The 82,072-nt window shown below is 72.5% G+C and carries 62 protein-coding genes and 5 pseudogenes (1 of these 67 cut by a window edge); 31 read left to right on the forward strand and 36 right to left on the reverse strand.

Translation table 11 applies throughout. The features are described from left to right. Positions 1-1,106 carry the 3' portion of an FAD-dependent oxidoreductase gene (locus tag ACH4UM_RS19390; RefSeq protein ID WP_398180418.1) on the forward strand. The gene continues 247 nt to the left of window position 1, outside the view, so the window shows 1,106 of its 1,353 coding nt (coding positions 248-1,353); its start codon lies beyond the left edge, outside the window; the stop codon is at positions 1,104-1,106. 75 nt (positions 1,107-1,181) lie between these two features. Here the strand turns inward: ACH4UM_RS19390 and ACH4UM_RS19395 are convergent, their stop codons facing one another. Continuing rightward, a complete protein-coding gene (locus ACH4UM_RS19395) occupies positions 1,182-1,574 on the reverse strand; it encodes an ArsR/SmtB family transcription factor (protein WP_398180421.1) in 393 nt (130 codons plus the stop codon). Between the two features lie 121 nt (positions 1,575-1,695). Here ACH4UM_RS19395 and ACH4UM_RS19400 point away from each other — a divergent pair, with 121 nt between their 5' ends. Further along, the gene (locus ACH4UM_RS19400; RefSeq protein WP_398180424.1) at positions 1,696-2,775 is read left to right on the forward strand and encodes an NADH:flavin oxidoreductase/NADH oxidase; all 1,080 of its coding nucleotides are present in this window, start codon (positions 1,696-1,698) and stop codon (positions 2,773-2,775) included. Between the two features lie 308 nt (positions 2,776-3,083). Here the strand turns inward: ACH4UM_RS19400 and ACH4UM_RS19405 are convergent, their stop codons facing one another. From ACH4UM_RS19405 to ACH4UM_RS19415, 3 genes are all read right to left on the reverse strand, one after another. Then, positions 3,084-7,406: a cation-translocating P-type ATPase gene (locus tag ACH4UM_RS19405; protein ID WP_398180427.1), complete on the reverse strand. Its 4,323-nt coding sequence runs from the start codon at positions 7,404-7,406 to the stop codon at positions 3,084-3,086. Between the two features lie 9 nt (positions 7,407-7,415). Further along, entirely contained in the window at positions 7,416-7,982 is a 567-nt protein-coding gene (locus ACH4UM_RS19410) for a hypothetical protein (RefSeq protein ID WP_398180430.1), read from the reverse strand. A gap of 687 nt (positions 7,983-8,669) precedes the next feature. Further along, positions 8,670-9,419, reverse strand: a complete 750-nt coding sequence (locus ACH4UM_RS19415) for a PaaX family transcriptional regulator C-terminal domain-containing protein (RefSeq protein ID WP_398180433.1) — start codon at positions 9,417-9,419, stop codon at positions 8,670-8,672. Between the two features lie 72 nt (positions 9,420-9,491). Here ACH4UM_RS19415 and ACH4UM_RS19420 point away from each other — a divergent pair, with 72 nt between their 5' ends. Further along, complete coding sequence (locus ACH4UM_RS19420) at positions 9,492-11,183, forward strand: acyl-CoA dehydrogenase family protein (RefSeq protein WP_398180436.1); 1,692 nt, start codon at positions 9,492-9,494, stop codon at positions 11,181-11,183. A gap of 278 nt (positions 11,184-11,461) precedes the next feature. On the opposite strand, the pseudogene ACH4UM_RS19425 reads toward ACH4UM_RS19420, so the two are convergent. Continuing rightward, positions 11,462-12,161, reverse strand: a pseudogene (locus tag ACH4UM_RS19425) (hypothetical protein). A gap of 294 nt (positions 12,162-12,455) precedes the next feature. Between ACH4UM_RS19425 and ACH4UM_RS19430 the strand changes: the two are divergent. The 4 genes from ACH4UM_RS19430 (at position 12,456) to ACH4UM_RS19445 (ending at position 16,468) form a co-directional block, all read left to right on the forward strand. Further along, positions 12,456-13,541 carry a WD40/YVTN/BNR-like repeat-containing protein gene (locus tag ACH4UM_RS19430; protein WP_398180439.1) on the forward strand — a complete coding sequence of 362 codons (1,086 nt, stop codon included), beginning with the start codon at positions 12,456-12,458 and terminating at the stop codon, positions 13,539-13,541. Positions 13,542-13,678: 137 nt separating this feature from the next. Then, a complete protein-coding gene (locus ACH4UM_RS19435) occupies positions 13,679-14,356 on the forward strand; it encodes a uracil-DNA glycosylase (RefSeq protein ID WP_398180440.1) in 678 nt (225 codons plus the stop codon). Then, positions 14,353-15,345, forward strand: coding sequence for an N-acetylglucosamine kinase (locus ACH4UM_RS19440; protein ID WP_398180443.1), 993 nt, complete (start codon positions 14,353-14,355; stop codon positions 15,343-15,345). The genes ACH4UM_RS19435 and ACH4UM_RS19440 overlap by 4 nt, the downstream gene beginning before the upstream one ends. Positions 15,346-15,541: 196 nt before the next feature. Then, a complete protein-coding gene (locus tag ACH4UM_RS19445) occupies positions 15,542-16,468 on the forward strand; it encodes a sirohydrochlorin chelatase (RefSeq protein ID WP_398180446.1) in 927 nt (308 codons plus the stop codon). Positions 16,469-16,682: 214 nt separating this feature from the next. On the opposite strand, the gene ACH4UM_RS19450 is transcribed toward ACH4UM_RS19445, so the two are convergent. Next, on the reverse strand, positions 16,683-17,723 hold the full coding sequence (locus tag ACH4UM_RS19450; protein ID WP_398180449.1) for a lactonase family protein: 1,041 nt from the start codon (positions 17,721-17,723) through the stop codon (positions 16,683-16,685). A gap of 187 nt (positions 17,724-17,910) precedes the next feature. Then, positions 17,911-19,473 carry an FUSC family protein gene (locus tag ACH4UM_RS19455; protein ID WP_398180452.1) on the reverse strand — a complete coding sequence of 521 codons (1,563 nt, stop codon included), beginning with the start codon at positions 19,471-19,473 and terminating at the stop codon, positions 17,911-17,913. On the opposite strand from ACH4UM_RS19455, the gene ACH4UM_RS19460 reads away from it, so the two are divergent. Together ACH4UM_RS19460 and ACH4UM_RS19465 are read left to right on the forward strand one after the other, a co-directional pair. Then, the gene (locus tag ACH4UM_RS19460; protein WP_398180628.1) at positions 19,415-19,690 is read left to right on the forward strand and encodes a hypothetical protein; all 276 of its coding nucleotides are present in this window, start codon (positions 19,415-19,417) and stop codon (positions 19,688-19,690) included. The two genes, ACH4UM_RS19455 and ACH4UM_RS19460, sit on opposite strands and share 59 nt — an antisense overlap. A 53-nt stretch (positions 19,691-19,743) precedes the next feature. Next, on the forward strand, positions 19,744-20,220 hold the full coding sequence (locus tag ACH4UM_RS19465; protein WP_398180455.1) for an Lrp/AsnC family transcriptional regulator: 477 nt from the start codon (positions 19,744-19,746) through the stop codon (positions 20,218-20,220). Positions 20,221-20,322: 102 nt separating this feature from the next. Here the strand turns inward: ACH4UM_RS19465 and ACH4UM_RS19470 are convergent, their stop codons facing one another. Next, positions 20,323-21,177 (reverse strand): LysR substrate-binding domain-containing protein, encoded by an 855-nt coding sequence (locus tag ACH4UM_RS19470; RefSeq protein ID WP_398180461.1) that lies wholly within the window; start codon positions 21,175-21,177, stop codon positions 20,323-20,325. Positions 21,178-21,235: 58 nt separating this feature from the next. Here ACH4UM_RS19470 and ACH4UM_RS19475 point away from each other — a divergent pair, with 58 nt between their 5' ends. Further along, positions 21,236-21,631 (forward strand): DUF5997 family protein, encoded by a 396-nt coding sequence (locus ACH4UM_RS19475; protein ID WP_398180464.1) that lies wholly within the window; start codon positions 21,236-21,238, stop codon positions 21,629-21,631. Between the two features lie 74 nt (positions 21,632-21,705). Here ACH4UM_RS19475 and ACH4UM_RS19480 read toward each other — a convergent pair whose 3' ends face one another. The 4 genes from ACH4UM_RS19480 to ACH4UM_RS19495 are packed head-to-tail and all read right to left on the reverse strand — an operon-like array spanning position 21,706 to position 26,744. Continuing rightward, positions 21,706-22,992, reverse strand: coding sequence for an XdhC family protein (locus ACH4UM_RS19480; RefSeq protein ID WP_398180467.1), 1,287 nt, complete (start codon positions 22,990-22,992; stop codon positions 21,706-21,708). Further along, positions 22,985-25,132: a xanthine dehydrogenase family protein molybdopterin-binding subunit gene (locus ACH4UM_RS19485; RefSeq protein ID WP_398180470.1), complete on the reverse strand. Its 2,148-nt coding sequence runs from the start codon at positions 25,130-25,132 to the stop codon at positions 22,985-22,987. The genes ACH4UM_RS19480 and ACH4UM_RS19485 overlap by 8 nt, the downstream gene beginning before the upstream one ends. Continuing rightward, positions 25,129-26,121: an FAD binding domain-containing protein gene (locus ACH4UM_RS19490; protein WP_398180473.1), complete on the reverse strand. Its 993-nt coding sequence runs from the start codon at positions 26,119-26,121 to the stop codon at positions 25,129-25,131. Before ACH4UM_RS19490 ends, ACH4UM_RS19485 begins: the two co-directional genes overlap by 4 nt. Continuing rightward, complete coding sequence (locus tag ACH4UM_RS19495) at positions 26,118-26,744, reverse strand: (2Fe-2S)-binding protein (protein ID WP_398180476.1); 627 nt, start codon at positions 26,742-26,744, stop codon at positions 26,118-26,120. Before ACH4UM_RS19495 ends, ACH4UM_RS19490 begins: the two co-directional genes overlap by 4 nt. 242 nt (positions 26,745-26,986) lie before the next feature. Here ACH4UM_RS19495 and ACH4UM_RS19500 point away from each other — a divergent pair, with 242 nt between their 5' ends. Continuing rightward, on the forward strand, positions 26,987-27,580 hold the full coding sequence (locus ACH4UM_RS19500) for a TetR/AcrR family transcriptional regulator (protein ID WP_398180478.1): 594 nt from the start codon (positions 26,987-26,989) through the stop codon (positions 27,578-27,580). A 61-nt stretch (positions 27,581-27,641) separates the two neighbouring features. After that, positions 27,642-28,484 carry a patatin-like phospholipase family protein gene (locus ACH4UM_RS19505; protein WP_398180481.1) on the forward strand — a complete coding sequence of 281 codons (843 nt, stop codon included), beginning with the start codon at positions 27,642-27,644 and terminating at the stop codon, positions 28,482-28,484. A gap of 202 nt (positions 28,485-28,686) precedes the next feature. On the opposite strand, the gene ACH4UM_RS19510 is transcribed toward ACH4UM_RS19505, so the two are convergent. From ACH4UM_RS19510 to ACH4UM_RS19520, 3 genes are all read right to left on the reverse strand, one after another. After that, complete coding sequence (locus tag ACH4UM_RS19510) at positions 28,687-30,666, reverse strand: collagenase (protein WP_398180484.1); 1,980 nt, start codon at positions 30,664-30,666, stop codon at positions 28,687-28,689. 217 nt (positions 30,667-30,883) lie between these two features. Then, a complete protein-coding gene (locus ACH4UM_RS19515) occupies positions 30,884-31,843 on the reverse strand; it encodes a LysR family transcriptional regulator (RefSeq protein WP_398180619.1) in 960 nt (319 codons plus the stop codon). 490 nt (positions 31,844-32,333) lie between these two features. Next, entirely contained in the window at positions 32,334-33,356 is a 1,023-nt protein-coding gene (locus ACH4UM_RS19520; protein ID WP_398180487.1) for a glycoside hydrolase family 3 N-terminal domain-containing protein, read from the reverse strand. A 689-nt stretch (positions 33,357-34,045) separates the two neighbouring features. Here ACH4UM_RS19520 and ACH4UM_RS19525 point away from each other — a divergent pair. Next, positions 34,046-34,621, forward strand: a pseudogene (locus tag ACH4UM_RS19525) (pyridine nucleotide-disulfide oxidoreductase); the annotation flags it as partial. Positions 34,622-34,883: 262 nt separating this feature from the next. Here ACH4UM_RS19525 and ACH4UM_RS19530 read toward each other — a convergent pair. Then, positions 34,884-34,988, reverse strand: a pseudogene (locus tag ACH4UM_RS19530) (DUF190 domain-containing protein); the annotation flags it as partial. Positions 34,989-35,696: 708 nt separating this feature from the next. Between ACH4UM_RS19530 and ACH4UM_RS19535 the strand changes: the two are divergent. Both ACH4UM_RS19535 and ACH4UM_RS19540 read left to right on the forward strand, forming a co-directional pair. After that, positions 35,697-37,601, forward strand: a complete 1,905-nt coding sequence (locus ACH4UM_RS19535) for an exo-alpha-sialidase (RefSeq protein ID WP_398180490.1) — start codon at positions 35,697-35,699, stop codon at positions 37,599-37,601. A 162-nt stretch (positions 37,602-37,763) separates the two neighbouring features. Then, on the forward strand, positions 37,764-38,039 hold the full coding sequence (locus ACH4UM_RS19540) for a hypothetical protein (protein ID WP_398180493.1): 276 nt from the start codon (positions 37,764-37,766) through the stop codon (positions 38,037-38,039). A gap of 92 nt (positions 38,040-38,131) precedes the next feature. Here ACH4UM_RS19540 and ACH4UM_RS19545 read toward each other — a convergent pair whose 3' ends face one another. Further along, on the reverse strand, positions 38,132-40,804 hold the full coding sequence (locus ACH4UM_RS19545; RefSeq protein ID WP_398180496.1) for a WD40/YVTN/BNR-like repeat-containing protein: 2,673 nt from the start codon (positions 40,802-40,804) through the stop codon (positions 38,132-38,134). Positions 40,805-40,910: 106 nt separating this feature from the next. Further along, positions 40,911-41,357, reverse strand: coding sequence for a hypothetical protein (locus tag ACH4UM_RS19550; protein WP_398180498.1), 447 nt, complete (start codon positions 41,355-41,357; stop codon positions 40,911-40,913). Between the two features lie 567 nt (positions 41,358-41,924). Between ACH4UM_RS19550 and ACH4UM_RS19555 the strand changes: the two genes are divergently transcribed. Further along, the gene (locus ACH4UM_RS19555) at positions 41,925-43,109 is read left to right on the forward strand and encodes a type III polyketide synthase (RefSeq protein ID WP_398180501.1); all 1,185 of its coding nucleotides are present in this window, start codon (positions 41,925-41,927) and stop codon (positions 43,107-43,109) included. Between the two features lie 215 nt (positions 43,110-43,324). Here ACH4UM_RS19555 and ACH4UM_RS19560 read toward each other — a convergent pair whose 3' ends face one another. After that, the gene (locus tag ACH4UM_RS19560; RefSeq protein ID WP_398180504.1) at positions 43,325-45,493 is read right to left on the reverse strand and encodes a SpoIIE family protein phosphatase; all 2,169 of its coding nucleotides are present in this window, start codon (positions 45,491-45,493) and stop codon (positions 43,325-43,327) included. A 446-nt stretch (positions 45,494-45,939) separates the two neighbouring features. Then, the gene (locus ACH4UM_RS19565; protein WP_398180507.1) at positions 45,940-46,362 is read right to left on the reverse strand and encodes a secondary thiamine-phosphate synthase enzyme YjbQ; all 423 of its coding nucleotides are present in this window, start codon (positions 46,360-46,362) and stop codon (positions 45,940-45,942) included. A 57-nt stretch (positions 46,363-46,419) separates the two neighbouring features. Here ACH4UM_RS19565 and ACH4UM_RS19570 point away from each other — a divergent pair. Continuing rightward, positions 46,420-47,477: pseudogene (locus ACH4UM_RS19570) on the forward strand (NAD(P)-binding domain-containing protein). 80 nt (positions 47,478-47,557) lie between these two features. On the opposite strand, the gene mltG reads toward ACH4UM_RS19570, so the two are convergent. Next, a complete protein-coding gene (gene mltG, locus ACH4UM_RS19575; protein ID WP_398180510.1) occupies positions 47,558-48,403 on the reverse strand; it encodes an endolytic transglycosylase MltG in 846 nt (281 codons plus the stop codon). A gap of 43 nt (positions 48,404-48,446) precedes the next feature. After that, complete coding sequence (locus ACH4UM_RS19580) at positions 48,447-50,249, reverse strand: ABC transporter ATP-binding protein (protein ID WP_398180513.1); 1,803 nt, start codon at positions 50,247-50,249, stop codon at positions 48,447-48,449. 116 nt (positions 50,250-50,365) lie between these two features. On the opposite strand from ACH4UM_RS19580, the gene ACH4UM_RS19585 reads away from it, so the two are divergent. Further along, complete coding sequence (locus tag ACH4UM_RS19585) at positions 50,366-50,821, forward strand: MarR family winged helix-turn-helix transcriptional regulator (RefSeq protein ID WP_398180516.1); 456 nt, start codon at positions 50,366-50,368, stop codon at positions 50,819-50,821. Positions 50,822-51,135: 314 nt separating this feature from the next. On the opposite strand, the gene ACH4UM_RS19590 is transcribed toward ACH4UM_RS19585, so the two are convergent. Both ACH4UM_RS19590 and ACH4UM_RS19595 read right to left on the reverse strand, forming a co-directional pair. Next, a complete protein-coding gene (locus ACH4UM_RS19590; protein ID WP_398180518.1) occupies positions 51,136-52,842 on the reverse strand; it encodes a peptide-N4-asparagine amidase in 1,707 nt (568 codons plus the stop codon). Positions 52,843-52,937: 95 nt separating this feature from the next. Next, complete coding sequence (locus ACH4UM_RS19595) at positions 52,938-53,690, reverse strand: L,D-transpeptidase family protein (protein WP_398180521.1); 753 nt, start codon at positions 53,688-53,690, stop codon at positions 52,938-52,940. A 291-nt stretch (positions 53,691-53,981) separates the two neighbouring features. Here ACH4UM_RS19595 and ACH4UM_RS19600 point away from each other — a divergent pair, with 291 nt between their 5' ends. The 4 genes from ACH4UM_RS19600 to ACH4UM_RS19615 all read left to right on the forward strand — a co-directional run bounded on the left by ACH4UM_RS19600 (position 53,982) and on the right by ACH4UM_RS19615 (position 58,851). Then, positions 53,982-55,835: an ABC transporter ATP-binding protein gene (locus ACH4UM_RS19600; protein ID WP_398180524.1), complete on the forward strand. Its 1,854-nt coding sequence runs from the start codon at positions 53,982-53,984 to the stop codon at positions 55,833-55,835. Next, entirely contained in the window at positions 55,832-57,649 is a 1,818-nt protein-coding gene (locus tag ACH4UM_RS19605) for an ABC transporter ATP-binding protein (protein ID WP_398180527.1), read from the forward strand. Before ACH4UM_RS19600 ends, ACH4UM_RS19605 begins: the two co-directional genes overlap by 4 nt. A 401-nt stretch (positions 57,650-58,050) precedes the next feature. Then, a complete protein-coding gene (locus ACH4UM_RS19610; RefSeq protein WP_398180530.1) occupies positions 58,051-58,524 on the forward strand; it encodes a DUF5709 domain-containing protein in 474 nt (157 codons plus the stop codon). Between the two features lie 51 nt (positions 58,525-58,575). Continuing rightward, positions 58,576-58,851: a type B 50S ribosomal protein L31 gene (locus ACH4UM_RS19615; RefSeq protein ID WP_398180533.1), complete on the forward strand. Its 276-nt coding sequence runs from the start codon at positions 58,576-58,578 to the stop codon at positions 58,849-58,851. A gap of 80 nt (positions 58,852-58,931) precedes the next feature. Here ACH4UM_RS19615 and ACH4UM_RS19620 read toward each other — a convergent pair whose 3' ends face one another. Then, the gene (locus ACH4UM_RS19620) at positions 58,932-59,726 is read right to left on the reverse strand and encodes a metal-dependent hydrolase (RefSeq protein ID WP_398180536.1); all 795 of its coding nucleotides are present in this window, start codon (positions 59,724-59,726) and stop codon (positions 58,932-58,934) included. Positions 59,727-59,871: 145 nt separating this feature from the next. On the opposite strand from ACH4UM_RS19620, the gene ACH4UM_RS19625 reads away from it, so the two are divergent. Together ACH4UM_RS19625 and ACH4UM_RS19630 are read left to right on the forward strand one after the other, a co-directional pair. Beyond that, positions 59,872-62,385, forward strand: coding sequence for a DEAD/DEAH box helicase (locus ACH4UM_RS19625; RefSeq protein ID WP_398180539.1), 2,514 nt, complete (start codon positions 59,872-59,874; stop codon positions 62,383-62,385). 19 nt (positions 62,386-62,404) lie between these two features. After that, positions 62,405-63,271, forward strand: a complete 867-nt coding sequence (locus ACH4UM_RS19630; RefSeq protein WP_398180542.1) for an acyl-CoA thioesterase — start codon at positions 62,405-62,407, stop codon at positions 63,269-63,271. 58 nt (positions 63,272-63,329) lie between these two features. Here ACH4UM_RS19630 and ACH4UM_RS19635 read toward each other — a convergent pair whose 3' ends face one another. Both ACH4UM_RS19635 and ACH4UM_RS19640 read right to left on the reverse strand, forming a co-directional pair. Beyond that, positions 63,330-64,352: a DUF6397 family protein gene (locus ACH4UM_RS19635; protein ID WP_398180545.1), complete on the reverse strand. Its 1,023-nt coding sequence runs from the start codon at positions 64,350-64,352 to the stop codon at positions 63,330-63,332. A gap of 125 nt (positions 64,353-64,477) precedes the next feature. Further along, a complete protein-coding gene (locus ACH4UM_RS19640; protein WP_398180548.1) occupies positions 64,478-64,891 on the reverse strand; it encodes a roadblock/LC7 domain-containing protein in 414 nt (137 codons plus the stop codon). A gap of 93 nt (positions 64,892-64,984) precedes the next feature. Here ACH4UM_RS19640 and ACH4UM_RS19645 point away from each other — a divergent pair, with 93 nt between their 5' ends. Next, positions 64,985-65,413 (forward strand): PPOX class F420-dependent oxidoreductase, encoded by a 429-nt coding sequence (locus ACH4UM_RS19645; protein ID WP_398180551.1) that lies wholly within the window; start codon positions 64,985-64,987, stop codon positions 65,411-65,413. Between the two features lie 50 nt (positions 65,414-65,463). Here the strand turns inward: ACH4UM_RS19645 and ACH4UM_RS19650 are convergent, their stop codons facing one another. From ACH4UM_RS19650 to ACH4UM_RS19670, 5 genes and pseudogenes are all read right to left on the reverse strand, one after another. Next, complete coding sequence (locus tag ACH4UM_RS19650) at positions 65,464-66,069, reverse strand: GTP-binding protein (RefSeq protein ID WP_398180554.1); 606 nt, start codon at positions 66,067-66,069, stop codon at positions 65,464-65,466. A 338-nt stretch (positions 66,070-66,407) separates the two neighbouring features. Then, positions 66,408-66,866 (reverse strand): DUF742 domain-containing protein, encoded by a 459-nt coding sequence (locus ACH4UM_RS19655; RefSeq protein ID WP_398180557.1) that lies wholly within the window; start codon positions 66,864-66,866, stop codon positions 66,408-66,410. Positions 66,867-66,888: 22 nt separating this feature from the next. Continuing rightward, positions 66,889-67,326 carry a roadblock/LC7 domain-containing protein gene (locus tag ACH4UM_RS19660; RefSeq protein WP_398180560.1) on the reverse strand — a complete coding sequence of 146 codons (438 nt, stop codon included), beginning with the start codon at positions 67,324-67,326 and terminating at the stop codon, positions 66,889-66,891. Continuing rightward, a pseudogene (locus ACH4UM_RS19665) lies at positions 67,323-69,843 on the reverse strand (nitrate- and nitrite sensing domain-containing protein). The gene ACH4UM_RS19660 and the pseudogene ACH4UM_RS19665 overlap by 4 nt, the downstream one beginning before the upstream one ends. An 83-nt stretch (positions 69,844-69,926) precedes the next feature. After that, entirely contained in the window at positions 69,927-70,700 is a 774-nt protein-coding gene (locus tag ACH4UM_RS19670; RefSeq protein WP_398180563.1) for an MHYT domain-containing protein, read from the reverse strand. Positions 70,701-70,851: 151 nt separating this feature from the next. Between ACH4UM_RS19670 and ACH4UM_RS19675 the strand changes: the two genes are divergently transcribed. Beyond that, complete coding sequence (locus ACH4UM_RS19675; protein ID WP_398180566.1) at positions 70,852-71,451, forward strand: class I SAM-dependent methyltransferase; 600 nt, start codon at positions 70,852-70,854, stop codon at positions 71,449-71,451. Positions 71,452-71,576: 125 nt separating this feature from the next. Here the strand turns inward: ACH4UM_RS19675 and ACH4UM_RS19680 are convergent, their stop codons facing one another. Next, entirely contained in the window at positions 71,577-72,485 is a 909-nt protein-coding gene (locus ACH4UM_RS19680; RefSeq protein WP_398180568.1) for an oxygenase MpaB family protein, read from the reverse strand. A gap of 95 nt (positions 72,486-72,580) precedes the next feature. Here ACH4UM_RS19680 and ACH4UM_RS19685 point away from each other — a divergent pair, with 95 nt between their 5' ends. The 3 genes from ACH4UM_RS19685 to ACH4UM_RS19695 all read left to right on the forward strand — a co-directional run bounded on the left by ACH4UM_RS19685 (position 72,581) and on the right by ACH4UM_RS19695 (position 75,424). After that, a complete protein-coding gene (locus ACH4UM_RS19685; RefSeq protein WP_398180571.1) occupies positions 72,581-72,877 on the forward strand; it encodes a hypothetical protein in 297 nt (98 codons plus the stop codon). Between the two features lie 137 nt (positions 72,878-73,014). Beyond that, positions 73,015-73,857, forward strand: coding sequence for a hypothetical protein (locus ACH4UM_RS19690; protein ID WP_398180574.1), 843 nt, complete (start codon positions 73,015-73,017; stop codon positions 73,855-73,857). Positions 73,858-74,035: 178 nt separating this feature from the next. Then, positions 74,036-75,424, forward strand: coding sequence for a tannase/feruloyl esterase family alpha/beta hydrolase (locus ACH4UM_RS19695; RefSeq protein WP_398180577.1), 1,389 nt, complete (start codon positions 74,036-74,038; stop codon positions 75,422-75,424). A 4-nt stretch (positions 75,425-75,428) separates the two neighbouring features. Here the strand turns inward: ACH4UM_RS19695 and ACH4UM_RS19700 are convergent, their stop codons facing one another. Both ACH4UM_RS19700 and ACH4UM_RS19705 read right to left on the reverse strand, forming a co-directional pair. Beyond that, complete coding sequence (locus ACH4UM_RS19700) at positions 75,429-75,611, reverse strand: hypothetical protein (protein WP_398180580.1); 183 nt, start codon at positions 75,609-75,611, stop codon at positions 75,429-75,431. Between the two features lie 112 nt (positions 75,612-75,723). Then, entirely contained in the window at positions 75,724-76,833 is a 1,110-nt protein-coding gene (locus ACH4UM_RS19705; RefSeq protein ID WP_398180583.1) for an acyl-CoA desaturase, read from the reverse strand. Positions 76,834-77,081: 248 nt separating this feature from the next. Here ACH4UM_RS19705 and ACH4UM_RS19710 point away from each other — a divergent pair, with 248 nt between their 5' ends. Then, positions 77,082-79,943: a DEAD/DEAH box helicase gene (locus ACH4UM_RS19710; protein WP_398180586.1), complete on the forward strand. Its 2,862-nt coding sequence runs from the start codon at positions 77,082-77,084 to the stop codon at positions 79,941-79,943. Next, complete coding sequence (locus tag ACH4UM_RS19715; protein ID WP_398180589.1) at positions 79,940-81,244, forward strand: SWF or SNF family helicase; 1,305 nt, start codon at positions 79,940-79,942, stop codon at positions 81,242-81,244. Before ACH4UM_RS19710 ends, ACH4UM_RS19715 begins: the two co-directional genes overlap by 4 nt. Positions 81,245-81,430: 186 nt before the next feature. Here ACH4UM_RS19715 and ACH4UM_RS19720 read toward each other — a convergent pair whose 3' ends face one another. Further along, positions 81,431-81,751 carry a hypothetical protein gene (locus ACH4UM_RS19720; protein ID WP_398180592.1) on the reverse strand — a complete coding sequence of 107 codons (321 nt, stop codon included), beginning with the start codon at positions 81,749-81,751 and terminating at the stop codon, positions 81,431-81,433. Positions 81,752-82,072: the final 321 nt, after the last annotated feature.

Here is an 82,072-nt window from a genome sequence, read left to right on the forward strand (position 1 = left end):
TGCCCGCCGCACGGCTGCTCCAGCTGTACCACGCGGTGGTCTACTGCGTGGGCGCCGCCACCGACCGCCACCTCGGGGTCCCGGGCGAGGAACTGCCGGGCAGCTGGTCGGCAACCGAGTTCGTGTCCTGGTACAGCGCCCATCCCGACGCCGTGGACGACGGTTTCGTGCGGGGCGCGAAGGCCGCCGTGGTCATCGGCGTGGGCAACGTCGCGGTGGACGTGACGCGCATGCTGGCCCGCGGCGCGACGGAGCTGAACCCCACCGACATGCCCGAGGCGGCGCTCGCCGCGCTGGCCGCGAGCCGGGTGACCGAGATCCACATGGTGGGCCGGCGGGGCCCCTCGCAGGCCCGCTTCACCACCAAGGAGCTGCGCGAGCTGGGCGCCCTGCCGGACACCGACGTCGTCGTCGACCCGGAGGAACTGGCCCTGGACCCGGCGTACGCGGACCCCTCGGCGCTGACCGCCGCCCAGCGCCGCAACATCGAGGTGCTGCGCGGCTGGGCGGCCGCGCCCCCGAAGGGCGCCACCCGCCGGATCCGGTTGCGCTTCTTCCTGCGGCCCGCCGAACTGCTCGCCGCGGACGGCCGCGTGGGCGCGGTGCGGTTCGAGCGGACGGTGCCGGACGGGCACGGCGGCGTGCGCGGGACGGAGACGTACGAGGACATCGGGGCGCAGCTGGCGCTGCGGTCGGTGGGCTACCGCGGAGTGCCGCTGGAGGGGCTGCCGTTCGACGCCCGCACCGGCACGGTGCCGCACCAGGCGGGGCGCGTCCTGCGCGACGGGGTGATCGCGACGGGCGAGTACGTGGCCGGCTGGATCAAGCGGGGCCCCACGGGTGTCATCGGCACCAACCGCCCGTGCGCGAAGGAGACGGTGACGTCGTTGCTGGCCGACGCCCCCGCCCTCGCCGGCAGGCGGGTACCCGGCGACACCCTCTCCGCGCTGCGCTCCGAGGGCGTGGAGCCGATCGGCTGGGCGGGCTGGCAGGCCATCGAACGGGCCGAGGCGGAGCTCGGCGCCGCACTCGGGCGGAGTGTGGTGAAGCTGCCGGACTGGGAGTCGCTGCGGGCGGCGGCGCGTACGGCGGCCTCGGCCTCCTGACGCGGCCGGGCGGGCACGGACGGGCGGGGTGGGACACGGGGGCGGCGGTTCAACCGCCTTGCTACGAGCGGCCGTTCACCCGGTCCCGAGGCGGGCCGCCTGGTGGGTGGCGGCGGCCAGGAGGGCGTCGAGGAGTCCCGGGAAGAGGTCGTCCAGGTCGTCCCGGCGCAGACCGTTCATCTTGGCCGTGCCCCGGTAGATCTGCCGGATCACGCCGGCCTCGCGCAGCACCCGGAAGTGGTGCGTGGTGGTCGACTTGGTGACGGGCAGGCCGAACTGCGAACAGGAGAGCTCGTCGCCGCCGGCGGCGAGCTCCCGCACGATCTGCAGCCGCAGCGGCTCGGACAGTGCGTGCAGCACACCTTCCAGACGGATCTCCGCACGCGTGGGGTGCGGGAGATCGCGTCCCCCGGCGGTGGGCGCGCGGGCGGGAGTCGGGGCGGTGGCGGGGGTGGTGCTGGTGGTCACGACGGCTCCACTTCGTACGAGACCTCTCATTCTACGAGGAACATCGTAGTTTGACAGTTGCCGTACTACGAGGATTATCGTACAAGCCAGGTCAACGGTCCCGTGACGAATGGAGTCCGCCGTGAGTGCGCTCTTCGAGCCCTACACCCTGCGCGAAGTGACGATCCCCAACCGGGTCTGGATGCCCCCGATGTGCCAGTACTCGGCCGCACCGGAGGGGCCGTCGGCCGGCGCCCCGGGCGACTGGCACTTCGCCCACTACGCGGCCCGGGCGGCCGGCGGAACGGGGCTGATCATCGTGGAGGCCACCGCGGTGTCGCCGGAGGGACGGATCTCCCCCTACGACCTGGGCATCTGGAACGACACCCAGGTCGAGGCGTTCCGCCGGATCACCGGCTTCCTGAAGAGCCAGGGGACGGTACCGGGCATCCAGCTCGCGCACGCCGGCCGCAAGGCGTCGACCGAACGGCCGTGGAACGGCGGGGCACCCCTCGGAGCCGAGGCCCACGGCTGGCAGCCGCTGGCGCCCAGCGCCCTCTCCTTCGACGACCGGCACCCAGTGCCGGCCGAGCTGACCGTCGATGAGATCCACGCGGTGGTCGGCCGGTTCGCGGACGCGGCCCGCCGGGCCCTGGACGCCGGTTTCGAGATCGCCGAGATACACGGCGCCCACGGCTATCTGATCAACGAGTTCCTCTCCCCGCACTCCAACCGGCGCACCGACGCCTACGGCGGCTCGTACGAGAACCGGGTGCGCTTCGCGCTCGAGGTGGTCGACGCGGTGCGGGCGGTGTGGCCGGACGGCAATCCCCTGTTCTTCCGCATCTCCGCCACCGACTGGCTGGAGAACGGGGGCTGGACGGCCGACGACACCGTGCGCTTCGCGGCCGAGCTGCACGCCCACGGCATCGACCTGCTCGACGTCTCCACCGGTGGCAACGCCTCGGGCGTGAGCGTGCCGACCGGGCCCGGATACCAGGTGCCGTTCGCCGCACGGGTGCGGACCGAGACACCGATGCCGGTCGCCGCCGTCGGCCTCATCACCGAAGCCGAACAGGCGGAGAAGATCCTCGCCAACGGCGAGGCCGACGCGGTCCTGCTGGGCCGCGAACTGCTGCGCGACCCGGCCTGGGCCCGGCGCGCGGCCCGCGAACTGGGCGGTGCGGTGCACGTGCCGGACCAGTACCACCGGTCCGTCTGAGCGACCGGCGGTGGGCGGCGGCTCGCCGGGCCGTCTGAGCGGCCGACGACCGGCGGACGGTGGCCTGTGGCCTGTGGCCTGTGGCGGGCCGCTGGGCCGCTGCCGGCCACTGATGGGCCGACTGCGGGCACCGGCCGCAACCGAGGGCCGGCGTCCGCCGACTCACGGCCGCCGATCGGCGACCTACGACCGCCCGCCGACGACTGCCCACTGACCACGGACCACGGGCGGCAGGCGGCAGGCGGCAGGCGGCAGGCGGCAGGCGGCAAGGATTCTTGCGGTCGCCGGTTCGCTGCCGACGACGGACTTCAGGCCCACGTCTGTGTCTTCGGCAGCAGTCGTGCCACCGTCTCCTCCACGCGAGGCAGCACCCGTTGCCCCGCCAGGGCCAGGGCGATGGCCACGGCGACGCCGGCCCAGGCGACCGGGCCCAGCGGGGTGCAGCCGAAGAGGCGGCTGACGCCCGGGGTCTGGACCAGGGCGACCAGCGCGAGACCGGAGCCGAGGGACGTCACCCGGACCAGGGGGCTGTCGCGGCGGTCGAGCAGAGTCTGGGCGAGCTGGGTGCCGACCACACCGCACAGGGCCATGGTGCCGTCCCGGCGGACGGTGCCGGGCGTGAAACGGCCGATCAGCCAGGCCGTGACCGCACCCAGGCACGTGGTCAGGGCGCGGTGGCGGATCTGCCGGATCAGCTGGTTCCCCAGGACGCCGCCCGCCGCGTCCTCGGGCGAGCCGGCCCTGGCCTGTTCGGCGGTCTCCTTCGGCGTCACCGCCACCGCCATCGCCGGGAACAGGTCCGTGAACAGGTTCACCATGAGCATCTGACGGGTGGACAGCGGCGCCCGGCCCGACACCAGTGTGCCGAGGATGCCGAAGCCCACCTCCCCCGCGTTGCCGCCGATCAGGATGGCGATGGCGTCGGCGACGCTGTGCCACAGGGCGCGGCCCTCGCCGATGGCGTCGATCAGCACGGTGAGATCGTCGTCGGTGAGGACGATGTCGGCGGCGTTGCGCGCGGCCGCCGAGCCGCGCGCGTTGATGCCCACTCCGATGTCGGCGGCGCGGATGGCCGCCGCGTCGTTGGCCCCGTCGCCGACCATGCCGACCACCCGGCCTGCGTCCCGCAGCGCCTCGACCACCTGGAGCTTCTGCTCGGGCGCGACCCGGGCGACGACGCCGGCGTCCCGCAGCATCCTGGCCCGGGCCGACCGGTCCGCGGCGGCCAGTTCGTCCCCGGTGACCACGGTCGTGTCCTCGGGCCAGCCCAGTTCGGTGGCGATCGCCCGGGCGGTCTGCGGGTGGTCGCCGGTGAGCATGACGGGGCGTACGCCCTCTTCGTACAGACCGCGCACAAGGGCCGTGGAGGTCTCGCGCGGCACGTCCGACAGGGCCAGCAGACCGGTGAACTCCAGGTCTCGCAGCGCTTGTTCGAGGGCGTCGGCGTCTTCCTCGTCCTCGGCGAGCCGCCGTTCGGCCACCGCCAGGACCCGCAGTCCGCCGCCCGCCAGCGCGTGCGAGGTCTCGGCGGCGTGGGAGGGAAGACCGGAGCAGGCGGGCAGGACGGTCTCCGGGGCGCCCTTGACGACGAGCACGCGTGGGCCGTCTCCGGCGCGGCCGACGGCGGCCGCGTACCCGCGGGCGGCCTCGAAGCCGAGGCTTTCGAGCTGTTCCCAGTCGGGGTCGGGTCCGGCCGCGTCGAGGACGGCCTCGTCGGTGGCGTGCACCGGCCGGTCGGAGTCGCCGTTCAGCCGGGGGCAGGCCCGCGCCGCGGTGCGCAGGGTGTCCGCGGAGGCCTGGTCGCCCACCGCGTGGACCCTGCCACCGGCGTCCGACGCCCGGACCAGGCGCAGCCGGTTCTCGGTGAGCGTGCCCGTCTTGTCGAAGCAGATGGTGTCCATCCGGCCCAGCGCCTCAAGCGAGCGCGGAGTGCGGACGAGGACGCCACCGCGGCTGAGCCGCCGGGCCGCCGCCAGCTGCGCCACGGTGGCCACCAGCGGCAGGCCCTCGGGCACGGCGGCCACCGCGACGGCCACGCCACCGCTGACCGCGTCACGGATGGGGGTGCCGCGCAGCAGCGCCAGACCCGTCACCGCCGCTCCGCCCGCCAGGGTCAGCGGCAGTGCCTTGCGGGTGAGGTCCTGCAGCCTGGCCTGTACTCCGGTGGCCGGGGGCCTGCGCGCGGCGAGATGCACGGCGCGCGCCGCCTCGGTGCGGTCGCCGGTGTCCACCACGACGGCCCGGGCCTGTCCGGCCACCACGGTGGTGCCCTCGAAGACCATGCAGAGCCGGTCGGCGACCGCTGCGTGCGGAGTCGGGTCGGTCTGCTTGTGCACCGGCAGGGACTCCCCCGTCAGCGCGGACTCGTCGACCTCCAGGCCCTCCTCCCACAGCAGGCGCGCGTCGGCTGGCACCACGTCGTCGCCCTTGAGCTCGATCACGTCGCCGGGCTGCAGCTTTCCGGCGTCGACGGTACGGGGGCCGCCGACCGGGGCCTCGGTCTCCGGCGGGGCGAGGCGGGCCTTGCGCTTCTGCTCCGCGAGCAGTCCGGACAGCGCCCGCTCGGCGCGCAGCCGCTGGAAGCCGCCGACCAGGGCGTTGAGGTCGAGAGCGCCGACGACGAGCAGGGCGTCCATGACGGAGCCGAGGATCGCCGACGCGGCCGAACCGACGGCCAGCACGGGGGTGAGGGGGTCGTGGAGTTCGCCGCGCACTGCCTGGCCGAGCTGGTAGCTCCAGCGTGCCGGGCCGAGGGCGGGGTGCCCGGTGATGGCGCCGACCGCCTTGCGGGCCCGGGCGGTGGCCCCCTGGCGCGGGGTCGGTTCGGCGGCGGGTTCGTGCTCGAGGCGTTCCTGGGCCTCGTCCGAATCCAGTTCGTGCCAGTGCACGCGCGGGCGCGGGTGGGGGCTGCGGGCGGTCGCGACGGCGAGTGCGGCGCGGGCTCCGGAGAGCAGGGCGGCGGCCGCGGCGGCGTCGACGGGCGCGTGCCGCAGTCCGGGCAGTACGGCGCGGCGTCCGCGTCCGGCCTTGGACTCGCCGATGGCCACGAGCAGCCCGGAGAGCGCGGCGCCGGACCGGGCGAGGGTCTGGGCCCGGTGGCCGATGGCGCGGGCGGCCGGGATCGCGGTGAGGACCCGCCACACGTCGGGCAGGCCGTGCAGGGCGAGGATGTCCGCGCCCCAGAGAACGGCCCCGTCGCGGTCGGTGAGGGCGACGGCGATGTCGCTGGCGCGCAGCCCGGCCAGGACGGCGTGGTCGTCGGCCGACCGCATTCGGGCGACGGTGAGCACCGCGCCCTCGTCCTCGTCGCCGCGCAGACCGCGGACGACGTCGTCCAGCGGCCTTCGGGCGTCCACGACCTGGTCCGCGAGCCCGGTGAAGTCCTCCAGGGCCGGGTCGTCCACCACGACGACCCTGAGTCCGGCGCGGCGGGCCGCGTCCAGGACCGGCTCGGCCCACGGGTCGGCCTCGCCGTCCTCGGTGCGCAGCGCGCTGGGGTGCAGAACGACCGTGCCGGCCATCTCCAGTTGCCGCAGCCGTTCCGGGTCGCGGACCAGGGCGCCGGTCCGCGCGAGGGTGGTGCTGAGTACGGCGTGGAAGGCTGCGGGGCCGTAGCGGGCGGCCTTGGGCGAGCCGGCGAGGACCGCCTCGGCCGCCTCGGCCGCGTCGTGCTTGACCAGCAGGGTCACCGCCGCGCCCAGCAGACTGCCGGCGGAGGCGTGGTTGGCGTACTCCTGGGCCGGGGACAGGCGCAGGGGCGGGCGCGAGGAGTCGTCGGCGGGGACGCTGATGCGGTCCGGTGAGCAGAGCTGGTCGTGGACGGAGTCGAAGGCGGCCGAGCGGGCCACCGTCTCGGCCAGCTGGCAGGCGCGCAGCGCTCCGTCCAGGATCAGCGAGGTGGGTGACTGGCCCGCGCCGTGGACGGCCGCGTTGGCGCAGGCCAGCAGGAGGTCCATGCGGGAAGTGCCCAGCCGGGCGCGCAACCAGGCACGGAAACGGGGGTTTTCCCGCAGCAGCGTCACGGTGGCGGTCAGCATGCGGGGGGACGGCGGCAGGCGCATGGAGTAAGCGGTGAGTCCTGCGGCGATGCCCGCCACGTCGGCCGCGAGCGTGGCCGCGGCCGCCCGCACCCCGGCGGGGTCGGCCGGATGGGTCGTCTCCTCCGGGTCCCCGGCCGCCAGGGCCAGTCCGTGCCGGGCGGCGAGATCGGCGGCGTGGTCCACGACCTCGTCGGCGACCTCGTCCTCGGTCACGGTGACGACCAGGCGCGCGAGTCCCTGGTCCCAGTACGCGAAGAGCACGTCGGGCCGCTCGGCCAGCGCGGCGGCCACGTGCCGCGCCAGGTGTTCCCTGCCGCCGCCGCGCCGGACCGCCTCCGGTTCGGCGGCGCTCAGCCTGAGGTGGGCCCGTGCACCGGACCGCCAGTGGTCCTCGGCGCCGGGCAGCGCGGCCCGGGCGACCCGAGCGACGCGGGCGACGGCGTCGGCGCCGCGTACGCCGGCCCGTGCCGTCCCGGCCACGGCGCCCGCGGCCACCCCGACCACCGGCGCGGTGGCCCGTGCGAGCAGCCGGGGCGCCGCGGGCAGCAGCCGGGCGGCGGCCGACGGCGCAGTCAGCAGACCGGGCACCATGGCGCGCCCTCAGAGGGTGGTGCGGTCGGGTCGCGCCGTCGGGCCGAGAGGTCCGGTGGACGCCCGGCTCTTCGAGGACTTGCCCCGGCCCGCGGCGGCTGCCGTGGGCCTTTTCTGCGGGATCTGTTCGCCTGCTCCGGTCTCCTGCGCGGATTCGCGGGTCGCGGTGCCGCGCTTCTTCGCTGACTTGCGGGACGTGGCGATGGGGGTGGGGGTGGGGGTGTCCGGTGTGGGGCTCGTGAGTGCTGTGGTGTCCCGTGCGGGGCCCGGGACCGCTGTGTCCTGGCCCGTCGGCTGCCCGGCGCCGTCCGTGGGCCGTTCGGGTCGGGGCTGGGTGAGCCAGGCCACGGCCGCTCCGGTGAGCGCGACCGGCCATTCCACCACCCCGGCGACCCCGAGCACCCCGGCCCCGGTGTACACGGCCAGTCGCCGGCCCCGCGGCGACACCGCGCCGACCTTGTCCAGCGTTCCGTGTGCGGCCCTGCCCACCACCCCGGCGCCCGGCACCCTCCGCAGCATCGAGGCCGCGCCGTGCAGGGGTGCCGCAAGGGCCGACGACGACTTCTGCTCAGCCATGACTCTCCTCGCCTGGGGTGAGATCGCCTTCGTGGCCGTCGGGTGCCCGCAAGCGTGCTGGTCATCCCGTCTTTCCCAGGGAACGTCACGGACCGCGCCCGCGCCACCGGGCTCCTCCGTGCCGCGGAGCGGCCCGGCGGTCCCAGGACCACCGAACAGGTCCGCCCAAAGGATCTGGCGGCCCCTCTTCGACCGCCCTTTCCCCAGCACGCAACTGGCCGAATGTCGACTTGCGACCGACCAGCACGGCTTCAGGCACCGACGGTCACACCGATCGCGCGGCCGTTCCGCATGACGTGCCTAATTCACGCATACGGCATTCACGATTCACGCATACGACTCATCACGTCCTCCCGAAGGGGACACCCGCATGGGTACTGCCCCACGTACACACGCCCAGGAGTCCGCCCTGGCGGCGGACGTGGCCGCTGCCGTCACCGGCGGCGGGCACACCGGGATCTGGCAGGCGGGCGCACCTTCACCAGCCCGCCCTACGGCTGCACCGCCGAGCCGGCCTCTCGCCGGGTCGCCTCGGTGACGGTGCGCGCGGGCACCGGAAAGCTGTGATCGCTCCCCACCCGACCACCGGCCGGCCACACAGCCACCAGCCGGCCGCACGGCAGGGAAACGGGACATGCCTTCTGCGGCATCGCTTCCGCCCCGCCCCACCGCGGGGCCGCTCCCCCTTCACCGCTTGGCGCGGCCGAGCATCTCCTCGGTCAGCTCCCGCTGGTAGTCGGTGTAGGCGGCGCGCAGCGCCGGCCCGGGCCAGTCGGCGGGCAGCAGCGCGGCCGGCAGGACGGGATCGGCCAGCAGGTGCCGTACGACGGCCGCGAGGGCCGTGAAACGGTCGGCCGGCCGGTCGGCGCGCGCCACGTGCGCAAGCAGTGCCCGGGCCGTCGCCGCCCACGTGTCGACCGGCCACAGACTCGCGGCCAGGTCACGGGCGGGCACGTCCGGCCGGGCGGTGAAACGCCGGACCACCGGGTCGAGAGCGCCGGGCCAGGGGCGGCGCAGATTGGCGGGGCGCAGCCAGACGCCCTCACGCAGTTCGGCGAGCCGCAGGGCGGTCAACCTGGCGCGCAGTTCGGCGCGTTCGGCGGGGCCGCGGCCGGTCGCCGTGACGACGGCCATCTCCCACTCCCCGTCCCAGCGCAGGGTCTCGGGGTGCACGGCGCCGTCCTGGCGGCGCTGGCGCTCCAGCAGCCGGTCGCTGAGGCCGTAGACGGTGTCCGAGCGCCGCAGGTCTCCGGCCGCCACCATCCGGCTCAGCGCCGCACGCAGGGTGGAGCCGCCGACGCCGATGGGTTCGACGGCGCGTACCAGGTCCTTCACCGGCAGCTCGGGCGGATGGGTGCCCAGCAGCAGGCTGAGGACGACCGACCGCGCGGACAGCGGCCGCAGGTCGACTCCGGCGGACTCCTGGGGGGCGTTCATGGTCACGTACTGTACGGACTCGCCTTTGTTGCATCATTGCTACGATCGTGGAAAAGATGCAACACTGGCCGCATGGCCTCGACACTCGCGCACGAGCAGCAGGATCAGCACCGACAGACCGTCCGGGGGACCACCCACGACGTCACCAACCAGGCCCCTCCCCTGACCCCCTACGACGCGTCCGAGGACGTGGCCCTGCTGGAGGGCCTGCGCCGGGAAGGCGCCGAGTGGGCCGAGGAGGGCGTGCGACGGCTCGGGGCGCTGGCCGGCAGCCCGGAGGCGCAGGAGTGGGCCGAACTGGCCAACCGGCACGAGCCGGAGCTGCGCACCCACGACCGCTACGGCAACCGGGTCGACGAGGTCGAATTCCACCCCGGCTGGCACCACCTGATGCGTACCGCGGTCGCCGAGGGGCTGGCCGGCGCGCCCTGGGCGGACGACCGGCCCGGCGCCCATGTCGCCCGTACCGCGGGCGGGTTGGTGTGGGGACACACCGATGCCGGACACGGCTGTCCCACGTCGATGACATACGCCGCCGTACCCGCCCTGCGCGCCCAGCCCGAGCTCGCCGCCGTCTACGAACCGCTGCTGACCAGCCGGGTCTACGAGCCCGGCCTGCGGGTGCCGGCCGAGAAGCGGGGTCTGCTGGCCGGCATGGGGATGACGGAGAAGCAGGGCGGCTCCGACGTGCGGACGAACACCACGACGGCCGCGCCGACCGCCGAGCCGGGCGTGTACACCCTGCACGGCCACAAGTGGTTCACGTCGGCGCCGATGTGCGACGTCTTCCTGGTGCTGGCGCAGGCCCCGGGCGGTCTGTCCTGCTTCCTGGTGCCGCGCGTCCTGCCCGACGGCACCCGCAACACCTTCCGCATCCAGCGGCTCAAGGACAAGCTGGGCAACCGGTCCAACGCCTCCTCCGAGCCCGAGTTCGACGAGACCGTGGCCTGGCTGGTCGGGGCCGAGGGGCGGGGCGTCAAGACCATCATCGAGATGGTCAACTGCACGCGTCTGGACTGCGTGATGATGTCGGCGGCGCTCATGCGCAAGACGCTCGTGGAGGCGGGTCACCACGTACGGCACCGCAGCGCCTTCGGCGCGCTGCTGATCGACCAGCCACTCATGCGCAACGTGCTGGCCGACCTCGCGCTGGAGTCGGAGGCCGCCACGACGCTGACGCTCCGGCTGGCGGGTGCGGCCGACCGTGCGGTGCGCGGGGACGGCGAGCGGGGGAACGAGGCGGCCTTCCGTCGGATCGCGACCGCGGTCGGCAAGTACTGGGTCACCAAACGGGGTCCGGCCTTCACCGCGGAGGCGCTGGAGTGCCTGGGCGGCAACGGCTACGTGGAGGAGTCCGGCATGCCCCGCCACTACCGTGAGGCGCCTCTGCTGTCGATCTGGGAGGGTTCGGGGAACGTCAACGCCCTGGACGTGCTGCGGGCGCTCGGCCGCGAGCCCGGCGCCGCGGAAGCGCTGTTCGCCGAACTCGCCCTGGCCCGGGGGGCCGACGCCCGGCTGGACGCGGCCGTGACCCGGATCAAGGACGGGCTGGGCGAGGCGTCCCCGGTGGGGGCGCGCCGCCTGGTGGAACAGATGGCCCTGGCCCTCCAGGCCTCCCTCCTGGTGCGGCACGCCCCGCCGGCCGTCGCCGACGCCTTCTGCGCGACCAGGCTGGGCGGCGACTGGGGGCACTCCTTCGGCACCCTGCCGGCCTCGGCCGACCTCGACACGATCCTGGAGCGGGCACTGCCGGATCCGGGGTGACGGACGCGGCCGGCCGGGCCACCGGGCCGTCGACTTGCCGCTCCGCCGGGCCACCAGGCCACCGGGCCCCCGGCCCACCGGGCCACCGGGTTACCAGGCCCCCGGGCTACTGGGCTACCAGGCCCCCGGTCTGCTGGGTCGCCGGACTGCCGGAACAGCCGGTGGGTTTGCCGTGGTCCGCCGGCCGCCGTCCTCGCCGTCATCTGGTCCTCGCCATCCTCTGGTCCTCGCCGTCCTCTGGTCCTCGCCGTCCTCTGGTCCTCGCCGTCCTCTGGTCCTCACCAGGTCTTGCGGCCCCACAGCGGGCCGAAGCGTGCCCACTCCGTGTCCCACTGGTCCATGCGCCGGCGCTCCAGGCGGCCGCGCAGGACACGGCCGGCGACGAAGGGGACGGCGGCGCCGCTCACTCCCACCAGGCCACCGATCACCACGGCCCGCGTGCGGGCCTGGGCGGCCGTGGCGGGCCTGGTGACCAGCCGGCCCTGGGAATCGGTCCAGACGGTGACCGGGGTGCCGACGGCGCTGCCGGGCCGCACCCGGGCCTGGCCGGCGTGGGAGGTGCCGTCCGTGGCGGTCCAGCGCACCTTCGCCCAGACCCGGAGGGCGGTGTCGGTTCCGCCGGTTCCCCGAGTCGTCACGCCGGTCGCTTCCGTCACTTGCTTCGCTTCCGCCGCCCGCGTGACTTCCGGACTTGCTGTTTCCCCGGGCGACGTGGGTGGTTGCGGGGTCGGCGAGGTTTCCCGCGGGTGAGCCGGGCGCCTGTTCGGTCACGAGCGCCACCGTGGGCCGCCAGTCGAGGCGCTCCCGGGCCAGGCCGTGCTCCACACCCCGGGTCGCCGTCCATCCGGCGAGCACCCCGGCGAGAACGGTGAGCAGCCAGGCACCGAGCACGACCCAGGCCTCCACCGCGTCGGCGCGGCGTTTGAGCGGATTGCGGCGCCACCGCCACAGCCACACCTTCGGACCACGGAACGCCATCGAAGGCATCCTCCTCACAAGCGCACGGACATGCCGGACCGCCCTCCCATACGGGAGACGACTCCTCGATGCTCACGGCGAGTTCCCCGACTCCGCGCTCGTAAGGGTCCCGCGTCCGCGCGCCGTACCGGGCGAAGCCACGGCGAACAGCCCCGGCGTGATCCTTCGCTGTTCCCGCAGCGCCGCTGTGACCTGCGCGGACGTCGTCGCGGAGGTGGCTGTCAGTGGTGGGGTGCAGACTGGCCGGTGTCGGGACAAGGGCGTCCGGACGAAGACTTCGCGGAGGTGATCGGCATGACCGAGGTACTGCTCGCCGTGGGCACCCGCAAGGGCCTGTTCATCGGGCGGCGGCGCGGTGGCGCCTGGGAGTTCGACGACGGTCCCTGCTTCAACGCCCAGGCCGTGTATTCCGTCGCCATCGACACCCGCGGCGGCACCACGCGGTTGCTGGCAGGCGGCGACAGCTCGCACTGGGGACCGTCCGTGTTCCACTCCGACGACCTCGGCCGCACCTGGACCGAACCGGCCCGGCCGGCCGTGAAGTTCCCCAAGGACACGGGCGCCTCCCTGGAGCGCGTGTGGCAGCTGCACCCGGCCGCGGCCGAGCCGGAGGTGGTCTACGCGGGCACGGAACCGGCCGCGCTCTACCGCTCCGAGGACCGCGGCGAGAGCTTCGAGCTGGTGCGCCCGCTGTGGGAGCACCCCACCCGGTCGAAGTGGGTGCCGGGCGGCGGAGGTGAGGGCCTGCACACCGTGGTGACGGACAGGCGCGACCCCAGGGCCGTCACGGTCGCGGTCTCCACCGCCGGGGTGTTCCGTACGACCGACGGCGGAGCGAGCTGGACGCCCTCCAACTCCGGGGTGTCCGCCGTGTTCCTGCCGGAGCCGAACCCGGAGTTCGGCCAGTGCGTGCACAAGGTCGCCCAGGACTCGGCCAACCTCGACCGGCTGTATCTGCAGAACCACTGGGGGGTGTACCGCAGCGACGACAGGGGCGCGCACTGGACGGACATCGGCGAGGGTCTGCCGTCGACGTTCGGCTTCGCCGCTGCCGCCCATCCGCACCGCGGTGACACCGCGTACGTCTTCCCGATCAACGCCGACGCCGACCGGGTGCCCGCCGATCACAGGTGCCGCGTGTTCCGCACGGCGGACGCGGGCAAGAGCTGGGAGCCGCTCACGGCCGGGCTGCCGCAGGAGGACCACTACGGCACCGTGCTGCGCGACGCGTTGTGCACCGACGACGCGGACCCGGCGGGCGTGTACTTCGGCAACCGCAACGGCGAGGTGTTCGCCTCGGCGGACGACGGCGACAGCTGGCAGCAACTGGCCTCGCATCTGCCGGACGTGCTGTGCGTGCGCGCGGCGGTGATCGGTTGAGCACGCCCGCGTCCCTCGAGGCCGTCAACACAGAGGAGGAAAGCAGCCGTTCACCGCAGACGTCGGTCCGGTCGTCTTCGGTCGGCCTTCGGCCACCGCGTGATCGTCGCCCCACGCACGGCAGTAGGGTGACGCCCGTGGCACCACGACCCTTGCATGAAATCGTCGAACCGGGCTGGGCGAAGGCCCTGGAACCCGTGGCCGGAAGGATCGCCGGGATGGGCGACTTCCTGCGCGCGGAGATCGCCGCGGGACGCACCTACCTACCGGCCGGGGCGAACGTCCTGCGCGCCTTCCAGCAGCCCTTCGACGACGTACGTGTCCTCATCGTCGGGCAGGACCCGTACCCCACTCCGGGGCACGCGGTGGGGCTGTCGTTCTCGGTCGCGCCCGAGGTACGCCCGCTGCCCGGCAGCCTGATCAACATCTTCCGGGAGCTCAACAGCGACCTGGGGCTGCCGCAGCCGTCCAGCGGCGATCTGACGCCCTGGACCCAGCAGGGCGTGCTGTTGCTCAACAGGGCGCTCACCACGGCCCCGCGCAAGCCGGGCGCCCACCGCGGCAAGGGCTGGGAGGAGGTCACCGAGCAGGCCATCCGGGCGCTGGCGGCGCGCGGAAAACCGCTGGTGTCCATCCTGTGGGGCCGCGACGCCCGCAACCTCCGCCCGCTGCTGGGCGATCTGCCCTCGGTGGAGTCCGCGCACCCCTCCCCCATGTCGGCCGATCGCGGCTTCTTCGGCTCCCGCCCGTTCAGCCGCGCCAACGACCTGCTGATCAGGCAGGGAGGACAGCCGGTCGACTGGCGCCTGCCGTGACAGGACGGGCGGAGACCGGCGCGTCGGGTTTCCTCGCGGTGGACTCCGGCGGCTCCGGACTCCGGGTCGTCGTCGGTGTACCCGGGCGTGGGCCACTGGCGCAGCGGGCGTCCGGGGAGCCGGTGCGCACCGGTGCCCGGGGGATCGACCCCGGCCATCTGATGGAGCAACTGGTGCCTTTGGTCCGGGCCTTGTCGGCCGAGACCGGGGTGGCGCGGCTGGAGACGGCCGTCGTCGGAGCAGCCGGGTTCGCCACCCTGGGCGACGCCCTGCGCGCCGAACTGCCCGGCGCGCTGGCGCGGGAACTGGGCGTGCGGACGGTCGCGCTGGTCGCCGACGCGGTCACCGCCTACGCCGGCGCCCTGGGGCCACGGCCCGGCGCCGTGATCGCCGCCGGGACCGGTCTGATCGCGATCGGCACCGACCTGGCGCAGTGGCGTCGCGCGGACGGCTGGGGCCATCTGCTCGGCGACTGCGGCAGCGGGGCCTGGATTGGGCGGGCCGGCCTGGAGGCCGCGCTGCGCGCCCACGACGGACGGGACGGCGGCTCGGCGGCGCTGCTGGCCCGCGCCGAGGCGATGTTCGGGCCGATGCCGGAACTGCCCGGCCGGCTCTACCCACGTTCCGACCGCGCGGCCGTGCTGGCCTCCTTCGCACCCCAGGTGGCGGCCTGCGCGTCCGACGACGCCGTCGCCGCCGGTGTGCTGCGTGCGGCGGCCCGGCACATGACCGATTCGGCCGCCGCGGTCTGCCCGCCCACGGGCGAGGCCAGGATCGCGTTCACCGGCGGCCTGTTCAAGCTGGGCGACCCGCTCGTCGTACCGCTCGAACAGGAACTGGCCACACGTCTGCCGCACGTCCGGCGCGTTCCGGCCGAGGGCGATCCGTTGCACGGTTGCGAGCGGCTGGCCGCCGATCTGGCCCGCGGCGTGCTCGCCCTGCCGGCCGACGAGAAGATGTTGTACGTCCCACCCCCACAAGGGGATTGATCCCCCACATCCCGATGTGTCGGTGATGTGGGGGACAAGTGCGCCCGTGCACCGGTCGAGTTGTCGCATCCGGTCCGATTGTGCACATCGATCAGTTCGGATCGGTACGTAACTCATCAGACAAAACCGGACGGATACCGCTCACCTGCACCCTCCCCGAACAGAGGAACCGGGAAAACCAGTAACATGCGGCGCCATGAGCTCCCCCACTGGGCCCGCGTCCGGCCTGCCAGTACGAATGCCGCGCCCCCGCCAGCCCGGACGGCACCGCCGACCCGAACCGCTGGCAGCTCCCGAGGGCGCGCCCGCGCTTGTCCTCGTGGTGCCGGGCACGCCCGGCGCCGCCACGCGCAGCCTCGCCGACGAGGTCGTGAGCATCGCCCGCTCCGAGCTCCCCGGCCTCGACGCCCGCATCGGGTACCTGGACGGGGACGACGCGGACTTCCCGACCCTGCAGTCCGTGCTCGCGCACGCGGCCGACGAGCGGGCCGCCCGTTACGAGCAGGCCCTCGCCGCAGGCGTGGAGGTCAAGGAGCCCGACGGTCCGGTTGCGGTGGTCGTGCCGCTGCTGGCAGGCCCGGACAACGCGCTGCTGCGCCGGGTCCGTCAGGCCGTCATGGACAGCCGGGTCGCCGCCGAGCTGACGGACGTGCTCGGCCCGCACCCGCTGCTCGCCGAGGCGCTCCACGTGCGGCTGTCGGAGGCGGGTCTGGCCCGCGCCGACCGCGCCCGTCTGTTCACCGTGGCGACCGCCGCGGACGGCATCATCCTGGCCTCGGTCGGCGGCGAGGAGGCCGTGCAGGCGGCCGGGATCACGGGCATGCTGCTCGCCGCCCGTCTCGCCGTGCCGGTGATGGCCGCCGCCCTCGACCAGGAGGGCTCGATCGCCACCGTCGCCGAGCAACTGCGTTCCTCGGGCTCGCAGCAGCTGGCCCTGGCGCCGTACCTGATCGGCCCGGAGATCGACGCGGAGCTGGTCCAGGCCGCCGCCCAGGAGGCCGGCTGCGCCGCCGCGGAGCCTCTCGGCCCGTACCCGGCGATCGGCAAGCTCACCCTGGCCAAGTACACGACCGCCCTGGGCATCGCGCCCCCGCAGCAGCCGCAGGGCACGCCGGCCCGCTGACCTGCGCATCACCGCCGTACAGCGAAAGGCCCGTTTCCGAAGACAGACGGAAGCGGGCCTTCGGCGTATCGCCGTGCCGCCCTGCCGCCGCGTCGCCCTGCCGTCCTACCGCCCTGCCGTCCTACCGTCCTGGCGAACTGCCGTCCTGCCGCCTTGCCGCACTGATGAAGGCCCCGTACGGTGCCCGCGCCGTCCCGGGCCGTCGGAACGGCGATCAGTCGAAGATCACGCAGGACGCCGCCGTCACCGCGATGGCGCCGGCCCGCTCGGGCAGCCCCGTCTCCGGGTCCAGGGCGAACCAGGTCACGTCCCCGGAACGCTCGTTGGCGACGTACAGGAAGTCGTCGCAGTGCGCGAGCGCCCGCGGCCAGTGGCCTCCGCACGGGACCGTAGCGACCAGTCGCAGCCGTTCCCCGTCCGCCTCGGCGGCGAACGCGGACAGCACGTCCTCGCCGCGCGTGGCGATCCACACGAACCGGCCGTCGGGCGCGACGACGACGCCCGAGGGGTGGGCGTCCCCGGCCGGAGCGTCCGGCAGCACCGGCGTCTCGGCCAGCGGCTTGAGCGAGCCGGCCTCGGGGTCCCAGCGGCAGACGGTGACGGTGGGCGTGAGCTCGTTGACGACGTAGGCGTACCCGCCGCCCGGATGGAAGGCCAGGTGGCGGGGGCCGGAGCCGGGACGGAGCGCCGTCTCCCGGTGCAGGACCGGCTTCCCGCCGGTCAGCGTGCACACGCGCACGGAGTCCGTGCCGAGGTCGACGCTGACGGCCCAGCGGCCGCTCGGGTCGGGCTGCACCTGGTGCGCGTGCGGACCTCGCTGGCGGCGTTCGTGCGGGCCGGAGCCGGTGTGCCGCAGCACCCCGGAGGGAGCGTGGGCGAGACGTCCATCGGCGCGGACCGGGACGGCGCTGACGCTGCCGGAGCCGTAGTTGGCGGTGAGGACGTGCCCGTCGACCAGGCTCAGGTGGGTGGGGCCGCTGCCGCCGACCCGCACGGGCGGCCCGGTGAGCTCGACCGTCTCGCCCTTCACCCGGTACGCGGCCAACGCACCCTCGGCCGTCTCGCTGACCGCGTAGAGCGTGCCGCCGTCGGACGACAGGGCGAGGTAGGAGGGGTCGAGCACGCCGTCGACGCTGCTCAGCACGGTCAGCGCGCCGCCGTGCTCGGCCACGGCCGCGGTGACGACACCGGGGCCTCCCGCCGCCGTGAACGACCCGATGAACGCCCGCCGTCGCCGCCTGCCGCCGTCTGTCACCGCTGTCCCCTCTCGGTCGACCCGTTCGGGGTGACGGTAGCAGTCGATCATGCGCGGTCTAGACCAAGCTGGGGGCGCGCCCTGTATCGGTGGGCCGCGGGACGGAGGCCGATGGGCGGGCACCCTCGGAAGGCCGTCGCCCGAAGCAGCCCGCGGCCTCGGCCACCGGTTGCGCGGCGCCCAGCGATCAGGCACCGACCAGCGGTGAACCCGACGGTGTGCGCAGGGGGGCGGCCAGTTCCGCCAGGGCCCGCTCCAGGCCGTGGAGGTGAGTGAGGGCGCGGGCGGGACCCGCCGTTGCCGGCCGGGCAATGCCGGCGGTGATGTGTTCGGCTCCGGCCGTTTCCCGAGCGCGGGCGGCCTCCCCGGTCCCCCCGGCCTCTCCGGTCCCCCCGGCCTCCTGTTCGATGAGCGCCTCCACCGCGGCCTCGACCCGCCAGCACGCGGCGGCCAGACGGGCGTCGTGGGAGGCTTCCGGATCGGCGGCGACGGCGACCAGGCCGCGGATCTCCCGGGCGCAGTCGTCCAGCAGGGCGAGCACCTGGCGGGCCCGGCGCTTGCGGCCGAGCATCGGGTTCAGCGGGTGGACGAGCGGGGCGACGGAGAGCCGTACGCGGCCGAGCAGCTGCTCGAGTTCGGCCACGCGGGGTGCCGGGCCGGCCTCCGGGACGCCCGCGAGCCGGGCGGTGGCCTCCGCGGTGCACGTGTGGACGCAGCGCAGGGCCCGCTGGATCCAGGCGTCGGTGACGGCATGGGTGGTGACGGGCAGCACGAACAGCACGGCCAGCCAGGCGCCGAGCGCGCCGACGGCGGTCTCCCCCAGCCGCAGGGCGAGCAGGCCTGGGCTGAGGACGCCCAGGAGGCCGTAGAGCGACTCGGTGAGGACCGTGACCCACAGCATCATCCAGGTGTAGGACACGGCGGCCGTGTAGAAGATGCCGAAGACGCAGACGGCGACGACGACGGCGGTGGGGAGCGCGGCGCCGTGCAGCGGTACGACGAGGACGCCGAGGCCGATGCCGATCACCGTGCCGAGGACCCGGCGGAAGCCGCGGACCAGCGTCTCGCCGCGCGAGGCGGTGTTCACGAAGATCCACCAGGTGGCGCCGACGGCCCAGTACCAGCGCTGTCCGGACACCAGTTGGCCCACGACGAGCGCGAAGCCGGCGCCTGCGGTGGCCTGGACCGCCTGCCGGGTGGTCACCCGGGCCAGTCCGGTACCGCCGGGCACGGCGGGCACGGCGGCCGGGGGCAGCCGGCGCTCGTAGCACCACAGCCCGAAGCGCACCGCAGCCGCGGTGAGGACGGACAGCAGCACGGCGGCGGTCAGCTCGGGCAGCTGTCCGGTCGTGGCGTGCAGGAACTGCGCCGCGAAGAAGGTCATGAACGCGAACACACCGAGACTGTGGCCGCGCGGCCCCCAGCGGCGCGCATAGACACCCGCGCCGACGACGGCGAGGAAGGCGAGGTCCCGTACCACGGGGTGGTCGTGCAGCTCGGCCGCGGCGGCCAGGACGGGCAGGCCGGCGACAGGAAGCAGTGCGGTGGTGACCGCCTGGCCGCGGACCGTGGGGTCGGTCACGGTGAACAGGGCGAGCAGCGCGGCGAGCCCACCGGTGACGGCACCCGCAAGGGAGTGTCCGGCCAGGCCGCTGACGGCGACCGCCAGGCCGATGCCGAGGACGGCCCGGGTGGCGAAGCGCAACCGGATCCGACCCGGGTCCGGAGCCACGAACGCCCTCTTCACCACTGACTACCGCCCCCTCGAAGACCCGGCACACCGGCATGAAAAAGGCGCCGCGGGGATCCGCAGCGCCATCGACATGGCCATCACAGCATCATTACCGCCTCTGGCTCAAGTGTCCATTGCGGCACTGGGCCATTGGCATACTGCCACCAAGGGAAATGGCGACGACGACGGGCCAATGGACGACACCGCCTGGTCCATCACCACCGCGCTGTGCTGAGCCATTGGTACAGTCGGGATCGATCACCGACCCACGAGGAGACCGGCACCGCCATGGCCGTGGACGAACTCGACACCCGCATCCTGAGGCTGCTGCTTGAGCAGCCGCGCACCAGCGTGCGCGAGTACGCCCGCATCCTCGGTGTCGCCCGTGGCACGCTCCAGGCCCGCCTGGACCGTCTCGAACGGGACGGCGTGATCACCGGCACAGGCCCCGTACTCTCCCCCGCCGCGCTCGGCCACCCGGTGCTGGCGTTCGTGCACATCGAGGTCACCCAGGGCCACCTGGACGACGTCGGGGACGCGCTGGCCGGCGTCCCGGAGATCGTCGAGGCGTTCTCGATCACCGGCGGCGGCGATCTGCTCACCCGGGTCGTCGCGCGCGACAACGCCCATCTGGAGGATGTGATCCAGAAGCTGATCAGCCTGCCGGGCGTGGTCCGCACCCGCACGGAGGTGGCGCTGCGCGAACGGGTCCCGCACCGGCTGCTGCCGCTGGTGGAGTCGATCGGCCGCACCGCGCGCCAGTGATCCCGCCGCCCGGACGGCACGCGGCGGCAGGCGCGGCGCGGTCACGTCGTCGGGACCCGGAGCCCGGCGGCGACCTGTGCGCGAGCATCCCTGGCACGCAGGTTACGACCTGCGGCGCGGCCTGCCCCGCTTGCCGCCCTTGGCGCCACCCCCGGCACCTGAGCCTCCGGAGCCGCCCCGTGAGCTGCGGGCCGTCGTCTTGCCGGAACCGCCCGTGCCCTGGCCCGCGCGGCCGCTTCCCTGGCCCGTACGGGCCGTCGATCTACCCGCCCCGGGCTTGCGGCGGGCGCCGGACCCGTCGGAACGCTCGGCCTGGGACTGGGCCGAAGCCTGGCTCTGTGCCTGACTGCGTCCTCGGGTGCTGTTGACCGTCCGGCCGCGGACGATGCCGATGAAGTCCTCGACCCGATCGGTGTGCGCCTCCTCCGGCCACGACAGCGCGACGCTCGACTGGGGGGCGTCGACGACCGGCCGGTAGGTGAGGTCCCTGCGGTGGTGCAGGCGGGCCAGGGACTGCGGGACGACGAGCACGCCCACGCCCGCCGCCACCAGTTCGACGGCGTCCTCCGTGGTGGCGGGACGCTCGAAAGCGGGCTCCCCGGGCGGCTGATCCCAGCCGAGGACGTCGTCGAGCGGGTGGAGGACGACCTCGTCGGCCAGGTCCTCGACGGACACCTCGTCGGCGGCCGTGATCAGGTGGTCCTTGGGCACGACGACCACCGTCGTCTCGGTGTAGAGGGGGATCGCGCTGAAGAACGTACGGTCCACCGGCAGCCGTACGATCCCCGCGTCCGCCGAGCCGCCGCGCAGCGCCCCGGACGCCTCGGCGGCCGGGACCTGGAGGAGGTCGAGGGGGACGTCGGGCAGGCGCTCGTTCCAGATCCGCACCCACTTGGCGGGCGTCACCCCGGGGACGTACGCGAGCCGGAACGGGGAGGAGCTTTCCGAGCCTGTCACGCCGCCAGGTTACCCGGCGTGGTCGGACCCCTCGCCCGCGGTCGATAGTCTGGACACCATGAAGTCGCACCAGACCGCCCAGACGATGAAGCCCGCCACCGCGGCGAAGAAGCTGGGTGTGTACCTCCCCGCCACGCCCACCGAGTTCCAGGAGGGCGCCGTCTCGCGCGCCGAGCTCAACGAGCTCCAGGCGAACCCGCCCGAGTGGCTGCAGGAGCTGCGACGCAACGGCCCCCACCCTCGGCCGGTGGTCGCGGCCAAGCTGGGCGTCTCCATCGCCGGCCTCGCGCGCGGTGGGATCACCGAGGCCCTGACCACCGAGCAGATCGAGGCCGTGAAGCAGGACCGGCCCGAGTGGCTGGAGAAGGAGCGCGCCACCCAGGCCGAGGTCCGCAAGGAGACGGCACGTCTGAGGCAGCGGGACGCCGAGCGCGGCGGCGAGCCGCGTCCCTGACCCGGGGACCAGCAACCGGGCTGTCCGACGCACAGTTGCCCGCGCCCCGCCTCCGGCTCCTGGCCTCTCGTGTGTCAGGCGGCGCGGGCGCCGTGCCGCCCCGCCCCGTCCCGGTGAATCGGCGTCCCCGAGCCGGTCAGCGGTATGCCCGTGCCGCCCCGCCGGGTCGCGACGATCTCCGCCGCGATGGACAGCGCGGTCTCCTCGGGTGTGCGGGCGCCGAGGTCGAGGCCGATCGGGGATCTCAGACGGGCCAGTTCCGCTTCGCTCACACCGGCTTCGCGCAACCGCCGTTCGCGGTCCTCGTGGGTACGGCGCGAGCCCATCGCGCCGACGAACGCGGCCGGCATCCGCAGGGCCACCTTCAGCAGCGGGATGTCGAACTTGGCGTCGTGGGTGAGCACGCACAGCGCGGTGCGCGCGTCGGTCGGGGTGGATCGTAGGTAACGGTGCGGCCAGTCGACCACGACCTCGTCGGCCTCGGGGAATCGGGCCCGGGTGGCGAAGACGGGCCGGGCGTCGCACACGGTCACGTGATGGCCCAGGAACTTGCCCGCCCGCACGAGCGCCGCGGCGAAGTCGATCGCACCGAAGACGATCATGCGGGGCGGCGGCACGTTGGCTTCGACGAGCAGCGTGAGGCCGCCGGGACAGTGCGATCCGTCCTCCGAGAGGTCCACCGTGCCGGTGCGTCCGGCGTCCAGCATCGCCCGGGCCTCGGCCGCCGCGGTCCGGTCCAGCTCCGGGTGCCCGCCGAAGCCGCCTTCGTACGACCCGCCGTGCGAGCCATGGCTCGCACGGTCCTCCATGCCGCCGGCCGTGCCACGGTCCGTGCTCCCGTCCGTGCTCCCGCCCGGGCTCCCGTCCGTGCTCTCGCCCGGGCTCCCGCTCGCCCTCTGGTCCGTGCTCTCGTCCGGGCTGTCGGGGCGCACGAGGAGGGCCCTGCCCAGGAGGCCGGCCGGTCCCCGGACTACCCGGGCGACGGCCGCCGGCTCGCTGCGGACGGCGGCCGACAGCGCCGCCCGGAGCACCGGCCTGACAGGGGCCCGGGCGTCGACCGGGGTGACCATGACGTCGATGATCCCGCCGCAGGTCAGCCCGACGGCGAAAGCGTCCTCGTCGCTGTAGCCGAAGCGCTCGAGTACGGTCCGACCGTCCTGGAGCGCCTGCACGCACAGTTCGTACACCGCTCCCTCCACGCAACCGCCGGAGACCGAGCCGATGACCGTGCCCTCGCTGTCGACGGCGAGGGCGGCGCCGGGACCGCGCGGCGCGCTGCCCCCGACGGCCACCACGGTGGCGACGGCGAAGTCCCGGCCCTCCTCGATCCAGCAGTGCAGCTCACCGGCGATGTCAAGCATTCGGCACCCCTGTGGCCGCCCGCAGTACGCGGTCGGGCCGGATGGGCAGGTTCCGGTGCCGGACTCCGGTCGCGTGCCAGACCGCGTTGGCGATCGCCGCCGCGGCACCCACGATGCCGATCTCCCCGATGCCCTTGATCCCGACCGGGTCGTCCGGGTCCGGGTCGTCCACCCAGTCGGCCTCGATGTGCGGTACGTCGGCGTGCGTGGCGACGTGGTAGCCGGCGAGGTCGGCGCCGTAGTGGCCGCCCGACGCCCGGTCGCGGACCGCCTCCTCGTGCAGGGCCATGGAGATGCCCCAGGTCATGCCGCCGACGAACTGGTTGCGCGCGGTGAGCGGGTTGACGATCCGGCCGGCCGCGAAGATTCCCAGCATCCGGCGCACGCGCACCTCGCCGGTGGTGACGTCGACGGCGACCTCGGCGAACTGCGCGCCGAACGAGTGGCGTTCCTTCCGCGCGAGGGCGCCGATGGCCTCCGTGGTGTCGGATCGCACCGTGATGCCCTCCGGCGGGACGTCGGCGCCCAGCGTGAGCCGTTCTCGCAGTTCGCCGGCCGCGGCGGTGACCGCCCAGGCCCAGGAGCGGGTGCCCATGGAACCGCCGGCGATCATCGCCGGCCCGAAGTCGCTGTCCCCGATCCGCACCCGGATGCGGTCCGGCGTGACCTCCAGGGCGTCGGCGGCCACCAGGGTCAGTGCGGTGCGGGCGCCGGTGCCGATGTCCGCCGCGGCGATACGCACGGTGAAGGTGCCGTCCGCCTGCGCCGTCACGACCGCGGTGGACGGTGCGGCACCGGCGCCGAAGGACGCGGCCGCCGTGCCGGTGCCGAGCAGCCAGCGCCCGTCGCGGCGCAGGCCGGGGCGCGCGTCCCGGCCCGCCCAGCCGAACCTGCGGGCGCCCTCGCGGAAGCAGGCGGCCAGGTTCCGGCTGCTGAAGGGCAGCCCGGACACCGGACCCCGCTCGGGCTCGTTGCGCAGACGCAGTTCGATCGGGTCGAGTCCGCACTTCTCGGCGAGTTCGTCGAGCGCCGACTCCAGGGCGAAGGACCCCGGTGCCTCGCCCGGGGCACGCATCCACGTCGGGGTCGGCACGTCCAGCCGTACGACGAGATTGGCGGTGTGGTGGGCGTCGGCGTCGTACATCACCCTGGCCGGGCCCGAGCTCGGTTCGACGAACTCGCGCACGGTGGAGGTGAGGTTGAGGGAGCGGTGCTCCAGCGCCCGCAGCCTCCCCTCGGCGTCGGCGCCGAGCCTGATCCGCTGCGTCGTGGGACTGCGGTAGCCGGCCAGCGAGAACATCTGACGGCGGGTCATGACCACCCGCACGGGACGCTGGAGGACGGTCGTGGCCATCACGGCGGCCACCTGGTGCGCGCGCACCGACTTGCTGCCGAAGCCGCCGCCGACGTGCTCGGAGCGCACCCGCACGGCGGCCGGGTCGAGCGAGAACAGCTTCGCGAGCTCGCCGACGACCCAGGCGGCGCCCTGGTTGGAGTCGACGACCTCGAGCCGGCCGCCGTCCCAGCGGGCCGTCGCCGCGTGCGGCTCCATCGGGTTGTGATGCTCTTCGGGGGTGGTGTACTCGGCGTCCAGGACGACGGCGGAGGCGGCCAGTTCGGCCTCCAGGTCGCCCTTCTCGGCCACCGCCGGCATGTACCCGTCCACGGGGTGGGCGCCGGGGTGTTCCCCGTCGAAGGCGACGTCGTGCGGCTCCTGGTCGTAGTGCACGACGAGGGTCTCGGCGGCCTCCCTGGCCTGCTCGGACGTCTCGGCGACGACCAGTGCCACCGGCCAGCCCAGATGCGGCACCCGGTCGTGCTGGAAGAGGGCGCAGGTGGGGTCCGGCGGAACGCCCATCATGCCGACGAAGTCGGTGTCGACACGCGGGGCGTTCTCGTGGTGCAGCACGGCCAGGACGCCCGGCATGCCGAGGACGGGAGCGGTGTCGACCGAGCGGATGCGGCCGCGGGCGACGGTGGACAGCACCAGCCAGCCGTGGGCCAGATCGGCGAAGGGAATCTCTCCCGCGTAGCGGGCGGCTCCGGTGACCTTTTCCAGGCCCTCCACACGGGTGTGCGCGGTGCCTACGAACGCCGTGGAGGAGGTCTTCGCCGTGGTCGAGGGGGTGGCGGTGGTCATCGGTCGGCCTCCTCGGTGAGTTCGGTCAGCACGGCCACCACGAGGTTGCGCATCAAGGTCACCTTGTACGCGTTGTGGGGCAGCGGCCGGGCGGCCGCCAGTTCGGCGTCCGCGGCGGCGGCGAACGTCCCGGCGTCGGCCGGTGCGCCCGCCAGCACCCGCTCGGCCGCCCGCGCCCGCCACGGCCGGGATGCCACGGCGCCGAGGGCCAGGCGAGCGTCGTGCACTACGCCGTCCCGGACGTCGAGGGCGGCGGCGACCGACCCGATCGCGAAGGCGAAGGAGGCGCGCTCGCGCACCTTCCGGTAGCGCGAGTGGGCGGCGGCCGGGACGGGCGGCAGGACCACTCCCGTGATCAGCGCCCCCGGCGGCAGGGCGGTCTCCCGGTGCGGCGTGTCGCCCACGGGAAGGTAGAAGTCGGCCAGCGGCAACTCACCCGGCCCGTCGGCGGTTGCGTAGCAGACCACGGCGTCGAGGGCGGTCAGCGCGACACCCATGTCCGAGGGGTGCACGGCCACGCAGTGCTCCGAGGCGCCCAGGATGGCGTGGTTGTGGTGCTCGCCCTCGATCGCGGGACAACCGCTGCCGGGGAGCCGCTTGTTGCACGGCTTGGACACGTCGGTGAAGTAGCCGCAGCGGGTGCGCTGGAGCAGATTGCCGCCGATGGTGGCCATGTTGCGCAGCTGACCGGAGGCGCCGGCCAGTACCGCCTGTGTCAGCACCGGGTAGTGGCGGCGCACTTCGGGGTGGGCTGCCAGGTCGCTGTTGGTGACGGTCGCGCCGATGCGCAGGCCACCGTCCGGTGCCGGCTCGATCGCGTCGAGGGGCAGTTCGCGTACGTCGACCAGGCGCGCGGGCCGCTCGACACCGGTCTTCATCAGGTCGACGAGGTTGGTGCCGCCGCCGAGGAATCGGGCGTCCGGGTCGGCGTCCAGGAGCGCGACTGCGCCCGCGACGTCGTGGGCCCTGTGATAGCCGAACTCCCTCATGCCACCGCCTCCGTGGTCCCCGTGATCCCCGCGGTCCCCGTGATCCCCGCGGTCCCCGTGGTTCCCACGGTCCGCCCGCCCTGCGTCGCCTCCTGCCGTGTCCCGGCCGCCCGGGCGACCGCCTGGACGATCGACACATAGGCGCCGCAGCGGCACAGGTTGCCGCTCAGGCGCTCCCGGATCTCCTCGGCGGTCAGCGGTGGGGGTCCCGCTTCGGGCCGTACGTCGTCGGTGACGGCGCTCGGCCAGCCCGCCGCATGCTCCTCGAGCACCGCCACGGCCGAACAGATCTGCCCGGGCGTGCAGTAGCCGCACTGGTAGCCGTCGAGGTCGAGGAAGGCCTGCTGCACGGGATGCAGCCGGTCCCCCTCGGCCACGCCCTCGATGGTGGTGATCTCGCGCTCCTCGGCGGCCACGGCGAGCTGCAGGCAGGACACGGCCCGGCGGCCGTCGATCAGTACCGTGCAGGCGCCGCACTGGCCCTGGTCGCAGCCCTTCTTGGTACCGGTCAGATCGAGACGCTCGCGCAGTGCGTCGAGCAGGGTGGTGCGGTGGTCGACGGACAGCGTGTGCTTCTCGCCGTTGATGTTCAAGGTGATGGCGCTGGACGTCGATGGATCCATGATCAGCTTCTTTCGCGTATCCGGAACACGTCGAGAAAACGGCCTGGCAGACGGACGGATCAGGAGGGGATGAGAATTCGAAGTCGGGAGCATCGGGGCACTGGGGGCGCCGGACGTGGCGAAAAGGCCTGGGGCGCCACTATCGTGGGACTCAACCGGACAACTGTCCGTTCACAGAACGCTACCGGACACCTGTCCGCTTAGCAAGACCGGGTTCGGCGACGCACCCGAAAGGAGGACGAGTGCAGCAGAAGAAGGAGGGGGACCCTCCTTTGCGCTCCGACGCGCAGCGCAACCGCGAGCGGATCCTGGAAGTGGCGCTGGCCGAGCTGACCCGCTGCGCCGACACCCCGCTGAGCGTGATCGCCAAGAAGGCGAGCGTGGGACAGGGCACCTTCTACCGCAACTTCCCCAACCGCGAGGCGCTCGTCCTGGAGATCTACCGCCACGAGATGCATCAGGTCGCCGACAGCGCGGCCCAGCTGCTGGAGGGCCGGGAACCCGACCGGGCGCTGCGGGAGTGGATGGACCACCTGGCCCGGTTCGCCATGACCAAGGCCGGCCTTGCGGACGCGATCCGCCAGGCCACCGGCGCACCGGGCAGCCCGGCGAAACCCGGACCCAGCCCGGTGACCGCAGCAGCCGAACTCCTGCTCCGCGCCAACGAGGAGGCCGGCACCATCCGTCCGGGCGTGAGCGCGGACGACTTCGTCCTCGCCATCGCCGGCCTCTGGCAGCTCGACCCCCACACCGACTGGCAGCCGCGCGCGGCCCGGCTCCTTGACCTCGTCATGGACGGCCTGCGCACCGGAGCGGCCGGACGTCCCGCCGACTAGGGTTCGGCCGAACGGTTCAGCGAAAACACGCCGGTGATTCCGGCGATTCGGGGAGGCTTGCATGACCGAGGCGTTGGTGCTGGGTGGCGGCGGTGTCGGAGGCATCGCGTGGATCACCGGGCTGCTGACTGGGCTGGCGGACGCAGGGCAGGACGTGACCGGGGCGGACGTGATCGTGGGCACCTCCGCCGGGTCGACCGTCGCTGCCCAGCTGGGCAGCGGGCTGCGCCTTCAGGAGTTGTACGCCCGGCAGGTGGAAGCCGCGCTGCAGGCCGCCGAACTCATGGCCGAGATGGACCTGGAGGCCTTCGCCGCGGAGCTCGGCACGGCCCTGGACGGCGGGGCCACCATTGCGGAGATGCGCCGCGCGGTCGGGACGTTCGCGCTGCGCGCCACGACCGTGCCGGAACCGGAGCGCAAAGCGGTGATCGAGTCGCGGCTGCCTGCCCACGGCTGGCCGGCGCGGAAACTGAGGATCGTGGCGGTGGACGCCGAGAGCGGACAGCCACGGGTGTTCGACAACACGTCCGAGGTGAGTCTGGTCGACGCCGTGGCGGCGAGCTGCGCCGTCCCGGGCGTATGGCCGCCCGTGTCCATCGGCGGCCGCCGGTATGTCGACGGCGGCGTCCGCTCCATCGCCAACGCCGACTACGCCGAGGGCGCTTCGCGCGTGCTGGTGGTCGTACCGATGGGAACGGTCGAGCCGTTCCCGAGCGACATGCCGTTGGAGCGGTCGGTCGAGGACCTGCGGGCGAAGGGCGCCGAGGTCGCGGTCGTCGAGCCGGACGAGGTGTCAAGGGCTGCGTTGGGCGCCAACCCGCTGGACCCGGCCACGCGCCGGCCATCCGCAGAGGCCGGGCGCGCGCAGGGGCGTGGACTGACCCTCGAGTGGACCCGCGCCTGAGCCGCCCGGCCGTCGCGTGCCCGTGGCCCCCTGCCTCCCGGCGGACCGTCGCCTTGACCAGGACGCGGCGGCGCGGCGCGGGAAGCATCCCTCCCCGATGTGCGCAGGTCCCACCGGACCGGTGGCCTGGCGGGACCTTTCCGTGCCGGTCCTGGCCGTTGCGTGATTCCGTCTCGCCGGGAGCCGGCGGCCTGCCGGTCGGCTAACGCACCGGGCGGAGGCCGCCGTGCCGGAGGCCGTAGGCGCCCGGCACGGCGCAGGCGCCTGCGGCGCACGCGGTGAGCCACTCGTCGAAGTCGGCGTCGTAGCGGGTGCCGATGCCGGGATCGTAGACAGCGTGGCCGCCCGGGTAGTCACCGACTCGGAAATGGCCGAGCATGCGTTGGATGTCCGCGGGGTGTTTCTCCATCATGTAGCGGACCGCGAGGTAGCCCCAGGGGTAGGTGCGGGTCAGGTCGCTGTTGGCGTAGGTGTTCTGGAACAGGGTGCTCAGTGTGTAGGTGTGCTTGCCCGCCTCGGTGACCGCCTGGTCGTCGGTGATGCCGCGGTAGCCGTAGGAGATGTATTCGGCCAGGCCCTCGATCCACCAGACGTCGGGGACGGAGGTCTGCTGGGTGAAATCGCCCTTCATGTCGTCGCGGGCGTCGAGGTAGTGCGTGTACTCGTGGTTGAGGTTCCAGATCCGGGCCACGAAGCCGTCGTCGTAGTCCTTCTGGTACATGATCGAAATCGGCTGGTTGCCGGGGTCTGCCGGATTTCCCACCAGGGTGATGCCGCCGTTGTCCGTGCTGACGCCGAACATCGCCCCGGCGTAGGTCTGGTAGTCGGCCCGGCTGGCGAACACCACGAGCTGGATGGTGGAAACGTGTTGGCCGGGTATCGGGCCCTGGTCCTTGACCAGGGCGTGGAAGTACGGGTCCTGGGCCAGCACGCCGGCGCATGTCGCGTCGAGGTCGGCAGCCGTCAGTGCCTGCGCCCGGAGGGTGTGCGTCGCGTCGCAGGCGTGGGTGATCGGCAGTGCCGCCCTCGCCAACTGGCCGGCCAGGTCGCAGACGCCGTAGTACGAGCAGCCGGCCCTGTCGTAGGAGTCCAGCTGGGTGGCGACCGCGACCCACAACTGGGCCGTGGGGCCGGTGATCTTCGAGGCCTGCAACAGGCTCTTGACCAGCGGGCGGACCCTGGTCCGCAGTGCGGGGTGCTCGACGTAGCGGGCGAGGTTCATTCCGGCATTGGAGTCCAGGTAAGCCCGATCGGTCCCCAGTTGGTCCACGTGGTGGAGTGCGAACGCGTTGAGGGTGCCGATGATGCCCGGATGGGCCGTGACCGCACTGACGTAGGCGGTGTTCCAGTTGCCGCGCCACAGGGGTGTGTAGACGTCGTTGACGGCCGCCACCATGCTGGTGACGGCGTCGTAGGAGCTGTTGTACCCGTCCAGCACCCGCCGGTAGACGTTCAGGTAACGGTCCTGCAGATCCGCGCTGTCGGTGAGGATGATGACGTCACCCAGGATGTCGCCGTTGGCGGAGGTGACGTCCTTTGAATGCGGGCGGGCGAAGAACGCGTCCAGGCCGCGGGCCGTGGCCGCGGTCAGGGCCGCGTCGTAGGGGCCGACGTCTGACGGGTTGTAGAACTGCACGTAGTAGCCCGCGCGCAGGAAGAGCACGAGTTGCCATACGTGAGCCGCGTTGCCGCCGCCGTACGTCTTGGCCGCGCTCGTGAAGGCCCGCGCGATGGTGGCCATCCGGGCTTCGCGGAAGATGCTGTGAGCATCCGTACCGGTGACGGCGAACAGGCTGTTGACACAGTCGATGCTCGAGGCCTTGACGAACGCGACCAGTGCCGAGCCGGTCCGGCTGCCGAAGTCGGCCGGATTGCAGGAGGCCGGCCTTGGTGCGGCCTCCTGCCCGGCCGTGGCAGCCGGGTCATGCGGAGGCGTCGCCGGCTTGAGGGGCGGGAGTTGGGCGGGAGCCACCCGTCGGCCATGGACGGCCCGTTCGGAGGGCCCGATGGTCGAACCGGTCGGTGGCACGGGCGGAACCATGTTCCGGACTTCGGTGACGCCGCCGGTGTCGGCCGCCCGCGGGGGCGCGGCAAGCGCCGGCGTCGCCAGGACGCCGGCCGTTGTGACACAGGCGGCGAGAGCGCCTGCCAGGCGTCTGGGCAGGGGGAAGCGGTAGCGCATCTGGACCCCTTCACGGATAGATGCGCCTCGAAGGCGGTGATGAGGCGTGAGAGGCACCGTCTCAGGACCCGTCCCCGCCGGCAATGGCGTGTGACATAGCACATTGCACTGCTGGGCCATAACATCCGGGCCGCGCCATGCGGTTCGGTACGCCCTCCGGCCGGAGGGCGTACCGGCAGGCGGTCGCGACCCGACCGGTGCGGCCCGGACCCGTCCCCTACGGCCCGGCCACGCTCCACGTTCGCGAACCCCATGCCCTCAAGTGCGATGCCTGCGCGATGAGTTCGCGGTACGCGGCAGCAGCGCAGACGAACAGCGTCTCCGCCATCTCGTCCGGAACCCGGTCGTGCCGCCAGGCCAGCACGTAGCGGCACCACAGCGGTGTGCCGATCAGAGGTTTGATCAACACGTCCGGGGTCGGCCGGAGCGTCGCCTGCACCAAGGACACCCCGAGGCCGTCGGCGATCATGTTCTGCAACTGCAGTTGGTCGCCGAGGAATTCGTGCACGGCAACCGGCGAGAAGCCGACCGCCTCGCATGCCGCGTAGAAGACTCCCGGCCAGCCGGCCCCGTCGTCAGGTGTCACGAACCAGGCGTCTTCGGCCAGATCGGCGAGCGCCACCTGGGGACGGCGCCTGAGCCGGTGCCGAGCCGGCAGGGCCACGAACGTCGGCTCGGTGACGATCCCGCGATGGGCCACCGCGGCGGAATGGCGTAATTCCATTCCGGGATAGTCCGCGGCGATCGCGGCGTCCACCTCGCCCCGCTCCAGGAGTTCGACGATCCGGGAGGACGCGTACACGCTGCTCACCGTCAGCGACACATCCGGCAGCCGACCTCGGACCCGGACCACCATGCCCGACAGAACCGGCGAGTTGGTCGCGGCAACACGCAGGATGCGACGCGTTCGCGCGGCGCCCCCCGCCGGACGGCGCCCGATCGCCTCCGCTCGTGCGAGGACGTCCCGCGCCTGGGCCACGACCTCCGATCCGTATCGCGTCAGCCTCACGCCGGACACCCCGCGCTCGAACAGCGGGGCGCCAAAGAAGCGTTCGATCCGCTGGAGCTGGGTGCTCACAGCCGGTTGGGAGTACCCCAGCTCCGACGCGGCCCGGCCCACGCTCCCCGCGTCGGCGATCGCACACAGCACGCGCAGATGCCGAAGCTCCAACTCCATCCGCCCTCTCCCCGTCCGCATCACCTGGCCGCCCAGCCACACGACGGTGACGACCATGCCGCCCTCCGGACGCACCGGCGGAGGGGAAGCGTTCCATCGCACCCTCCCACCCACAAGACACGGGTGCGTCGCCGTTCGGTACGGGAGCGGCCACGCGACCGCCAGCGCTACTCCCGGCCGCCCGCAGGGGCATTGGGTGCGGCGGGAATCCGGCGCCACGGTTCCGTCGCGGCGGGAATCCGGCGCCACGGTTCCGTCGCATGTTCCGGCCGAGGAAGCTCAGCCGCACCTGACGGTTCGGGTTGTCCTTGCCGGTGTCCGCCGGACTCCGGCAAGGACAACCCCGCCATGAGCACGCCGCGCGTAGGCGCCCCCTCTGTGGTGGGTGCGGGATTGAACCGCCGGTGACATCGCTGCCACCGGTTGCCGAGATCGACGGTGTCGTGGCTGGATCGGGGCCGAAGACCGTCGACACACGCGCTTCAATGCCTCAGCGGCAGTCGAGCAGGCCCGCGTTGCGCTTGGCGTCGAGTATCCGACGCACGCTGTCGTTGACCTTGGCCCGGAACGAAGCGTCCTGCCGCATCCGGGTCTGGATGGCCTGTGTCATCGCGGGTATGGTGCTCGGCCGCACCGTGAGGATCATGTCTCCGCCCGCCGCGATGAAGTTCACGGCCCGCTGGGCAGGGCTGAAGGACCGTACCGCGACCGCGTTCCCGAGGTCGTCCGAGATGACCACGCCCTTGAAGCCGAGTTGGCTGCGCAGCAGGTGATCGATGACCGTCGGTGAGAAGGCAGCCAGGTGCTTGGGGTCGATCCTGGTGTAGGTGGCCGACGAGACCATGACGAAAGGTGACCCGGCCCGGATCCCGGCCCGGAACGGCGTGAGACTGGAACTGCCGGCGGTCGTCACCGGGTCCACGACGTCGGCGGTGGTGTCGGTGTTGCCGATCACCTGGCCCAGCCCGGGAAAGTGCTTGAGCGTGGTCATCACGCCCGACTGTGCGAAGCCGGCGGCGAAGGCGCCGGTGTGGGAGGTCACGGTGTCCGCGGTATGGCCGTACTCCCTCTCAAAGGAGCCGATGGGGATGTTGCGGGTGCCCAGAGCGGCCGGGACCACGTCGGCGACCGGTGCCAGGTTCAGGTTCACCCCGGCAGCCTTGAGCTGCTTGGCCCATCCGGCGGCCTGGGCGCGCAGCGTCGCGGTCGGCCGGCTGCCCTGGGCCAGGCCGCTGGGCATGGCCGAGAAGCCGGGGCCGTTGAGCACCTGCACCCGGCCGCCCTCCTGGTCGGTCGCGACCAGGAGTCCGACCCGCCGGCCAGCGACCCGGTCCGCTTGGCCCCGGAAACCGTCGACGAGCTTTCTGGTCGCCGTCGTACCGGCGGTGCTGCGGCCGGTCAGCATGACGGACCCGACATGGTTGTCGCGCAGAGTGCGCAGCTGGGCCTGGTCGGGGTGGGCCGCGGCGATTCCCCCCATGAAGAGCTGTCCGACCCGTTGAGCAGTGGTCATGCCGGACAGGTATCGGTCGGCGCAGGTGGCGGCAGGCGCCGACGGGGCGGTACTCGCGGTGGCCGGGGCAGCAGCAGCGCTGGTGCGGCCGGGCAGTGCTCCGGCGGTACCCGGGACCCGTGTGCCTTGGCCGGCAGCGAGGGAACGCGGGGAGTCGGCTATTGCCCCGGGTGTGACCGATGCACCGCAGCCTGTGACGGCGAGCGCCAGAGCGACCAGCGGGATTCTGGTGCGCAGGGCTGTGCAGCGGCGGCTCCTGGGCTGCTGCCGGACGCGTATAGTCATGCTCCTTCTCCCGGCCTGGACGAGCCGGGGCCACCGCGCGCTGCGCAGCCGCTTCCGTCACGGTGAGCCCGGCTTGCTGCGTCCATCACACCGTACGTTATTGGGCATTTGTTCGCCCCTTGGCGGGTGCGGGGGATCTACGGCGGACCGGTGTGGCGACGCGGCAGCGCGTGGCACCTTGGCGGAAGAGGAATCCTGTGCCGCTCATCAGGCTGCGCCGTCCATGTGTCGCCGCGGACATGTGACCTGCGGCGGTGGGTGTGTCCCCTCGGGATCTCGTGACTTCCGGCGAGACCGGCCTTCCGGTGAGCCGGCTGTACTCGGCCAGGAGGTTGGTGACATGCCTGGCGACGGTTGTTGATCACGGAGGGACCTCCGGGCGTGGTGGAGACAGCCGTCGGCCGGGCACCGCCGGCGTGATCGTCGGCGGCGGCAACTCCGGCGCCCAGATCGCCGCTGGCCTCGACCACGACGCCCAGCTGAGGTGGGTCACCCGGCGCCCACCCCGCTATCCGACCGACGACATCGACGGCCGCGTCCTGTTCGACGCCGCCACCGCCCGTCGCCGCGCCCTCGAGGGCCGGACGGACACGGGCGGCGTGGCCTCGCTCGGGGACATCGTCGCCGTACCGCCTGGGCGCGAGGCCCACGATCGCGGCCTGCTCAAGACGGTCCCGATGTTCACCCGCCTCATCCCCGGAGGCGTCGAGTGGGCGGACGGCACCCGGGCCGAGGCCGACGTGATCATCTGGTGCACGGGCTTCCGCCCCGCGCGCTTCCACCTGGCCCAGCTCCAACTCCGTGGCTGACGCGGCCGCATCGCCACGACGGGCACCCGCGCAGTCGACGAGCCGCGCCCGCACCTGTTTGGCTACGGAGTCCGGACCGGCCCCGCCTCCGCGGCCCTGATCGGCGTCGGTCGCCCCGCCCGCGAGGCGGCTCGGGAGATCGCCGCACTCCTCACGGCAGAGAGAACGTAGACCACAGCCGCAGAATCGCGCCTTCCTCCAGCACCCCGGCAGATGCGACTGCGTGAAGACTGCGGGCATGACCACCACCCCCGCCTCCGACCGCTCCCCGGCGCCCTCGAAGAGGCAGTGGCCGGCACCAGGGGTGCGATCGGCTCCGCCAGCTTCCTGGCGGACGTCGGTCATGAGATCCCCACCGCGCTGCCGGCCTCCCTACTGACCTCGACACTCGGGGCACCGGCCGCCGCGCTGGGAGCGATCGAGGGCGTCTCCGATGCGCTCGCTGCACGATCTCGCCGTACAGCGGCTCGTGATGCCAGATGTCGTTCTCACCGATGAAGATCGTCACTCGCAGGGCACTGCCCGGCAGCCTTGTCACCGCTGCCTCCACATCCCCGGGCGGCGCGTCACCGTCGCCGCAAGCCGTACCGCCGCCGGCGCCGCGCACGGCGTCGCGGAACGGCGAGCGAACGGGCGCCGGTGCAACGGTGCAACGGTGCCTCACGATGCCCTGGCGGAGTTGAGACAGGCCGGCGGCGGGGGAGGGAGAGGCGGCCGAGGTGCGCTCAGTTGCCGGCCTTACGGATCCTCACGCTCCCAATCCGGGCGGTACAGGGAACCCCTGTGGCAACACAGAGGAAACCCTTTGTTTTTACTGTGAGTTGAATGTCCTCCGTAAATTCTCGGTTGCTTCGCGCCACGCAGGCTCCTTCTCTCTTGTTGCATGACATGTCCAGTGCAAGCATCCCGGATTGCGAACACGCGCTCCATCGGCGTGAACGTCCTTCTTCTCCCCACATGCCGGGTGATCTCCGGCTGGCCGAAAGGATGTTCCGTGCCCCGATCCAGACGCCGACGCGGCCGGATGGCCGCGCTCACCGCGATCCTGACCTCAATCCCCGCTCTCCGGCTCTCCGCTCCGGCAGCCCAGGCGCCTACACGGGTGACGCGACCTGTACCCGCCATGACGACGTGACCCCGTCCTGACAGGCACATCGTCCCTGGGGCGGGCCGCCGGACGGCCCGCCCGACTCCAACGCCCTCGCGCGAGGGCATGCACCCCCCATCGACGACAAGGGGTCTCCTCATGTCGCGCACCGCTGTCCGTAGATCCGTGGCGACCGCCACCACCGCCCTGCTGTCATTAGGCGGTCTGCTCCTCGCGTCCCACCCGGCCCTGGCCGACGTCTCCAACGGCGGCTTCGAGTCCGGCAGCTTGACCGGCTGGACCAGCACAGGTACGACGTCCGTGGTCAACTCCGGTGCCCACAGCGGGACGTACGCCGCGCGCGTCGGCGGCACCTCGCCAACCAACGGCGACTCCTCCATCGCCCAGACCTTCACCGCGCCGACCGGCGCCAATCAGCTGTCCTTCTGGTACAGCGTGACCTGCCCCGACACGGTGACGTACGACTGGGCCACGTCCACCCTCGCCGACACCACGGCCGGCACGACGACGACCGTGCTGGCCAAGACCTGCACCAACGGCCAAGGCTGGAAGCAGGTCACCTCGGCGGTCACCGCAGGCCACAGCTACAAGCTCACGCTCGTCAGCCACGACGACAACTACGCGGGCGACGCGACGTACACGCTGTACGACGACGTCGCCTTCACCACCGGCACGCCGCCGCCCGAACTGACCCAGGTCAGCACGGACCCGTTCACCAACACCTCTGGTCAGCACGCCACCGAGTTGGAACCGGACACCTTCGTGTACGGCACCACGATCGTCGCCTCCTCGCAGGTCGGCCGGTTCACCGACGGCGGTGCCTCCGACATCGGCTGGAACACCTCCACCGACGGCGGCACCACCTGGCAGCACGGCATGCTCCCCGGCATCACCACCTACCAGGGCGGCACCTGGGCCCGCGTCTCCGATCCGGCCGTGGCCTACGACGCCAAGCACGGCACCTGGATGGTCGCCGGGCTGGTTATCGACTCGAACGTCAACGGCGCCGGCGTCAGCGTCAGCCGGTCCACGAACGGCACGAGCTGGCAGAACCCCGTGATCGCGGTCGGCAACGACGGTCGAGGCTATGACAAGGAATGGATCGTCTGCGACAACTCCGCCACCAGCCCCTACTACGGCACCTGCCATGTCGAGGTCGATGTCACGTCCTCGGGCAATGCGGTGGTGATGAGCCGGTCGACCGACGGCGGCGCCACCTGGTCGGCGCCGGTCGCACCGTCCGGAGGCCCGAGCGGCCTGGGCGGACAGCCCCTCGTCCAGCCCAACGGCACGGTCGTGGTCCCCTACTCCGCCAACGGCAGCTCCGTGCGCGCCTTCAACTCGACCAACGGCGGCTCCAGCTGGTCCTCCAGCACGTTGATCGCCAACGTCTCCAGCCACAGCGTGGCCGGCAACCTGCGCGACGGTGAGGGCCTGCCGTCCGCCGAGATCGACGGCTCCGGCAAGATCTACGTCGCCTGGCAGGACTGCCGTTTCCGCTCCGGTTGCCCGGCCAACGACATCGTGTACTCGACGTCCACGAACGGCACGAGCTGGTCAGCCGTGACCCGGGTTCCCATCGACGCCACCACCAGCGGCGTCGACCACTTCATCCCCGGCATCGGCATCGACCCCACCACCTCAGGCGCGGCGGCGAAGATCGGCCTCTACTACTACTTCTACCCGAACGCCGACTGCACCACGTCCACCTGCCAGCTGGAGGTCGGCTACACCTCCTCCGTCAACGGCGGCAGCACCTGGAGCAGCCCGGCCGCCGTAGCCGGCCCCATGTCCTTGTCCCAGGTCGCCGACAGCACGCAGGGCAGCATGGTCGGCGACTACATCTCCACCTCCGTCATGAGCGGTAAGGCGGTCTCCGTCTTCGCCGTCGGCAAGGCCCCGGCAGGCGTGCAGGCCTTCGACGAGGCCCTCTACACCGCCGGCCCGCTCACCGTCACCGGTGGCAGCACCGCCTCCACGACCCGGGGCGCCGCCACCGTCAGCACACCGCACACCACCAAGCCGCTACCGACAAGGCACTGACCCAGGACCGCACAGGGTGCGCTCCGGCGGGCAACTCCGGAGCGCACCATCCCTATGCGCGCAACCGGGCGCCGGCCCAGGACGTCACAGTGGCGTGCGACGGCATAAGGGGGCAGTTGTGGTGCTCGAGCAACGTAGACGCAGGTCGGGGCATGGACGGCCGTGGTCCGGAGCGGCCCTGGTTGCCGTCGCCTGCCTTCTGACCGCCTGTGGAGCCAGCGGCGGCAGCTCGCAGTCGGCCTCGACACCGCCGCGCCCTTCCGCCGATCCGAACACCGCGACGCCGTCGGACAGCACTACCGGCACGGCTGGGTTTCCGGCTTCGCCGTCCACATCGCCGCCGGCAACAGCACCGCCCCGGACACCGTCACCTGGGGCCCGCAGAGCGCGTCCCTCTTTGTGCTCCGGGTGAGTGTGGCGGCGTATCCGGCGCAGTGAACCCAAACGGCAGACGGCCGGTGCCCCCCCCCCCCCCCGGGAGCGGGGGTTCGCACCGGCCGTCGTCGTACGGCGGGACGTACGGGTCGTGATCAGTCCTTACGGCCCTTGAGGCGCCGTACGTCGAAGGACCAGATGCCACGTCCGTGAGTGGCGGCGTACAGCTCACCGTCGGGGCCGACGCGGAGCTGCATCACGGCCGTGGTGGGCAGGTTGTGCCCCAGGACCAGCCACTGGTTGGCTCCGGCGGGCCGGTAGAACGTGGCCAGGTCGGTACCGAGGGCGAGACCGCCGTTCGCGAGGAGCTTGACCGTGTCGGCGGGGACGTCGGGCAGGTTGGCCGAGATGTCCTTCCAGCTCGCACCGCCGTCCCTGGACTCGAAGACATGACCGACGCCCGCGCCCGGGCCCTCGGTGAAGCGGCGGGAGAAGCCGTTGATCGCCACGTAGACGTGCTGGGCGTTGACCGGGTCGATCTCGAAGCCGGAGATGTAGCGGTTGGGGATGGTGCCGTCGACGGGAAGGTTGAGCTGGTGCCATCCGGTGCCGTCGGCGTTGCCGGCCGCGATGCCACGGGTGAAGCCCTGGTTGTTGCAGGGGCCGCACCAGCCGGCGTAGACCGTGCCGCCGGAGGACGCCACGGCCGTGGCCACGTGACCCTCACCGAGGTCGTAGGCGTTCGTCCACTCCTTGCCGGACCGGATCGCGAAGCCCTTGGTGTTCACCCACACGTGCCGGCCGCCTGCCACCCAGGTGTTGGTGTCCTTGGCGTCGGCGGCGATCGGCGCGATGAAGCGGGCGCCCGCGCCGCCCTGGTCCTTGTCCGGCGGGGCGACCTCGTACTCGGTGGCCTTCGTCGGGTCGGTCGCCCAGGAACCGTCATTCACACCGCAGTTCTGCGTCACCCACATGTCGAGGTAGACATACTCGGCGGCGATGTTGCAGCCGTTGGCCGGGTCGGTGATGGTGTCACCGCCGTCACCGCCGAAGTTCGAGCCCATGACCTTGTCGCGGCCGCGCAGGATCGACTGGCCATTGTCCTGCAGACCGCCGGTCACCGAGACCCCGCCGTAGGTGAGGTCCTTACCGACGCCCACGGAGTAGTACTGCAGGGTGTCCAGGGTGCCGTCGTTGAGGGACTGCCAGTCCTTGGCGTGACCGCCGGAGTCGACCGCGCCGTTCAGCGGGCGCCGGTAGATGCCGCCGTCGTTGCCGACGTACGCCCACGTCCTGCCCTTGTAGCTGCCGATCGCGACCGCGTGCTGGTCGGAGTGGACGGTGGGTGAGCAGTCGCCGGTCTGCTTGGCCGGGTCGATGCTCCAGCAGGGGAAGGGGAAGTTCCAGTACGGGCCCGGGGTCGTCCAGGTGGAGCCGCCGTTCTTGGTCTCGAAGACCTCTTCCAGGCCGAGGTAGACGTGTTCGGCGTTGGCCGGGTCGACCTGGAGGAACTGGTTGTACCAGGACTGGATGCCGGGCATGTAGCCCGCGCTCTGCAAGGCGGACCCGGATGCCTTCAGCTTGGTGTAGTCCGCGATCTGAGTCCACGGTCCGAAGGGCGAGCCGTTCTTGGACACGTACACGCCCTTGAGCCCGCTGTCGGGGTTGGCGGTCATCTGCGCCGGCGACTGGTCGACGGCGTACAGGCGCGAGCCGTCGGCCGCGGCCGCGAACGTCATGTTGCCGACGTCGTCACTGCTGGTAGGCAGGTCGCCGAGTCCGCTGACCGGCTTCCAGCTGCCGTCGTCCTGCCTGGCATAGAGCCCGTTGTAGGTGTCGCCGCCACGCCAGCCGACCGCGAGCAGGACCTTGGAGGGGTCCTTTGGATCCACGGCGATGTCGTTGGCGATGTTCTTGTACGGCGCGCTCGGGTCGTCCGCCTTCGAACCTCCTGGCAGATAGTCCGGGTTGGGGGCGAACTCCTGCTTCCACGGCCCGGACAGGGTCGTGGTGGAGTGCGACCAGACGCCGGTGCTGGTGGCCGCCCACACCTTGGTGCCGGCGAAGCGCAGGGCGTGGATGACGGTGGACTCCAGTTCGGCGCCACCCACCCGGTCGCCGGGCTGGAACTGCCCGTGGCGTGGGTCCTTCAGGACGTAGACGCCCGTGCCGACGAAGGATGTCGCCCCGGTGTTGGACTCGCCCGTGGCGTACCAGAGGCGGTCCTTGCCGTCGAGGGCGAGGGCGCCCGTCGACAGGGACGGGAGCCTGTCGGAGATCGGCTTCCAGTGGCCGCCGCCGGTCGTGGAGCGGAAGACGCCGCCGTTGGCGCCGCCCGCGTACACATGGCCTTGGTCGTCGGCGGCTATGCCGGTGATCCGACCGGTCACGTCGCCCGCGCCGCCGCTGGAGTTGGAGTTCACATCGCGATAGCGGGGGTCGTCGCCGTTGTACGCCTTCCTGGTGACATGGTCCCAGCCGCCGCTCGTGTGCTTCATCGACTGGAGCTGCTGCCAGGCCGCGCCGTAGGCGCCGGGCGCGACCACGCCGGGCGCGGTGCGGGCCTCGGTGAACTGGGCGGTCGCCTCGGCGGAGTTCTCCGCCTCGTCGGCGCCGTCGTCGTCGCCTCCAGCGGCGAACGCGGACATGTCGTGGCCTGCGTGCACCGCCTTGATGTGCTGGCGGCCCATCGCGGCCTGGTGGCGCGCCTGCCAGGGCCGGGGTCTGGTGTCGTTCGACGCTGCGAACGACTGGGTGGTTACCAGTCCGAACGCGGCTGCTACGACGGTGCAGGTTATGAACCGTCGCTGGTGCTTCGGGGGCAACATGCCCTCTCCTCCCTGCACCGGGCATATGGGGGTGTCCCGGCGCAGAGGGATCTTGGCGTGACCACAACAGTCACACAAAGGGCTCAGAGGAAAAATGGGGGGGTGTTTACCTCGCGCCCCACAGGAACCCGAAGTCGCGCTCCCCACAGCGCCTTTGGGTCAGGGCCTTCGACCACCGGACGAGCCGGTGCGGCCGGGATCCCAGGAGTCCCTTCACGCGCGGTGCGACCGTGGCCGCAGCAGCGGGTCCACAGTCCGTGCCGGTGGGGAACAGCCCGCTGCAGGCGTCCGTGAAGTCCTGCGGCGCATTGGCATTGGCCTCGACTTCGGGGACGGACCTGTCCTTGGTGACGGTGACCGGCTTGCTCCACGTGCGGCCCTGGTCGGTCGACTTCACGACGGCGAAGTGCAGATCGGTGGGCATGAAGGCGCCGGTCGCATAGTCGATGTCGTACGTCTGCCAGTCGAAGACGTCGTAGAGGGTGTCGGTGCGCGGGTCGACGACGATGACGTTGCCGTTGGTCTGCGAGTGCGGGACGACCGAGGTGTCCACGATGTCTGGGCCAACACCTCGCCTGGGACGCGCGGATGCAGCGACGCCGCGATCACCTGACGCTCGTGCCCCCGCACGCCGAACGGCGCCATCATCCCGCGCCGGGTGGATCAGCGGCAGACGTCCGCCGAATTCGCCAACGGCGTCCTCGGCGGGACGCCATCCGCTGTCGCCCATCGCGTCGGACAGCTTGCCGATCGCGGCGCACCTCTTCCCGGTTTCCCGGTCGCGGAGGGTCTCTGTGGCCGAGTGGCCCGTGCCGCCAGGGGGTCTCGCGCGGCTCCGGCGGCAGTGACCAGGCAGCCTCTTGGCTGACGGCAGGTCAGGTAAGACCTGCGGAACCGCCCTGAGGGCCCCCGTTTCAGCGGTGTGTGCGGTGTCACGCACTCCAAAGGCCGCCTAAGTTGTCTGCATCACAGCGGAAATGTCCATTTAGCGTCCATGCTCGAAACGGATACCGGCTCCCGAAGTGGAGCCCATCGGCAACCTCTTGGGCGCAAGTTCCAAAGTGACCCATGACACAGCACTCATTGCATTTCTGCTCTTTTCCCCTGGAAAGGTCCCATTATGACCGCCTATCTCTGTCCTCCTGCCGTGATACACGGCGAACACTCCGTGGAGACCAGCCAGATCGTGGCGGAGGTGCGCGACCGGCATCCGCACGCGGCGTGGGCGCCGCGGATCGACGGCATCGCGGCCAGCACGGGCATCGAGACCCGCGGGTGGATGCTGCCGCTGGAAGCCGCCGTCGCGCCCGGCAACGGCGGCGGCCTGCGGGCGGTCGGCATCGGGTCGGCCCAAGAGGCTTTGGCACGCGACGGGTTCACCCCGCAGGACGTGGACCGCGTGATCGCCGCACTTGAGGCGATACCCGCGCCGCAGACCGTCCAGGAGCGCACCGGGCCGGCCTGGGAGGCCGTGCAGTCCTACGGGGAGCGTGCGGCGCGCGGGGCCCTGCAGATCGCCGGGCTGGACGCCGCAGACATCGACTGCCTGATCACCAGTCACTCCACCACCCCGGCCCTGCCAGGTCTGGACATCGCCCTGGCCAACAAGCTTCCGCTCCGCAACGACGTGATGCTGCTGCCGGCCACGCAGTGGGCCTGTATCGCGGGGACCCGTTCCCTGGCGCTGGCGGCGGATCTCGTGGCCGCGGACCCCGACCGGGTGGTCCTGGTCGTGATCGCGGAGGCGCTGAGCACGACCTACCAGCCCGCGGACGACACTCTCGAGTCGCTGATCGTCCGGTTGCTGTTTGCGGACACCGCGGTCGCCGCGGTGGTCACGGGCCGCCCGCGGCGCGAGTCGGTGCTGCGGCTGGACGCCGCCTGGCACCACACCCTGCCCGGCACCCAAGACCTGCACCGCCTGGATACGCGGTCGGACGGCAACCACTTCGTGATGGACCGGCGCGGGCCGCGCGCCGTACAGGAGACGGTCACCGCGATGTGGGAGTGGCTGCGCGTCCGTTACCAGGACGACCCCGACTCCTGGCACCCCGACGTGCTGCTGGCGCACCCCGGCGGGACCCGGGTACTGGAGTACATGGAGCAGACGATGCCCGACGCGTGGCCGTCGGGGCTGCTGGACTACAGCCGGGACAGCTACACCAGCGGCAACCGCGGAGGCGCCGCCGTGTTCGACATCATGCGGCGGGCGCACGACGCCGGGCAGAAGTCGGGCAATCGCGCCGTCCTGTACGCGGCGGCACCGGGCCTCACCGCCACCGCCCTGGAAGGGGAGTGGCTGTAGTGCGAGCCCGCGCCACCCGTACCGGCAACCGGGCCGTCCGCATCACCGGTCACGCCACTGGCACCGCTGAGGGCACCGTCCGTACCCTCGGTGGCGTCGGTGGCGTCGGTGGCGTCGGTGGCGTCGGTGGCGTCGGTGGCGTCGGGTGACGGGTACGCCGCCCGTACCCTCGCCGCGCTCCCATACGCCGGCCGCGCCCCCGCCCCGCAGCCGCGTCACCTCGCGACTTCCGCCCAGACCACCTTGCCGGTGTCCGTCCACCGCACCCCCCACCGGGCGGTGAGCCTGTGCACGATGTGCAGGCCACGACCGCCGTCGTCGAGGAGGCCGCCCCGGCTCAGACGTGGCCTGCCGTTGCCGGTGTCGCCCACCTCGCACAGCAGGCCGTGACCGGCCCTGATCAGCCGAACCGTGATGGGACCGGCGGCGAAGCGCACCGCGTTCGTGACCAGCTCGCTGACCAGCAGCAGCACGTTGTCCCGGGTGTCGTCCCTGGTGTGCCATTGCCGCAGCAGCGCGGAGACCTGCGCGCGGGCACGGGCGGGGGCGTCGTCGCGGGCGGGTAGCCGCCAGGTCGCGGTGTCCCCCTTGCGGTAGCCGATCATCCGCGCGAGCAGCAGGGTCACATCGTCGCGCTGGCGCACGGGTGCCAGCGCGGAGACGACGTGCCGTGCGGCCTGCTCCAGGGCGTCCCAGGGGTGCACCCTGGACACGGCGTCCGCCAGCCTGCCGATGCCCTCGTCGATCGACAAGGCCGGATCCTCCACCAGGCCGTCGGTGTAGAGGGCGAGCAGGGAGCCCGGGGGTGCGTTGAACGTATGCACGTCGAACGGCTCCCGCAGCGCGAACTCGGCGCCCAGGCCGGGGTGAGGGCGGACCGCAAGCGGGCCGGCGTGCCCGTCCGGGGAGACCAGGACCGGGGGGAGGTGGCCGGCGCTGGACAGCGCCACATGGTGGCTGACCGGGTCGTACAGGGCGATGCAGCAGGTCGACCCGAGGGCGCTGTAGCCGGCCGTCAGCCCGGACTCCGCGTCGTCCAGCAGCGTCACGGTCTCGTCCAGGTGCTCCAGCACCTCGTCGGGCGCGAGCCCCGCGGACAGCAGCGCGCGGGCCTCCATGCTCAGCTGGCCCATGGTTGCCGCGGCTCCCAGACCGTGCCCGACGACGTCACCGACCACCAGCGCGGTACGGCCGTCCGGCAGCGGGAAGCTGTTCACCCAGTCGCCGCCGACGCCCGCGCTGTCGGGGGTGGCGGGCTGGTAGACGCTGGCGATCTCTATGGTGTCGCCGCCGGTCCGGGGCAGCAGCCGGCGCTGCAGCGCCAGCACCTGCGTGTGCTCGCGCTGGTGCTGACGGGCCAGGTCGACGTGATGGACGGTCCTGGCCACCAGTTCCTGCAGGTCGAACAGCTCGCTGTCGCGGAAGGGGGAGTCCGCCCGCCGCCAGACCTCCGCCACGCCCAGCACGACGGGCGGCGCGCTGTCCAAGACCAGCGGTATGCACGCCACACCCGCCGACCGGTCACCGGGCACCAGGGCACGCATCACTCGCGGGCTGCCGAGTACCCGCTCGACCGCCTCCCGGTCGGGTATGACGATGGCCTGCGGGGCGTCGTCCCGCCGTACCGCCTGCGCCAGCAGGCGACTCGCGTCGCTGGGAAGATCGTCGCCCGGAGTCACGTAGCCGTCGGGCCACGCCCGGTCCGGCACCAGGGCCGCCCGCCGTAGCCGGATGCGCCCCTGCCCCTGCCCCTGCCCGGTGACTCCCTCGCCCGTCCACACGGCGAAGTCGAGGTCGACGGCGGCCACGTCTCCCCAAGCCAGCAGGGACTGGGCCAGCGACTGCGCGGTCTCGCCGATGTCCAGCGAGGTGCCGATCGCGGTCTCGGCGGCGTACAGGTGCAGCCTCCTGGCCATGGCGATCACGGAGACGGTCAGGCCTTCCTGAGGCAGCGCGGCGGGCAGGATGCTCAGCGAGACCACCAGCTCCGACCCGTCGCCGCGCCGCAGGCGCTGGATCCGGGCGACGTGCGCCTCACCGGTCTCCAGGACCTGCCGCAACCGCCGTGTGACCGTCGGTACGTCCCCAGGAGGCAGGAGATCGACGAAAGGACTTCCGGCCACGGCGTCCAGACCCGCGAACACGGGGGCGTCCAGATTGCAGCGGGTGATTCTCAGATCCCTGTCCAGGTTGACCGCGCCGAGAATCTGATCCTGACCGCTGGCTGCCGCGTTGCCGGGTACGCGTTGGCGGGTGGTGCGGTCGCCCTGCGCGTCGGCAGGATCGGCAGCCGCTGCCGCTCCGCCGCGTGGGATGTAGCGCCCCAGGGCGCTGCTGACCAGGTCGAACGGCGAAGAGGAAGAGGGGGAGGTTGTGGAGTCCATACGGCTCTCTCAGCAGTCCCCGGCGCAGCGCCGGGGCCGAACTCGTACCCGTGCGACGGGGCCCCCGAGATCCCTGACCGCACACCCCATTGAATAACACCGGGGGTCGCTTCGCCCACATCAGCGCTGATGAGGTCCAGGCACGTGCTGCTGTGCCGGGCGATCGGTGCCATGCCGTGGTGATCTGCACCGACGTAGCCCCGGCGCCGCCCCCGGCGCGTAGGCCTGACGCCCTGAGCGGGACTGAGGGCAGCCGAGACGGTAACGGTGCGGACGTCCTGTGTTCCCGCCCACTCGGAACAGGGACGCTGTCTTCATCCCGAGGACGCCGGTGCCCAGGGCGGAAAGGAAAGCATCGTGAAGATCATCGAGGACGGCCTCCAAGTCCACGACGGCTTCGCCGGCGGATCGCTCGCCGGAACAACAGATTGCTCCTCGGAACGCAGTCACGACAGGAAGCTCAACCGGACCCGACGGTCTGTGTTGTCCGTGTTGGTGTCCACCAGGCACACCGACTGCCAGGTGCCCAGCTCCAGCTGCCCGCCGATGACCGGGAGGGTCGCGTGCGGCGGGACGATGGCGGGCAGGACGTGGTCTCGGCCGTGGCCGGGGCTGCCGTGACGGTGCTGCCAGCGGTCGTCGGCGGGCAACAGGGTGTGCAGAGCGGCGAGGAGGTCGTCTTCGCTGCCGGCACCCGTCTCGATGATCGCGATTCCGGCGGTCGCGTGCGGCACGAACACGTTCAGCAAGCCGTCACGGCCGTGGGAGGTCTCCCGCAGGAAGGACTCGCAGTCACGGGTGAGGTCGACGACCGACTCCCGGGAGCCGGAGGCCACGTTCAGCACTCGGGTGGTGAAGGCATGTGACATGCCCCCATCCTCCTCGATCCCGGGAAGTGCCCGGACCGCCCCGCGGTCGGCAGGGGCGTGAAGAGCACACGCGAGGTCGAGGTGGTCGTCGTGGGCCCGGCCAGGCCGGTCTGTCGAGCGCCTACCACCTGCGGCCCACCGGGTTCGAGCCGGACCGCGACTTCGTCGTGCTCGACCACTCCCCCGGCCCCGGCGGCGCCTGGCGGTTCCGGTGGCCGTCGCTGACGTACGGCAGGGTGCACGGGATGCACGCGCTGCCGGGAATGGAGCTGACGGACGCCGATCCCGGGCGGCCCTCCTCGGACGTCATCGGCGAGTACTTCGCCGCCTGCGAGTGCACCTTCGACCTGCGGGTACGCCGGCCGGTGCACGTGACGGGGGTGCGCGAGGGTTCCGCCGGGCGGCTGCTGGTGGGGACCTCGGACGGTCTCTGGGCGACACGGGCGCTGATCAACGCCACGGGCACCTGGGACCGGCCCTTCTGGCCGCGGTATCCGGGCCAGGAGACCTTCGGCGGGCGGCAGTTGCACACCGCCCAGTACCCGGGACACGAGGAGTTCACGGGGCAGCGGGTGGTCGTGGTCGGCGGGGGCGCGTCGGGCATCCAGCACCTGCTGGAACTCGCGCCCTGTGCCGCCACCACCTGGGTGACCCGGCGGCCGCCGGTCTTCCGTGCGGGGCCGTTCGACGAGGACGCCGGCCGGGCCGCGGTGGCGCTGGTCGAGGATCGGGGGCGGCCGGGGATGCCGCCCCGCGGTGTCGTCTCCGCCACCGGTCTGCCCCTGAACGACACCGTCCGGCAGGGTCTGCGGGACGGGACCCTGGACCGGCGGCCCATGTTCGACCGGGTCACCCCGGACGGTGTGGCCTGGCACGACGGGCGGCGCGTGCGGGCCGACGTCATCCTCTGGGCGACCGGGTTCCGGGCCGCGCTGGGCCATCTGGCGCCGATGAGGCTGCGCGAGCCGGGCGGCGGCATACGCGTCGACGGGACGCGGGCGGTCGCCGATCCCCGTGTCCATCTGGTCGGCTACGGCCCCTCGGCGAGCACCGTCGGCGCCAACCGCGCCGGGCACGCCGCCGTCCGTCCGGGACGTCCGGCGGCTGCCTGCTGAGCCGTCGTCCGTCGCCGCCCGATTTCGGCGGCTGCCTGCTGAGCCGTCGTAGGTCGCCGCCTGACTCACCCGTCATGCGCTCATTTCGTCGGCTGTGGGCTGCGGCTTTTCAACCGGGCCTCGAACTCGGTGACGTTGCGCTGATGCTGGGCGTAGTCGGAGGTGAAGCGCGTGTCGCCCGGCTTGACGGTGACGAAGTACAGCCAGTCACCGGGGGGCGGGTTGATCGCGGCGCGCATCGCGTCCTCGCCGGGGTTGCCGATGGGTGTCGGCGGCAGTCCCATGCGCTGGTAGGAGTTGTACGGGCTGTCCACGCGCGTGTCGTTCGCGGTGGTGCGGAGGGTGGAGCGGTTGAGGGCGTAGTTGAGAGTGGAGTCCATCTGCAGCGGCATGCCCCGCTCCAGCCGGTTGAAGACGACCCGGGCCACCTTCCCCATGTCGGCCTTCGAGGCGGCCTCGGCCTGGACGATGCTGGCGATGGTGACCGCCTGATAGAGGTTCATGGAGTTGCGCTGAGCGCCCGCGGCGATCGGCGGCCCGTCGAACCTCTTGTTCGCGGTTTCCACCATGAGGGAGAGCAGCGACTTCGGGGTGGCCTTGTCGTGGACCGGGTACGTCGCCGGGAAGAGGTAGCCCTCCGGGTTGCCCTCGGCCGCGTTCGGCAGTTTCAGGTCGGCCTTGGCCACCGTCTGCCGGGTGGTGCCGGCGGGCAGGGCGAGGACCTTGTCGACGGCGGCGTACACCTGGCCGGCCCGCCAGCCCTCGGGGATCACCAGGGTGCGGGGGCGGGAGGGGCCGTGGTGTTTGACGGTCAGCATCGGCACCGCCACGGCGGTGCCGGCCAGCACGGCCCCGGACACGACCAGGGCCAGCCGGCCCCGGCGCGTGAGCCGGATCGAGCTCCGTGACGGAGTGTTCGTCTGCATGCGGGCACGGTAACCCGCACAGCATCACAAACCCGGCATATCGTCAGCTTGTCGGTTCCAGTTGCGCGTCCCGGCGGACCAGCGCCGCATAGCGTCCGTCGAGTTCCAGCAGTTCCTGGTGCGTGCCGCGTTCGGCCACCCGCCCGGAGTCCAGGACCACGATCTGGTCCGCACCGCGGACTGTGGACAGGCGGTGCGCGATGGTGAGGGTCGTCCGGTTGGCGGACAGGGCGTCGATGGCCTCCTGGACGGCGGCCTCCGTACGGGTGTCCAGGGCACTGGTGGCCTCGTCGAGGATGAGGACCGGCGGGTCGCGCAGGATGGTGCGGGCGATGGCCAAACGCTGCTTCTCGCCGCCGGAGAACCGGTGGCCGCGCTCGCCTACGACCGTGTCGTATCCATCGGGCAGGGCGGCGATGTGGTCGTGTATCTGCGCCGCCTTCGCCGCCGCCCGCAGTTCCTCGTCGGTGGCGTCCGGCTTGGCGAAGCGCAGGTTCTCGGCGACCGAGGCGTGGAAGAGGTACGTCTCCTGGGACACGACGCCCACCGCGCGGGCGAGGGTGTCGAAGTCGAGGTCGCGCACATCGACCCCGTCGAGCGTGACGCGGCCGCCCGTCACGTCGTACAGCCGGGGCACGAGGTAGCCGAGTGTGGACTTGCCGGCGCCGGTGGGGCCGACGATCGCGAGGCTGCTGCCCGCGGGGACGGCGACGTCGATGCCGTCGAGGATGGGGCCGCTCTTGCCGTCGTAGTGGAAGGCGACGTCCTCGAAGCGGACCTCGCCCTTGACGCGGTCGAGGTGGACCGGCCTCTCGCGCTCGGTGATGTCGATCGGCAGGTCCAGATACTCGAAGATGCGCTGGAAGAGCGCGAGCGAGGTCTGGATCTGCACGCCGGTCGACAGCAGGCTGACGGTCGGGCGGAACAGGCCCTGCTGCAGCGAGACGAAGGCGACGATCGTGCCGATGGAGACCTTCGGGCCACCGAACTGGAGTGCGACGCCCGCGGTCCAGTAGATGACGGCCGGCATGGCGGCCATGACGATGGTGATGACGGCCATGCGCCAGCGCCCAGCCATGTTCGACCTCACCTCGAGATCGACCAGACGTTCGGACTCGTCGGCGAAGGAGGCGGTCAGGGAGTCCGAGCGGCCCATCGTACGGCCGAGCAGGATGCCGCTGACCGAGAGCGACTCGGTGACCGTGGCGGCCATGGCGGCCATCTGCTTCTGCCGCTGGGTGGTGATCTTCTTGCGCTCGTTGCCGACACGGCGGCTGATCCACACGAACACCGGGAGCAGCAGGAGCGAGACGACGGTCAGCCGCCAGTCGAGGGCGACCATCGCGACGATGGTGGCGACCACACTGGTGAGGTTGGAGACCAGTGAGGTGGCCGTGGAGGTGACGGTGGCCTGCATGCCGCCGATGTCGTTGGCGATGCGTGACTGCACCTCGCCGGTGCGGGTGCGGGTGAAGAAGGCGAGCGACATGCGCTGCAGGCGCCCGTAGACGGCGGTGCGCAGGTCGTGCATGACGCGCTGGCCGACCGTCGTGGAGATCAGGGTCTGCAGGACACCGAAAACGCTGGTGAGGACGGCACTGAGGATCATGCCCGCGGCGAGCAGGCTCAGCAGGCCGGTGCGACCCTGCGGGATCGCGACGTCGAGGGTCTCCTTCAGCAGGAAGGGCGTGGCGACGGAGACCAGGGAGGCGGCGCCGACCAGCAGGCCGACGACAGCGAGACGGCCCCGGTAGGGGCGGAAAAGTTTCAGGATGCGGCGCACCTGCCGGGGCTGTTCCTTCGCATCGGCAGGCGGGGTCCAGGAGGGCTGACGATCGGGGTGCATGGGCTCCTACGGGAATGGGCGGGCGCCGGCGCGAGGACGCGGCCGGCGGTGACTCACGGATGCTAGCTCATTGTTACCTATACTCACAATGAACGGCATCCTGATATTGTTCCCGCATGACCACCCCCGACCCCGACGGCCTCCTCGCCGAGCAACTGCTGCGGCTCACGCGCCGGGTGCACCGCATCCAGAAGCGCCACCTGGAGGAGCGCGCCCTGGGTATCACGCCGGCCCAGTCCCGGCTGCTGCGCACCCTGGCGCACTTCGGCGACCCGCCCCGCATGGCGGACCTCGCCCAGTCCCTGGAGGTCGTGCCCCGGGCAGTGACCACGCTGGTGGACGGGCTGGAGGCCGGCGGCAAGGTCCGCCGGGTCCCCGACCCGACCAACCGCCGGGTGATCCGGATCGAACTGACCGACGACGGACGCACCGCCCTGAGTGAGCTCCGCGGCGCGCGCAGGGCCGCCGCGAAGGAGATCCTGGCACCCCTGACCGGCGCCCAGCGCGAGGCTCTCGGCGGCCTGCTGGACACACTGGTGGGCGCCGTGCCGACCCAGGGGCACAACTGCTGAGGGGCCCCGCACGGGCGATGACCGCGCGGGCGATGACGGAGGCTGCCGGACGGGCGGGGGAGACCGGAAGACCGAGGTGACACCCGAAGACCGAGGTGAGACCGGAAGACCGGGGTGACACCCGAAGACCGGGGTGAGACCGGAAGACCGCTGGCCGTGGCCACGGCCACGGCCGTCTGAGGTCACGGCCTCAACCTCGGTCTCGACCTCGGTTTCCGTCTCGGCCTCGGCCCCGGTTTCCGACTCGGTTTCCGTCTCTCTCGCCTCCGCCTCCGCCTCGGCCTCGGCGAGTGGTGCGTCGGGCGACGACCGGTTCAGCAGCGCTTGCGGTCCTCCGTGAGCACGCCCTGCTTCGTGGTCAGCGCCCGGTCGTAGCACCCGTTCGAGCCGTACAGCCGGTAGCGCTCGCTCGTGGTGCCGACCGCGTGCCGCTGGTCGCGCGGCACGTTGAGCGTGTAGGCGGCGTCGCCCGAGTAGGTGTCGTCCAGGCGGGTCCAGGCGGGGCGGCGGCCTCGTCGCGTCTCGGTGAACGCGGCCCGGTCGCCCATGCTCAGGACGGTGCGCAGCCGGCCGTCGGCGGCGATGGTCGTGGCGCCGTCCATGGTGTACGTCCGCAGGGTGCGCGTCGTGCCGGCCGGTCCGCCGTGGCAGGTGACGGTGACGGACTGATCGTCGGTCCAGATGGCGTCCAGCCCGTCGGTGTTCTCGCCGTCGGTCCAGCGGTGGGTGGAGGTATGGCCGAGGGTCCGCGTGACGGTGGTGGTGACCCGGCCGTGGGAGGTGTCGAGGTATCCGGAGACGGTCAGCCGGTGGCCGGCCTCGGTGTCCACGCGGCGCGTCGAACCGGGTGTGTAGACAGAGGAGTTGGCGAGGCCGCCCGCCTGGTCGGCGGTCAGTTCACCCGTGACGTGAGCACTTCCGGCGTCCTGCCACACCAGCACGTTCACCGGCGTGCTCCAGCCGGTCTGCCCCTGCGGCACCCCGGCGACGGAAACCCCGACGCGGTGCGGACGGCCGTCGTCGAGGAGGCCGGCGAAGGGCGTCAGGTCGTATTCGACCGGCTTGACGTCGAAGGCGCGCGGTCCGGGGACGACGTACCAGAGAAAGGGGTTGGACCAGCCGCCCGTCCACACGGTCGGGAACGGCGCGGCGATTCCGGCAAGTTGCCCGTCCACCTTGATCTGGACCTCGCGGTAGGGCCCGTGGTCCGCCGGGCAGGAGTACGGCGCCTGCGCCGGAACCGTCAGGTACCAGAACTCCTCGCAGCCGCCGCCGGATCCGGTGGCGTACACCTCGGCGACGATGCGTTCGCTGTTGCGCGGGGTGGTCAGCGTCGTGCCGTCGGGACCGTCGGCGAGGGTGAGCACCCGGTCGGGCGGCGCCGGGTCGGGCCGGGTGTGCCGGCCGGCGGCGTAGAAGGTGAGGGTGACCTTGACGTCGATGACTCCCGTGTACGTGTCGTCGACGACGTTGCCGATGAGCATCTCGACGTCCTGGCCGCGGCGGAAGGTGTCGCTGTAGCGCGTGACGTCCTTCTCGACCGACCAGGCGATACCGTCGGGCGAGGGCTCCGGGGTCGATGTGCGCAGGACCTCGACCCCGCCGACGCGCAGATATCCGAGCCGGTCGTACTGCCGCCCTTTGACCTTGCCGTCCAGCCGCAGCACGACCTTGCTCCAGCGGTCGCCGCACTCCGCGGGCGGCGTGTAGGTGCTCCGGTAGGGGGTGAAGTCGCGGAACTGCGCCTCGGCCAGGGTGATCCGGCACGCTTTGCCACCGGGCCTGGCCGGGGACGGGGCGGCGGTGATCGGGTCGTGCCAGTCGGTACCGAACTCAGGGGGTACGTCGACGCCCCGGTCGGCGCGGTCGGCGCGGTCGGTGGATGGAACGACGGATGGAACGGCGGATGGAACGGTGGACCGGGCGAAGGCGTCGGCGGACCGGGCCGGGGCCGCGCCGAGGAGGGTGCTCGCCAGGAGGGAGACCCCCGCGAGCATGGACATGACTATCCGACTTGTCATGAGCCGTGTTCTACGGGGAGTTGGCCGCCGACGCAATGAGCACTCAGGGCGGCAGCCCCACGATCAGCCACGCCCCCCGGGGGGGGATCCGGAGGCTACGCCTGCAAGTTGACCTTGTCCCCCATCACGACGACGGGGTTGGCCTTCGGATCGAGCCTGCGCAGCAGATACTCCATGGCGGACCCGGGAACGCTCACGCAGCCCAACGTCCCGTCGCCGTGGTCCAGATGCAGCCAGATCCCGCCGCCCTTGCCCTGACCCTGAGGACGGGTCGGGTCGTCCGGCCGGGTACCCCTCAGGCGGTTGTAGTCGATGGCGATCACGTAGTCGAAGTCGTGCCAGTGCGCCTCGTCCCAGTAGTAGGGGGAGGCGAAGGCCTCGTCGTCCTGGGTGTAGGGGAGCCTGGCGCCCGGGTCGTCGAGGAGGCCGCCGGCGTCGGAGAGCGTGAACACCCCGACGGGGCTGCGCTCGTCCCCCTCCCGATGGTCGGTGCTCCAGCCCTGCTTCCCGTTGTGCGCCGGCCAGGCGGCCGTTCGCTGCCAGGTGGCACCGCGCCTCTCGTACAGCACGAGCGTGGAGTCCGGGGAGTCCTTGTGCTCGCCGTAGACCGCCACGACCTGGCGGGTGCCGGCGGGGACCCGCCGCCACAGCCGTTCTCCCACACCCGGGACGCGAGGTGGCGCCACCGATGAGCCGGGAGGGGCGGTCCCCGAAGGACCGCCGGGTCTGGGCACCTCGCCGCGGTGCACCTCCGTCCGTGGACCGCCGCCACACGCGGCCAGAACCGTCACCAGGAAACCGCAGGCCGCCGCCGCGGCCATCGCACGCTTACCACAGCCTCTTCGCATGTCCTCCATGGTGGCCAGCAGAATCGATACGATCTACTTGAGATTGGTCCAAATAGCCTTATCCCACTCTTTTTGGAGCATGTGTCACACCCGAGGCACAGGGCCCGACACTCGGGAGCGCCCGCGACCGCGCCGCCCGGCGCTCCTCCCGGCGGGGACGGGAAGCGGCCAAGGCCGTTCCCCGGAGCGGAAAACCGCTTGCTTTCGACCACGCTGCGACGCGAACCTGTCACGGCTTGTTGCCGCCCTTCGCGGGTTCTTCCGCCCCCTGACCGGAGCCACTGGGACGTCATGCAGATTCACGACCTTCCGTATCCCGACCCGGGTGTGCCTGACGCACGCTCGGGTCCCCGATTCCTGTGGTGGCTGGGGCGGAACCAGCTGGGCGGGCAGATGAGAGCACTGGCCTGGGGACTGTTGCACTTCGCCTCGGTCTCCGCCCTGCCGTTCTGCGTCGGGCTCGCCGTCCAGGCAGTCGTCGAACGCTCCGGCGCGCGGCTGGCCACGGCGGGCGGCCTGCTGGCGCTGGTCTGCGCCGGCAACGCGCTCGGCGACACCTTCCTGCACCGCGCCGCGGTCACCAACTGGATCACCGCGGCCGCCCGTGTCCAGCAGCTGCTCGCGCGCAAGGCCGCCCAGCTGGGCCCGGCCCTGACCCGGCGGGTCGCCGCCGGCGAGGTCGTGGCCGTCTCCACCGGTGACGTCGAGAAGATCGGCTGGCTCGTGGAGGCCGTGTCCCGGTTCACCGCGGCGGCCCTCACCATCGTGCTGGTCTGCGTCGCCCTGCTCCTCTACCAGCCGGCGCTCGGCGTGATCGTCGCCGTCGGACTGCCCGCGCTGGCGCTCGCGGTGCTCCCGCTGCTGCCCCACGCGACCCGGCGCGCCGACCTGCAGCGCGACAAGGCGGGGCGCGCCACGGAACTGGCCTCCGACACGGTCGCCGGACTGCGGGTGCTGCGTGGCATCGGCGGCGAGGAACTGTTCCTCGACCGCTACCGCCGCGCCTCCCAGGAAGTACGGCACGCGGCCGTCCGCAGCGCCCGGATGTGGTCCCTGATCTCCGCGATCCAGGTCCTGCTGCCGGGCCTGCTGCTGATCGCGGTCGTCTGGTACGGCGTCCACCTGGCCCGCGAGGGACGGATCACCGTGGGTGAACTCGTCACCGTCTACAGCTCCGTCATGGTCCTCACCTATCCCCTGCGGCACTTCGAGGAGATCGCCATGGCGTACTCCTTCTCCCGCCCGTCGGCCAGACGGGCCGCGCGGGTGCTGTCGCTGGAGCGCACGACGGACATCGCGGGGACTCTGGCGGCCGACACCCCGGCCGGCGACCTGCACGACCCGGCAACCGGACTGCGAGCACCCGCCGGGCGCCTTACCGCCGTGGTGTGCGGCGATCCGGACGCGGCGGGCCGCCTGGCGGAACGGCTCGGCGGACACGCCGCCGAACCGGGCAGGTCCGTGCTGCTGGGCGGCGTACCGCTCGACGAACTGCCGCTCGACTCCGCGCGCACGGCCGTCCTGGTCCAGGACAAGGACCCGGTGCTGCTGTCCGGTTCGCTGCGCGAGCTGCTGGACGTGCCCGCCTCGGGTGACGTCACCGCGCGGGACGCCCTGGCGGCCGCGCAGTGCGGGGACGTCCTCGAGGCGCTCGGGCAGGCGTCGCTGGATGCCGGGGACCCGATGGACGTACGGATCACCGAGCGCGGCCGGTCCCTCTCCGGTGGCCAGCGCCAGCGTCTGGCCCTGGCCCGGTCCCTTGTCACCGACCCGGAGGTGCTCGTCCTGGACGAACCGACCTCCGCCGTCGACTCCCACACCGAGGCACGGATCGCGGCGGGCGTACGCAGCCTGCGGTCCGGCCGCACCACCGTGGTGTTCACCTCCTCGCCGCTGCTGCTGGACCGCGCCGACCACGTCGTCCTGGTCCACGAGGGCTCGGTCGCGGCGAGGGGCCTGCACCGCGAGCTGGTGCGCACCGACGGCCGGTACCGGTCGGTGGTGGCCCGGGAAACGGACGAGGAGCGCGCCGTGAGCGACATGCTGAAGGACGACGGGACGCTGCGGGGCGCCCCCGGTGGTCCGCCGACCGACGACGAGGCCGCCCTGCGGGGCGCGCTGGAAGAGATCGAGGAGACCGCATGATCGGCGTGGCGCCACCGGCGTACGACCCGGCGGCCCCGACGACGGCGAACACCCTGCCCGTCGGCGCCCCCGCGACCGTACGCGCCTATGTCACCGAGCTGCTGCGCCGGCACCGGCGCGCCTTCCTGCTCCTCGTCACGGTCAACACGGTCTCCGTGCTCGCCTCCATGGTGGGCCCCTGGCTGCTGGGCGACCTGGTCGAGCGGGTGTCGGACGGCGCGCGGGAGCTCCATCTGGGGCTCATTTCCATGCTGTTCGTCCTCGCGCTGCTCCTCCAGGCCGTGTTCGTCCGGGAGGTCCGGCTGCGCGGCGCGATGCTCGGCGAACGGATGCTGGCCGACCTGCGCGAGGACTTCCTCGTCCGGTCGGTCGGTCTTCCGCCGGGCGTACTGGAACGGGCGGGCACCGGTGACCTGCTCTCCCGCATCACCACCGACATCGACCGGCTGGCCAACGCGATGCGCGAGGCCGTGCCCCAACTGGCGATCGGGGTCGTGTGGGCAGCGCTGCTGCTCGGCGGCCTGGTCGTCACCGCGCCACCGCTCGCCGCGGCCGTGCTGCTCGCCCTGCCCCTGCTGGTGATCGGCTGCCGCTGGTACTTCCGGCGGGCGCCGTCCGCCTACCGCTCGGAGGCCGCCGGCTACGCGGCGGTGGCCGCCGCGCTCGCCGAGAGCGTCGACGCCGGGCGGACGGTGGAGGCGCACCGCCTCGGCGGCCGCCGCGTCGCCCTGTCGGACCGCCGGATCAAGGAGTGGACGGCGTGGGAGCGCTACACGCTCTGGCTGCGGTCGGTGCTCTTCCCGGTCATCAACGTCACCCATGTGACGGTGCTCGCCTCCGTGTTGATGGTCGGCGGCGTCTTCGTCCTGCAGGGGTGGGTCGGGGTCGGCCAGCTGACGACGGGTGCCCTCATCGCCCAGATGCTCGTCGACCCGGTGGGCCTGATCCTGCGCTGGTACGACGAGCTGCAGGTGGCCCAGGTGTCGCTGGCCCGCCTGGTCGGCGTCCGCGACATCGAACCGGACGCCGGCGACGCCTCGCTGGCCCCCGCCGGACGGGACGTCCACGCCGACCGGGTGCACTTCGGCTACCGGGAGGGCGTGGACGTGCTGCGCAAGGTGTCCCTGGAGGTGGCGCCGGGCACCCGGCTGGCCCTGGTCGGCCCCTCGGGCGCCGGCAAGTCCACGCTGGGCCGGCTGCTCGCGGGGATCTACGCGCCCCGGGACGGCCGGATCACCCTCGGCGGCGCCGAGCTGTCCCGGATGCCCGCCGAACGCGTCCGCTCCCACGTGGCCCTCGTCAACCAGGAGCACCACGTCTTCGTGGGCTCCCTGCGCGACAACCTCCTGCTCGCGCTCCCCCACTCCCGGCTTCGCTCGAGCGTCCGGACCTCCGCCGGAGCCGTCGACGCGGAGCTGTGGGCGGCACTGGGCGCGGTCGACGCCGATGGCTGGGCCCGTGCCCTCGGCGACGGGCTGGACACCGAGGTCGGTTCGGGTGGTCTCGCCCTCACCCCGGCCCAGGCCCAGCAGATCGCACTGGCCCGTCTGGTCCTGGCCGACCCGCACACGCTGGTCCTGGACGAGGCGACCTCGCTCCTCGACCCGCGCGCGGCCCGGCACCTGGAGCGGTCCCTGGCCCGCGTCCTCGACGGCCGCACCGTGGTCGCCATCGCCCACCGGCTGCACACCGCCCACGACGCGGACGTCATCGCCGTCGTCGAGGACGGTCGCATCAGCGAGCTGGGCAGCCACGACGAGCTCGTCACTGCGGACGGTGCGTACGCGGCACTGTGGCGGTCCTGGCACGGGTGAGGGGGCCGGGGCGTCACGCCGGGGACGACGCCCGGCGGGACGGAGCGCGAGGTGCCGGTCCGGGCCGGTGCCCGCCCCGTGTCCGCCGTCGCCCGCACCCGGGGTGCCCCCCCTCCGGTGTGACCGCCGGCTCCGGTGTGACCGGCGGGATGCCCGGCGTGACCAGTGGGAAGCCGAGGGTGGCCGCAGGGGCCGGCCGGTGGCGGGCGGCCTCGGGACGGGTACCGGGGCCATGCCGTTGCGCGGGGCCGAACAGGGGTGGAAGGCTGGGATGAGGCAGCGGCTCGGGGAGCGCCCGGGAACCGTCCGGTTCGTGCCGGGTGACAGCCGTGCCCCGCGCACCGGCGGCCTCCCGCCGGCCGCGGTGAGAACGGGCCGGTCCCCACCACCTGGAGGTACCCGTGGACAGCGCCGACGGATGGGGAGATGACGTCTACCAGCCCGATGACAACTCCGAGGTCAGGGAAGACACGGGAGTGCTCGACTCGGAGGACACGCTGGAGTACGACGGTGTCGACGATCCCCTGGACCGTGGCTGGTCCCCTCCGGAGCGGCCGTGGGCGGTGGAGCACACCGGTGTGACCGCGGCCGAGCGCCGGCAGGGCGAGACCCTGGACCAGCGCCTCGCCGAGGAGCTGCCCGACCTGGCCGCGCCGGACGGCGACGGCATCGGCGACTGCGAGGGCAGCGACGGGGAACTCCTGGACAACGAGGTCGGTGCGGCCCGCTCCGGCCGTCTCGTCGCACCCGACGAGGGCGCCCACGAGGACGAGGAGAGTGCCCTGGTCGCCACCGACGTGGGCATCGACGGCGCCGCCGCCTCCGCCGAGGAGGCCGCGATGCACGTCGTGGACGAGGACACCCTGTTCGGCTGAACCCGCCGCCCGCGCGTGCTCACCGCCTCTCCCGCCGGACGAGGAGCATCCATGCAGCAGGACAAGCATCCCGCCTACCATCCAGTCGTCTTCCGGGACCGCGCCGCCGGATACGCCTTCTTGACCCGGTCCACCGCGAGCAGCGACCAGACCATCGAGTGGGACGACGGCCGGACGTACCCGGTGGTGGACGTGGAGATCTCCTCGGAGAGCCACCCGTTCTACACCGGCAAGGCCCGCACGGTGGACACCGAGGGCCGCGTCGCCCGGTTCGAACGGCGCTACGGCGGCACGGCACAGGGACCGGAGGGTGACAAGGCCTCCTGACACCACCTCCGCGGAGAGTTCACCGAGGGCTCGTGGACGGGGCAGCGGGGCGCACGGGCGAGTGGGCCGTCGCCGGCGCGTCAGATGAAGTTCAGCGCGGCCGCGCAGCCCACTCCGCCGAGCAGCATGAACACCGGCATCAGTACCTTCAGCTCGACCCAGCTGCCCGCACGGAACCGCATCACCTTGGGCGGACCGACCGGGTACCAGCGCTTGCGGCCCACCGGTATCGGCCACAGGACCGGGCAGCCGGAGACGGTCAGCGCGTCCCCGATGTCGTGCACCAGCGCGCCCAGCACGATCGGCAGCCCCAGCCACAGGTACTCCTGGCCCGGCGCCGTGAACAGCCAGTCCGAGCCGTTGCCCGGCTTGTCCAGGATGCCGGCGAGGATCCAGGCGCTGGTCGCGGCCAGCAGCCACACCAGGACGTCGCTGCTCGAGCCCCGGGCCGCCCGCCACAACAGGCCCTCGATGGCCAGCACCATGTGCACGAAGAGAAGCGCCAGCACCGCCCATCGGCCCCCGGTGACCGCCGCTGCGGAAGAACCGGCCCCGATCAGCACCGCCCACAGCCAGGTGTGCGTCAGCGTCCGGTGCCCGCCGGAGCGACGCGGGTCGCCCTGCTTCCTGGTCGCCTTGTAGACGGCGTAGGACAGCTTGTCCACGATCTCGCAGACCCAGCGCGACAACGGTCCGAAGGCGCGCGAGATGGTGGCGGCCTTGTGGTCCAGGTCCGGCGCGAGCGCGGCGCCGGCGCAGATCAGCGCGCCGCACAACAGGACCGGCCAGGGCATCGGGTGCCCGGCCGCAGCGGCCGCCGCCCCGACGCCGAGCCAGGCCGCGGCGCCCGACAGTGAGTGTGCTGGTCCCATCATGGCCGTTCCCCGCCCCATTCCTCGTGTACCGCTGTGTCGTTGACCCGGTGCGCTGATGCGCCGTCGGCGACACAGCGTAGCGGTCGTGATCTTCGGTGCGGCAGCCGATTCCCGCCCGGGTGGCCGGGCCAGGCAAGATGGGGGCGTGACCCTCATCGATCAGCTGCCGCCGACCGCCGACCCCGACGCCCTTTACGAAGCCTTCGAGTCGTGGGCCCAGGAGCGCGGTCTCACGCTCTATCCCCACCAGGAGGAGGCACTGATCGAGGTGGTCTCCGGTGCGAATGTGATCGTGTCGACACCCACCGGGTCCGGCAAGAGCATGATCGCCGCCGGTGCGCACTTCGCCGCCCTGGCCCGGGACGAGGTCACCTTCTACACGGCTCCGATCAAGGCACTGGTCTCGGAGAAGTTCTTCGAGCTGTGCAAACTCTTCGGAACCGAGAACGTCGGCATGCTCACCGGCGACGCCTCCGTCAACGCCGACGCACCCGTCATCTGCTGCACCGCCGAGGTACTGGCCTCGATCGCGCTGCGCGACGGCAAGGACGCCGACGTCGGCCAGGTGGTGATGGACGAGTTCCACTTCTACGCCGAGCCCGACCGCGGCTGGGCCTGGCAGATCCCCCTGCTGGAACTGCCGCAGGCGCAGTTCGTCCTGATGTCGGCCACCCTCGGCGACGTCTCCTTCTTCGAGAAGGACCTCACCCGCCGCACCGGCCGCCCCACCGCGGTGGTCCGCTCGGCCACCCGCCCGGTGCCCCTGTCCTACGAGTACCGGCGCACCCCGCTCACCGAGACGCTCACCGACCTGCTGCAGGCGCGCCAGGCGCCGGTGTACATCGTGCACTTCACCCAGGCCCAGGCCGTGGAGCGGGCCCAGGCACTGATGAGCATCAACATGTGCTCGCGTGAGGAGAAGGAGCAGATCGCCGAGCTGATCGGCAACTTCCGCTTCACCACCAAGTTCGGCCGCAACCTCTCCCGCTACGTCCGGCACGGCATCGGCGTCCACCACGCCGGCATGCTGCCGAAGTACCGACGACTGGTGGAGAAGCTCGCGCAGGCCGGTCTGCTGAAGGTGATCTGTGGTACGGACACGCTCGGTGTAGGGGTCAACGTGCCGATCCGGACCGTGCTTTTCACGGCACTCACCAAGTACGACGGGAGCCGCGTCCGGACCCTGCGCGCGCGTGAGTTCCACCAGATCGCCGGGCGGGCCGGGCGGGCAGGCTTCGACACGGAGGGCTTCGTCGTCGCGCAGGCACCCGAGCACGTCATCGAGAACGAGAAGGCGCTCGCCAAAGCGGGCGACGACCCGAAGAAGCGCCGGAAGGTGGTCCGAAAGAAGGCGCCGGAGGGCTTCGTCGGCTGGACGGACAGCACCTTCGACAAGCTCATCGCCTCCGAGCCGGAGCCGCTGACGTCCCGTTTCCGCGTGACGCACACCATGCTGCTGTCGGTGATCGCCCGGCCCGGCAACGCCTTCGCGGCCATGCGGCGACTGCTGGAGGACAACCACGAGCCGCGCAAGCAGCAGCTGCGGCACATCCGGCGGGCGATCGCCATCTACCGCTCCCTGCTGGACGGCGGCATCGTCGAGAAGCTCGACGGTCCGGACGCCGAGGGCCGTATCATCCGTCTCACCGTAGATCTCCAGCAGGACTTCGCGCTGAATCAGCCGCTGTCCACCTTCGCGCTCGCCGCGTTCGAACTGCTGGACCCCGAGTCGCCGTCCTACGCGCTGGACATGGTGTCCGTTGTGGAGTCCACGCTGGACGATCCGCGGCAGATCCTCGCCGCCCAGCAGAACAAGGCGCGCGGTGAGGCCGTGGCCGCGATGAAGGCGGACGGCGTCGAGTACGAGGAGCGCATGGAGCGCCTCCAGGACATCACCTACCCCAAGCCCCTGGAGGAATTGCTCTTCCACGCCTACAACACCTATCGCAAGAGCCATCCCTGGGTCGGAGACCATCCTCTGTCGCCGAAGTCCGTGATCCGCGACATGTACGAACGGGCCATGTCCTTCACGGAGTTGGTCTCCTTCTACGAGCTGGCCCGCACCGAGGGCATCGTGCTGCGCTACCTGGCCAGTGCGTACAAGGCCCTGGAGCACACCATTCCGGACGATCTGAAGTCCGAGGACCTCCAGGATCTGATCGCCTGGCTCGGGGAGATGGTGCGCCAGGTGGACTCCAGCCTGCTGGACGAGTGGGAGCAGCTGGCCAACCCGGAGGAGATGACCGCCGAGGAGGCCCAGGAGAAGGCCGACCAGGTCAAGCCGGTCACCTCCAACGCCCGCGCCTTCCGCGTCCTGGTCCGCAACGCCATGTTCCGCCGCGTCGAGCTCGCCGCCCTCGACCAGGTCGGGGAGCTCGGCGAGTTGGACGCCGAGTCCGGATGGGACGCCGAGGCCTGGGGCGATGCGATGGACAAGTACTGGGAAGAGTACGAGGACCTCGGCACCGGTCCCGACGCCCGCGGCCCCAAGCTGCTGGTGATCAAGGAAGAGCCGCAGAACGGCCTGTGGCGAGTGCGGCAGATCTTCGACGACCCCAGCGGCGACCACGACTGGGGCATCAGTGCGGAGGTCGACCTCGCCGCCTCCGACGCCGAAGGCCGTGCCGTCGTCCGTGTGACCGACGTCGGTCAGCTGTGAGCGCAGGAGATTCCCACTCATGACGAACCCGGCCGAAAGGCTCGTCGACCTGCTCGACCTGGAGCAGATCGAAGTCAACATCTTCCGTGGCCGCAGCCCGCAGGAGTCGCTGCAGCGGGTCTTCGGCGGCCAGGTGGCGGGCCAGGCGCTGGTCGCCGCCGGCCGCACCACCGACGGCGAGCGCCCGGTGCACTCGCTGCACGCGTACTTCCTGCGCCCGGGCCGGCCGGGCGTGCCGATCGTGTACCAGGTCGAGCGGGTGCGGGACGGACGGTCCTTCACCACCCGCCGGGTCACCGCCGTACAGCAGGGCCGCACGATCTTCAATCTGACCGCCTCCTTCCACAAGCCTGAACAGGGGAGCTTCGAGCACCAGCTGCCACCGGCCCGAAAGGTGCCGGGCCCCGAGTCGCTGCCGACGGTCACGGACGAGGTCCGGGAGCATCTGGGCGCACTTCCCGAGCAGTTGGAGCGCATGGCACGCCGCCAGCCCTTCGACATCCGCTATGTGGACCGGCTGCGCTGGACCACCGAGGAGGTCGAGGAGGCCGAGCCGCGCAGCGCCGTGTGGATGCGCGCGGTCGGACCGCTCGGCGACGACCCGCTCGTGCACACCTGCGCCCTGACCTACGCGAGTGACATGACCCTGCTCGACGCCGTACGCCTGCCGATCGAGCCGCTGTGGGGGCCGCGGGGCTTTGACATGGCGTCGCTGGACCACGCCATGTGGTTCCACCGGCCGTTCCGTGCGGACGAGTGGTTCCTCTACGACCAGGAGTCCCCCATCGCGACGGGAGGCCGGGGTCTGGCCCGCGGGCGCATCTACGACATGGAGGGGCGTCTGCTCGTGTCGGTCGTCCAGGAAGGGCTGTTCCGCGCGGTGTAGCGGCGGCTGCCCTCCATGGCAGGTCCAGGCGTCCGGGGAACCGGCGGCCGCCGTGCCTTCAGGCGCCTGTGCGGAAGAACCGGCCCAGCAGCCCGCGCGACTGCGGGGTTGGTCCCGGTTGCACGGAGTGCTCGCAGTGTTCGGAGCGCTTGGAGCGCCTGGGCCGGGCGAGACGCTCGGCGTGCTCGGGCTCGTGCACGTGCTCGCGCTGTTCACGTGAGGCCGTGTGCTGTTCCGGTGCCGCACGTCGGTCGGTGTGCCGGGGGGCCGGACGGGGCGCGGGGTGGTGGGTTCGCGCCTCCTCCACGGCCCGTGCCAGGTCGGCACGGAGCCAGTCGATCTCGTCGGGATCCTGCGCCGTCATGATCCGTCCGGCCAGATGGGCGGCGGGCGAGTCCTGTGTGCCGTGAGTCGCCGGCTGCGGACGGAAGCGGTTCAGGCGCGCGCGTTCATAGGGGTCCCTGACGATCTCCGACATCTGGAGCGGGTCGAGCAGCGAGGCCACGGCGGCCGCCCGCTCCCACGGGTCACCCGCCTGGCGCAGCAGGAAACCCAGGTGTCGCCCGCGCCAGTTACGGGGACGCAGATCCACACCCGCGTCCAACTGGCCCCGCAGGCCCTCGGGCAGTGGCCGGCTGAGCAGAGTGGCGTTCGTGGGGTCGGCCGCGAACTCCCTGAGCTCCTCGGCCAGATACAGCCAGACCACGGCCCGGTAGCGGTTGAGGTAGAAGTTGACCGGTGCCACCAGGCCCAGGCGGGCCAGCCGCGTGAACCTGGCGGCGGTCACCTCCATGACCTCCGCGCCGCCCCTGGTGCCCACGGCCTCGACCCGCTTCTGCAGGACCTGCGGAAATCCCTCCTGCGCGCGCAGCCGCTCGATCTCCGTGCGGGCGACGCGTCGCCCGCCGCCCCCTTCGTCGGGGAGGGTACGGATGTGGCCGAGGTGGACGGCCAGATCGAACTCGCTCCGCCGCAGCCCCAGTTCGCGGGCCGCCCGGCTCTGGGTGCAGGGCGTTGCGCGTTTGTCGACGGGATGCCGGACGGTGGGCGTGACCTCGTGCGTGATGGTGTTGCCGGACATGCTCGTCTCCCCCGTGGAGCGGGTGGCTCGCGCCCGGTGCGCTCGCCTGCGAAAAACCGTAGCCCGAGCCGGGAATCTCGGCTCGGGCCTGTGGAAAACTCCACGGGGTATCGCGAAGGTGCAGGTCAGAGGTCCGTGGCCGAGCTGCCCTCGGGATGACGGGCGTCCACGTCGAGGTGTTCGCCGACTCGGTTCACAAGCAGGGTCATCTCGTAGGCGATCTGGCCGATGTCGGCATCCGCGCCGCTGAGGACGCACAGGCAACTGCCCGTGCCGGCGGCCGTGACGAACAGCACCGCGTCGTCGAACTCGACCATCGTCTGGCGCACGTTGCCCGCGCCGAAGTGGCGTCCCGAGCCCTTGGCGAGGCTGTGCAGTCCGGACGACACGGCCGCCAGATGCTCCGCGTCCTCGCGCCGCAGACCCGTACTTGCCCCCGTCACCAGCCCGTCGGTGGACAGCACGAGAGCGTGCCGTACGTGCTCCACCCGCTCGGTCAGGTCATCGAGCAGCCAGCCGAGTGTCTGGTTCTGCGCCATGATGCGGTCTCCCCGTGTGATGTCTGCCCCTTGGTCTGAGGGTCTCCCGCCAGCCTTCCCCACTGCCGCTGTCCCGGCAAGGAGGATGGGGACATGGCACACAAGATGACCGACGAGGAATGGCGGGCGTTCGTCTCGTACGGCACTCGCACCGGCAAGCTGTCCACCGTAAGGGCAGACGGGGGCCCTCATGTCGCGCCGATCTGGTTTCTGCTCGACGGCGACGAGGTGGTGTTCAACACCGGGAAGGAGACGGTGAAGGGACGCAATCTGGCCCGTGACGGCCAGGTCGCACTGTGCGTGGACGACGACCGGCCGCCGTTCGGCTTCGTGGTGCTGCAGGGGCGGGCCCGGCTGTCCGAGGACCTCGACGAGCTCAGGCACTGGGCCACCCGGATCGGCGGCCGGTACATGGGTGAGGAGCGCGCCGAGGAGTTCGGCGCCCGCAACGGCGTCCCGGGCGAACTGCTGGTGCGGGTCACGATCGACAAGGTGGTGGCGGTGAAGGACCTCACGGGCTGAGGGCTGCTGCCGTCCGCGGGCCTGCACCCAGGGCCGGCGAACGGTCGTTGTCAGCCCACGGAGTCGAGCAGCCGGGCGGTGTGCATGCGCCCGGCGTACTCGACGAGCCGGATCAGCACCTCCTTTCCCGAGTTGCGGTCCCGGGCGTCGCACAGGACCACCGGTGTCCCGTGGTCGAGGTCAAGGGCTCTGGAGACGTCGTGGGCTTGGTGCGCGCGGGCGCCCGCGAAGCAGTTGACGGCCACCACGAACGGGATGTGCCGGTGCTCGAAGTAGTCCACCGCCGGGAAGCAGTCCTCGAGCCGCCGGGTGTCGGCCAGGACCACGGCGCCGAGGGCCCCTTGAGACAGTTCGTCCCACAGGAACCAGAAGCGGTCCTGGCCCGGTGTGCCGAAGAGGTAGAGGGAGAGGCCGGAGCGGATGGTGATGCGTCCGAAGTCCATGGCGACCGTCGTGGTGACCTTCTGGTCCACCCCGTCGGTGTCGTCCACCAGCTGACCGGCCTCGCTCAGCAGTTCCTCGGTGCGCAGGGGCCGGATCTCGCTGACTGCTCCCACAAGGGTGGTCTTGCCCACGCCGAATCCGCCGGCGACCAGTATCTTCAGCGCCAGGGCGGCCGTCTCGCCACTCTGGGCATCGGAGTGCTCGGAGACCATGGATCACTTCTCTCAGGACAGGGGCGGCAAGGACCGGCGCCGTCGGGCGCCTGCCGCACATCGGCGCGTCGTCCGGACAGGGCTCGGGTGTTCGGGTGCATGAGGCTTGGCTGCTCGGATGCCGGGGTGCCCGGGTCGTCGCGTGCTGGGGTGCGAAGTCAGCATCATGACAACTGCGGCACTCGTTCGAGGGGTTCGACCGCACTTTCCCCGTTGTGACCGAATCGCGCCCACCTGGTGCCAGGAGAGGGCCGCAAACGGGTGCGGGTGCGTTCGCCATGAGGGTCGTGCCTCCGCCATGGGCATCGGGTGTTCGGTCCATTGGCCGGTCCTTCCTCTCACAGGGCACGCAGTCCCTCGATCACCTCGCGCAGAATCCGTTCATCGGGAAGCTGCGCGGGCGGAACGGGGCGGCTGACGGTGACACGGCCGCGTTCCAGGAGATCGCCGAGGAGAACCCTGACCACGCCGACGGGAAGGTCGGCGCCCGCGGCGAGTTCCGCGACGGACTGCGTCTCGGCGCGGCACAACTCGATCAGGGAACGGTGCTCCGGGCCCAGGGCCGTCTCGTCGCCCACGCCGGCCGCGCCCAGGTCCAGGGTGACGAGAGCGATCAGGTCGAGACGCACACCGGTGGGGCCGGGCTTGGTGCGTCCGCCCGTCATGGCGTACGGGCGGACGAGTGGTCCGGCCTCGCTGTCGTACCACCGGCTGCCCGGCTCGCGCGGGTCACGCGGCTCGCGCGGGTCACGCGGGTCACGCGGGTCACGCGGGTCGTTGCCGAAGTCCTCGGTCATCTGCGCGGACCGCCCTTCCGTCTCATCCCGCGGCGGGCGGCGGCGCGGTGACGCGGGGCGACGTGCAGAGATGCTCGCCGACCCGTTTGACCAGCCGCGCCATTTCGTACGCCACCAGGCCGATGTCCGCCGTGACGGCGGTGAGGAGGGCGAGGCAGGAGCCACCGCCGGCCGCGGCCACGAAGAGGAAGCCGTCGTCCATCTCCACCATCGTCTGGCGCACTCCCCCGGCCCCGAAGTGCCGGCCGGCGCCCTTGGCCAGACTGTGGAAGCCGGACGCCACGGCGGCGAGGTGCTCCGCGTCCTCACGTTTGAGGTCGGTCGAGGCGCCCACGGCCAGCCCGTCGTTGGACAGCACGACCGCGTGCCGTACCTCGCGCACACGCAGCACCAAGTCGTCCAGCAGCCAGTCGAGTTCGCCGGACCGCTGGGCGGCCCTCACGCTCGGGTCCTGAATCATGCGGGGTCCCTTTCCTCACTGTCGGCGTCGTCTTCGGGGGCGGCACCGCGGCCGGGCTGCCGGCCTCCGCCGCGGGCCCATCCGTCGCGGTAGGCGGCCATGCGGTCCCGTACGAGTTCGGGCGTGCGCTCCTGGTCGTGACCAGGGCCGCTGGGGCGCGCCGGAGATTCCCCGGCGCGTTGCCCGCGCAATTGCGGGGCGAGACTCGCCTGCCGTACCCGCCGTGGGAGGCCGTCGGATTCGGTGGGTTCCTCCGGGACACGGTGCGGCCGAAGGGTGGTGACTCCCCGGGGCGGTGTCTCGGCGGCGGTCTCCGGCACGGCGTGCGCCGAGGCGGCCGGCGCGGGCCGGCCGGCCGGGAGCGAGAAGGGCGCATGGTGTCCGGCGGCTCCGGGCACGCGCGCGTACCCGCGTTCCACGGCCCGCTCCGGCTCCGCCGCCGCACACGGGGAGCGCTCGGCCGCTCCGCCGTCCAGCAGTGCCGTGGGCAGCAGGACGACCGCGGTGGTGCCCCCGTAGGGCGAGGTCCGCAGATGCACCTTGATGCCGTGCCGGGAGGCGAGCCTGCTGACGACGAAGAGGCCGAGCCTGTCGCTGTCGAACAAGTCAAGGGCCTCCGACTGTGCGATGCGCCGGTTGGCCTCGGCCAGGGTGTCCTTGCCCATGCCCAGGCCCCGGTCCTCGATCTCGACGGCGTAGCCGTTGCCGACCGGTTCACCGGTGACGCGCACGCGGGTGTGCGGCGGCGAGAACTGAGCGGCGTTCTCCACGATCTCGGCGAGCAGATGCGTGAGGTCGGCGACGGCCGTGCCCATGACGGCGGCCTCGGGCAGTTGCCGCACCTCCACGCGCGCGTAGTCCTCGACCTCGGAGACAGCGGCGCGGACCACGTTGGTCAGGGAGACCGGCGTGCGCCAGGCGCGGCCCGGAGCCGCGCCGGAGAGGATGATCAGGCTCTCGGCGTGCCGCCGCATACGGGTGGTGAGGTGGTCGAGCCGGAAGAGGTCACTCAGCTCGTCGGGGTCCTCCGAACGGCGTTCCATGCTGTCCAGCAGGCTCAGTTGGCGGTGCACCAGGACCTGGCTGCGACGTGCCAGGTTGACGAAGACGCCGGAGATGCCGCCGGCGAGCTCGGCGCGCTCCACGGCGGCCCGCAGCGCCGCGCGGTGCACGGTGCCCAGGGCCTCGGCGACCTGTCCGGTCTCGTCCTCGGCGGGTGGCCCGGGCGGCGCCTCGGTCCGGATGTCGATCTCCTCGCCCGCGCGCAGTCTCCGCATCGCCTCGGGGAGTTTGCGGCGGGCGATCTCCAGGGCGCTGTTGCGCAGACTCACCAGCTCGACGACGAGGCCGCGTCCGATGCGGACGGAGATGACCAGCGACGAGGCGACGGCGGCGAGGCCGAAGAGGACCGCGGCGCCCGCCGGCGTGAGCAGGCCACGGGTGAACGGGTCGGCGCGGTCCGCGGCGGACCGGCCCGCGTCCGTCTCGATCGCGCGCATGCCGGTCTGCACGTGTGCCTGTGCCCGGTCCCAGGAGGCTTGCGGTGCCGCGTCCGTCGCCCGGCGGCCCGCACCCCCGGCGAGTACCTTGTCCTCGAAGGCGCCGAGGGCGGCGTAGTCGCCGCTGCCGGCCAGGCGCTGCCAGGCGGCGCGTTCGGAGCCGCGGAGATCGGCGGTGGCCGCGTCGGTGAGGGCCCGGCGCGTGTCGACGGCGCCGGTGAACAGCCTCAGGCGCTCTCCCTCGAGGCCTGTGGCCGGGCGAGCGCTGGAGAGCACCACGTGTTCCTGGGCCAGCGACTCTCCCGCGCGGGAGAATTCGAGCAGTACGCGCGCGTCCGAGCCGAGATCGGCGTCCTGGATGCCGGTGAGCGCGCCGCCCACCCCGAAGGCCGTCGCAATGGTTCTCGTGTACTGCCCGTACGCCTCGTCCCAGCCCGTGCGCCCGCCGGTCGAGCACCGCGGTGCGCAGGGCCCGCAGGCCCTCGGCCGCCGTCACGAAGGCCCGAAGGCGCCTGGCGGCCCCGGTGGGTAGGTCCCCGCTGTCGGCGACGGCGCTGCGGTCCCCGAGGCGGAGCGCGGCGACGGCCCGGTCCGTCCGTGCGGCCAGGTCCGCAAGGTCGCCGTTCCTTGCCGCGCCCGGGTCGGTCGCGTACCTCACGGCGGCCGCCCGCTCGTCCTGGAGCGCGGCGACGGCGGCGGCGACCGGGGCCCGCACCTGGGCGTCCACCCGCTGCAACTGGCGCAGCCGGGAGACGTCCTGAGCGGTGCTGACGGTCGCGTACCCCCACAGCGCGAGCAGCGAGACGACCGGCACCATGAGCAGGCAGACGATCTTGGCCCGGACGGTGCGTGGGCGTATCCGCCGGCGCCCTACGCGCGCGGGGGGACCCTCCGAAGCGGCGGCTGGAGAATCGTCGGAGCTCTCGTCGGCGGGCGGTCCGGCGTGCGCTCGACGGCCGCGGACGGGCGGCGGTGACGGCGTCTCTGCGTCCGTGGGCATCCTGCGGGGTGTTCGCATGGCTCCTCGCTCGGGAGTGGTCTGGGGCGTGCCGTCCGGGCCGTCGCCCGACGGGCGCTAGCGGGTCGCGTTCCCGACGGGCGCTAGCGGGTCGCGTTCCCGACGGGCCGCTGTGCCGATGCGGACGCCTCACGATCCCCCGCGGTGGGCGAGAGCGCGACAAAGGCAGAGGTGAGGAAGAGATAGGACCCGAGGCCGACGGCGAGGGGGAAGATGAACTGCATCGCCGTGGCCCCGGGCAGCACCGTGTCGGAGGGCGTGACGTGCACACTCACCGCGAGCATCCCGGTGTAGTGCATGCTGCTGACCGCGGCCCCCATGACCAGGGCGGCGACGGTGACCGCGAGCGGCGACCTGATGTTCAGTCCGGCCCACAGCGCGGCAGTGGCCGCGAGGACGGCGATCGCCACGGACAGGGCGACGAGCGCCGGGTCGTAGCTCACGTCGCCGTGCAGACGCACCGCCGCCATGCCCAGGTAGTGCATGCTCGCCACGCCGAGCCCGGTGGTGAGTCCGCCGACAGCCAGCGCGCGGCCGCGGTCACGGCTGTAGCCGACGGCGAAGACGCCGGCGCACACGACGGCCACCGCGACGAGCAGGCTGAGGATGGTCAGCGGCACGTCGTAGCGGATGTCGGTCCCGCTGACGCCGAAGCCGAGCATGGCCACGAAGTGCATGGTCCAGATGCCGGTGCCGATCGCGGACGCGGCCGTGACGAGCCAGTTGCGGCGCGAGCGTCCGGTGGTGGCCAGCGCGCGCACGGTGCAGCGCAGTCCCAGCGCGGACCCGGTGCAGGCCATCGCATACGACAGCACGGGGGTCAGCCAGCCGAAGGTGGCGTGGTCCAGGTGTCCCATGGGCCCGGCACGCTAGAGGGGCACGGAAGCACACAGGGGGCGCATTTCGAAAGGTGCCGGAATATGGCGCAGGAAGTCATCCGAACGATCGCCTCACGTTCGAACGTGCACGCCGCAGCGTCATCCGACCTGGTGAGGGATCATGCGGAACATGAGCGACGACCACACACACGTCCAGGAGTTCTTCACCACCCGCGCGGCCGACTGGGACAGCAGGTTCCCGGACGACGGCCCCGCCTACGCGGCCGCGGTCGCCGAGCTGGGGCTGCGGGAGGGCGACCGCGTGCTCGACGCGGGGTGCGGCACCGGGCGCGCCCTGCCACCGCTGCGTGCGGCCGTGGGGCCGTCGGGAGTCGTCGTGGGCGCCGATCTGACCCCGGCCATGCTTCAGGCCGCCGTGCGGGCCGGCCGGGACCGGGACGGGCGGCTGCTGCTCGCCGACGTCAGCGCGCTGCCGCTCAGGTCGGAGTCGTTCGACGCCGTGTTCGCCGCGGGCCTCGTCGCGCACCTGCGGCACCCCGCCGAGAACCTGCGGGAGTTGCGGCGGGTGGTGCGCCACGGCGGCACACTGGCACTGTTCCACCCGATCGGCCGGGCGGCCCTCGCGGCGCGCCAGGGGCGCCGGATCACGCCGGACGATCTGCGCGCGGAGCCCAATCTCCGCCCGCTGCTGGCCCGTGCGGGGTGGCGCATGACGTCGTACGCCGACGAGGACGCCCGCTTCCTGGCGCTGGCGGTACGCGAGGACTGACGCCGACGCCTTCGGCGGGGGCCGGCCGGCGCGAGAGCCGCCGTCACAGGCCTCCCGCGACGGCGGCGACGCATCGCGCGCGCCACGACACGGGCGGACTCACCTGGCTGCTCGCCGCCATCGGCTCACTGAACGGTGTCGCCCGCCGAGTCGCCGGCGTGCCGCACGGGGCAACCCCGCAGACCCGGCACCGGACGGGTGCCGAGTTCGGCCGGCAGGTAGCCGTCCGGGTAGCTCCTGATCTCCCAGTTCTGCCGTGCGAAGTGCGGGGCGCGCCGCGGTGGCATCAGGCGCAGGGCACGCCCGCGGGCCCGTACCGCACGGCGCACGAGCGCCCGCGTGAGGGCGGCCGGGGGGTCGTAGCGAAAGGCACGCAGCAGCGGTTCGTCGAGCAGGGCGAGCGTGGCGTGGCGCAGTAGGGGCGCGAGGGGACTCGGGTACCAGGAGGCCATCAGGTCCAGGGTGGCGTCGGACACCTTGCGGGCCCGCTCGTCCCAGCCGAAGTGGGCCTGCTCGTAGGCGTCCAGATGGGCCTCGAACTCTTCGTAGGACCCCGGGACGTCCTTGATGCCCATGTGCCGGCCGAGGGTGCGGTAGTGGACGGTGGACGCGACGACCTCGTGCCGGGAGAGCCTGCGCCACCCGTAGGCGTCGATCCAGCGCTTGGGCATGACGACGAACGTGCACAGGACGTAGCGCATGTCGTCGTTGCTGATGTCGTAGCTGCGGTGCATCTGGTTGATGCGGCGGATCGCGGTGCGGCCCTGCTCGCTCGCGAAGCCGTGCTCGACGACGGTGTCGAGGAGCAGCGAGGTGTCGTCGTAGCGCTTCTGCGTACGGTCGGTGAGTTCCGCCGTCTCGGCGAGCAGCCGGCCGATGCTCGGGACGGCGTACGTGCGGTAGAGGGCGAGCTCCAGGGAGCGGGTGAAGTCCCAGGGGAACTCATGGGCGACGGTGAGCCGGTAGATCTCCGACGCCTCCGCCACGGGGTCCATCCGGCGGATCTGTTCGAGCCGCTCGAATCGCTTCGTCACACCGTCCCTCTTCTGCCGTCGGGGTTCCAACTCTACGTTGAGCAGCAGCAGATGAACGATCAGCGCCGGAAACCACGCAGGGGGAAGGTATCCGCATGTTCGGCAGGCTCCGCAAGTCCTTCACCAGACTCGTCACCTCCCTGCACACGGAGGCGGGCCGTGGCCGGGACAGCCGCAGGCCCAACCTGTTCGAGGCCGCTGCCGCCTATGTGTCGGCCTGTGCGGAGGACGACCAGGAACAGATCGACGAGGCCGCCGCATGGGTGTCGCCGGAGGCGCTCTCGTTCGGGGTGAGCGAGCTGGCCTGCCGTGCCGTGATCGCTCTGGCCCGGGAGCGCGGCGAGTCCCCGCGGACGGTGGCGCGGACCCTGCTGGGGCTCCCCACGGCCTGAGGCAGCACCCACGACAGGGCCGTTTCGCCCCCCTCCAGGTGGAAAACTGCAGGTCCGGGTAGTCACATGAGTCGTGACAACGGCCTTCTCCTCGCACTAGGGTGCGCGCCGTTGGACGAACCGATGGGGAGGCTGGGATGGCCGGGACGGACGAGGACGCCGTCGCCGCCGCGGACGATGCGCTCTATGTGCTCACGGCGGTGCTGCTGACGCCGGCGCAGTTTCCGAGTGTGCTGGGCGACGACTATCCGGAGGCCTGCGCGGCGCTCGGCCTCGCGCCGCTCGCCGACGGATACGGACTGGTGCTCGGCCAGGACGGCGAGGGGGCACGGTGGACTGTCGCCATCGACGACGTGTCGCTGGTCGCCGTGGCCATCGCGTCCTGGGACTGCGGCATGGAGTACGACCTGTCACCGGGCGAGCGCACGGTCGTCGCCGCCCTGCCGGGCTGGCCGCTCGCGGTCGCCGTCGCGGCTCCCGGCGTGCCCGCCCCGCACGACCCGGAACCGGAGGAGGCGGACGGGCCGCTGCTGACACCGCCCGACACCAGCACCTGGGGGCCGGCCCAGCGTCGTCTGGGCGCGGACGAGATCGCTCTGCAGTGGGCGGTGTGGCGGGAGCAGATCGACGACACCGAGTTCACGGCTCCAAGGGCCGGGGCGGACGCGGGCGGCGGTTCGCCCGCCGAGGCCGGTGAGGACCCCTCGACGGGGCACACCGGCATCCGGCGTGTCCTGACGGAGGCACGCGCGTACGTGGACTCGCCGCCGCCGCTGGGCCGGGTCAGGTCCTCCTTCGCGCCGGGCGACGCGCGGACCCTGCGGGCGGACGGTCCCGGCTGGTCGATGGTGGCCCGCACGGACGACATCGCCTTCGTGCTCCTCGACGACGAACCCGGTGAGGTGTTGCCGGTCGGCAGGGGTCCGGAGCTGCCGGGCCTGCTGGAGGCCCTCGACAAGCTGGCGGTGCGCCCCAGCTGATCGTCCGTGTCCACAAGGGCACTTCACCGCAGACGTATGGTCTGACTCCCCATGCCCGGCCACCGCTCCATATGGCTCCGGCCCATGGATGCCGCGGAGGCAGGCCCGCACGATGGGGCAGCTCAGGGCTCCGGACACCGTGCCGGGCCCGCCGTCCAGTCGTGCCCTGGAGGCCGTCATGTGTCTGTCCCGAAGTGTTCCGCTCGTCGCCGCCGCCGTGATGGCTGCTGCCGTCATGTGGCCGGCTCCGGCCACGGCCGGGAACGGGGCCGGCGGCCACTGCGCGCACCAGGGGCGGCTGCGGGTGCCGGGCGCGGCCTTCCAGCAGTCGGCGTGTCTGCCGGATCTGACCACCACGGGGCTGGCCGGAACCGCTTACACGGACACGGCCGACCAGGCGGGGCTGACTGCGCGGGCCACCCGCACACCGTCCGGTGTGCCCGGACTGCAGATCGACGGCTACTTCCCGGACTCCTCGCACTTCAACACCACGCACGGCTGGCACCACGACGCGCAGTTCGTGATCCGGCTGCCCGACCACTGGAACGGTGGCCTGGTGGTCACCGGAGCGCCCGGTACGCGCAAGCAGTACGCGACGGACAAGGCGATCTCGGATCAGGTGCTGGCTCAGGGCTACGCCTACGCCGCCACCGACAAGGGCAACAGCGGAGCCGACTTCTACCGCGACGGCACCCGGCCCGGCGACGCGGTCGCCGAGTGGAACGCACGGACGACCCAGCTCACGCGGGCTGCGAAACGCGCGGTCTCCCAGCGCTACGGGCACGCCCCGCGCCGCACGTACATGACCGGCATCTCCAACGGCGGGTACCTCACGCGCTGGCAGCTGGAGCACCACCCGGAGCTGTACGACGGCGGCGTGGACTGGGAGGGCGCGCTGTGGACGGCCGACGGTCCGAGTCTGCTCACCTCGCTGCCCGCGGCGGTCGCACGGACCCTCGGCTCGGCGAGCGACGATGCCCTGTACACGGTGGGCTTCGCGCGGGGCTCGGAGTTCCTGTGGCCTTACCACGAGCGGGCGTACTGGGGAGTGACGCAGAAGATCTACCGTGCCGAGTTCGACCCCGGGTACGACCCGGCCTGCCCCGGGCCGTCCGCCGGGACCACGGCGGAGCAGATCCTCGCGCCCTGTGCCTCCGACGCGGCCTACGACTACGCGTCCCGTCCGGCGTCCGTCCACCGTGCGGTGAGGCGCGTGGCGCTGACCGGGCGGATCGGCAGGCCCCTGATCACGCTCCACGGCGACCTGGACGCCCTGCTGCCCAAGGCGGCGGACTCCGATGTGTACGCGCGCATGGTCGACGTGAGCGGACGGGGCCGGCTGCACCGCTACTACACGATCCAGGCAGGCACGCACGTCGACGGGCTCTACGACACGTACCCGGATCGGCTGCGCCCGGTCCTTCCCTGCTACCGCTCGGCCTTCGACGCCCTGATCGCATGGGTGGAGCGCGGTGTGCAGCCGCCCGCGGACCGGACCGTCGGCAGGCCCGCGAGCGGCGATGTGGTCGACTCGTGCGCCCTGGGCGGGAGCACGCCGGGGCGGTAGTGCCTCAGCGGTCCAGCTCCTTGCGGGTGACGCGGCGCAGCCGGCGCCGCTGCGAGGGATCCAGCGCGAGGTACGCGGCGGCCGGGACTCCCAGGACTATCAGCAAGGCGGCCCACCAGGGCAGCCAGATCAGCAGGATGAGCCCGACCGCCACACCTCCCGCGGCGATCTTCGCGTTCTTCGACATCTGTCGCCTCCTTCGCGGCCACTGCCGCTCTCTGTCGTGAGAACGGGTCCGCGCTCCCGGCGGTTCCGGACGGCGGCCCTGAGTCATCCCTGAGACGTGCCCGAATCGTCCCCTACTGGTCGCGCCGGGGCCACTCCCGGCCGCCCGGCGCGAGTCCGCCCCCGCGCTGTCGGGCCCTGAGCGGCTCTCCCACCTCGTACAGGTGACGCAGAGCCTGCCGGTATGAGTCCACGAGACCGGTCTCCGTGTAGGTGATGCCCAGTTCCCGGCAGTGGGCACGCACCAGGGGCCGGACGAGCCGCAGATGGGGGCGCGGCATGCTGGGGAACAGATGGTGCTCGATCTGGTAGTTGAGGCCGCCCAGGAACCAGTCCGTCAGCACCCCGCCGCGGATGTTGCGGGAGGTGAGCACCTGGCGCCGCAGGTGCCCCCGGCGCTCGCCGCGCGGGTCGGGCATCTCCATGCCCTTGTGGTTGGGCGCGAAGGACAGGCCCAGGTGCAGGCCGAACAGCGCCTGGTGCAGGGCGGCGAAGGCCAGCGCCCTGCCGGGCGACAGGCAGGCAAGGAGCAGCCCGGTACAGCCCGCGGCATGCGCCACGAGCAGCGTGCCCTCCAGGGCCCGCTCCCGGGGAGACTGCCGGCGCAGATCCCTGAAGCTGTGCAGCTTCAGGGCGAGCCCCTCCAGGAGGGTGAGCGGGAAGAACAGCCAGGCCTGGTTGCGGGTGAGCCAGCGGCGCAGGCCCCTGCGGCCGCCGGCCTGCTCGCCGGTGAAGACCAGGACGTCCGCAGCCACGTCCGGATCCTTTTCGATGTGGTTGGGGTTGGAGTGATGGCGGTTGTGCTTCGCGTTCCACCACGAGTAGCTCATGCCGAGCAGCAGATTGCCGTGGACCAGACCGATGAGCCGGCTGACGGCCCTGCTTCCGGTGATCTGCGCGTGGCCCGCGTCGTGGCCTATGAAGGCCGTGCGGGCGCAGAGCACGGCGAGTGGCGGAGCCAGGAGCAGCGCCCACCAGGAGTCGCCGATCAGGACGAGTCCGGCGACGGCGACGGCCAGGACGAGGGCGTTGGACGCGATGGTGCGCGCGTACCAGGCACGCCGGTGCCGCAGCAGACCCTGGCCCTTGACCGTGCGTAACAAAGGGGCGAATTCGCTGACGGCGGGTGTCCCGCCGGATATCTGCGCGGGGCCGTCCGCGACGGGTGCGGCGGGCTGGGGCATGGCTGGTCTCCGGCTCTCTTGACAACATCCTGACCTGAGGAAACGTACGAAGGAGAGCCCTGCGGGGACCATGGCGCCATCCCCCGGGTCGCTACGGGGGCACAGCCACCCACGGACGGGGGGGGGATGGCCCCACCCCCGCTGCACGGCGGCCCGTGCCGCCATCGCCCCGTTGCCGACGGCCCGTGGCGGTCCTGTACCCTCGGCGACCCGAGCCCGGTAGTCAAATTTGAGGAGTCGGCATCGCCGTGCAGAGGATTCCCCGCGAAACACCGGCCGAGTTTCCCGAACTGGACCACTGCTGCGCCGTGTTCATGCCGGCGGACCCCGCCCGCACGGGGAGGGTCGCCTTCTGGCACCCCGACGGCCGTGCTCCCGCGGCCGTCGGCTCCGCAGCCGTGGAGGAGCTGACGGTCGTCCTTCCCCGGGATGACGGCGTCGAGCCGGTGACCGTGCCCGCGGTCACGCTTTCCGTGCGGGCGGCCCTGCCGGTGCTCACGCGCGCGCGTGCCACCGGGCAGGGACATCGCGCCACCGTGTTCTGGGGCGCGGCGGCCCTGCTGGGCCTGCACGTCGTGGCCCGGGGACTGCTGCTGCCCGGTCTGTCCCCCGGTGACCACGACGTCTGGCGCGCGGCTCCGCTGCACGGCCCGGACGCCGAGCACGTCCGCACGCTGGCCGCCGCGATGCCGCCCGAGGCGCATGCCGTCCCGCTCGACGGCACAGGGCAGGCCCGGCTGCCCCGTCCCGGGCCGCTGCTGCGTGCCTTCCTGGACGCGGTGGCCGACACCCTGCCCCGTTCACCGGCCGCACCGCTCGTCACCGCCGGACCCGCCTACGCCGCGCCGGAGCCGCAACACCTTCCGGAGCTGCGTCCCTGGGCCGCCGAAGTCGCCGCGGGGCACGACGCGGGCGTACGGATCTCGCTGCGCGTCGAGGTGCCCGGACTCGAGGCCGCCGCGCGCCACGATGCAGAGCCGCGGTTCCGTGCCGTGCTCCAGGTGCACAGCCTCAGTGATCCCGCGCGTGTCGCAGACGCCTCCGAGGTGTGGGCCGGAACCGGAGGCACGGACGAGGTGTTCGGCCCTCACGCGCGGACGGCCGCCCTGCTCGCCCTGCGTCGCGCGGCCCGGTCCTGGCCCGCGCTGACGCCGCTGCTGTCGGCGACCGTGCCGGACGCCGTGGAACTCGCCGACGAGGAGGTGTCCAACCTCCTCGGGGAGGGGGCGCAAGCCCTCGCCGCGGCGGGCGTCGACGTGCACTGGCCCGCGGGGGTGGCGCGCGGGCCGGCCTCCGGGGCGACCGTCGGGCCACCGGAGGCCGACGGCTCCGGCAGTGCCCTGTCGGCGCCTGCGACCGTACTGTCCCCCGATGCCCCGCTCGCCTTCGACTGGTGGTTCGCGCTGGACGGTCAGCGGCTGACACGCGGGGAGCTGGACCGTCTGGCGGAGGCCAACCGGCCGCTCGTTCGGCTGCGCGACCGCTGGGTCCTGGTCGACCCCGACGAGGTGCGCCGGGTCAGGGCGCGTCAGGACCGGAAGATCACCTCCGTCGAGGCGCTCGGCGCCGCCCTGACGGGCTCCGCCGAGGTCGACGGCCAACGGGTCGAGGTCAGACCCACGGGATGGCTGGCGACACTGCGGGACCGGCTCACGGACCCGGAGGCCGGGGAGCCGGTGGGGCAGCCCGCCGCACTCGCCGCCAAGCTGCGCGACTACCAGCTGCGCGGCCTCGGCTGGCTGGTGCGGATGACGTCGTCGGGACTGGGCTGCTGCCTTGCCGACGACATGGGGCTCGGCAAGACGATCACACTGATCGCGCTGCATCTGCACCGCCAGGCCGACCCCGCGTCCGCCGGACCCGCGCTCGTGGTGTGCCCGGCCTCGCTGATGGGCAACTGGCAGCGGGAGATCGAGCGGTTCGCGCCCGGTACGCCCGTACGACGCTTCCACGGCTCACGTCGCGACCTCGAGGGCCTGGCCGCCGGGGAGTTCGTCCTCACCACGTACGGCACGATGCGCCTGGACGCGCGGCGGCTGGCCACCGTGACGTGGGGCCTGGCTGTGGCGGACGAGGCCCAGCACGTGAAGAACCCGTACTCGGTGACGGCCCGGCAACTGCGTTCCATCGGCGCACACGCGCGCGTGGCGCTCACCGGAACACCGGTGGAGAACAACCTGTCGGATCTGTGGGCGATCCTCGACTGGGCGACACCGGGGCTGCTGGGCCCACTCGGCACCTTCCGCACCCGCTACGCGCGGGCCGTCGAGAGCGGCCGGGACCCGGCTGCCGCACAGCGGCTGGCCCGGCTCGTCGGTCCGTTCGTGCTGCACCGCCGCAAGTCGGATCCCGGCATCGCGCCCGAGCTGCCTCCGAAGACCGAGACCGACCACGCGGTGTCCCTCACCAGTGAACAGGCCGGTCTGTACGAGGCGCTGGTGCGCGAGACGCTCGCGGAGGTCTCGGCCGCGCACGGCATGGCGCGGCGCGGCCTGATCGTGAAGCTGCTGACCGGACTGAAGCAGATCTGCAACCATCCGGCGCAGTACCTCAAGGAGGCCCGGCCCCGGATCGCGGGCCGCTCCGGGAAGCTGGAGCTGCTGGACGAGTTGCTCGGCACCATGCTCGCCGAGGACGCGAGCGTCCTGGTCTTCACGCAGTACGTGCGGATGGGACGACTGATGGAGCGGCATCTGGCGGCACGCGGTGTGCGCACGCTGTTCCTGCACGGCGGCACGCCGGTGGCCGAACGGGAGGCGGCGGTCCGGCGCTTCCAGGACGGCGAGGTACCCGTGTTCCTGCTGTCGTTGAAGGCCGCCGGCACCGGGCTGAACCTCACGCGCGCGGAGCACGTCGTGCACTACGACCGCTGGTGGAACCCCGCTGTGGAGGCGCAGGCCACCGACCGGGCGTACCGCATCGGGCAGAACCGGCCGGTGCAGGTCCACCGGCTGATCGCCGAGGGAACGATAGAGGACCGCATCGCCGGCCTGCTGAGCCGCAAACGGGAGCTGGCCGAGGCGGTCCTCGACGCGGGCGGGTCGGCACTCACCGAACTGACGGACGCGGAGCTGGCCGACCTGGTGGAGCTGCGAGGGGAACCGCGATGATCGAGCACATGCCGGGAACGGACGAGCACATACCGGTAACGGAGCGGACGTTCGCCGCACTGCCGCCCGCGCAGGGACGTGGTTTCGCCCGCACCTGGTGGGGTCAGGCCTGGCTGAAGGCACTCGAGGACACGGCCCTCGACGCCGAGCAGGTCCGGTCGGGCCGCCGGCTCGCCCGTTCGGGAGCCGTGGGCGCGGTGTCGGTGCGCCCCGGCCGCATCACGGCCGTCGTACACGACCGGGACCGTACGGCGCACCGCGCGGACGTGCTGCTGGAGCAGCTGTCCGGCGACCAGTGGGCGCGCTTCCTGGATGTGGCCGTCGAACGGTCCGGGGATCTGGCCGCACTGCTCGACCACGACCTGCCGCCGCACCTCGTCCAGGACGCGGCGGCAGCGGGGATCGGACTGCTCCCCGGGGTCGGAGACCTGGAGCCGCAGTGCGAATGCGGCGCCTGGGACCACTGCGGGCACACGGCGGCGCTCTGCCACCTGGTGGCGCGGCTGCTGGACGAGGATCCCTTCGTGCTCCTGCTGATGCGCGGGCGCGACGAAGGAGCACTGTTCGGCGAGTTGCATGCCCGCGACACCCCGACGGCCGCGGACGAACCGTCCGCGGCCGTCGGGGTGGACGCAGCGGAGGCCTGGGCCGCGGAACGCGTGCTGCCGCCGCTGCCGCCGCTGCCCGGCCTCCCCCCGGAGCCGGGCCCGCCGCCGTCCATCGGCCTCGGGGCCCCGCCGGCCACCGGGGTCGATCCGGCAGCGCTGGAGTTCCTGGCCGCGCAGGCCGCCGCGGCGGCCCACGGGTGGCTGGCCGAGGCACTGCGGGCCGACACGGTGGCACATGCGCCGGACGGGGACCTGACCGCCGCACAGGACGCCGTGCGCCTGGCGTCGGGCGCCTCCGACGGCGCCGTGCTGGACCGGCTGGCCTGGGGAACGGGGCGCGGCGCAAGGGAACTCGCGCGGGCCGTGCTTGCCTGGCGGCTCGGAGGTGCGGCCGGGCTTTCCGTGCTCGAGGAGCACTGGCCGGCCGAGGGCGAGGCGCACGCGCGCGCGTGTGCCGCCCTGGCGTCGGCCTGGGAGGAGGACGAGCGGCCGGTACTGGAGCCCTCCGGCAACCGGTGGACGGTCGCAGGCGCGGACCGCCAGCTCCGCCTCGGGCGGGACGGCCGCTGGTGGCCCTACCGGAGGGAGCACGGCCACTGGGTGCCCGACGGCGGTGCGGCCCCGGACCCGGCCACCGCTCTGTCCGCCGCTCTGGCCGCTGCGGAGCGCGCCCCGGACCGGGAGGACGTCTGACAGGGCGTGAGAGGGCATGCGACGTGGGGAGTCGCGCGGGCGGCGACACTCTCGCCCTCGTCAGCGACGGCGACTTCGGGATGACCGACGGCGCGGGCGTGTTCGACGCCGAGGACCGGCTGATCGACAGCGGCGTCGGGACGACCGTCATCTGCGTCCGGCTGCCGAACCGGACCTGCCCGGCCGTCAGGGCGGTGCGCCGTCCCCCAGGGAGGGAAGCAGCGACTCCAGGCCGCTCGGGACGCCGTGCGGGAGGCCGGAGGGCAGGGAAGCGGGAAGCCGGGTCGGCAGCTCGGTGGGGGTCCTCAGGGAGGGGCCGGGCGAACCGCTCGTGCGCGGGCGGCTCCCGGCGGGCTGTTCGCCGTGCCGGGAGCCGCTGTTCGACAACCCCATCACCAGCACCGCGGCGACCGCGCCGGCGGCCGCGATCATGGTGAGAAGGACGAACAGCGGGCTCCTGCGCCTCGGTGGCGCCGACGGCCGGGGCGGTGCGGGCGGGACGGCCATACCGCACAGCGTGGCGGTGGACCGGCAGGGACGCGAGCCCCCGCGGGTATTGATACGCGCTCATGTCATGGACCGAACGATTCCGGAGCATTCCACGGCGCGGACGGTCGCAAGCACGCACAGTGTGTGGTGGGGGGGGGGGGGGGGGGGGGCCCCCCCCCCCCCCCCCCCCCCCCCAGCCCCCCCCCCCCCCCCCCCGGGCCCCCCCCCCCCCCCCCCCCCGCCCCCCCACCCCCCCCCCCCCCCCCCCCCCCCCCCCGCGGGGCCCCGGCCCCCCCCCCCCCCCCCCGACTCCCCCCGCAGGACCGGACGGACCGAACT

Source organism: Streptomyces sp. NPDC020801, assembly GCF_044334385.1.
Classification (GTDB): domain Bacteria; phylum Actinomycetota; class Actinomycetes; order Streptomycetales; family Streptomycetaceae; genus Streptomyces.

Excerpts from the sequence above, each read along its gene's own strand:
- ACH4UM_RS19405 (WP_398180427.1), bottom strand. The coding sequence starts at position 7,406 with ATGGTGCCCGGTCTGCTGACTGCGCCGTCGGCCGCCGCCCGGCTGCTG.
- ACH4UM_RS19410 (WP_398180430.1), bottom strand. The coding sequence starts at position 7,982 with ATGGCTGAGCAGAAGTCGTCGTCGGCCCTTGCGGCACCCCTGCACGGC.
- ACH4UM_RS19415 (WP_398180433.1), bottom strand. The coding sequence starts at position 9,419 with ATGAACGCCCCCCAGGAGTCCGCCGGAGTCGACCTGCGGCCGCTGTCC.
- ACH4UM_RS19420 (WP_398180436.1), top strand. The coding sequence starts at position 9,492 with ATGGCCTCGACACTCGCGCACGAGCAGCAGGATCAGCACCGACAGACC.
- ACH4UM_RS19430 (WP_398180439.1), top strand. The coding sequence starts at position 12,456 with ATGACCGAGGTACTGCTCGCCGTGGGCACCCGCAAGGGCCTGTTCATC.
- ACH4UM_RS19445 (WP_398180446.1), top strand. The coding sequence starts at position 15,542 with ATGAGCTCCCCCACTGGGCCCGCGTCCGGCCTGCCAGTACGAATGCCG.
- ACH4UM_RS19465 (WP_398180455.1), top strand. The coding sequence starts at position 19,744 with ATGGCCGTGGACGAACTCGACACCCGCATCCTGAGGCTGCTGCTTGAG.
- ACH4UM_RS19475 (WP_398180464.1), top strand. The coding sequence starts at position 21,236 with ATGAAGTCGCACCAGACCGCCCAGACGATGAAGCCCGCCACCGCGGCG.
- ACH4UM_RS19480 (WP_398180467.1), bottom strand. The coding sequence starts at position 22,992 with ATGCTTGACATCGCCGGTGAGCTGCACTGCTGGATCGAGGAGGGCCGG.
- ACH4UM_RS19485 (WP_398180470.1), bottom strand. The coding sequence starts at position 25,132 with ATGACCACCGCCACCCCCTCGACCACGGCGAAGACCTCCTCCACGGCG.
- ACH4UM_RS19490 (WP_398180473.1), bottom strand. The coding sequence starts at position 26,121 with ATGAGGGAGTTCGGCTATCACAGGGCCCACGACGTCGCGGGCGCAGTC.
- ACH4UM_RS19495 (WP_398180476.1), bottom strand. The coding sequence starts at position 26,744 with ATGGATCCATCGACGTCCAGCGCCATCACCTTGAACATCAACGGCGAG.
- ACH4UM_RS19505 (WP_398180481.1), top strand. The coding sequence starts at position 27,642 with ATGACCGAGGCGTTGGTGCTGGGTGGCGGCGGTGTCGGAGGCATCGCG.
- ACH4UM_RS19510 (WP_398180484.1), bottom strand. The coding sequence starts at position 30,666 with ATGCGCTACCGCTTCCCCCTGCCCAGACGCCTGGCAGGCGCTCTCGCC.
- ACH4UM_RS19515 (WP_398180619.1), bottom strand. The coding sequence starts at position 31,843 with ATGGAGTTGGAGCTTCGGCATCTGCGCGTGCTGTGTGCGATCGCCGAC.
- ACH4UM_RS19520 (WP_398180487.1), bottom strand. The coding sequence starts at position 33,356 with ATGACCACTGCTCAACGGGTCGGACAGCTCTTCATGGGGGGAATCGCC.
- ACH4UM_RS19535 (WP_398180490.1), top strand. The coding sequence starts at position 35,697 with ATGTCGCGCACCGCTGTCCGTAGATCCGTGGCGACCGCCACCACCGCC.
- ACH4UM_RS19545 (WP_398180496.1), bottom strand. The coding sequence starts at position 40,804 with ATGTTGCCCCCGAAGCACCAGCGACGGTTCATAACCTGCACCGTCGTA.
- ACH4UM_RS19555 (WP_398180501.1), top strand. The coding sequence starts at position 41,925 with ATGACCGCCTATCTCTGTCCTCCTGCCGTGATACACGGCGAACACTCC.
- ACH4UM_RS19560 (WP_398180504.1), bottom strand. The coding sequence starts at position 45,493 with ATGGACTCCACAACCTCCCCCTCTTCCTCTTCGCCGTTCGACCTGGTC.
- ACH4UM_RS19565 (WP_398180507.1), bottom strand. The coding sequence starts at position 46,362 with ATGTCACATGCCTTCACCACCCGAGTGCTGAACGTGGCCTCCGGCTCC.
- mltG (WP_398180510.1), bottom strand. The coding sequence starts at position 48,403 with ATGCAGACGAACACTCCGTCACGGAGCTCGATCCGGCTCACGCGCCGG.
- ACH4UM_RS19580 (WP_398180513.1), bottom strand. The coding sequence starts at position 50,249 with ATGCACCCCGATCGTCAGCCCTCCTGGACCCCGCCTGCCGATGCGAAG.
- ACH4UM_RS19585 (WP_398180516.1), top strand. The coding sequence starts at position 50,366 with ATGACCACCCCCGACCCCGACGGCCTCCTCGCCGAGCAACTGCTGCGG.
- ACH4UM_RS19590 (WP_398180518.1), bottom strand. The coding sequence starts at position 52,842 with ATGACAAGTCGGATAGTCATGTCCATGCTCGCGGGGGTCTCCCTCCTG.
- ACH4UM_RS19595 (WP_398180521.1), bottom strand. The coding sequence starts at position 53,690 with ATGCGAAGAGGCTGTGGTAAGCGTGCGATGGCCGCGGCGGCGGCCTGC.
- ACH4UM_RS19600 (WP_398180524.1), top strand. The coding sequence starts at position 53,982 with ATGCAGATTCACGACCTTCCGTATCCCGACCCGGGTGTGCCTGACGCA.
- ACH4UM_RS19605 (WP_398180527.1), top strand. The coding sequence starts at position 55,832 with ATGATCGGCGTGGCGCCACCGGCGTACGACCCGGCGGCCCCGACGACG.
- ACH4UM_RS19615 (WP_398180533.1), top strand. The coding sequence starts at position 58,576 with ATGCAGCAGGACAAGCATCCCGCCTACCATCCAGTCGTCTTCCGGGAC.
- ACH4UM_RS19620 (WP_398180536.1), bottom strand. The coding sequence starts at position 59,726 with ATGATGGGACCAGCACACTCACTGTCGGGCGCCGCGGCCTGGCTCGGC.
- ACH4UM_RS19630 (WP_398180542.1), top strand. The coding sequence starts at position 62,405 with ATGACGAACCCGGCCGAAAGGCTCGTCGACCTGCTCGACCTGGAGCAG.
- ACH4UM_RS19635 (WP_398180545.1), bottom strand. The coding sequence starts at position 64,352 with ATGTCCGGCAACACCATCACGCACGAGGTCACGCCCACCGTCCGGCAT.
- ACH4UM_RS19640 (WP_398180548.1), bottom strand. The coding sequence starts at position 64,891 with ATGGCGCAGAACCAGACACTCGGCTGGCTGCTCGATGACCTGACCGAG.
- ACH4UM_RS19645 (WP_398180551.1), top strand. The coding sequence starts at position 64,985 with ATGGCACACAAGATGACCGACGAGGAATGGCGGGCGTTCGTCTCGTAC.
- ACH4UM_RS19650 (WP_398180554.1), bottom strand. The coding sequence starts at position 66,069 with ATGGTCTCCGAGCACTCCGATGCCCAGAGTGGCGAGACGGCCGCCCTG.
- ACH4UM_RS19655 (WP_398180557.1), bottom strand. The coding sequence starts at position 66,866 with ATGACCGAGGACTTCGGCAACGACCCGCGTGACCCGCGTGACCCGCGT.
- ACH4UM_RS19660 (WP_398180560.1), bottom strand. The coding sequence starts at position 67,326 with ATGATTCAGGACCCGAGCGTGAGGGCCGCCCAGCGGTCCGGCGAACTC.
- ACH4UM_RS19670 (WP_398180563.1), bottom strand. The coding sequence starts at position 70,700 with ATGGGACACCTGGACCACGCCACCTTCGGCTGGCTGACCCCCGTGCTG.
- ACH4UM_RS19675 (WP_398180566.1), top strand. The coding sequence starts at position 70,852 with ATGAGCGACGACCACACACACGTCCAGGAGTTCTTCACCACCCGCGCG.
- ACH4UM_RS19685 (WP_398180571.1), top strand. The coding sequence starts at position 72,581 with ATGTTCGGCAGGCTCCGCAAGTCCTTCACCAGACTCGTCACCTCCCTG.
- ACH4UM_RS19690 (WP_398180574.1), top strand. The coding sequence starts at position 73,015 with ATGGCCGGGACGGACGAGGACGCCGTCGCCGCCGCGGACGATGCGCTC.
- ACH4UM_RS19695 (WP_398180577.1), top strand. The coding sequence starts at position 74,036 with ATGTGTCTGTCCCGAAGTGTTCCGCTCGTCGCCGCCGCCGTGATGGCT.
- ACH4UM_RS19700 (WP_398180580.1), bottom strand. The coding sequence starts at position 75,611 with ATGTCGAAGAACGCGAAGATCGCCGCGGGAGGTGTGGCGGTCGGGCTC.
- ACH4UM_RS19705 (WP_398180583.1), bottom strand. The coding sequence starts at position 76,833 with ATGCCCCAGCCCGCCGCACCCGTCGCGGACGGCCCCGCGCAGATATCC.
- ACH4UM_RS19715 (WP_398180589.1), top strand. The coding sequence starts at position 79,940 with ATGATCGAGCACATGCCGGGAACGGACGAGCACATACCGGTAACGGAG.
- ACH4UM_RS19720 (WP_398180592.1), bottom strand. The coding sequence starts at position 81,751 with ATGGCCGTCCCGCCCGCACCGCCCCGGCCGTCGGCGCCACCGAGGCGC.